Origin of the sequence: Gilvimarinus chinensis DSM 19667 (assembly GCF_000377745.1) — a bacterium.
In the GTDB taxonomy this organism is placed as follows: domain Bacteria; phylum Pseudomonadota; class Gammaproteobacteria; order Pseudomonadales; family Cellvibrionaceae; genus Gilvimarinus; species Gilvimarinus chinensis.
On record NZ_KB898714.1, the window covers coordinates 1 to 88,652 of the forward strand.

The 88,652-nt window shown below is 51.0% G+C and carries 75 protein-coding genes and 1 tRNA gene; 39 read left to right on the forward strand and 37 right to left on the reverse strand.

Annotation, left to right across the window (positions count from 1 at the left end; translation table 11 throughout):
- The coding region (locus D568_RS20575; RefSeq protein WP_020210841.1) for a tandem-95 repeat protein at positions 1-3,773 on the forward strand (3,773 nt) is incomplete at its 5' end.
- Positions 3,774-3,778: 5 nt separating this feature from the next.
- Entirely contained in the window at positions 3,779-4,108 is a 330-nt protein-coding gene (locus D568_RS0117170) for a hypothetical protein (protein WP_026287119.1), read from the forward strand.
- 37 nt (positions 4,109-4,145) lie between these two features.
- Here D568_RS0117170 and D568_RS0117175 read toward each other — a convergent pair whose 3' ends face one another.
- The 6 genes from D568_RS0117175 to D568_RS0117200 all read right to left on the reverse strand — a co-directional run bounded on the left by D568_RS0117175 (position 4,146) and on the right by D568_RS0117200 (position 12,668).
- Positions 4,146-6,065 (reverse strand): bifunctional diguanylate cyclase/phosphodiesterase, encoded by a 1,920-nt coding sequence (locus D568_RS0117175; RefSeq protein WP_020210843.1) that lies wholly within the window; start codon positions 6,063-6,065, stop codon positions 4,146-4,148.
- A 33-nt stretch (positions 6,066-6,098) separates the two neighbouring features.
- Complete coding sequence (locus D568_RS0117180) at positions 6,099-6,803, reverse strand: transglutaminase-like cysteine peptidase (RefSeq protein WP_020210844.1); 705 nt, start codon at positions 6,801-6,803, stop codon at positions 6,099-6,101.
- Positions 6,804-6,844: 41 nt separating this feature from the next.
- Positions 6,845-7,060 carry a hypothetical protein gene (locus D568_RS0117185; RefSeq protein WP_020210845.1) on the reverse strand — a complete coding sequence of 72 codons (216 nt, stop codon included), beginning with the start codon at positions 7,058-7,060 and terminating at the stop codon, positions 6,845-6,847.
- A 41-nt stretch (positions 7,061-7,101) separates the two neighbouring features.
- A complete protein-coding gene (locus D568_RS0117190; RefSeq protein ID WP_020210846.1) occupies positions 7,102-8,322 on the reverse strand; it encodes a ribonucleotide-diphosphate reductase subunit beta in 1,221 nt (406 codons plus the stop codon).
- Positions 8,323-8,383: 61 nt separating this feature from the next.
- Entirely contained in the window at positions 8,384-11,311 is a 2,928-nt protein-coding gene (locus tag D568_RS0117195) for a ribonucleoside-diphosphate reductase subunit alpha (RefSeq protein ID WP_020210847.1), read from the reverse strand.
- Positions 11,312-11,831: 520 nt separating this feature from the next.
- Positions 11,832-12,668: a porin family protein gene (locus tag D568_RS0117200; protein ID WP_020210848.1), complete on the reverse strand. Its 837-nt coding sequence runs from the start codon at positions 12,666-12,668 to the stop codon at positions 11,832-11,834.
- A 135-nt stretch (positions 12,669-12,803) separates the two neighbouring features.
- Here D568_RS0117200 and D568_RS0117205 point away from each other — a divergent pair, with 135 nt between their 5' ends.
- The 3 genes from D568_RS0117205 (at position 12,804) to D568_RS0117215 (ending at position 16,994) form a co-directional block, all read left to right on the forward strand.
- A complete protein-coding gene (locus D568_RS0117205; protein ID WP_020210849.1) occupies positions 12,804-13,694 on the forward strand; it encodes an AEC family transporter in 891 nt (296 codons plus the stop codon).
- A 70-nt stretch (positions 13,695-13,764) separates the two neighbouring features.
- Complete coding sequence (purU, locus tag D568_RS0117210; protein ID WP_020210850.1) at positions 13,765-14,625, forward strand: formyltetrahydrofolate deformylase; 861 nt, start codon at positions 13,765-13,767, stop codon at positions 14,623-14,625.
- Between the two features lie 188 nt (positions 14,626-14,813).
- Positions 14,814-16,994 (forward strand): methyl-accepting chemotaxis protein, encoded by a 2,181-nt coding sequence (locus tag D568_RS0117215; RefSeq protein ID WP_245551654.1) that lies wholly within the window; start codon positions 14,814-14,816, stop codon positions 16,992-16,994.
- Positions 16,995-17,089: 95 nt separating this feature from the next.
- On the opposite strand, the gene D568_RS0117220 is transcribed toward D568_RS0117215, so the two are convergent.
- Entirely contained in the window at positions 17,090-18,817 is a 1,728-nt protein-coding gene (locus D568_RS0117220; RefSeq protein ID WP_020210852.1) for a sodium:solute symporter family protein, read from the reverse strand.
- A gap of 2 nt (positions 18,818-18,819) precedes the next feature.
- On the reverse strand, positions 18,820-19,086 hold the full coding sequence (locus tag D568_RS0117225; protein ID WP_020210853.1) for a DUF4212 domain-containing protein: 267 nt from the start codon (positions 19,084-19,086) through the stop codon (positions 18,820-18,822).
- Between the two features lie 252 nt (positions 19,087-19,338).
- Here D568_RS0117225 and D568_RS0117230 point away from each other — a divergent pair, with 252 nt between their 5' ends.
- Entirely contained in the window at positions 19,339-20,643 is a 1,305-nt protein-coding gene (locus D568_RS0117230; protein ID WP_020210854.1) for an alkaline phosphatase, read from the forward strand.
- Positions 20,644-20,660: 17 nt separating this feature from the next.
- On the opposite strand, the gene D568_RS20580 is transcribed toward D568_RS0117230, so the two are convergent.
- Positions 20,661-22,007 carry a YihY/virulence factor BrkB family protein gene (locus tag D568_RS20580; RefSeq protein WP_020210855.1) on the reverse strand — a complete coding sequence of 449 codons (1,347 nt, stop codon included), beginning with the start codon at positions 22,005-22,007 and terminating at the stop codon, positions 20,661-20,663.
- Positions 22,008-22,127: 120 nt separating this feature from the next.
- On the opposite strand from D568_RS20580, the gene D568_RS20585 reads away from it, so the two are divergent.
- Complete coding sequence (locus tag D568_RS20585; protein WP_020210856.1) at positions 22,128-22,952, forward strand: ATP-grasp domain-containing protein; 825 nt, start codon at positions 22,128-22,130, stop codon at positions 22,950-22,952.
- Here the strand turns inward: D568_RS20585 and D568_RS0117245 are convergent.
- Positions 22,949-24,823, reverse strand: coding sequence for a cation:proton antiporter (locus tag D568_RS0117245; protein WP_020210857.1), 1,875 nt, complete (start codon positions 24,821-24,823; stop codon positions 22,949-22,951). The genes D568_RS20585 and D568_RS0117245 overlap by 4 nt on opposite strands.
- A 104-nt stretch (positions 24,824-24,927) precedes the next feature.
- On the opposite strand from D568_RS0117245, the gene D568_RS0117250 reads away from it, so the two are divergent.
- Together D568_RS0117250 and D568_RS0117255 are read left to right on the forward strand one after the other, a co-directional pair.
- Positions 24,928-25,368: an acyl-CoA thioesterase gene (locus D568_RS0117250; RefSeq protein WP_026287122.1), complete on the forward strand. Its 441-nt coding sequence runs from the start codon at positions 24,928-24,930 to the stop codon at positions 25,366-25,368.
- Positions 25,365-25,727, forward strand: a complete 363-nt coding sequence (locus tag D568_RS0117255; protein WP_020210859.1) for a DUF6164 family protein — start codon at positions 25,365-25,367, stop codon at positions 25,725-25,727. Before D568_RS0117250 ends, D568_RS0117255 begins: the two co-directional genes overlap by 4 nt.
- Here the strand turns inward: D568_RS0117255 and D568_RS0117260 are convergent.
- The 9 genes from D568_RS0117260 to D568_RS20600 all read right to left on the reverse strand — a co-directional run bounded on the left by D568_RS0117260 (position 25,711) and on the right by D568_RS20600 (position 33,611).
- Positions 25,711-26,523 (reverse strand): peptidylprolyl isomerase, encoded by an 813-nt coding sequence (locus D568_RS0117260; RefSeq protein ID WP_020210860.1) that lies wholly within the window; start codon positions 26,521-26,523, stop codon positions 25,711-25,713. The two genes, D568_RS0117255 and D568_RS0117260, sit on opposite strands and share 17 nt — an antisense overlap.
- 182 nt (positions 26,524-26,705) lie before the next feature.
- Positions 26,706-27,638, reverse strand: coding sequence for a peptidylprolyl isomerase (locus tag D568_RS20590; protein ID WP_169334812.1), 933 nt, complete (start codon positions 27,636-27,638; stop codon positions 26,706-26,708).
- A gap of 133 nt (positions 27,639-27,771) precedes the next feature.
- Entirely contained in the window at positions 27,772-28,353 is a 582-nt protein-coding gene (gene pth / locus D568_RS0117270; RefSeq protein ID WP_020210862.1) for an aminoacyl-tRNA hydrolase, read from the reverse strand.
- Between the two features lie 37 nt (positions 28,354-28,390).
- The gene (locus D568_RS0117275; protein ID WP_020210863.1) at positions 28,391-29,026 is read right to left on the reverse strand and encodes a 50S ribosomal protein L25/general stress protein Ctc; all 636 of its coding nucleotides are present in this window, start codon (positions 29,024-29,026) and stop codon (positions 28,391-28,393) included.
- Positions 29,027-29,147: 121 nt separating this feature from the next.
- Positions 29,148-30,077, reverse strand: a complete 930-nt coding sequence (locus D568_RS0117280; protein WP_040517113.1) for a ribose-phosphate pyrophosphokinase — start codon at positions 30,075-30,077, stop codon at positions 29,148-29,150.
- 200 nt (positions 30,078-30,277) lie between these two features.
- A tRNA-Gln gene (locus tag D568_RS0117285) sits at positions 30,278-30,352 on the reverse strand.
- 7 nt (positions 30,353-30,359) lie between these two features.
- Entirely contained in the window at positions 30,360-31,205 is an 846-nt protein-coding gene (ispE, locus tag D568_RS0117290; protein WP_020210865.1) for a 4-(cytidine 5'-diphospho)-2-C-methyl-D-erythritol kinase, read from the reverse strand.
- Positions 31,198-31,836 carry a lipoprotein insertase outer membrane protein LolB gene (gene lolB / locus D568_RS21270; RefSeq protein ID WP_020210866.1) on the reverse strand — a complete coding sequence of 213 codons (639 nt, stop codon included), beginning with the start codon at positions 31,834-31,836 and terminating at the stop codon, positions 31,198-31,200. The genes ispE and lolB overlap by 8 nt, the downstream gene beginning before the upstream one ends.
- Positions 31,836-33,611 carry a tetratricopeptide repeat protein gene (locus D568_RS20600; protein WP_020210867.1) on the reverse strand — a complete coding sequence of 592 codons (1,776 nt, stop codon included), beginning with the start codon at positions 33,609-33,611 and terminating at the stop codon, positions 31,836-31,838. The genes lolB and D568_RS20600 overlap by 1 nt, the downstream gene beginning before the upstream one ends.
- A gap of 127 nt (positions 33,612-33,738) precedes the next feature.
- On the opposite strand from D568_RS20600, the gene hemA reads away from it, so the two are divergent.
- From hemA to D568_RS20605, 6 genes are all read left to right on the forward strand, one after another.
- On the forward strand, positions 33,739-35,016 hold the full coding sequence (gene hemA / locus D568_RS0117305; protein ID WP_026287125.1) for a glutamyl-tRNA reductase: 1,278 nt from the start codon (positions 33,739-33,741) through the stop codon (positions 35,014-35,016).
- On the forward strand, positions 35,013-36,095 hold the full coding sequence (gene prfA / locus D568_RS0117310; RefSeq protein WP_020210869.1) for a peptide chain release factor 1: 1,083 nt from the start codon (positions 35,013-35,015) through the stop codon (positions 36,093-36,095). Before hemA ends, prfA begins: the two co-directional genes overlap by 4 nt.
- A gap of 1 nt (position 36,096) precedes the next feature.
- The gene (prmC, locus tag D568_RS0117315; RefSeq protein ID WP_020210870.1) at positions 36,097-36,936 is read left to right on the forward strand and encodes a peptide chain release factor N(5)-glutamine methyltransferase; all 840 of its coding nucleotides are present in this window, start codon (positions 36,097-36,099) and stop codon (positions 36,934-36,936) included.
- Positions 36,929-37,678, forward strand: coding sequence for a HesA/MoeB/ThiF family protein (locus tag D568_RS0117320; RefSeq protein WP_020210871.1), 750 nt, complete (start codon positions 36,929-36,931; stop codon positions 37,676-37,678). Before prmC ends, D568_RS0117320 begins: the two co-directional genes overlap by 8 nt.
- 92 nt (positions 37,679-37,770) lie before the next feature.
- A complete protein-coding gene (locus D568_RS0117325; RefSeq protein ID WP_020210872.1) occupies positions 37,771-39,099 on the forward strand; it encodes a YjgN family protein in 1,329 nt (442 codons plus the stop codon).
- Entirely contained in the window at positions 39,100-40,224 is a 1,125-nt protein-coding gene (locus D568_RS20605; RefSeq protein ID WP_020210873.1) for a M48 family metallopeptidase, read from the forward strand.
- On the opposite strand, the gene D568_RS0117335 is transcribed toward D568_RS20605, so the two are convergent.
- On the reverse strand, positions 40,214-41,218 hold the full coding sequence (locus D568_RS0117335) for an adenosine kinase (protein WP_020210874.1): 1,005 nt from the start codon (positions 41,216-41,218) through the stop codon (positions 40,214-40,216). The genes D568_RS20605 and D568_RS0117335 overlap by 11 nt on opposite strands.
- A 100-nt stretch (positions 41,219-41,318) precedes the next feature.
- Between D568_RS0117335 and mrcB the strand changes: the two genes are divergently transcribed.
- Positions 41,319-43,709 carry a penicillin-binding protein 1B gene (gene mrcB / locus D568_RS0117340; protein ID WP_020210875.1) on the forward strand — a complete coding sequence of 797 codons (2,391 nt, stop codon included), beginning with the start codon at positions 41,319-41,321 and terminating at the stop codon, positions 43,707-43,709.
- 2 nt (positions 43,710-43,711) lie between these two features.
- Positions 43,712-44,239, forward strand: coding sequence for a tetratricopeptide repeat protein (locus tag D568_RS21275; protein WP_020210876.1), 528 nt, complete (start codon positions 43,712-43,714; stop codon positions 44,237-44,239).
- A gap of 86 nt (positions 44,240-44,325) precedes the next feature.
- Here D568_RS21275 and D568_RS0117350 read toward each other — a convergent pair whose 3' ends face one another.
- Both D568_RS0117350 and D568_RS0117355 read right to left on the reverse strand, forming a co-directional pair.
- Positions 44,326-46,554, reverse strand: a complete 2,229-nt coding sequence (locus D568_RS0117350; RefSeq protein WP_020210877.1) for an alpha amylase C-terminal domain-containing protein — start codon at positions 46,552-46,554, stop codon at positions 44,326-44,328.
- A gap of 172 nt (positions 46,555-46,726) precedes the next feature.
- Positions 46,727-47,311: a GNAT family N-acetyltransferase gene (locus tag D568_RS0117355; protein ID WP_020210878.1), complete on the reverse strand. Its 585-nt coding sequence runs from the start codon at positions 47,309-47,311 to the stop codon at positions 46,727-46,729.
- Positions 47,312-47,434: 123 nt separating this feature from the next.
- Here D568_RS0117355 and D568_RS0117360 point away from each other — a divergent pair, with 123 nt between their 5' ends.
- On the forward strand, positions 47,435-48,421 hold the full coding sequence (locus D568_RS0117360; RefSeq protein WP_020210879.1) for an alpha/beta fold hydrolase: 987 nt from the start codon (positions 47,435-47,437) through the stop codon (positions 48,419-48,421).
- A 58-nt stretch (positions 48,422-48,479) separates the two neighbouring features.
- Here D568_RS0117360 and D568_RS22290 read toward each other — a convergent pair whose 3' ends face one another.
- Entirely contained in the window at positions 48,480-48,635 is a 156-nt protein-coding gene (locus D568_RS22290) for a helix-turn-helix domain-containing protein (protein ID WP_157497987.1), read from the reverse strand.
- Between the two features lie 123 nt (positions 48,636-48,758).
- Positions 48,759-49,337: a LysE family translocator gene (locus D568_RS0117365; RefSeq protein ID WP_020210880.1), complete on the reverse strand. Its 579-nt coding sequence runs from the start codon at positions 49,335-49,337 to the stop codon at positions 48,759-48,761.
- A 195-nt stretch (positions 49,338-49,532) separates the two neighbouring features.
- Here D568_RS0117365 and D568_RS0117370 point away from each other — a divergent pair, with 195 nt between their 5' ends.
- Positions 49,533-50,930 carry an aminotransferase-like domain-containing protein gene (locus tag D568_RS0117370; protein WP_020210881.1) on the forward strand — a complete coding sequence of 466 codons (1,398 nt, stop codon included), beginning with the start codon at positions 49,533-49,535 and terminating at the stop codon, positions 50,928-50,930.
- A 16-nt stretch (positions 50,931-50,946) separates the two neighbouring features.
- Here D568_RS0117370 and D568_RS0117375 read toward each other — a convergent pair whose 3' ends face one another.
- The 3 genes from D568_RS0117375 to D568_RS0117385 form a co-directional block, all read right to left on the reverse strand.
- The gene (locus tag D568_RS0117375) at positions 50,947-51,216 is read right to left on the reverse strand and encodes a hypothetical protein (protein ID WP_020210882.1); all 270 of its coding nucleotides are present in this window, start codon (positions 51,214-51,216) and stop codon (positions 50,947-50,949) included.
- A gap of 69 nt (positions 51,217-51,285) precedes the next feature.
- Positions 51,286-51,924, reverse strand: a complete 639-nt coding sequence (gene coq7 / locus D568_RS0117380) for a 2-polyprenyl-3-methyl-6-methoxy-1,4-benzoquinone monooxygenase (protein WP_020210883.1) — start codon at positions 51,922-51,924, stop codon at positions 51,286-51,288.
- 26 nt (positions 51,925-51,950) lie between these two features.
- On the reverse strand, positions 51,951-52,679 hold the full coding sequence (locus D568_RS0117385) for a hypothetical protein (RefSeq protein WP_020210884.1): 729 nt from the start codon (positions 52,677-52,679) through the stop codon (positions 51,951-51,953).
- A 106-nt stretch (positions 52,680-52,785) separates the two neighbouring features.
- Here D568_RS0117385 and D568_RS0117390 point away from each other — a divergent pair, with 106 nt between their 5' ends.
- Together D568_RS0117390 and D568_RS0117395 are read left to right on the forward strand one after the other, a co-directional pair.
- Positions 52,786-54,267 carry an AAA family ATPase gene (locus D568_RS0117390; RefSeq protein WP_020210885.1) on the forward strand — a complete coding sequence of 494 codons (1,482 nt, stop codon included), beginning with the start codon at positions 52,786-52,788 and terminating at the stop codon, positions 54,265-54,267.
- The gene (locus tag D568_RS0117395) at positions 54,267-54,869 is read left to right on the forward strand and encodes an arylesterase (protein WP_020210886.1); all 603 of its coding nucleotides are present in this window, start codon (positions 54,267-54,269) and stop codon (positions 54,867-54,869) included. Before D568_RS0117390 ends, D568_RS0117395 begins: the two co-directional genes overlap by 1 nt.
- A gap of 58 nt (positions 54,870-54,927) precedes the next feature.
- On the opposite strand, the gene D568_RS0117400 is transcribed toward D568_RS0117395, so the two are convergent.
- Positions 54,928-56,727 carry an arylsulfatase gene (locus D568_RS0117400; protein ID WP_020210887.1) on the reverse strand — a complete coding sequence of 600 codons (1,800 nt, stop codon included), beginning with the start codon at positions 56,725-56,727 and terminating at the stop codon, positions 54,928-54,930.
- 143 nt (positions 56,728-56,870) lie between these two features.
- A complete protein-coding gene (locus D568_RS0117405; RefSeq protein WP_020210888.1) occupies positions 56,871-59,915 on the reverse strand; it encodes a TonB-dependent receptor in 3,045 nt (1,014 codons plus the stop codon).
- Between the two features lie 542 nt (positions 59,916-60,457).
- On the opposite strand from D568_RS0117405, the gene D568_RS21280 reads away from it, so the two are divergent.
- The 8 genes from D568_RS21280 (at position 60,458) to D568_RS0117445 (ending at position 69,019) form a co-directional block, all read left to right on the forward strand.
- Entirely contained in the window at positions 60,458-62,377 is a 1,920-nt protein-coding gene (locus D568_RS21280; protein ID WP_169334813.1) for a sulfatase-like hydrolase/transferase, read from the forward strand.
- Positions 62,378-62,931: 554 nt separating this feature from the next.
- Positions 62,932-64,410 (forward strand): alpha/beta fold hydrolase, encoded by a 1,479-nt coding sequence (locus D568_RS20620; RefSeq protein WP_020210890.1) that lies wholly within the window; start codon positions 62,932-62,934, stop codon positions 64,408-64,410.
- Positions 64,407-65,138 carry an ABC transporter ATP-binding protein gene (locus D568_RS0117420; protein ID WP_020210891.1) on the forward strand — a complete coding sequence of 244 codons (732 nt, stop codon included), beginning with the start codon at positions 64,407-64,409 and terminating at the stop codon, positions 65,136-65,138. The genes D568_RS20620 and D568_RS0117420 overlap by 4 nt, the downstream gene beginning before the upstream one ends.
- Positions 65,128-66,291, forward strand: coding sequence for an ABC transporter permease (locus tag D568_RS0117425; protein WP_020210892.1), 1,164 nt, complete (start codon positions 65,128-65,130; stop codon positions 66,289-66,291). Before D568_RS0117420 ends, D568_RS0117425 begins: the two co-directional genes overlap by 11 nt.
- A complete protein-coding gene (locus tag D568_RS21285; protein ID WP_020210893.1) occupies positions 66,284-67,075 on the forward strand; it encodes an alpha/beta hydrolase in 792 nt (263 codons plus the stop codon). The genes D568_RS0117425 and D568_RS21285 overlap by 8 nt, the downstream gene beginning before the upstream one ends.
- The gene (locus D568_RS0117435; RefSeq protein WP_020210894.1) at positions 67,068-67,283 is read left to right on the forward strand and encodes an RNA-binding S4 domain-containing protein; all 216 of its coding nucleotides are present in this window, start codon (positions 67,068-67,070) and stop codon (positions 67,281-67,283) included. Before D568_RS21285 ends, D568_RS0117435 begins: the two co-directional genes overlap by 8 nt.
- 3 nt (positions 67,284-67,286) lie before the next feature.
- On the forward strand, positions 67,287-68,219 hold the full coding sequence (ylqF, locus tag D568_RS0117440; protein WP_020210895.1) for a ribosome biogenesis GTPase YlqF: 933 nt from the start codon (positions 67,287-67,289) through the stop codon (positions 68,217-68,219).
- Positions 68,220-68,269: 50 nt separating this feature from the next.
- Positions 68,270-69,019 (forward strand): exonuclease/endonuclease/phosphatase family protein, encoded by a 750-nt coding sequence (locus D568_RS0117445; protein ID WP_020210896.1) that lies wholly within the window; start codon positions 68,270-68,272, stop codon positions 69,017-69,019.
- 52 nt (positions 69,020-69,071) lie between these two features.
- Here D568_RS0117445 and D568_RS20630 read toward each other — a convergent pair whose 3' ends face one another.
- Genes D568_RS20630 through D568_RS0117460 form a run of 3 tightly spaced genes read right to left on the reverse strand, consistent with a single transcriptional unit; the run spans position 69,072 to position 72,475 of the window.
- The gene (locus D568_RS20630) at positions 69,072-71,402 is read right to left on the reverse strand and encodes a PqiB family protein (protein ID WP_020210897.1); all 2,331 of its coding nucleotides are present in this window, start codon (positions 71,400-71,402) and stop codon (positions 69,072-69,074) included.
- On the reverse strand, positions 71,395-72,012 hold the full coding sequence (locus D568_RS0117455) for a paraquat-inducible protein A (protein ID WP_020210898.1): 618 nt from the start codon (positions 72,010-72,012) through the stop codon (positions 71,395-71,397). Before D568_RS0117455 ends, D568_RS20630 begins: the two co-directional genes overlap by 8 nt.
- Positions 71,999-72,475: a paraquat-inducible protein A gene (locus D568_RS0117460; protein WP_211211721.1), complete on the reverse strand. Its 477-nt coding sequence runs from the start codon at positions 72,473-72,475 to the stop codon at positions 71,999-72,001. Before D568_RS0117460 ends, D568_RS0117455 begins: the two co-directional genes overlap by 14 nt.
- Positions 72,476-72,872: 397 nt before the next feature.
- On the opposite strand from D568_RS0117460, the gene D568_RS0117465 reads away from it, so the two are divergent.
- From D568_RS0117465 to D568_RS22295, 4 genes are all read left to right on the forward strand, one after another.
- Positions 72,873-73,370, forward strand: coding sequence for a hypothetical protein (locus tag D568_RS0117465; protein WP_020210900.1), 498 nt, complete (start codon positions 72,873-72,875; stop codon positions 73,368-73,370).
- Positions 73,371-73,589: 219 nt separating this feature from the next.
- Complete coding sequence (locus D568_RS0117470; RefSeq protein WP_020210901.1) at positions 73,590-75,509, forward strand: methyl-accepting chemotaxis protein; 1,920 nt, start codon at positions 73,590-73,592, stop codon at positions 75,507-75,509.
- Between the two features lie 1,207 nt (positions 75,510-76,716).
- Positions 76,717-78,606 carry a putative bifunctional diguanylate cyclase/phosphodiesterase gene (locus D568_RS0117480; protein WP_026287130.1) on the forward strand — a complete coding sequence of 630 codons (1,890 nt, stop codon included), beginning with the start codon at positions 76,717-76,719 and terminating at the stop codon, positions 78,604-78,606.
- 375 nt (positions 78,607-78,981) lie between these two features.
- Entirely contained in the window at positions 78,982-79,308 is a 327-nt protein-coding gene (locus tag D568_RS22295; protein ID WP_083915399.1) for a tyrosine-type recombinase/integrase, read from the forward strand.
- Between the two features lie 16 nt (positions 79,309-79,324).
- Here the strand turns inward: D568_RS22295 and D568_RS0117485 are convergent, their stop codons facing one another.
- Positions 79,325-79,666, reverse strand: coding sequence for a hypothetical protein (locus tag D568_RS0117485; RefSeq protein WP_020210904.1), 342 nt, complete (start codon positions 79,664-79,666; stop codon positions 79,325-79,327).
- Positions 79,667-80,205: 539 nt separating this feature from the next.
- Between D568_RS0117485 and D568_RS0117500 the strand changes: the two genes are divergently transcribed.
- From D568_RS0117500 to D568_RS0117510, 3 genes are all read left to right on the forward strand, one after another.
- Positions 80,206-81,402, forward strand: a complete 1,197-nt coding sequence (locus D568_RS0117500) for a tetratricopeptide repeat protein (protein ID WP_157497979.1) — start codon at positions 80,206-80,208, stop codon at positions 81,400-81,402.
- A gap of 222 nt (positions 81,403-81,624) precedes the next feature.
- Positions 81,625-82,290: a hypothetical protein gene (locus D568_RS0117505; RefSeq protein WP_020210908.1), complete on the forward strand. Its 666-nt coding sequence runs from the start codon at positions 81,625-81,627 to the stop codon at positions 82,288-82,290.
- A 252-nt stretch (positions 82,291-82,542) separates the two neighbouring features.
- Positions 82,543-82,938 carry a hypothetical protein gene (locus D568_RS0117510; RefSeq protein ID WP_157497981.1) on the forward strand — a complete coding sequence of 132 codons (396 nt, stop codon included), beginning with the start codon at positions 82,543-82,545 and terminating at the stop codon, positions 82,936-82,938.
- 8 nt (positions 82,939-82,946) lie between these two features.
- Here D568_RS0117510 and D568_RS0117515 read toward each other — a convergent pair whose 3' ends face one another.
- The 3 genes from D568_RS0117515 to D568_RS0117525 all read right to left on the reverse strand — a co-directional run bounded on the left by D568_RS0117515 (position 82,947) and on the right by D568_RS0117525 (position 84,160).
- A complete protein-coding gene (locus D568_RS0117515; RefSeq protein ID WP_020210910.1) occupies positions 82,947-83,228 on the reverse strand; it encodes a hypothetical protein in 282 nt (93 codons plus the stop codon).
- Positions 83,229-83,377: 149 nt separating this feature from the next.
- The gene (locus D568_RS0117520) at positions 83,378-83,890 is read right to left on the reverse strand and encodes a GNAT family protein (RefSeq protein ID WP_020210911.1); all 513 of its coding nucleotides are present in this window, start codon (positions 83,888-83,890) and stop codon (positions 83,378-83,380) included.
- Positions 83,891-84,160: a type II toxin-antitoxin system TacA family antitoxin gene (locus D568_RS0117525; RefSeq protein WP_020210912.1), complete on the reverse strand. Its 270-nt coding sequence runs from the start codon at positions 84,158-84,160 to the stop codon at positions 83,891-83,893.
- An 82-nt stretch (positions 84,161-84,242) separates the two neighbouring features.
- Here D568_RS0117525 and topA point away from each other — a divergent pair, with 82 nt between their 5' ends.
- Positions 84,243-86,198 (forward strand): type I DNA topoisomerase, encoded by a 1,956-nt coding sequence (gene topA, locus D568_RS0117530; protein WP_020210913.1) that lies wholly within the window; start codon positions 84,243-84,245, stop codon positions 86,196-86,198.
- A gap of 123 nt (positions 86,199-86,321) precedes the next feature.
- Here the strand turns inward: topA and D568_RS0117535 are convergent, their stop codons facing one another.
- Positions 86,322-87,284 (reverse strand): integron integrase, encoded by a 963-nt coding sequence (locus D568_RS0117535; protein ID WP_040517129.1) that lies wholly within the window; start codon positions 87,282-87,284, stop codon positions 86,322-86,324.
- Between the two features lie 373 nt (positions 87,285-87,657).
- On the opposite strand from D568_RS0117535, the gene D568_RS0117540 reads away from it, so the two are divergent.
- Positions 87,658-88,233: a hypothetical protein gene (locus tag D568_RS0117540; protein ID WP_020210915.1), complete on the forward strand. Its 576-nt coding sequence runs from the start codon at positions 87,658-87,660 to the stop codon at positions 88,231-88,233.
- A gap of 182 nt (positions 88,234-88,415) precedes the next feature.
- Positions 88,416-88,652: transposase (locus tag D568_RS21860; protein WP_020210916.1), on the forward strand; the 237-nt coding region annotated here is incomplete at its 3' end.

Below are 88,652 nucleotides of genomic sequence, written 5' to 3' on the forward strand. Positions count from 1 at the left end.
ACAGCGCCAGCACCGCGGAAGACACGGTGCTCACGAGCAGCGTGGATCTGGATGCGAACGACACGGACCTGGATGGCGACAGCCTGAGTGTGGTGGCGGGCACGTTCACCACGAGCGAGGGCGGCACCATCGTGATCGCCAGCGACGGCAGCTACACCTACACGCCGGCGGCGAACTTCACCGGCACCGACACGGTGGACTACACCGTGACCGACGGCAGCCTGACCGATGTGGGTACGCTGACGATCAGCGTGACGTCGGTGAATGATGTTCCAGTAGCCGTTGATGATGTCATTGTAGTTTCAGCGGATACCACTTACCTGAACGGGGACGTAAGTTCTAACGATACTCAAAGTCCAGACGGCAACAACCTTTACGGTGTGTCTAGCGCTCCTACCAACGGCGTACTCAATTTTAATCCAGATGGCTCATTTACTTATACGCCGAACAGTGGTTACACCGGACAGGATAGTTTTGAGTATACGATTACCGATGCTGATGGCGATATTTCTACTGCAACAGTCAGTATCCTGGTGCCTGATCTTAACGATAACAGTGCTCAGGTGTATGAGGAGGCACTTGAGTCTGGCAGTAACAGCAGTAGTAATGCAGAGGTAGTTAGTGGCAACTTGTTGTCGGATGACAGCAACTTACCGGATAACCTATCTCTATCCGTATTCATTGCTGGTGGCAATGTGAACAATAGTGTGGCTGGGCAAACAACTATTACAACTGCCGACGGTAATGTTCTGCAGGTTAATACGGATAGCAGTTCGTCTGGCTTTGGTGATTACACTTACACCCTAGTGAATCCGGTTGACCACAACTTGGCCGAACATAATTTTGATACGGGCGGCGAAGGTTGGATGAACGAAGGTGGTGCGAGTTTGTATAACGGGCAGTTGCTCCTTAATCGAGACGGAACGGCTTCACGAGCTTACAGTTTTGGTGCTGGCATGGCAGGCGCCGAAATTGTGATCAGTTTTGACTTATACGTCGACGGCGGTTGGGAAACATCTGGTGGTGGTCAGGATTACCTAGAGGTTGTTGCCAACGGTAGTCAGGTGGGTGCCGTCTCTCCTGTGGATGAGTCTACTACGCGCGTTTCTGTAACGACAACGCTTGATGGAAATGGTGATCTTGCGTTGAGCTTAACCGCTGATACAACGGCCAATAACGAATATGCATTAATAGATTCTATTGTTATCTCCGCTGTGGAACAGGTTGATCGGTTCACTTACACATTGAGTGATGGAAACCAGTTCAGCGATAGCGCTTCGCTTGATGTTGCTATTGTGAATGACCGCACGGATGTTCCAAGAGATAGAGACGAAAGCATTGATCTTACTGAGAATCAGGATATCAGCTTAGGAGACTTCAATTTACTGGATAACACTGGTCCGCAGAGTGGTGTTGGATCGGTTACTGCCGTAACTGGTGGAGGTATCCGCATCAACGGAGCAGATGCGTCCTCAGACTTTACCTTTACTCAAGAGTCTAATGGTAGTGGTGAAATCGCTCATTTTATGATTACGCATAATGAGACATTACAATCCGCTGAGTTGGTGGTTTACGCCAATGGCAATGTTACTTTTATTAACGAAGAGGAACATTTGTTTGATTTTCTTGGTGCAGACGATAACGCAGAGCTATTTATTGACTATACCGTTAACACTTCCGGCGAAAACTTCAGCTCGACTGCAACGTTAAATATCGCTGGTGTAAATGACGCTCCTGTAGCTGAACCTGACTCTGGTTTAACCCGTGGTGGATTTGCCTCTGAGTTTTGGGTGTACAACGAAGGTGTGGATGGGCCTAACCTAGAGTCTGTCGCCCAAGTTATAGGTTTTACGGGGCGTGAATCTCCTGATGCCACATTTGTATCTACAGGCTTCAATTACAGTACTCGTTCGGGCGACTCAGACTATCGCGCGAATTTGGGAACGGGTAGTAACCTTGAAAGTTGGTTGGCAGATGGTGGTGACGAGGCCTCTGTAGTGCGTAATACAACGGAGAGCCGCGGCGATGCAATTGTTCGCTTTGCCGGTGTTTTTGATGTTGACACCGCAGGTACTTACACATTGAACATCACGCACGACGACGGGTTTGTGATCTTTATCGATGGTGTACAGACATTTACCGCTGACTTTATTACTTCACCTAGTAATTTCGTTGAAACAACAGAGTTGACTGCTGGTAGGCACGAGGTAGAGGTTTATTACTGGGATCAGGGTGGAGAGTACGTGTTCGATGGAAGCTTGTATGGTCCATCGGGGCAAGATGTATGGGCGCCAAGCAATGTTTCATATCGAGGAGCCCCGCATACTACGAACGAGGATCAACCCATCACCATCAACGTATTGGCAAATGATTACGACATAGACGGTGATAGTTTGAATGTTAGTGCAGTATCTAATGGTGCTAATGGGACGGTTACGACCAACGGTAACACGGTTACCTATTCGCCAAATCCGGGTTTCTTCGGCCAGGATTCATTTACCTACACCGTCACTGATGGTAACGGAGGCTATGATTCGATCAGAGTCCCGGTAGAAGTGCGGCCGGAAAACAATGCACCGGAGCTGGATTTGGACTCTGACGACAGCACTGCTACAGGTAATGCTTACCAAGCCTACGGGCAGCTCAATACCCAAGTGGCTATTACCGACAGCGATTTATCTATTAGTGATACTGATGCGTCTACTTTGCTTTCTGCAAGGGTGGAAATCCGTAATGCACAGGCCGGTGATCAGTTAAGTATTAATGGTTCGTTACCGAGTGGCATTAGTTTTAGCTATGACAGTGCAAATTTCGTAGCTACTTTGACAGGTAATGCTTCTCACGCAGCGTATCAGCAAGCTCTGAGTATGATGACGCTAAATGGTTCTGTCGCGTCCTCAACTGCTCGCGAGTTGGCGATTACGGTCAGTGATGGATTGGATGTCAGTGACGAAGCCATCTCTACCATAATTATATCGGATGATATCTATGGAACCGCTGGTGATGATGTTATTGACGATTCAAGCGGTTACCCTTTATGGCTTGCAAACACCATCTATGGCTTAGAAGGTGATGACACTATTTACGGTCAGTCTGATAGTGATCAAATCTATGGTGGTGCGGGTGAGGATACCCTGTACGGCGGCTCGCAAAATGATCAGCTTTTCGGCGGAGATGATAACGACACTCTGTACGGCGAGTCCGGCAATGACGAACTTCATGGTGGAAGCGGCGATGATATCCTCGAAGGCCAAGCTAACGAGGACACCCTTTATGGCGGCGATGGCGACGATACCCTGTCCGGCGGTAGCGAAATGGATTCGCTTTATGGTGGTGCCGGTGACGACACCTTGTATGGGGGCAATAACTCTGACGTTTTAGTTGGTGGTGCAGGGAATGATGTTTTATACGGAGGTAGTGAAAATTGGGGCGGTGATATCTTCGAATGGTCATTGGCTGATGTTGGCGCATCGGGTCAACCAGCAGAGGATGTAGTGGCTGATTTCAACGTAAATCTCACCGGAGAAACATTAGACTTAACGGATCTTTTGTCTAATGGTTTAGCGGGAGGTGATTTATCTTCGTATATGAATTTCTCTGAAGGAGCGAGTGGAGAGCTGGTAATTCATATAAGCTCACAAGGTAATTTGGGTAGCGATAATTACACACAACAAGACCAGCAAATCACGCTTAGTGGTGTAAATTATGTGAGTACCGAAGCGGTGGATATCATGAGTTCTTTGTTAGCTAATGGGTACTATTCAGTAGAGTAATGACCATGTACGTTAAGCGCGATTCTAAAGGGTTGATTTCAGCCATAAGCCGAGAAGCCACGGATGGCTTTTCTGAATTACTGCCCGCAGATGCTCCTGAGCTTGTGAGTTTTATGCGTACCCTACAGCCCGAGGCCTATCAGTCGCTACTGGATAGCGATCTACAGATGGCTCGGGTTATGGAAGACGTGATTAATCTGCTGGTGGATAAGTCCATAATTCGTTTTACAGATTTACCCGATGCCGCTCAGGCTAAATTACTGCAGCGAGAACAGATACGTGAACGGTTGCATAGCTTAAGTTTTTTCGATGACGAAGACACTGTAGGGCTTTAACCCTACAGTGTCTGTCTCTTGTGGCGCTGTGTTCATTTCAGCGGATGCATGGGCCTGTGAATGCATCAATATTCAATTTATTTAAAGTTTCCTGTTCTTTCCCACTGACCACTCCTTCTGCAATCATTATGGTTCCCAGTGAGTGACCAATACCGCACAGGCTTTGGATAAAAACGTGGTTGGTTGGATTGTTATGACAGTCGCGAATAATAGCGCTGTCTACTTTAAGGTAATCTAAACCTATTCCTTCCAATTCCCGTATTTTGGTGAATTCGAGGCCAACATGCTTCAGGCCAACCTTACAGCCTAATTGTCTCAGTTCGGTGGAAAAATTCTTTAATTGTGGCAGGTGACGTATGGCGCAGCTCTCTGGAAATTCCAGCCAAAGCTGATGGCAGATGCCTGTGTGTCGCTGTAATAAAGCTCGTACCTTAGTCCGAAAGTCAGCGTCACATAATGAACTCTCGGATATGTTTACAGCGTAGTGCTCGCTGTTTTGTTGAATACTCGACAATGCCTGGTTGATCACTAACCAGTCAATATGAGGCAACACGCCTAACCGTTTGGCCCAGCCGACAAAATATCCTGCACTTTGCCACTGTTGCTCCAGGAATAATCGAACCGGGCTTTCCCAGTGGAGTAAATCGCCGTTCTGGTGACGCACCGCAAACTCGCCCAGGCGTACCCCATGTTGATCCATTGCGGTGTGAAGGGCATCGCGCCAGTCATTGAGGTTACGCTGTTGGCTCATGCCCTTTATGGCCACTTCTACACCACGATTTCCACGCTGTTCCGCTAATGCCAGCAGTCCATCGAGAGTGGCCAGTATTTGGCCATGAGGCAAGTTACTGTCGAGCAGCGTGGCGGCTATAGGAGTACTGACATCGACATCTTTCCCTGCGACTTTTTCGTTAATCAGTTGATGCGCGGCCGTAATGATTTTATTGCTTAGGATTTTAGCGGTTTGCTCCAGGTTGTCGTGATAGGGAGCAACGATAACAAAATCGGTTCCGTTTAATCGTCCGGCTATGGCATTGGGGTCATCAGAAAACGAGTCAAGTTGACGAGCCAATAGCGTCAATAAGGCATCGGCTCCGTTGCGCCCCAACGATTGATTGATTTCATTGAGATTCAGCAGTCTTACCATGTAAATAGCATTGTCTTGGGCGGTTTCCTCTCGCCCCAGGATGCTGTCTAGCAAATTTAAAAAATGGTTGCGGTTGGCCAGACCGGTGACCTCATCTTGCTGTGTTTGGGTACGCAAACGTTCCAGTTTTTCGGTTTCTTTCTCTAGCATGGCTTTAACGCTGGCAGACAGTTTATTCATAGCGCGCACCAGTTTGCGAAACTCCTGCGTACGCGGTTCGCTGGAGGTAACAAAATGGCGCTGACCAATGGATTCTGCCTGATTCACTACCCGGCCCAATGGTCGAGTGATGATTTTGAGTGCCATGGTTCCGATTAAGCCGCAAATAATCCCGGCGACCATTAACCACACGAGCAGTTTAAGGCTGCTGTTCCAGAGCTCTTGCTGAGCGTAACGTGAGTGACTGAGCACGTGAAGCGTGGCGAATTGCTGCCAGCCATCCTGAATTTGAGCGATACCCGGCTGCACTTGAATGTCGAGCAAGCTGGCAAACCAGGTGGGTACTGTTTGATCCGAACTCTGTGCCTCATAGTGCCGTTCGACAATGATGTTTCCCTCTGGGTCGAGCAGGCGGATGCTTTGGTAGTGCCCGCTGTCAAACTGGGCACTGATCAACAGCTCCAGGGTGACGGGATCCTTGTCCATTTGCGTAATCGATAACGCGAGAGAATTGGCGTTATCGATATTTTTAAGTTGCAGTTGCTGCTCTAGGTACTCTCGGGCGGTTAATGTGCTGATAAAAAAGCTACCACTTAGCGCCAGAATGAGAGTCAGGCAGATGCCTATCCATAGCTGTTTAATAAGCGACATAACGCTTTACCTCTTGACTCTTGTGGGAACTGTTCATAATGTAAAACCTTCAGCTTGCATTCGTTGTAATACATCGCGCCAGCGCGAAAGGCGGGCGGTAGGGTCGGAAGTGGATTTGCTGCCGCCAAGCCAAAGGCCCTGGCTATTAAAGCTGAACACGGGGGTTAAATCGGTTCTTTGGCTGGCAGGAAGTATCTTGGGGATCAAGTTATCGAGAATTAATGGCTCATCATTGGGTGTGGCAAAATAACCCAGCACCATGTGCGCTTGCACAATGCCACCGGTATTGGCGCGTACGTAAATTAAGCGCAGTTTTTCGGCTGGAATGCCTAATTCTAATAATGAAAAATATTTAGCAATGGTGTAATCCTCGCAATCACCGCCACGCACGCCCATGGTTTGCAAGGGTGTCGCCCAGTAATCTTTTTCTTTCCACAAAAGGCGGTCGTCGCTAAAGGTGAGGCCTAGATTAAAAAATTGATTAACGTTCTTAAGCTGATGTTGAGTGTCGGTGTTTTTTTGTGTGTCAATTAAATTAAACCACGCACGAAGGTATTGGGCACCTTCTTCGCCGTAGGTGGAGAGCATCAATTCAGTTAATTTATTCTGCTGTAGCGCGTAGGGAGGAACGGCGATTACTGTCAGAACTATAATGGTGACAGCACGCCAAGCACTTTGCTTCGCCCAGCGAATGACTGGCAGAAGATTGGGGTGTTTTTGGAGGTTCAGCCGCTTCAAACCATCAGTCGTACATTGTGAGTGTTTGGCGAGTATAGCAGTTAGTGAAGTGTACGGCGCTGTTTAGACGTAACGGAAGGGGGCGTCTTGGTACAAGGTTTATTGGCGGTGCTGTTTGGCGATGGTGATTGCTGTAATAAATGGAGCTGACGCTTTAAGCGCGCTATCACTTTAGCCATGATTTCGGAGGTTTGCTCAAGCTGATCCAAAGTGAACAGCAACTCTTCCGGGTCGGGTTTTTTCTCTGTTTTATCCATGGTTTTTCCAGAAAAAACGGCCCCGTAGGGCCGCTTGCGTATTAATCCCAGCTTAGGGCACCGCCTGTTTGGTACTCAATAACACGGGTTTCGAAGAAGTTTTTCTCTTTGCGCAAGTCCATGATTTCGCTCATCCAGGGGAAGGGGTTTTGCGCACCCGGGTATTGCTCTTTAAGGCCTACCTGCGCCAAACGGCGGTTGGCGATAAAGTGCAGATACTCTTCCATCATGGCAGCGTTCATGCCCAGAATGCCGCGTGGCATGGAGTCGCGTGCGTAGGCGATTTCCAGCTCGGCACCTTCTACCACCATTTGCGTTACCTCTTGTTGGAACTCGGCGGTCCACAGGTGGGGGTTTTCCAGTTTGATCTGGTTGATGATGTCGATACCGAAGTTCAGGTGCATAGACTCATCGCGCAAAATGTATTGAAACTGTTCGGCCACACCGGTCATTTTATTGCGACGGCCCATGGACAGAATCTGGCTAAAGCCGCAGTAGAAGAAGATACCCTCTGTCACTACATAAAAAGCCACCAGGTTACGCAGTAACTCTTGATCGGTTTCGGCCGTACCCGTGGTAAAGGTCGGATCGCCCAAGGCTTGTGTATGTTTAAGGCTCCAGGCGGCTTTAGCGGCTACCGAGGGCAGTTCGCGGTACATGTTAAAGACTTCGCCTTCGTCCATGCCCAGCGACTCAATGCAGTACTGGTAAGCGTGAGTGTGAATAGCCTCTTCGAAAGCTTGGCGCAGAATGTACTGGCGGCACTCGGGGTTGGTAATAAGGCGGTAAAGCGCCAGTACCAGGTTGTTGGCTACCAAAGAGTCGGCGGTCGAGAAGTAACCCAGCGAGCGCATCACAACGCGGCGCTCATCTTCGGTCAGGCCTTCGCTGCTTTTCCACAGTGCGATGTCTGCGGTCATGTTGACCTCTTGGGGCATCCAGTGGTTGGCGCAGCCATCCAAATATTTTTGCCAGGCCCAGTCGTATTTAAACGGTACCAGCTGATTCAGGTCGGCGCGGCAGTTGATCATGCGCTTGTCGTCAACCTCAATACGCTGGGCGCCCATTTCCAACTCTTCCAGCCCGGGGGCAACGTCCAGGTGCTCCAGCGATTCGCGTGCGGCTTTTACCACATCGCTGGCTGGTGTGGCTGCTGTCGTTTGGGGGGCTGCTTCGGGCTCTGGTGCTTTAGGTGGCGCGACGGGCGCGGTTTTTTTCTGTTGTACGGATTCTTCGGTATTAAAATCGTCCCAGCTCAACATGGTGACAGTATCCTTTAACGTTTGTGCATGTTCGCCCGACCGGGGTCGGGCGGCTAGAAAATTACTGACAGGCTTCGCAGTCTGGATCGTCCAGTGAGCAGGCCTGAGGCACAGGCGCCGCTTGCGGCTCGGCGGCGCTGGCGCCCACAGGTGCGGCACTGGGTGCAGCAGAGCCGCCACCGGCGGAGACCGCATTCAAAGAGCCTGTGCTGATGGTGGACTTTTCCGTGGTGGTAGCGGCCAGGGCACGCAGGTAATAGGTGGTTTTCAGACCCTGGAACCACGCCATGCGATAGGTCACATCCAGTTTCTTACCATTGGCGCCAGAGATGTACAGGTTCAAGCTCTGAGCCTGATCAATCCACTTCTGACGGCGGCTGGCGGCTTCTACGATCCAGCGTGGTTCTACCTCAAAGGCAGTGGCGTACAGTTGTTTGATGTCCGCAGGAATGCGGTCAATTTTCTGCAGTGAGCCCTCGTAGTATTTAAGGTCGTTGACCATGACGCCATCCCATAAGCCTTGTGCTTTAAGGTCACGCACCAGCGATGGGTTAACCACGGTAAATTCGCCTGACAAGTTCGATTTTACGTACAGGTTTTGATACGTAGGCTCGATGGACTGGCTCACTCCGGTGATGTTGGCAATGGTCGCGGTAGGGGCGATGGCCATCACGTTTGAGTTGCGCATGCCCTGGGTTTTGACTTTCTCGCGCAAGCTATCCCAGTCGAGGCGTTGGGTACGGTCTTGCTGAATGAAATCGGCGCCGCGTTGCTCGGCGAGCGTTTCAATGGAGTCGATGGGCAGTTGGCCCTTGCTCCACAGAGAACCTTCGAAAGTGCTGTAACGGCCACGCTCGACGGCGAGGTTTGAAGACTCTTCGATGGCGTGGTAGCTGATGGCTTCCATGGATACATCGGCAAACTCAACCGCTTCGGGCGAGCCGTAGGCAATGTGCTGAGCGTAAAGCGCATCCTGAAAGCCCATCAGGCCAAGTCCAATTGGACGATGGCGCAGGTTAGAGGTGCGCGCGGTGTCCACGGAGTAGTAGTTAATGTCGATCACATTATCCAGCATGCGGATGGCGGTTTTCACAGTAGCCGCGAGCTTTTCGCGATCTAACTGGCCGTCCACAATGTGCTGCGCCAGGTTGACCGAGCCCAGGTTACATACGGCAATCTCTTCGTTAGCCTTGGTGTTCAGGGTGATTTCTGTACACAGGTTTGACGAGTGCACTACACCAACGTGTTGCTGTGGGCTACGCAGGTTGCAGGCGTCTTTAAAGGTGATCCAGGGATGGCCGGTTTCAAACAGCATGCCCAGCATCTTGCGCCACAGGTCTACGGCTTTGAGTTTTTTGTGCAGTTTGATTTTGCCTTCACGGGCCAGTTGCTCGTAGTGGGTGTAGCGCTCTTCAAATGCGGTGCCGAACAAATCGTGCAAGTCGGGCACGTCGTTAGGCGAGAACAGGGTCCACTCTTTATCTTCAAACACACGCTTCATAAACAGGTCGGGAACCCAGTTAGCGGTGTTCATATCGTGGGTACGGCGGCGGTCGTCACCGGTGTTTTTGCGCAGCTCCAAAAACTCTTCGATGTCCATGTGCCAGGTTTCCAGGTAGGCACAGACGGCGCCTTTGCGCTTACCGCCCTGGTTCACCGCAACGGCGGTATCGTTAGCCACTTTTAAGAAGGGTACAACACCCTGAGAGCGACCGTTGGTGCCTTTGATGTAAGAACCCAACGAGCGCACGGGAGTCCAGTCGTTACCCAGGCCGCCGGCGAATTTACTCAGCATGGCGTTGTCTTGCATGGCGCCATAAATGCCGTGCAGGTTGTCCGGTACAGAGGTCAGGTAGCAAGAGGACAGTTGCGGACGCAAAGTACCTGCGTTAAACAGCGTTGGGGTTGAACTCATGTAATCGAATGAGCTTAACAGGCGGTAGAACTCGATAGCGCGTTCTTCACGATTATCCTCCTCCACGGCCAGGCCCATAGCCACGCGCATAAAGAATACTTGTGGCAGCTCAATGCGCACATCGTCGCTGTGGATAAAGTAGCGGTCGTACAGGGTTTGCAGGCCGAGGTAGGTAAACTGCAGGTCGCGTTCTGCCAGCAGGGCTTCACCCAGTTTTTCCAGGTCAAAGTTCAGCAGCTCGGGGTCCAGCAGCTCCAGCTCTACGCCTTTGCGGATATACACCGGCAGAGCGCGGGCGTAGTAAGTTTCCATATCGGCTTGCGTAGCAGCATCGGCAATACCCAAAAAGCCCAGTGCTTCGGCGCGCAATTTGTCCAGCAGCAAGCGTGCGGTGGCGTAGCTGTAGTTGGGTTCTTTTTCGACCAGAGTGCGGGCGGTGATCACCAGCGAGGTGTTTACATCTTTCAGAGAAACACCGTCGTACAGGTTACGCATGGCTTCATCGAGAATGGCTTTCTCGTTGACATCTTCCAGGCCCTGGCAGGCTTCGCTGACCACGGTGCGCACGCGCGCCATATCCAAAGGTGCGGTGCTGCCGTCGTCCAAGGTGATTTGCAGGGTGGGGTAATCCGGGTCTTCTTGTATTTCGGTAGCTGTGCCGGGCGTACTCTGAGCACGCATGCGAGCGTGCTCTTCGCGGTAGAGTACGTAGTCACGAGCTACTTTGTGTTCGCCAGAGCGCATTAAAATCAGCTCTACCTGGTCTTGAATGTCTTCAATATGAACCGTGCCGCCAGAGGGCATACGACGTTTAAAGGTCGCGGTAATTTGCTTGGTCAGATTGTCGACGGTTTCGTGCACTCGGCTGGAAGCTGCCGCAGTGCCACCCTCAACGGCAAGAAACGCCTTGGTCATAGCAACGGCGATTTTACTCACGTCAAAAGGGACGACGGTGCCATTGCGTTTTATCACGCGCAGCTGGCCCGGAGCGGTGGCTTCCAGGTCATGCTGGGTATCGGCTGGAGCGCCGGTTTGCGTCTTATCGACTTGGGGCAGGTCAGTTTCTGTATACATTAAGTTCTCCGCGAAGGTCCCTGTCTATTTAGAATGACCAATTCGATCAGGCTAGGCTGCCTGGAATGGCCTATATCAAGCGTGTTGTATCGGTTTACTGCGCTTCGCCTAGAGATAAGCGGCGAAGATACATCGGATTTGAGGCGACTGACTTAAGAGTCTCCCCTTAGGCTGATGACAGCCTGGATTCGTGCTGTAGACTTCGGGCGGGTAGCGTGGGCCACTAACCTTAGCAGGCTTAATAGTCAATAGTGGCCGACGATTCTAAAACCCTATATATGGGTGTTTTGCCGAAGCGGGATACAAGATAATGCGGTTTTGGGGCGATTGCAAGTGAAGAACCAAGGCCTTTTCTTGTGGATAAGGTGTGGGTAGGTACCGCTGTGAGCGATCACTAACTTTGTGTGCCCGTGTAACCCTGAGGGGGTGGACACTGAGGGGGCGAGCCCCTCAGATTAGAATAAATTTTTATGACAATCGTGTTGGTTATTCAACAGAATCAATTGGACGAACGGAGGCTTTAGAAGCGCATAACGGCGTAAACGGTTGGCCCCTCAAATAGACTGTCAAATGAGCTGGTTAGACGATCGCCATGCTTGGTTAGGCCGTAATCAATATAGCGGTAACCAGCGCCTAAGCCGAGGTTGCTGGTTAAGGCATAGTCAATTTCGACCTCCAGCGCGGTGAGGTCGCCTTCATAGTCATCATAATCTAGAGAGAGCCATCCCACGGTGGAAGAGACTTCGATTCGGTTGGTTACGTTCCACTGCCCAAATAACACAATGTTGGGTAAAGGAGCGGTTACATCACTGGATTCTGACCCCAGTGACTCACTTTGCTCATTCGCCAGCAAGGTGGCATCTATGTCCATACCAAATTTGACGACATGAACTCCAAGGCCTGCATCTATTTTGACGGTTTCGGTTTTATAGAGTTGGTAGCCTAAGTTGAGGATATAAAGGTCCGCGTTAAAGGTTGAGTCGACTTGAAGGTTCCCGTCCACCGATTCAATGTCCGTAGGAATATCGATATCGCCAAACTCAAAGTAGAAGTTGCGGTCAATGCTGCCCTGGCTATCGAACTGAGAAATATTGCCCCACAGCTGCCAGCGCTCGGAAAATTGCCACGTACCGCTAAACCAAAAGTTGGTTTCGGAGTCGTTGTGCCCAAGTGTCTGCAAGCTCAGGTCGGTACCTTCGCCGCCATCGCGTGCGGCGGACACTGTGGCATCGGTGGTTTGAGCAAAAGCGCCGAGCTTCAGCTCTATATTGGTATCATCGGCTCCTGCTGTTGATGAGAGCAACGCAGTGACGAAGAAAGCTGTGAGTGAAATTAGCGGTTGAAGCGTCTTTTTCATTGGCCTGTTACTTCCTGTTACTGAAATCATCGGCTCATTGTAGGGTAAATTTGCGCAAAACACCCATTTGATTCACGGGGGGAGCGGAAGGTTACATGGTAGTATGGGCTAAACCTCCTTTCTTACTGTGTTTCTATGCTGTTACTCACTCTCATGCCCGTGTTGGCACCGGTTTTTATTGCTACGGCTATCGGTGTGGTTTGGGCGAAAAGCGGCGCCGAGTATCCGTCGGATTTTATCGGTAAGTTGGTGATGAATATCGGCACCCCGTGTTTGATTGTCTCGTCTTTGGCGCACACCGATGTAGAGCTTGCCAGTATTTCCCGGGTGGCTTTGGCCGCCGCGCTGACTATATTTTTTACCGGTATTATCGGCGCCGTGATTTTGCGTTTGTCGGGGCAGCCGCTGGCGACCTATTTACCACCGTTAATCCTTCCTAATAATGGCAACATGGGGTTGCCCGTTTGTCTGTTCGCGTTTGGCGATCAGGGCCTGGCGCTAGCGCTGGGTTATTTTCTGGTTATGGTGCTCAGCACCTTTACCTTCGGTATTACCCTGGTGGCCGGTTCCGGCGATTGGCGGCGTACCGCGTCGCAGGTGATTCGCCAGCCCGTGCTGTGGGCCATGGTGATCGGTATCGCCGTGTTGTTAGCGGACGTCGGCTTGCCCAAATGGATCGCTAATACCGTGGACTTATTGGGTGGTTTTGCCATTCCCCTGATGATGATTACCCTTGGTGTCTCGCTCGGGCGTTTGAAAGTTAAACGCTGGCACCGCAGTGTTATTTATAGTGTTTTACGTATTGGTGGCGGCTTGCTGGTCGGTTGGGTAGTCGCATTAGGTTTGGGGTTAACCGGTGTGGAACGCGGAGTCGTGCTGCTGCAGTCAGCCATGCCAGTGGCAGTGTTTACCTACTTGCTGGCCCTTAGATACGAGCGTGACCCTCAAGAGGTGGCGGCGATGGTGGTTGCCTCTACCGTACTGGCGTTTGCGGTTTTACCGGTGATTTTATGGTGGCTTTTATAAGCCAGCTCCGGTTGCGAGTTTTCAGCGCTTGCTATAGGCTTGGCGCGGCAAAAAACCGATGGAGACCGGCATGGCCAGTGTGCGAGAGATAGTGTTGACTTTCAGTTGCCAGGATAGCCTTGGCTTAGTGGCAAGGGTTGCGACTTTATTCGCCGAACGCGGCTTTAATATTAGCGAGTCCTCGCAGTTTGAAGACACGGATGAAAAACGTTTTTTTATGCGCACGGTGTTTGAGTGTCCGGCCGATACCTCACTGCCAATGGTGGAGCAGATGTTCGCCCCGGTTGCCGAGCAATACAACATGGATTGGCAGGTCAGCGACAGCGACTGTAAACCTAAAGTATTGATTGCGGTTTCGCAGTGGGGACACTGTTTGAGTAACCTGCTGAACAGCTGGAAAGTGGGTTCTTTGCCCGTAGATATCGTCGGCGTAGTGTCTAACCATGAAGTTATGCGACCGCTGACAGAATGGTATGAGTTGCCTTTCCATTATTTACCCATCACCCCGGACACTAAACCGCAACAAGAAGAAGCCATTTTTGAGTTGATGCAAAACTCTGAAGCAGATTGTTTGGTGCTGGCGCGCTACATGCAAATTTTGTCCGATGACTTGTGCCGTAAGCTGGAAGGCAGAGCCATCAATATTCACCACTCGTTTTTACCCGGTTTTAAAGGCGCGCGGCCCTACCATCAGGCCTACGAACGTGGGGTAAAACTTATTGGGGCGACGGCGCACTATGTAACCGCCGACTTGGACGAGGGGCCGATTATCGAGCAGGCGGTGGAGCGCGTATCCCACGTGAACTCCCCTGATGAGATGGCCGAAATTGGCCGTGATATTGAAGCGGTAGTTCTCAATCGCGCTTTGCGCTGGCATGCCCAACACCGTGTGTTGCTCAATGGCAGCAAAACGGTCGTCTTCAGTCGTTAAGCGTTATCAATTTTAATACTGCAATTTAGCGCCCCTTATTGGGGCGTTTTGCTATACACTGGTACGCCGCTTGCGTGCTGTTGGTGCGTGCACGCCTCAATATCCCTTCTTGCCCCTTGATTTAATCCGTAAAACTTGGCGCATTTTCTGCTGTTTCTTTTTTGCCTTATGGGGCTTTGAGCCCTGACATGACGACCATTAAGAGTCGCTACCGCAGAGAAAAAGCCATGAACTTACACAGTGACAGAATGAATCTTTCTGCCAGCGAAAAAAGCTGGCTTAACTGGTTTGGGGTTAACGGCAAGCTCAACATGAGTTGGTCTTGTTGGTTAAACCGTAGCCGTTACGCCTTGATGGAACAGGCGTTTGAATCCATCGCCAATACCCGAATTCGATTGATGCACCAATGGGTGGAGTCCCAATGGCGACACCTTGATAGCGTGGCAGCACGGCTGGGGCAGGACGACAGCGACCCGGGCGGAGTTTTACCGCGTCAGTTGCAGCGTATGAAAGACTGCTCCGAGCTGTTTTTAATTGACGCCACCGGCGAGGTAGTGGAAACCACCTATCCCGCGCATAAAAATGCGCGGGACTTGAACAGCAAAGCGGTCGCCTCGGGCTTAGCCGAGCCTTTTTTGCATGGCCCCTATGTGGACAAGCTGACCGAAGCCATTGGCCCATCCAGCTCTAAGTTTCACGATGCCGTCACCATGATGTTCTATTTGCCAGTGACACTGGCTAACGGGGCCCCTGGCAGTTTGTGCGCGCGTTACCCTAATGACGTACTCAGCGATTTGATTCAACGGGAAGCCGGGCATATTTTTACCGAGTCCGGTGATAACTATCTGTTTATGGTGGAATCTAATTTTGATTCGGCCGTGCAGCCAGGCACGGCGCTGTCCCGTTCGCGTTTTGAAGACAGCACCTTTTCCCACGGTGAAAATTTAAAATCCGGTATCCATACCGCTTACGGTACGGTCAGTGTGCGCGAGCATACCGAGTTTGAAATTCGCTTTACCGATCCTGCCACCGGCCAACTGCATCCGGGCGTGCGTGAAACCATGCGCAACGGCAGTAATTTGTTTGTGACTTACCCGGGTTATTCCGATTACCGCCATATTCCGGTTATTGGTAAGGGTGTGACGTTTAGCTTAAAAGGCTCGCCAGATCGCTGGGGCATGATGTGTGAAGGTGATCTTGAAGAAGTGTATCGCTTTCGCTCGGTCACCTACTTAATGATGCGCTTGTATATTTTGTCGGTGTTGGTTGGGTTTGGCGGTAACGCGCTGTTGCACGCTTATTCTGATTTGCCTTTGTGGGGTATCAATCTTGCCACCGGTGGTTTGCTGGTCGCGGCGGGTATGTTCTTTCGGCAGCGCGGCCCCAGGCGCCTGGCGCGGCGTATTGGCAAAATGACGGAAATGATTCATACCATCGCCGAGGGTGGTGGTAACCTGCGTCAGCGTTTGGATACCAAGCGTTTGGCCGCCGACGAAACCGGCGATTTGGGGCGTTGGACCAATAGCTTTATCGACAACCTGGATAACATTGTCGGCGAAGTGATCGGCGCGGCTCGGGATGTTAAAAGCAACAGTGACCAAATGATGAACCGCAACGACGAGGCCCGCGAAACGTCGCAAACCGTGTGTCAGTCCATTGAGCAAATGTTGCACTTAATCGAATCGCAAATAGGGGACATTACCACCGCCAGCGAAACCGCTGATCGCATGAAGCAAACTATGGATGAGGTGGTAGAGCAGGCGCGGGAGCAATTGGCCGCGGTACAAACAGGCACCCAGTCGATTCGCTCGGTGGTGGAAACCTCGGCGCAAACCATTCACAGCCTTAATGCCCAGGCCAGCGAAATTGCCAGTATGGTGACGATGATTGGTGGTATTACCGAGCAGACGAATTTACTGGCTCTGAATGCGGCCATTGAAGCGGCGCGCGCCGGGGAGCATGGTCGGGGCTTTTCTGTGGTGGCCGAAGAGGTTCGCTCGCTGGCGGGGCGCACCGCTAAAGTGGCCGATGAAATCAGCCATAAAATTTTAACCATTCAGTCCGAGTCGCAGGAAGCCGCGCGCTATATGGAAACCAGTATTGAGGATGTAGACCGCGGCTTAAAACTGGCCGAAGCGTCCTCGTCCGATAACAGCGAACTGCATGAGATTGTGGCGAATATGTTTAACGCGATTCAGCAAATTGAACAAAGCAGTCGCCAAAGCGGCGAACGGGTACGGGAGGTGGCCAGTTCCAGCGGCACCATGTCGCAGGTGTATCGAGTGTTGCGGGGCAGCTCTGACCGACTGCAAAACACGGCCGTGACTTTGCACCAATTGGTGGATTCTTTTCAGGTCTCGGTGCGTTAACGCCGCTGCGGTGAGAGAATAAAAAACCGGGCTATCGAGCCCGGTTTTTTTATGCCTTGGTTAAGCGTTACCCATTTATTAGACAGGCAGGAAAGCTAGTGTGGTGCAGGCGGAGCGGTGGGTTCGCCCAGTTGCTCAGGGTAGCGAATGGATTCCACCATCTCTTGCACGTCGGCCGGCGCGGGTTTGGTAAAGCTCCACACTAGCAGTGCAACGGCTACGTTAATCAGCATGCCCAGAGTGCCGATCCCCTCGGGAGAAATACCCAGCAGCCAGTATTCGGCGGTGTTGGGTAACAGGGGCTCCATAAAAATGCCTTTGAACACGAAAATGTAGGTGGCGGTAAACAAAATACCCGTCACCATGCCGGCAATTGCGCCCTCGCGATTCATGGACTTAAAGAAAATACCCATGATAATCGCGGGGAAGAAACTGGACGCCGCCAAGCCAAAGGCAAAAGCGACCACCTCGGCAACAAACCCCGGCGGATTAATGCCCAGATAACCGGCTACGGTTACCGCGACGGCGGCGGCCAACCGCGCAAAGAGTAACTCCTGCTTTTCGGTGATATTGGGCATTAAATTTCGCTTCAGCAAATCGTGGGAGATGGACGTGGATATCACCAACAATAGTCCGGCGGCGGTGGACAGCGCGGCGGCCACCCCACCGGCGGCAATCAGAGCGATAACCCAGGCGGGAAGCTCGGTGATTTCCGGTGTGGCCAACACCATGATGTCGCGGTCAATGGTCATTTCATTGCGTTCATCGCCACTGTAGAACATCCGGCCATCGTTGTTTTTATCTTCCCAGCTGACAAGGCCGGTGGTTTCCCAATTAGAAATCCACTCGGGTGCCTCGCTGGCAGCCACGCCTTGCGACTCGGGGCCGTTGATGGTGTCCACCATATTGACCCGCGCAAAAACAGCTACCGCTGGCGCCGTGGTGTATAAAATGGCGATAAAAATCAGCGCCCAGCCCGCGCTCTTACGGGCATCACGCACCTTGGGTACGGTAAAAAAGCGCACAATCACATGAGGCAGGCCGGCCGTTCCCACCATCAGGGCGGCGGTAATAAAAAACATATCGATGGTGGATTTTTTCCCTTCGGTATAGGCGTTAAAGCCCAGCTCCGTACTCAGTCCGTCTAGTTTATCCAGAAGAAACTGGCCGCTGCCATCGGTGACCGTGCTGCCCATGCCCACTTGCGGAATAGGGGAGCCCGTCATCATGATGCTGAGAAAAATGGCCGGTACCATAAAGGCAAAAATCAACACACAATACTGCGCCACCTGAGTGTAGGTAATACCTTTCATGCCGCCGAGCACAGCGTAAAAGAACACAATGCCCATGCCGATAATAATGCCCCAGGTGATGTCCACTTCAAGGAAGCGGGAGAACACCACGCCCACACCGCGCATTTGTCCGGCAACGTAAGTGAACGAAACGAATATTGCGCAAATAACCGCGACGGTTCGCGCCGTTTGGGAGTAATAGCGGTCGCCGATAAAATCCGGCACGGTAAATTTGCCGAATTTACGCAGGTAAGGCGCTAAACACAGCGCTAACAGCACATAGCCGCCGGTCCAGCCCATCAAATACACACTGCCGTCATAACCCGAGAACGAAATAATTCCGGCCATTGAGATAAATGAAGCGGCACTCATCCAGTCGGCGGCGGTGGCCATACCGTTGGCAACCGGGGGCACATGGCCGCCGGCCACGTAAAACTCTTTCGTGCTTGCCGCGCGTGCCCACACTGCAATACCAATGTACAGCGCAAAAGTAATACCGACGATAATAAACGTGAGGGTTTGTACATCCATGGTTACTTCTCCTCAACGCCGAATTTGCGATCCAGCTGATTCATAACCCGGACGTAAACAAAAATTAAAACCACAAAGGTGTAGATTGACCCTTGCTGGGCAAACCAGAAGCCGAGCTTAAAGCCGCCCAGTCGTATAGCGTTCAGTTGATCGACAAATAAAATGCCGGCGCCGTATGAGACGACAAACCAGATACTGAGCAAAATTAATAGCCAGCGGATGTTTGCACGCCAATAGGCCCGCGCCGCATCTTGAGAGGCGAAACTCATAGTAGGTACTCCACATTATTCTTATTAAGTGTTCGTTTACACTAATTGACTTGTCAGGGAAGAGCAAGTAATCCGTTACAAGGTTTTTTAGTGGCCTTTTGCGTGAATCTAGACGTTTGCATTTATGGTGCTCTGGTTAAACTTTGTTCGATATAAGTGGTGTTGGGGCTCCATCGACTGACTGAAATTGTTACAACGATGTCACTTAAACCCTTTACACTATGCCCCTACATTTTTGCTGGGGAAGTGAATATGAAATGGTTTGTCGCTGCCTGTATGGTGACCAGTTGTACCTTCGCTCAGGCGCAGAACATTATTTTTGTGATTGGTGACGGCATGGGGATGGAATACCTATCCGCTTATCGGCATTTTCAGGATGACCCGACTACCCCAGAGCTGGAAGCCACCTGGTTTGATCGTCACCTGCAAGGCAGCGCCAGTACCCACCCCGACGATGTCAATCAAGTGACCGATTCGGCCGCCAGTGCCACGGCTTTGGCTGCGGGCATTAAAACCTACAATGGCGCGATTGGTGTGGACCTTAATAAACAACCCGTCGAAACCTTACTGGAGCGGGCGAAGAAAAAGGGCTACCAAACGGCTATGGTTGTTACCAGCCAAATTAATCATGCCACACCCGCAAGCTTTGCGGCGCATATAGACAGTCGAAATAAGTACAATGAGATCGCCGACCAGTACATTGATCGCCGTTATCAAGGTAAACCCTGGGTCGATATTTTGTTTGGCGGCGGCCAACGGTATTTTTTACGGGACGACCGCAATCTGGTTACAGAGTTTGAGTCGCTGGGTTATACCTATGCCGATACCTATGACGGTGTGGCAGCCATTCAAACGCCCCCTGCGTTAGCCCTGCTGGCGGATAAAGGGTTACCTTTTCGTATCGATAGTGACGAGCCGCGCCGGTTGGCTTTTTTAACCGAAACAGCCTTGCGCCTGCTTGACCCCCAAAAGCCATTTTTTATGTTGGTAGAAGCCAGCCAGATTGATTGGTGCGGCCATGCCAATGATATCGCTTGTGCCATGCACGAAATGCGCGATACCGAGGAGACCCTGAAACTGCTGAGTCGTTATGTCAGTGAACAGCCTGATACGTTGGTGGTGGTCACCGCTGACCATTCCACGGGCGGTTTGAGTATGGGCAGCGACGGTGACTATCAGTGGCGAGCTGATGTCGTGAGAGGTGTAAAGGCCTCAGCGAATGTGATCACGCAAACGTTATTAACGGCTTCGGATTGGTACGCAAGCTGGCAATCATTAACCTCTATTCAATTGGATGAGAGCGAGCAGGCGATACTTGCCCAAGCGCGTTTAAAAGTGCTGCGCAGTGAGGCAAAAACAGCAAAAAATAACGCTACAACTGAGCTTAGAGAGCAAGTATTAGCCGCTATTGATAAAGCCAGTGTGACTGGGTGGACGACGTCGGGCCATACCGGTGGTGATGTAGCGGTAATGGCCATGGGCGTTGGCGCTGAGACATTTGCAGGGCATAAAGACAACACGGACTTGGCCAAAATGCTTTTTGATCGGTTGCCTTAGGCACTCGTTGACGCTGCTTACTGGCGAACCCAGTCGGACAGCGTCATATCTGCGAGTTGGTCTTTGTGGGATGACTCAAACCTCAGCATCATCGCGTTGACAGCGGCATCATTTTGCAGCGAAGACGGTAGTAGGGTTTCTTCAACTCGGATGGCCTGAAAAATTTCATAAACGGTTATGTGATCCAGCGAGCGAGCCGGAATCAACTGGTTGGCGTCGGTGCCAGAAATTTCAACCAGCTTGTGTTTAAGCAGTTTTTTTATCATTCGTTGTATGGTTTCTGGTCCAACCGATAAGCTGGATTCCATTTTGGCGATGTATACCCCGCCGCCGTCACGATCAAACTGCTTTGCCACGCGATGCATGATGGCAAGCCCTGTTAATTCATCAATTCGCGCTGATGGCTTGTTGATCCGTGTGCGGGTAATCTGTTGGGCGTGCTGCGAGTAAAACGCAACCGATGAGCCAATCAGTAAAATCAACCAGGCTAAATAAAGCCAGATTAGCAATAAAATACCCACCGCAAAACCCGAGTAAATCGCGGTGTAATTGGTGGAGTTAGAAACAAATAAGGTAAAACCAAAAATAGAGGTTTGCCAGATAATACCGGCGACCAAACCACCCAGAAAAGCATGCCGTAATTTGACCTTGGTGTTTGGTATAAACGTATAAAGGAAAGTAAACAGGCCAATAATAATGACGTAAGGCATGAGTTTACTGAAAAAGCCAAACGCCCAGCCTAAGGGCGCGAAAGTAATGGCCTGCTGTACCGCGCTACTGTTGACCAAAGCGGCGGTGGCTCCCATGGCGCTGAAAACCAGCAGGGGGCCGATCATAATAACGCTGAGGTAGCTGCTAAAGCGCTGCGCCAGCGATCGACTTTCACTGACCCGCCAGATCTCGTTAAACGAGCGCTCAATTTTTTGAATCAGTGATATGACCGTATAAATTAACAGCCCCAACCCCACTGAACCCAATACGCCGACCTTGATGTTATCGACAAAGCCAAGAATGTTATTGACCACGACCGGGCCGCGGTCGCCCAGAGGGGCCGCTACAATATTTTGGAGTAGGGGCTCAAGCTGGTTGTGCACGCCGAACCCTTTAAGAACGGAGAAGCTCAGGGCTAAAAACGGCACCAGCGAAAGCAGACTGGTGTAAACCAGGCTCATGGCGTGCAGGTTAATTTGGCCGCGTAGCACATCGCGAATGACGGCGACTAAAACCCGGGAAATATGCCAAAAGTTTTGATGCACTTTTGAGCGGTGGGCGCTTTCTACCTGCCATAACCATCGGTCCAGTCGTTTAAAGGCCGACTCAAATTTACTGCTTAATGATGGTTGTTGACCAGCTGGTTCAGGCATGACGCGCTCCTTCTGTGTAGCTGCTCAGCATAGCGAACCGCTACCGGCCCCTGCAAGCGTAAAAATGCTTGCGCGGTTAATGAAACTGAGTAATATCCGCGTTTTTTTGAGACCTTGAGAATGATCTCATTCAATGCTTTTCGCACCCTTGGACTTAGCAATGCGACGTTTATTAAGCCCGAGCTGTATTTGCAGCACAAAGAGTTGTTAAGTCAAACAGATTGGGTGCTGTTTCCAGAATATTGGCAAGTGAATGCGCTGGTCTATGGCATGGGGTGCCGTATTTTTCCAAGCCTCGCAAGTTACGCCATTGGTCATAATAAAATTGAAATGACGCGGGCGTTTGAAATGGTCGCTCCCGCTTATACGCCCACCACCCTGATAGCCGCCAATACCGATACCGAAGCGGAGCGCGTGTGGCAGGCGATGGATTTACCGTTTGTGGTGAAGTTGCCCAAATCCAGTATGGGGGAGGGGGTCTGGCTGGTGGAAAGCCTGGTGGACTTCAATCGCTATCGAGCGCTTACGGATGTGATTTACGCGCAGGAGTACCTACCCATTGACCGGGATATTCGTGTGATTGTGGTCGGTACGCAAATGGTGGCCGCTTATTGGCGGCATCAGTCTGAGCAGGGGTTTTACAATAATGTGGCGCGAGGCGGTATCGTCGATCATTCGCCGGTGCCATACCAAGCGGTGCAGTTAGCCTTGCAAGTAGCGGCGCGTTTGGGGGTAGACCATGCGGGGTTTGATATTGCCATGGTGGGGGCGCACCCGTATTTACTGGAATTTAACCGACTGTTTGGCAACCAGGGAATTCCAGGTGGTGGTGCCACTTTAACCGCGGCCATTCGCGATTACCTGGCCCAGCAGGGGGCGCTCCCTGCTGATGCCAGAGTCTCATTCAGAGAGCCGATTGCTCTGACACCTGAAGTAGCTTCTTAGCTTTTCTCCTGAGTCTGCTTCCGCTCCTGGTTGTGCTCTTGGGCCAGCGCGTTCGGTGAGTTGTTATTCGCCTGAGCGCTGCGCCCCTCACGTACCAAACTTAGAATGACCCAACCACTGCCGGGCTTAAATTTTTCGTCCGCAAGGTACGGCTTTAACTTGCCGCGCTCGTTAATGCCAAACAGTAGCAGCGCTTCTGGATCTTGCTGACGTAAATTCTCAAAAGTAAATTCGTCGGTCAGTTTGGTGGTTTTGATTTCCGCCCCGGCGTGAATCAGGCTGGCGAGCTTGGCGTAGGTTAAGTCCGGGTTAAACAAAGGCGAGCCCTTTAGCTGATTCGATACCTGGTGCTTTTCCGATTGATTGGTGTCGGCACTGGTGCGCACGGTAAAGGTGCGATGAATACCAAATTCGCTGCGAAAGTGCATACCTGCAATCACATTCAATTCCCGCAGCGGCGACATTGCCAGCAAGTTGCCTATGCCGGTTAACTCCAGGCGTTGGCTGGCAAATTCCGATACTGGATTACCGTAAAAGGTTTTTAATCCCGCCATGCGGGCAGCGCGAATATTTTCCCAGTTGGAATCGCTGAGCAGCACCTGCATATCTTGTTGATGCAGGGCTTTGCCGATGGTGCGTGCTACCGAGTTGGCCCCCAGAATAAGTACGCCCCTTGGTTCAGGCTCGACAATGCCTAGCAGTTTCGCCAGTGGGCGCGATGTGGCGCTTTGGAAAATCACCGTGCCCAAAATCACGGCAAAAGTGAGGGGGACCAGCATGTCCGCTCCCTCATAACCCTGCTCTGCCAGGCGCAGTGCAAAAAGCGCCGAGACTGCAGCGGCGACAATACCTCGTGGAGCAATCCAGCCCAGTAAAATTCGCTCGCGGAACTTAATATTAGAGCGCAGGGTGGCTAAGGCGACAGAGACCGGGCGAGCAATAAATTGAATAATCAATAACAGTAGCAGCGGCGCGAGGGCAAAAATACTCAGCAGCTGTTCCATGGGCAGGCGCGCCGCCAAAATGATAAACAACCCGGAAATAAATAAAATGGTGAGGTTTTCTTTAAAGTTAAGAATGTTGTGAATGTGCACGCCGCGCATATTGCCAAGCCACATGCCCATGACGGTGACACCTAATAAACCAGACTCTTCAGCTAAATGGTTACAGGTGGTAAAGACCAAAAAGAGCAGGCTGAGGGTGGCTAAATTTTGTAAATACTCCGGCAGCCGTCGGCGTGATAAGACTTTACCCAACGCAAAGCCCGCCAGTGCGCCAATCGCAAGGCCGACAATGATAATTTCTAAAAACAGCAGTAAGCTCTGGCTAAAGGCTTCGCCCTGACTCTGGGTGACGATGAACTCGTAAACCACCACCACCAGCAGTGCGCCGATAGGGTCAATTACAATACCTTCCCAGCGTAAGATGTTCGCCACTCGTTCAGACGGCCGTACGGTGCGCAGCAGCGGTGTTACCACCGTTGGCCCGGTGACCACCATCAGCGCACCGAACAGAATCGAAAGCTCCCAGTTAAGGCCAAATAAAAAGTGGGTGGCAATGGCGACAATCAGCCAGGTAACCGGTGCGGCGACAGTAATCATGCGCCTCACCACGGTGGAAATGGTGCCCAGCTCTTTAAAGTTAAGCGTTAAGCTGCCCTCGAATAAAATAACGGCAACCGCTAGCGATACCAACGGGAAGAGTAAGTCTCCGAAAAGCTCATCGGGGCTTAGGACACCGCTTACGGGACCTAACAGTAAACCGGCAATCAGCAAAAATAATATGGCGGGAAGGCGCGCTTTCCAGGCGCCCCATTGGCACAATAAAGCGGTGATACCAATAATGGCAATGGCCAGGCCGGCATCGTGCATAGACTATCCTTTTGGGTTGGGTGAATCGCTACTCATCATAGCCGATAGCGTCTAAAATGGCGAAGGGCGGCGGTTCAGAAGCAGTTGATAAACGGAGGTTTACCGTGGTTGAGCGAGAAGACTTTATCCGCAATTTTCCCATCACAATTGATGTGGATGTACAGTGGGGCGAAATGGATGCCTTTGGCCATGTTAACAACGTGATTTACTACCGCTATTTCGAATCGGCACGTATCGCCTATATGCGGCATATTTCTGCAAAAGGCGTATTTGATCTGGGGCGGATTGTGCCGGTATTGGCTGAAAGCAGTTGCCGTTACCTGCGCCCGGTGCGTTACCCCGATACTTTAACGGTGGGCTGCACGATTACCGAGATGCAAGAGTTCGGCTTTGCTCAAGAGTACGAAATTTACAGCGAGGCGCAGGGCATGGTGGTGACCACCGGGGTGGCTCGGGTTGTACTGCTGGATAAACACTCCAAGCAAAAAGCGCTACTGGCGCCCGAGCTGCATGAAGAAATCAAACTATTGGAGGCTTTGGCTTGAGCCATTTGCTGATGCGCACCGGCGGTGCTCACTTTGATGAGGTCGCGGGCTTAATCGAACGCTTGGATGCCGAGGGTATTGAGCACTACCAGACCGATTCCGGCTTTTGGCGCTTGGGTGTGGATGCCCTTTGGGTGCGCAATCGTGATGATGCCGAACGGGCCAAGCAGGTTTTGCAGGAATATCAGGCGCAGTATCAGCAAGAAGCACAGGCGCAACACCACGCCTTGCACGCGCGTGGCGAAGCGCCCAGCTTTATTGGGCAGCTGTGGCGCCACCCAATAAAAATGTTGCTCGCTCTGGCGGCCGTCGCCGCCATACTGGCGATATCCTTAGTGCCGTTTATGCGCGGCTTGTAAGCAGCTTACGCACTCCCAAACCGGCCAGCGCCAATAAACCCAGTAGCCCGGTGCTGCCGCCACCGCCACTATCGCCACTGCCGCCGTCTCCACCATTGTTGTCATCTTTTGTGCTGAGTTTTGGATTAAGGCCGTCGGCGGTATCTTCGCTGGCATCCAGCACGACGATGTTTTGGATTAATACAAGGTGATCTTCGGTGACAGGTGCTCCATCATCGAAGTCTTCTTGACTAAAGTCACGCACTGGAAGGTTGTAAAAAGGGAAGTCTTTAAATGCGCCGGTCTGTGAAAAATCGCCAAATTTTAGGTCGGCAATAGCATCCACGATGGCCATACCATTGCCTGTCACCTGGCCAAAAACCGCATAGCCTTGTTGCGTGCTGTCCAGGTCAGAGCTGTTGTCCTTCAGATTAATAAACCATTGATTGGTTGCGCCATTGGGGTCGTTACTGGGCTTTGCCATGGCGATGGTGCCGCGTTGGTTGGAGTAAACCGGTTCGTTAATTACGGTTGGGTTGGCAGGAATCGCGGATGCTTTGTCGGTTTCAATATCAAAATGGAACCCGCCACCTTGCACAACAAAGCCCGGTATCGAGCGATGAAAGAATGTGTCCTGATAGGCTCCTGCCTCAACATACTCTAAAAAGTTGGCCACGGTCTCGGGGGTGGTTTTATCAAACAGGTTGACTTCAAAGTCGCCCATCACGGTTTGAAATTGAACGGTGGTAGCGTGAGCCGGCGCGCCTGCCAGCAGCGTAAAGGCTATCCCTGCCAGCGCTTTACGGGAGTAGTGCATAGTGTCTCTCTTGCGTTGTGATTATTGGTGCCAAAGATTAACAATATTTAAACGTAAAATTTGTTAGAAAGTGTAGGGCGGTTGTGTCGGCCCGCTTATCGTAAGCACAAAGAGGCCGACAATCTGTCAGAGTTGGCGAAACTAGGGCGTTCGCTTAGGGTTATAAGCCGCAATTTTATTGATTACTGCCTGCGGAAGTGGCGCCTGGTACCACGAGCTATAGCGGCGAAGCTTAAAAGGAACAAGGTAAGCAGGCTGGTGCTGCCACCGCCTCCATTACTATTGTCCGGGCTGAAAGAGTTGCTTGAGTTGGAAAAGTCTATGGGGGATACAGGGCTGGTTGAGCTTGAAGAGCTAACGAGTACGCTACTTGAGCTGCTGGAACTAATGGCAATATCAGAACTTGTTGAGCTGGACTGGCTGCTGTCACTAAAATCGCTTGATGTACTGCTCGTACTGCTAGAACTCAAAGAGCTGCTTATGCTGCTTGCCGCATTGTCGTCCAGGTTGGTATCGGATGCACTCAGAATCATAATATTTTTAATGAGAACCAGGTTGTCCTCGCTTAGTGGAACTTTATTTCTGATATCGGCGGAGGTAACGCCGCGAAGCGGTAATTCTTTGAAGCTGCTGTTTAGTGATCGGTAATCGGCGATCTTTAGGTCGGCAATCGCATCGATAATCTCCATTCCTTTATCCGTTACCTTTCCAAAAACTGTGAATCCTCCGTTGACTGAGTCTAGGAATTCATTGCTATCTTCGAGGTTGATAAACCACTGGTTGACGGCACTGTCGGGTTGATCTGGTAATTTTGCCATGGCAATAGTGCCGCGAGTGTTAGATAAAAATGGTTCGTTCAAAATGGGGCCGCGCTGCTGGACACTCTCAACTTGACTGTTTTCTATGTCAAAAGTGAAGCCTCCACCTTGAATGATGAAGTCGTTTACCGAACGGTGCACGATCGAGTTGGTGTAGGCCCCGGCTTCCACATACTCTAAGAAATTAGCCACGGTGACAGGGGTGGTCTCGTCAAACAGTTCAACTTCAAAGTCGCCCATTACCGTCTGAAATTGAACTGTGGCCGCTTGGGCGGAGGAAAGTGCCAATAAAGACAAAGTAGCGCCGGCCAAAAAGTTATGGAAACATTGCATAGGGTCTCTTCTCACACTTTGACTGTTTGCGCGAACCGCTAGATAGACCGCGCGGGGTTATGATTAGAAATGTTAGAGCGCCTTTGAGGTTTAACGCTCATTGCGAATGCAATTGATGCATTGCCTTATTCCACTCGCCTTTTACCGCCAGTGGCAGCACATCAATAGCGCGGTCGATGGCGTCATCGATTAACTGTTGCTCGGCGCTGCCAGCGCGTTTCAGTACATGGCCGGTCACTTTTGAGGCGTGCCCTGGATGGCCGATGCCGATGCGGATGCGGGCAAAGTTTTTGTTGTTGCCGAGGGCGCTGATGGTATCGCGCAAACCATTATGGCCACCGTGGCCGCCGCCGATTTTTAACCGTACAACGCCCGGATTTAAATCCAGCTCGTCGTGGGCGACTAGAATGGCTTCGGGCTCTATTTTATAAAATTGCGCGAGGGCGCCAATGGCCTGGCCGCTGCGATTCATAAACGTGGTGGGAATTAATAAATGCACCTGGCGCGAGCCAAGGGATATACGGGCGGTGTCGCCGTAGAATTTTTTCTCGGGGGAGAGGCTGGTGCCTGCCTGGCGCGCCAGTTCAGACACCAGATCGGCGCCTGCGTTATGGCGGGTTCGGTCGTATTCGGTGCCCGGGTTGCCCAGGCCGACGATTAACTGAACCGGTGTATCCATAACACAGTGCCTTAAGGGTATGGTTTACCCTGAACGATTACTCGCTATCGCCTTCAGCTTCGCTTTCGGCTTCGTCATCGTCGCTGCCGCCTTTCGGCTTGTTGATGGCCACAACCGGCAGGTCGTGATCGTCACCGTGAGACAGGGCTACCGAGGTAACGCCTTTTGGCAGTTTGATGTCGGAGATGTGAACCACCTGGCCTACTTCAACGTCTGCCAAGTCAACTTCGATAAACTCAGGCAGGTCGGCAGGCAGACAGCTGATTTCCAGCTGAACCATGTTGTGGACAATCTTGCCGCCTTGCAGCTTAACGCCTTTGCTGCTTTCTTCGTTCAAGAAGTGCAGCGGTACGCTGGTGTTCAGCTTCTTGGTTTTAGAAACGCGCATAAAGTCGGCGTGCATGATCTGTGGCTTGGCCGGATGGCGTTGCAGGTCTTTCAGGATCACGTCTTCGGCTTTATCGTCAATCACCAAGGAGATGATGTGCGAGAAAAACGCTTCGTTTTCCAACTGTTTGCTCAGGTCTTTGTGGCTAACGCTGATGCTGGCTGGCTTTTTATTGCCGCCGTAAACGATAGCAGGAACTTGACCGTCCAGACGACGCAGGCGGCGGCTCGCACCTTTCCCTGCATCCTCACGGCTTGATGCATTCAATACAAAATCTTCACTCATAGTGAATATCCTCATTTAGTCCATACAGGTCCGCGACCAGAACACCGTATGGGGTTGTGTCATGCTGCTTGGTAGCGATTACGCTGCAGCGGTTGTCTGAGCTTCCGTGTCACCCTTTGGGTTAACGGAACATCGCACTCAGAGATTCTTCGTTGCTCAGGCGGCGTACCGCCTCAGCCAGCATTCTTGACAGGGTCAGTACACGTACCCGACCACAGGCTTCTACTTCGGGGCGCAGCGGGATAGAGTCGGTGACGACCAGCTCGTCCAGTTCTGAGTTGTTGAGGTTGTCTATCGCCTTGCCCGATAGCACCGGGTGGGTGGCGTAGGCCACAACTCGTTTTGCGCCTTGTTTTTTCAGTGCAGAGGCCGCGTTGCACAAAGTGCCTGCGGTATCGACCATGTCATCTACCAGCAAACAGGTGCGGCCTTCGATGTCACCGATAATGTTCATGATTTCGGCCACATTAGCGCTGGGGCGACGTTTATCGATAATCGCCAAATCCACGCCTAATTGTTTGGCTACAGCGCGGGCGCGAACCACACCGCCAATATCCGGCGATACCACCACCAGATCTTCAAACTTTTGTTTTTCGATGTCTTCGAGCAGTACCGGTGAGCCGTAGACGTTGTCGACGGGCACATCAAAAAAGCCCTGAATTTGCTCGGCGTGCAGATCGACTGTTAACAGGCGGTCAATGCCTGCGCCGACCATCATGTCGGCCACTACTTTAGCAGTAATGGGCACCCGGGCAGAGCGCACGCGGCGATCCTGGCGGGCGTAGCCGAAGTAGGGCACCACCGCGGTGATACGCCCGGCGGATGCACGGCGCAGGGCATCGACCATGACGATCAGCTCAATAAGGTTGTCGTTGGTGGGGGCACAGGTGGGTTGCACCACAAATACGTCCCGTCCGCGGACATTTACGTTCAGCTCGATAGCGACTTCACCATCGCTGAACTGAGAAACGGAAACATCACCTAAAGTCATCCCCAGTTGATCGACAATCTTTTTTGCAAGATCGGGGTTGGCATTGCCGGTAAAGACCATTAAGTCCGTCACGTCAGGTACCCTTTTGTTTACAGTGTGGTTCGGTTTATCAGCATAGTGCAGATAAAACAAAAGCACTGCGCCGGGCGCAGTGCTGTATTTTTAATCTCGGCAGCAAGGCCAGAGTGAAGTCAGGGGATGGTGTCTTCAAACTCTAGCAGGGGCGCTAGAGTTGCGCCGCGTTGGATACCGAGGAAATATGGCTGGGGTGGAAGGATTCGAACCTTCGCATGACGGGATCAAAACCCGCTGCCTTACCGCTTGGCTACACCCCAGTGGTGCTTAGTCAGTTACCAGATCAAGCAGTGGTGATTTAGCAATACCTTGAGCGATAAAACCGGGTAAGTTTTCCGGCGCCTTGGCCAAAACTTGTTTGGCTTCAGATTCGCTACTAAAGGCTGCAAACACGCAAGCTCCAGTGCCTGTCATTCTCGCAGATGGTGAAAAATTTTTCAACCAAATCAGTGCGTTATCTACTTCAGGGTAAAGCTTTCTAACCAGTGCTTCGCAGTCGTTTTGACTGCCCCCCTGCGAGAAGGCCGCTACTTTAATGGGGCGTGTGTCTCTTGTCAAATCTTTATGGCAAAAAATTTCAGCGGTGCTGACGTGGCATTGGGGTGCCAGTACAAGATACCAACACTCTGGTGTTTTTATGGGCGAAAGCTGTTCACCAATACCTTCTGCCCAAGCGGTCAAGCCGTTAATAAATACAGGTACATCGGCACCGAGCTTTGTGCCTATAGCTAACAATTGTTGTCGGTTCAGTCCCAGCTGCCAGAGGGTGTTCAGCGCTACTAAGGTAGTGGCGGCATTACTGCTGCCGCCGCCAATGCCGCCGCCCATGGGGAGGCGTTTATCCAAATTAATGTCCACGCCGGGTAATGGGGAGGGTGCTTGTGCTTGCAGGGCGCGGGCGGCGCGGATGATTAAGTTATCCTCAAACGGTACGCCGGGCAGCGTTGGAAATAACTGTAGGCCAGTGTCGTGCCGTAAGCGGAAGCTCAGGGTGTCGCCATAGTTAAGCAGTTGAAACAAAGTTTGCAGTTGGTGATAGCCGTCGGGGCGGCGGCCGGTGATATGCAAAAATAAATTGAGCTTAGCGGGGGAGAGCAGGCATAACTCAGTCATGAGCCAGCTCCCACTGATGAATGGCAAGGGTCAGACGGATCTCTTCACCGTTCGGCGTTGTGGTCGTGGCGCTTAGCAGGCTGGGAAGCCAAAGGCCGCGGTGCTCCGTGTAGCGCTTAAAGTGAAGTTGCCAGCCCAGCTGGGTAAAGTGCTCGGGTAGCTCGTCCTCGCGAAAACTTACTGTGCGGATGTCGGCACCCGCTACCGGTATGCCCAGCACCCAGTAGCGCAGGGCGCTGACGGGTAAGTTCCAGCCGGTAGCCTGACTAATCAATGCCTCGGGGGAGTCGGCACTCGTGGGTGGGTGTTCACCATCGCGCAGCTCTACCCGCCCCGGCTCCCCTTCGATCTCTAACCGACCTTGGCCCAGTGGACCAGACAGAGCGATAAGAAAAGCGGTCTCTTGTTGCTGCCAGCTGATGCGTGCCGAGCCATTGTCGTCGGGTAAGCGAACGCCCAGCTTGCCCTGCAGCCGCCACTGTTTCAGGTTGCGTAAGGACTGCTGATTGACCGATACATTCAACGCGTCTGGCGATTGCGCAGGCGGCAGTTGGGCGCAATGGCTTAATAGTAGTGCCGTCAATAACCACCCCAGGGTCAGGCCAAAGGGTTTGAAGTGTCGGCTGGGCATTAGCGCGAGCCTGTCTCGCTGGTCGGTGGCTCGGCCGGAACATTCAGGCGTTGTAAGGTGTTATGAATGTATTCACTGTGCGGGTTGATCTCTAGCCCCTGGCGCCAGACAGTAAGGGCTTCTTCCTGTTGGCCTGATACCCACAGCACCTCGCCCAGGTGGGCGGCGATTTCGTGATCGGGGTAAATAGTCAGGGCACGCTCCAGATAGCGTACGGCTATGTCTAGGTTCCCCAGTCGATATTGCACCCAGCCCATGCTGTCGATTGTGGCGGGATCGTTGGGCTGAAGCTCTAAGGCCTTTTTAATAAAATCGTAAGCCTCTGAATAGCGCTCGGTGTTTTCGGTGAGTATGTAGCCCAGTGCGTTGAGTGCAGTAGCGTTGTTCGGGTCGTATTCAATAATGCTCCGCAAGTCCCGCTCTGCCAGAGCGATGTTGCCGGTAGCATCGTGCACCATGGCGCGGGCGTACAGCAGGTGCTCATCATCGGTTCGACTGGCAAGGCTGTCGTTTAGCAGTTGCAGTGCCTCGTCGTACTTATTGGCGGCTACCAGTTCTTGGTTATAAATGATGGTCAGCTCGGTGAAGTGGTCGGTGTCTGGGTTGTCGGCCATAAGGCCTAAAAGCTGGCGGTAGTAATTATCCGCGCTAGCGGGTTGGTTTTGTTGCAGGTAAATGGCAAACACCTTTGAGGTGGCGGTGTAAAAGTCATCGCCAGGTTCAACCTTTTGATAATGGCGCAGGGCCTCGTCCGGCTCGCCTCGTTGTTCGGCCAGTTGGGCGAGAAAAAAATGAGCTTCGGAGGCGCTGTCGTTCATGTCTAACAGCGCGTAATAAGCGGTTTCAGCGGTGTCGAGATCGCCCCGTTCCTGAGCGATGAGTGCCAGTGCCCGCTGTAATTGAGGGTCGCGAGGGTTGGCATCGGCCAGAATTTGAAACTGCTGCTGCGCAGCGTTTAGGTCGCTGAATGTCAGTAAGCGCGCGTACTGCAATCGGACGCGGTGATTACCGGGGTCGTTATCAAGCTGGGCTTTAACCAGTGCAATGGCTTCATCGGAGCGATCAAGCTCGTGCAGTAACCCTGAATTAAGCACCAGGGCGTGGGTGTTGTCAGGCTCAAGCTCAATAGCCTGCTCGGCCAGGCTTAAAGCCTCATCGCCACGACCTTGTTGTTGCAATAACAATCCAGTGCCGATCAACAGGGGCACATTCTCAGGCTCTTGCAGCAACTTTTGCTGGTACTGATTGAGCAGAGTTTCGCGCTGGGTGTCGGTAATATTTTGACCATTGGCGGCAATGCTTTGCAGCAAGGCGCCATTGTCCCGGGTGTGGGTGTTCTGGGTTGCGTTGAAGGCTTCGAGTAAACGATCTGCCTCAATTAACGCTAGAATGGCCGCGGCCTGGGCTTCCTCGTTGTCTTTGTCGGACTCGGCCCATAAGGTGGCAGCGTTTAAGGCGGCGTCTTGATTTCCCATATAGCGCGAGATCATGTAAGCGCGTTCGGCCACTTGAGGGTCGCCGGTCTGTTCTGCCTGTTGTAAGTAGTTAGCCAGAGCCACATCAAAACGTCCGCGACTACCGGCAAATTCAGCGCTCAAGAGTGCATAGAGGGTATCGCTGGTAAACGGGCGCGCTGGGGTCGGGGCTGGAGTGGGCTCGATCGGCGTGCTGGAGGTTTCCGGTATTACTTCAGGTTCTGGTGCCGGAGTCTGGCTGACGCAGCCAATTAAACTGGCCAGTGCGAGTGCTGGCGCCAATTTGGGTACTACTTTCATTACATATTCCTAGTGTGTGCCGTCTGCGATTCCTGCTTACGCTCTTATCGGGTGTAAACTGCCCCTTGTCAGCGAGCGTTATGAGCTGGAAAATGACGCCCCTTATCTCGGCATCGACTGTTACTGCATGACATTATTGGCATTTGGCATCAATCATACAACGGCTCCTCTCCATATACGAGAGCGGCTTGCCTTTGCACCAGATGTAGTGGTACCGGCACTGAATCAGGCTCGGGCGCGTGCGGGAGCTCGAGAAATTGCCATTCTCTCTACGTGTAATCGCACGGAGATTTACGTTGATTGTGAGCGTGATTCACGAGAGCTATTCGCCTGGCTGACAGAACACTCGAGTATCAGCGCCGAGGAATTGGCCTCTTGTCACTATTTGTGGGAGGGTGATGAGGCTCTGCGTCACATGATGAAAGTAGCCGGTGGGCTGGATTCTCTGGTTCTGGGTGAGCCGCAAATCTTAGGGCAGATGAAATCGGCCTACGCGCAGGCAAAAGAGGCCGGTGCGGTAGGTGCGCAGTTAGAGAGTGCGTTTCAGCAGGTTTTTGCCGTAGCTAAACAGGTTCGCAGCCAAACCGCCATTGGCCAGAACCCGGTGTCGGTAGCTTACACCGCGGTGACTCTGGCACAGCAGATTTTTTCAGACTTAAAACAAGACACCGCTTTACTGATCGGTGCCGGTGAAACCATAGAGTTGGTGGCGCGCCACCTGGCCGAACAAGGCATTAAGTACATTATTGTTGCCAACCGGACTTTGGGGCGAGCGCAGGAGCTTGCCGGACAATATAAAGGCGAAGCGGTACTGCTGGCGGATATTCCCGATGTGCTGCACCGTGCCGATATTGTTATATCTTCTACCGCCAGTCAATTGCCGCTGCTGGGGAAAGGGGCGGTAGAGTCGGCGCTAAAAAAACGCAAGCATAAACCCATGTTTATGCTGGATATCGCGGTTCCCCGAGATATTGAAGCCGAAGTAGGCGAATTGGACGATGTGTACTTATACACCGTGGACGACTTGAACACGGTGATTGACCAAAACCGCAAAAGCCGCGAAGAAGCCGCCGAGCGGGCGATGGAAATTATTGAGTTAGGCGTTAACGCTTACCGCCGTGAACAGCGCGCTCTGGATGCGGTGGATACCATTCGCGCCTACCGTAAAAAGGCTGACGAGCTGCGTGAACAGGAGCTGAAAAAAGCTTTAAAACAGTTGCAAAGCGGCGGTGACAGCGAAAAAGTGGTTGCTCAATTGGCCCGTAACTTAACCAATAAACTGCTGCACGCGCCCACCACTGCGCTGCGTGAAGCCAGTGCCAAAGGGCAGGGTGATACCCTGCGGTTGGCCCATGAATTATTTGCGATAACGCAAGATGACCTGGATAACAGCGAGAAAGAATGAAAGCTTCAATTTTAGAAAAACTGGATAAACTCAGTGAACGCAGCGAAGAAGTCAGCGCGCTTTTGTCCGATGGTGATGTCATTACCGATCAGGATAAATTCCGTGAGTTGTCCAAAGAGTATGCCGAGCTTGAGCCGGTTATGGCGACTTATAACGCCTACCGCACGGTAATGGAGGACTTGGAAGAAGCGCGCTCCATGCTCAACGAGGGCGACGCTGATATGCGTGAAATGGCTCGCGAAGAAATCGACTCGGGCGAAGCTCGCAAAGAAGAACTTGAGGTGGAGCTGCAAAAACTGCTGCTACCCAAAGACCCTAACGACGATAAAAACGTGTTTCTGGAGATTCGCGCCGGTACAGGCGGCGATGAAGCGGCAATTTTCTCGGGCGATTTATTCCGTATGTACTCGCGCTACTGTGAAAAAGTGGGCTGGAAAATTGAAGTGCTGAGTGAAAACCCCGGTGAGCACGGCGGCTATAAAGAAATTATCACCCGTGTAAGCGGCACTAATGTGTATTCACAACTTAAATTCGAATCCGGTGCGCACCGCGTGCAACGTGTGCCCGAAACCGAATCTCAGGGGCGTATTCATACTTCTGCCTGTACCGTTGCGGTGATGCCCGAAGCGGACGAGCTGGAAGAGGTGAATATCAACAAAGCCGATATCCGCGTCGACACCTTTCGCGCCTCCGGTGCCGGTGGGCAGCACGTAAACAAAACCGACTCGGCCATTCGCATTACCCACATCCCTACCGGCGTGGTGGTGGAGTGTCAGGACGAGCGCTCGCAGCACAAAAACCGCGCCCGCGCCATGAGTTTATTGGCCGCAAAATTAAAAAGCGCGCAAGAGGCATCGTCGGCCGCGAGCATAGCCGAAGAGCGTAAATCGCTGGTGGGAAGCGGCGACCGTTCTGAACGCATCCGCACCTACAACTACCCGCAGGGGCGGGTGACCGATCACCGCATCAATTTAACCCTGTATAAGCTCGACGAGGTGATGCAGGGCGCCTTGGATGAGGTGATCGGGCCTTTGACGCAGGAGTATCAAGCCGATCAGTTGGCGGCATTGTCGGAATAATATGCTCAGTATTCGCGACGCGCTGAAGCAGGCGACCGAACAATTACAAAGTGCCAGCGACAGCGCACGGCTTGATGCCGAAGTGTTGCTGGCGTTTGTCTGTCAACGTGACCGAACCTACCTTTATACCTGGCCTGAAAAAGAACTGGATGCACTGCAGCAAGATCAGTTTTTTGCGTTCATTGAAGCGCGCGGCCAAGGCGAACCCATCGCTTATTTAATCGGCACACAGGAATTTTGGTCGCTGCCGTTACGCACAGCCAAAGATACGCTTATACCGCGCCCTGAAACCGAACTGTTAGTAGAAACCGTACTGCAACTCGGTGTTGCCGAGTCGGCCCGCGTTTTGGATTTGGGCACGGGCACCGGCGCTATCGCTCTGGCTCTGGCTGCAGAAAAAAAACACTGGTGCATCACCGCGGTGGATAAAATGCCCGGTGCGGTGGCGCTGGCACAGGCGAACAGCCAGCGCTTGAATTTACCCATCCGCGTGCTGCAAAGCGATTGGTTCAGGGCACTGGAAAATGCCGAGCCTTTTGATGTGATTGTCAGCAACCCGCCTTACATTGCCGATACAGACCTACATTTACAGCAGGGCGATGTACGCTTTGAACCGTACACAGCGCTTACCTCGGGCGCTGATGGTCTGGATGATATTCGGCTGATCACTGTCCGTGCGCCGCAATTTTTAACCGCTGGTGGTTGGCTGCTGTTTGAACACGGTTGGCAGCAGGCGGGGCAGGTGCAGCAATTGCTGCAGCAGGCGGGTTTTGCGCGTGTGCGTAGCGAAAAAGATTTGGCTGGGCACCAGCGAATAACCTTAGGGCAATGGCATGGCTGAGTTAACCGATCAACAACTGCTGCGTTACTCGCGGCAAATTATGCTGGGCGAGGTGGACATCGCCGGGCAAGAGTCGTTGTTGGACGCAAATGTGTTAATTGTCGGTGCGGGCGGCCTGGGCGCGCCGGTGGCGCTGTATTTGGCGGCGGCCGGGGTGGGCGAGCTGATCATTGCCGATGACGATCATGTGGAGGTGTCTAACCTGCAGCGGCAAATTATTCATACTCAATCGCGTATCGGGCAAACCAAAGTCGCTTCAGCCAAGGCGCAGCTGGCGGAAATTAACCCTGATGTACAGGTTCAGACATTGTGTGAACGTCTATCGCCAGCGCGGCTTGATGAGCTTTTACCTCAGGTGCAGGCGGTGGTGGATTGCTCTGACAATTTCAGTACCCGTTTTGCCATCAACAACGCCTGCGTGCGGCACAAGGTGCCATTAGTCTCAGGGGCGGCGATACGACTCGAAGGGCAGCTCGCAGTATTTGATTCGCGCCGTGCAGACAGTCCCTGTTATCGCTGCCTGTATGAAGAGCAGGCGGATGAAAACTTAAGCTGCGCTGCCAGCGGGGTATTGGCCCCCTTGGTGGGAATTATCGGCTCGGCGCAAGCGCTGGAAACCCTCAAACTTTTGGCCGGTTTTGGTGATACACTCAGCGGGCGTATCCAGTTTTACGATGGAAAAACCGGCCAGTGGCGAGAAATGCGCTTACCTCGGGATCCGCATTGTCCGGTGTGCGGTTAAGGCATCATGCATCCAGCAGGCTTTTAGCCGATGGTTAGTTAAATAGCTCAGTGTTGAGCTCAGTAGAACAAAGAAAAGCAATAGGGATATCTATGTCAAACGATAATAAAACGTACCACATTATTCTTTTGGGGGCGCTGCCAGGTGTGACCGATGTGCAGGCGCAGGCGGGTTTCGCCAAGCTGTTTAAACTGCCACCTGAAAAAGCCGAACAGATATTTGCCAGGCCACGGCGTGTATTAAAAAGTGGGCTAAGCTATTCACAGGCGCAACAATACCTTGAGCGTTTATCTGAGGTGGGCGTTGCCTGTGAAATGCACGAAGACGCGGAAACCTCTGGCGTTGAAAATGAACAAACCACAACTGCTGTAACACCTCCTCCAGTGCCACCCAAGGCGAGCGGTGCATCGAACGTATCGCCACCAGATTCGACGAATCGTCAACCCCGCGACGTTGATTTTGTGTTTACCGGCAACGGCTTTGAGTACTTTAAAATCTGGATTGTGAATATTCTCTTGTCCATTGTGACTCTGGGCATCTATTCCGCCTGGGCTAAAGTGCGTAACAAACAGTATTTTTACGGCAACACTTATCTGGACGATGTCAGCTTTTCTTATACGGCCGATCCGGTAAAGATTTTAATTGGACGCATTATCGCGTTTGTGTTTTTGCTGGTTTACACCTTCGCCGGCGAGTTCAGTATCGTGGCCGGTGTGGTGGTAAGTTTACTGTTGTTTGTGTTCCTGCCTTGGGTGATGTGTAAATCGCTGCGTTTTAACGCGCGCTACTCCAGTTATCGCAACGTGCCCTTTGCGTTTAATGGGCGCTTGGGTGAGGCAGTCAAAGCGTATATTCTCTGGCCGATTCTGGCGGTGATTACTTTGGGTATTTTGGCCCCTATGGCGTATTACCAACAGAAGAAGTTTGTTTACGCAGAGCACGCTTACGGCACCAGCGAGTTTGATTTTTCTGCCGGTGTGGGCGATTACTACAAAATTTTTGTGCTCACCTTTGTGATATACGCGGTACTGTTAGGCTCGGCCTTTCTTTTGGGTAAGTGGCTGCCGGGCTTTACCAGTGTGGTGTTGATGCTCGCCGCTTACTTACTGGCTTTTGCCTACTTTGTTACGGCCATGGCGAATGTGAACTACAACGCGATTACTTTGCAAGAGCACCGCTTAAAAGCCGATTGGCCACTGTGGCCTTATCTTTGGTTGATTGTTACCAATACCATTCTCATTGTAGTGACGCTCGGTTTATTTATCCCTTGGGCGAAAATGCGTACTGCTCAGTACAAGGCCGATCACACCAGCGCCGAATTTGTGGGAGACATGGAAGCCTTTGCCGCCGAAGAGCGTGAAAATGTTAATGCGCTGGCCGAATCTGTGGGTGATTTGTTCGATATCGAAGTAGGCTTCTAAGTGGATATCCACGGGCTGTGGTACAGCGGTAAAGACTCTGCAAAGCGCGAGGCGATCTTGCGCTTGAGCCCTGACGGCGAGGTGCAGGTTATTGAGCAGGTCAGTCAACAGTTGCTGGCGCAAGCGGGCGCAGCAGGCTTGTCTGTATCCTCGCGCCTGGGTAATACCGCGCGCTTTATCCGCTTTGCGGATGGCGCTGCTTTCGAAACTACAGAAAATGACGCGGTGGATGAAATGCAGCGCCAATGGCAACCGGGGCTGTGGAGTAACCTGCTGCACACATTAGAATCTCACCTTGGGTTAGTGCTGGTAGCTACCTTGATAGTGGCTGTTTTTGTATGGGGCAGTGTGGTTTACGGTATTCCCGCTGCCAGCAAGGCCATTGCCTACCAGTTGCCGCAAGACACCTTGAATACTGTTTCTAAAGAGTCCATGAAGGTGATGGACCGGGTGTATTTTTCGCCCAGTCAATTAAGCGCGGAGAAAAAAGAAGCCTTGCAGCAAGCCTTTGCCCCTGTGCTGGCCGAATACCCGGAGCTGCCGTTAAAAGTCTTGTTTCGCAGCGGCGGTGAGCGCATAGGCGCCAACGCCTTTGCTCTGCCCGATGGCACCATTGTGTTTACCGATGAAATGATCGAGCTGGCCGAATCGAACGAGGAGTTACTCACGGTACTGGCGCACGAGATTGGCCATGTGGAGTTGCGCCACAGTTTGCGCTCTGTGATTCAAAACGCCGTGCTGGGCTTTGCTTATGTGACTTTGGTGGGCGACGGCACCGCTATGGCTGATTTGCTTTTGGGCTTGCCGGTGCTGGCGACGACCCTGTCTTACTCGCGTGATCATGAAACAGAAGCCGATCAGTTCTCTGCGCAATATCTCGACAGTGCCGGTATCGATCGTCAGGCGTTTGTGGATTTAATGAGCCGCCTTGGGGAGACTATGCATTGCCAGGCGCTGCTGGAAGATGCCGCCGATGTGGATGAAAAAGAGTTGAGCGATGCCGAGCGTTTACGTTTGTGTGAAGAGTTAGCCGCCGAGGCGGATGAGGATGAGAGTTCTCGGTGGTTCGATTATCTCTCGACTCATCCGAATCTGGACGAGCGTTTAAAAGATTTTATGCACTAAAAAACGCGTCTTTCAATTCCCGGTGCTGCTCGGCGCGCAGGCGTGGGCCGTACTGGGTGACTACAAGGGTGGCGGCTTTGTTAGCGAATTGGCCCGCGCGTTCGTAAGATTCTTTCTTACTCAGGGCGTACAAGAAAGCGCCCGCGTACAAATCCCCGGCACCGTTGGTATCAATGGCTTTGGCTTGCTCGGTGGGAATGTGCAGCTCGCGCTCGCCATCAAACACCACCGAGCCCTCGGCGCCACAGGTAATGGCCAAGGTCTTGGCGACTGGCTTCAGCGCCGCTATGGCGTCGTCCAAGGTTTCGGTATTGGTGTATCCCAACGCTTCGTCGCGGTTGCAGAACAGTAAGTCCACACCATCGCCAATCATTTCGGTTAGGCCATCTTTGAAAAACTTAACCATCGCCGGGTCGGACAAGCTCAGTGCGATTTTGGTGTTATTGCGACGCGCCAACTGGTTCAATTGGATGGCGGCGGCGCGACCGGTTTCGGAACTGACCAAATAACCTTCAATATACGCCCACTCGGAGGCGGCAATGGCGGGTTCGTCCAGCTCGTTTACCGAAACGGTTTCGCTGATGCCCAAAAAGGTGTTCATGGTGCGCTCGGCATCCGGGGTAATCATAACCAGGCATTTACCGGTGATGCCCTCGGCTGTGCCGATGTGTTTGGGGTAGGTAACCCCGGCATCTTCGATGTCTTTCAGATAAAAGTGGCCGTTTTCGTCATCGGCCACCTTGCACGAGTAAAAGTTGCGGCAGCCAAAATACCCGGCGGCAATAATGGTGTTGGCGCCCGACCCCCCGCTGGCGCGCTGTGAGGCCACCAGGTGATCCTCCAGGTGAGCAATCAGCTGACTTTGGCGTTCGGCATCCACCAGGGTCATTACGCCTTTATCCACACCCATGGTGTTCAGGTCATCGTCGCTAACGGTAATTTCCATATCCACCAGCGCCGCGCCGATGCCATAAATGTGGTAGTGCTCAGTCATAAATGCCTCTTAGGAATAGGGGGAATCTCGGCCAGCTCACGTTTTTTATCCGCGTTTGCGGACTTGTCTGTGGTCCGATGATTGTAATCGGGCGCACATTATGCAAAATAACCGCGCTCCAGGCAAAGACACTGACCGAGACCCAATGACCAAACGCCGTACCTCAGCCCCGCGCCGCCGCGCCCGTAAGAAAAAGCCTACTCAGAAGCGGCACGGCCGCTCTCTATTTAAAATCTTGCTGATCTACGCGGTCTTGGCCAGCCTGATTGTGGGTGGCTTATGGGTGGTGTACCTGGACTTTGTGGTGCGCGATAAATTCGATGGCAAAAAGTGGTCGCTTCCGGCGCGGGTGTACGCCCGTCCGCTGGAGCTGTACGAAGGTGCTGCACTGACCCCAAACCTGCTGGAGCTGGAGTTGACCGCACTGGGTTATCGCGCGGTTGAAAGCGTCAGCCGCCCCGGTTATTTCAGTCGCCATCGCGCGGGCGGCTACACGCGCTATCGCATTTACAGTCGCGGCTTTGAGTTTTGGGATGGCCGGGATAAAGCCTTGCTGTTCGATGTGGTGCTGGGCCCTTCGGGTGTGGCCAGCCTGACGGCGCAGGATGAGCATATTCCACTGGTGCGGCTGGAGCCGGAACAAATTGGCGGCATCTACCCCACCCAGGCCGAAGACCGGTTGTTGGTGCAATTATCCGATTTACCGCCCCTGCTGGGTGAGGCGCTGCTGGCGGTCGAGGACAAAGATTTTCTCGATCATTACGGCGTATCGCCCACAGCGATTGCCCGCGCCGCCTGGGTGAATTTGCGCTCGGGCCAAGTAGTGCAGGGCGGCAGCACCTTAACTCAGCAGCTGGTGAAAAACTTTTACCTCACCCACGAGCGCAGCCTGACCCGTAAAGCGCAGGAAGCCATAATGTCGGTGTTGCTGGAGGTGCATTACAGCAAATCGGAAATTCTGGAAACCTACATTAACGAGGTGTACCTGGGCCAGAGCGGTGCCCGCGCCATTCACGGTTTTGCCTTGGCGTCGCAGTATTATTTTCGTCAGCCCGTGTCTGAGCTGAACGCGCAGCAAGTGGCGCTGTTAGTTGGCTTGGTAAAAGGGGCTTCGTTTTATAACCCCTGGCGCAACCCCGAGCGGGCCACCAAGCGCCGTAATTTGGTGCTGAGTGTTATGCATCGCGAGGGGCTGATTAACGATGCTCAGCTCAAACAGGCACAGACGGCGCCTTTGGGGGTGGTCAAACCCGGGCAGAACTCGCAAAGCACTTACCCCGCCTTTGTTGAATTGGTCAAACGCCAGCTGGCGCGGGACTACAAAGAAGAAGACCTGCGCAGCGACGGGCTGCGTATTTTCACCACTTTGTCGCCCATGGTGCAGCGCCAGGCCGAAGAGGCAGTGGCTAAGCGTTTGGATAATCTGGAGTCTGCCTACAAGGTGGACGGGTTACAGGCCTCGATGGTGGTGACTTCGGTGGGCGCCGGTGAAGTGCTGGCCATGGTGGGGGATCGCAACCCTCGCTACGCCGGTTTTAACCGTGCCCTAGATGCCCAGCGCCCGGTGGGCTCGCTGATGAAACCGTTTGTGTACCTGGCGGCGCTGGAGCAGCCTGCCGCTTACCACCTGGGCTCACCCATCGCCGATGACCCCGTGACCGTGACCAGCGACGACGGCAAGCTTTGGGAGCCGCAAAACTACTCGCGCCAAAGTCACGGCCAGGTGCCGTTGATCGAAGCGTTGGCGCATTCGTACAACCAGGCCACCGCCCGACTAGGTATGCAATTGGGATTGCGCCAAGTCGCTCATACGCTGGAGCGCGCCGGGTTTGACGGCTACATTCCCCCGGTACCGGCCATGACATTGGGCGCCATCGATATGTCGCCCTACGAGGTGGCCGGTATTTATCACACCCTGGCGGCCGAGGGAACTTATACCCCGCTGCGGGCTATCCGCGATGTGCTCACCGCCACCGGCCAGCCTCTTAAACGTTACCCACTGCAAATAGAGCAGCGCTTTAGTGGCCCAGGCGTTTTTGAGCTGCAGTACGCGCTGCAGGCGGCGTTGCGCGAAGGCACCGGCAGACAGGTGTACCACCGTTTCCCGGCTGACTTACCCCTGGCAGGTAAAACCGGTACCACCAATGATCAGCGCGATAGCTGGTTTGCCGGTTTCAGTGGCGAGCATTTGGCCATTGCCTGGGTGGGGCGTGATGACAACGCCGAAACACCGCTGACCGGCAGCGGCGGCGCGTTAAAAGTGTGGGCGGATTTAATGAGCGAATTGCCCACTCGCGGCGTGAACACCGAAGCGCCCGAGGGGGTAACCTTTGACTGGATTGATCGGGCCTCGGGCAAGCTCAGCGCCGAGGGTTGCGAAGGCGCCATGTGGCTGCCTTTGCACAGTGACTACCTCCCCAGCGACGCGGTTAGCTGTCGGCTTGATAACACAGGCGGCACACGCAGCTGGTGGCAAAGATTTTGGAATTGAGTATGAAAGACGTGAACAAAGCGATATTAATGTCCGGTGTGTTGCTGATGTTGCTCGGCGGCTGTTCGACTACCTCGGGGCCGGGGGCGCCGGTGAGCGATGCGGGGGGCGCGCCTGCGCCACCGAGCCAGCGTCAACCCGAGCAGGAACAAGCGCCCGAGCCAGAGACTCCCCAAAGAGACAACGGCGGTTGGCAAATTACCCAGCCTCCCGCTGAGCGGCAAACCGCGCCCAACACTCAACCTGCAACGCCCCGTGCGGCCGGCACCAATTCAGCGGTGAACTCGCTTTTGAACCAGGCGGACGGCTATTACCAACAGGCCGATTTCAGCCGCGCTATTGCCAGCGCCGAGCGCGCCCTGCGCATCGACCGGCGCAGCGCCAAGGCGTATTTGATGCTGGCCCAGAGCTATTGGCAGATGGGCGGCCTGAGCCAGGCCGAACAGTTTGCCCGCCAGGGGTTGCGCTACGCAGGGGACGACCGCGCGCTCACACGGGCGCTAAATTCCGTGTTGGCTGAGGTAGAGTAACGATTCATCTACCCGAAAAACTCCTGATATCAGTGCATAAAAAAACCGCGCATGGCGCGGTTTTTTTTGTGGCTTTGTACTCGTATTTAAAAATGTGTATGGGTCAGGCTGGCATCATTTAGCTGCAGGGTTGTAACGCCGCTACTGGCAATAAAAATATCCGCACCGTTAGTCTCCAAACTGCCATCGGCGTTGTTGTCGCCGTAGTTATCGCTCCAGTCGCAGTGGCGATCAAACTTGTAGCGCTGGTTACTTTGCCCATCCAAAGTGACCGAGGCCGCCCAGGTATTGTCATCCACCAGTGTCATGGCGGTGCAGCCCCAGTTGTTGAAGGTGCCGCGTACATACACGCCGCTCCAGTTGCTGCTAAACCCGTCTAAGGGTTGCAGTTGGTAGGTCAGCTGCTGGTCGTTAACCGTGATTTGGTAGTGGCCAATCACATTGGTAAAAATATCCCCACCGGTTTGCTCCAGCGTGCCGTCGGCGTCATTGTCACCAAAGTTATAGCTCCAGTCGCCAAACACATCGAATTTAAATCTCTGGTTCGCCTGGCCATCAAAATACACCTCGGTTTGCCAGGTGTAATCGGCCACTAGGTTCATTGCCTTGGTGTTCCAGCTATTGGCGGTGCCGCGAAAATACAGCTGTTCAAAATTGCTGGCCGCGCCGCCATCGGTCGCGCTGATGGTAAGGCTCTCGTCGTCGCTGGCGCCCTGGTTATCGGTCACCGTAACGCTGTAGGTGCTGCTGCCCGCACTTTGCGGTGTAACGCTGATGGCGGCGCTGCTCGCACCGGTGCTCCATTGATAAGAGACGATACTGCCGTCCGGATCGCTGGAGCCAGAAGCATCCAGGGTGACCTGAGTGCCCACCGAAACCTCGGTGCCGGGCGCGGCGCTAATCTGAGCGGTCGGGGTTTGGTTACCGCCCGGTACGGCACCGCCGTGAATGGCCGAGGCCGATTCGGCGGGCACATTGAAGGTGGCATTGCCGTTGGCATCTACCTGAATCAGAGTTCCGCTACACTCATCTTCCCCGGCGAGAATATCGCAATAGCTGCCCTCGGGCATGCCGGTGTAGAGTGTCTCGCTGATGCTTTGGCTTTCATTATTGATGACCACAAAGCCCTTGTCGCCGCGCCCAAAGGCGATGGCGTTGTCGCTGATGGTCACGGCGTTATCCAGGCTCCAGGCATCAAGGGTGTAGTTTCTAAAACCCACCATGTTGGCAATGTTGCCCCAGCGGTGCTGACACACCCAGCCGTTGGCATCGCAGCCGCCGGGTGCGGGTGGCCCCATATCCGTGCCCGCCGTGGTGTTGGGGTCAAACTGGTAGCTGGACATCACTTTGGGGTAGCCATAGGGGTAGGCGAGCATAAACACATTGGCGAGATTGTATTTAGCACCATTGTGATAGGTTAAATTGCCATTGCCGCCGTGGCCGCGCTCGCGGTCGTGGTTATCGATAAACACCAGCGCGTCGTTTGATGGCAGCAGGCCCCAGCTTTCACCCAGGTTAAGCAAGTGTTTGATCTGGCCATTAAAGTTACCGGCCACGGCCGTGCCATAGCCCATCTCGGTGACAGGGCCCAGGTAGGTGTAATTAGGCGGTTGAATTTGCGAGGCTTCCCCGGCGGCGCCAATCACCTCTAAAAAGACCCAGGGGTTACCGGCGGCGTTTAAGAACCCTTGAATGTCCGCAGGCGGCATGTGTTTTGAGGCATCAATGCGAAAGCCGTCGACCCCCATGTCGCTTAAGCGCTTAATGTAGGCGCCGATGGTGTCGCGTACGTAGGGCAGGCTGTGGTCTAAATCCGGCATGCCGTATAACTCGCAGCTCCATACCGAGTTGGCATCGCCGTAATTGGTATCGCAGCTGGGGTGAAAGTCCTGTGGGCTGAATTCAGGGTAATTTCGCGGCGACCAGGGCGTGCCGCCTATGCCAGTGTTGCCGCCGTCGAGATTATTCGCCATTTGGTTGACGACGATATCCGCGTAAATTTTTACCCCTGCGGCGTGGCAGCGGTTGATCATGCTTTGCAGCTCGGCTTCGGTGCCGCTGCGGCTGGTCAGGTTCTGGTAGGTGATAGGCTGATAGCGCGCCCACCACTCGGAGATATTCACATGCTCGCTGGGCGGTGAAATCTGCACCGCATCGAAGCCTTTGGGGCCTAAAAAGGTCTCACACTCCTGGGCGATATCGTTCCAGCTCCACTCAAATAAGTGCACAAAGGCGCTGCCTGCCGAGGCGCTTTGACTGGCGGCCAAAAGGGCGGCTGCGGAACTTAGCATTTTTACAGACTGTTTTAATTTCATCTCAGGTTCTCCAATTCATTATGATTATTGTCTTGAAGGCAGATATGACACGGACGTGAAAACAAGCGACTGCCAGCATTTAGGAAATGCCAGACTAGACGCTAAGGGTGTAAACGGTTAACCGCCAAGCTGCATACGTATGCAGACAAATTGAATACGTATGCAGGTTAAATCAGGCGTCAGAATGGGTGGCGTGCCAGCGCTCGCGGGTCAGGCTGAACAGCGCCTGCTCGGCCAGCGGGTGTTGTGGGTCTATATCCGGGTGTAAAAAGTTTTGGTCACTGGGCTGCATGTTTAACCGCAGCATAACCGCGCGCGAACGGAAATTATTCTGCGCCGTAAAAGCCACTACCTCAGAAAAGCCCAGAGCATTAAAGCCAAATTCCAAAGCCGCTTGTGCCGCCTCGGTGGCGTAGCCCTGGCGCCAGTAGGGGCGAGCCAGACGCCATGCGATTTCAATACAGGGGCTGAAGGGTAAGTTTTTGCTGGGAATATTGAAGCCGGTAAAACCGATAAACTCCCCGCTGGTGGTCATTTCCAAAGCCCATAATCCCCAGCCGCGTTTGGCAATATCCAACTGACACTTATGTGCCAAAGCATTACTGGCCGTTGTGGTTAAAGTGGATGGGAAAAAAGCCATGACCTCAGGGTGTCGGTTCATGCTGGCAAAGGCAGGGTAGTCAGAGAGGTGCCATTGGCGCAACCTTAACCTGGAACTTGAAAGTTCGATGGTGGGAAGCTCGCCATCGTTTTGCATTATGTTTTGTAAAAGTATCTGGCTGTTCACAAGAGTTTGATCTGTCAGATGTTATTGTAATGAGGACCATTGCTTGCACCAATGAACCAACGCAAGTGTACACCATAGCGCACAGGAGTCTGCATGAAAAATCCGTCATTAATTGTGGCTAGTTGTCTATTATGGCTATCAATGGGGAGCTTGGCACAAGAGCCCTCATTTGACGCGCGGTTAAGCGAGTACCCTTACCCCTATCCCGTGCATAATTATGAGTTTACTTCCCAGCGCCAGTCTCTTGAGATGGCGTATATGCACCTACCCGCTGCTCAAGGCAAAAAAACCGTGGTTTTGATGCACGGTAAGAACTTCGCTTCCGACTACTGGCAAAAAACCGCGCAATATTTACACGACCGTGGCTACGGGGTCTTAATGCCCGATCAAGTCGGCTTTGGTAAGTCTTCAAAGCCCGCGCATTATCAGTTTAGTGCCGAGGCCTTGGTAGCCAATACTTATGCGTTGGTGCAAAAGCTGAAGATTAATAAACCTATACTAATGGGACACTCTATGGGAGGTATGCTGGCCAGTCGTTATGCGCTCAATTACGCCGCTCAGGTCAGTGAGTTGGTGTTGGTTAACCCCGTAGGGCTGGAGGATTATTTAAAATATGTCGACTATAAAGACCCGCAATTTTTCTATCACAATGAATTGAATAAAACCGCGGCTGATGTGATTGCTTACCAACAAAAGAATTATTACGACGGCAAATGGAGCGACGAATACGAAGCTTTGACTACTATCCATAAAGGGTGGATCAATGGCCCGGACTGGCAGACGGTTGCGTGGAACAACGCCCAAACCTACGACGTGATTTTTACCGGTGCGGTGATCAACGAATTTGAGCAACTGAGCATGCCGGTGCATTTAATTATTGGCACCCGTGATACCACAGGCCCTGGCCGAGGTTGGAAGAAACCTGGTGTTACACGCACTTTAGGGCAATACGATCAGCTTGGTAAAACGGCTGCGGAGAAAATCCCGAATGCGACACTGCACGAGTTAGAAGGGATTGGTCACATGCCGCAATTTGAAGCCTTTGATCGCTATCGGAAAATTCTTAATACTATTTTTTAATGTTTTAAGGCAAATATCTACAACTGCAATGTGGCGGTAATACCTCAAAACTCAAACGCTACATCGGATACGGGGGGCGGCTGCGTAAAAGTTCGCAGGCTACCAAGGTGCGAAGCCTGATAATGTACTCGCGTGGGCTGGCACCAAAGGTGTTAACAATGCGTCGCTCTAACTGCCTTTGAGAAAAGCCAAATCGTTTGGCAATATCGGGGATGCTAAGGCGCTCAGCGTATTGAAGGGTTTTCTCGTTATTTGTTAAGTCGGTATTTTACATCCCCACCACGGCAGAGCTTACTCTGCCGTGGTGGGGATGACAGTAAACTCTTAATAGTGGTAGCTAAAAAATCAATACCACGCAGCTTAATAACAAGAGCGCCATCACCCGGTTAAACCACACCAACCGGGCCCCCACGCTTAGCCACTGGCGCAAGGCCAACCCACCCAGATTCCAGGCTAGCAGCAGGGGCAGAGCGGTTATGGCAAAAGTGACCAGCAATAGTGCCATGTTGGAATGTACTACCCCGGCGGTGATTAACGACAGGCACATCATCCAGGCTTTGGGGTTGACCCATTGAAAGGCCGCTCCCTGCCAGAACCCCAAAGGTTTACCAACACTGCCTGCGGGGCTGTTGGCACTTCGCGTCTGTAACAACTTAATCACTAAATAGGCAAGAAAACCCGCACTGACCAAACGCATGATAGTCAGGCTTAATGGGTAGCGCACAAACACTTCTTCCAAGCCGGTAGCGAGTGCAAGCAGCATTACGAGACAGCCAATAATAATGCCTGCCAGCAAAGGCAAAGAGCGGCGCACGCCGAAGTTAACACCGGAGTTCAGCAATAAAAAGTTGTTGGGGCCGGGGGTGCCGACCATCACCATAATAATGCTTACCTGAGCCAGTAACGTCTCGTTCATGGGGCCTTTTCCTTATGCCTGCGATAAAGGCACAGAATAGGGCTTGAAGGTCTTGCCGGTACAGATGCAACAAATGATAATTGCTGCGGTACAGATTTTTTTGTTTGGTAACTGTACCGGTGTTGGTGTCGGCAACTGTACTGCTGCGTCTGGCTGCTCTAACGTACACTGATGGCCATCAAGAGAGGTGCCCCAATGCTTTACCGCGAACTAGCCAATCACTTACAGACTTTAATTGAAGATGGCGTCTACCCAGCGGCAAAGGCCCTGCCCGGAGTGCGCAAGCTCAGTCAACAGCATAAGGTGAGTGTTTCTACCGCTGTAAATGCCTGCCAGGAGCTGGAACGCAGGGGGCTTTTACAAGCCAAGCCGCGTTCGGGCTACTTTGTCTGCCAGGCAGCGCCCAAACACAAGCCACCGCGCATACGTTCTGTGAGTAAAACACCTAGGCCCGTGTCCGGCCAAGAGCGTGTGTTGCAACTGGTACAAGCCGCCAACAACCCTAAAATGGTCAACCTGGGCACGGCTATTCCCGCCGCCGATTTTTTGCCGGTTAATGTCATTGAAAAAGCCTTTCGCCAGGTGTGGCGTGAGCAGCGTAAACGCTGCGTGGGCTATGAATTTCCGCCAGGGGCACCAGAGTTACGAACTCATATCGCTCGGCATCTGGCCAGTTTGCAGTGTCGGGTGAGTCCGGAGCAGGTGTTGATTACTAACAGTTGCCAAGAGTCGATCGCCATTGCGCTTAAACAAATCACCCGCCCCGGCGATATAGTGGTGCTGGAATCGCCCACCTATTACGGCTTGCTGCAAGTGGTGGAGCAGCTGGGGTTAAAAGCGTTAGAAATTCCTACCGACCCCGCCGAGGGGTTATCTCTGGGGGCACTGGAGCTGGCGTTAGAAAGCTGGCCCGTGGCCGCTTGCGTTTTTGTGCCAAGTTTTTCTAATCCGATGGGGACCTGTCTGTCCGATGAGCGTAAAAAAGAGTTGTTACGCCTGCTGGAAAAACACAATGTGCCCTTGGTAGAAGATGATATTTACGGTGAGTTACCGCTTAATGGTGCGAGACCTCGGCCGGTAAAAAGCTGGGATACGAAAGGCTTGGTTTACTATTGCTCCTCGTCCTCCAAAACATTGGCGGCAGGGCTGCGGGTAGGTTGGCTGGTGCCGGGTAAAAATATTCAGCGCGCCGAATATCTGCAGTTTATCAACACCGTCAGTGTCAATACCCCGGCCCAATTAGCGTTGGCCGAAGTGCTGGATAAAAGCCGTTATCAACGGTTAATTCGCAGCATGTGCAGTGATTATTCGCTCGCTGTAGCTCGGATGACCGAGAGGGTCAGTCAGTTGTTTCCACCTGATACCCGCATCAGCCGTCCGGCGGGAGGGTTTGTTCTGTGGGTTGAATTACCGGGCAAGATCAATACCTCCGAGCGATTGCAAAGTGCCATGGAGGCGGGGGTCAGCTTTGCCCCCGGGAGCCTATTCTCGGCAACGGAAAAGTTCGGTAACTGTTTGCGCTTAAATTGCGCGGTTAAGTGGGATGCGCGGGTCGAACGTGGGCTGTTGACTCTGGCGAAACTATTTAGCTAGAGGTTTAGCCAGTCATCTAGAGGTTTAGCCAAATCTGGCCCGAGATGACCAGCACAGCAATCAGCGCCCAGCCTGTGTACAGCAAGAGCGTTTCCGATATTTTCCCCTGGCGATAGCAGCGAAAACCCAGTAATAAAACCGACGCGATTACGGTTTGCAATAACAATAACCAGGTCGCCTTATACGCACTGGTCATCGTCGGTTCCAGCCCCGCCAGCAGGGCTATTAAGCCGACAATGGCAAAGGTAAATAGTAGCCAGCTGAAAATTTTGAGGTAGTGCAGCACCGGTAAAGAACCCTATGAGTCAGCGTAAATAATACGATCTTTTAAAGTCTACTCATTGTTGTTTGGCGGTTATAGGTAGTAACTGGCTTTAGTCATGGCTTTGGAGGTCAGTGTCATGGTGGCTTTGAGGGGGGCAGGGAAACGCACACCGCCAGATTCTATGGCCGTGTGCGCGTGGCGGGCCTCATCTTCGAGCATTTGTTCAACAATTACACGAGACTTTTCATCCTGCGCGGGTAAACTTTTAAGGTGTGATTCCAGGTGTTTACAAACCTGTTCTTCGGTGGCGGCCACAAAACCTAAGCTGATTTTGTCACTGATCAAGCCGGCTGTTGCTCCTATGGCGAATGAGGCGGTATACCAAAGGGGGTTCAAATAGCTGGTATGGCTGTCAAGCTCCTCCAGCCGCTGTTGGCACCAGAAGAGGTGATCTTCCTCTTCGTCTGCGGCTTCCTGCATTTGCTCTCGTACTTGAGGCAGTTTGGCGGTTAAAGCCTGGCCTTCATACAGGCCCTGTGCGCAGACTTCTCCCGCATGGTTTACCCGCATCAAACCCGCCGCATGGCGCTTTTCTGCAAGGTCGAGATCCGATTCAGGCGTGTTGCAAGCTGGGCTCGGACGGGTTTTGACCGCCCGACCACCGGCCATGGCTTTAAGGGTGCGGTCAGCTTTGAGTACCAGTTGGTCAAGCAATGAGTGATTGAGCATGAAAGGTCCTGCGCTGCGGTTATTGACTAGTGTTGAAGTATGCCATGTTTGTCCACTACCTTCTGCAGCTCGCGGGTAAAATCTTCGGCTATGGCCTGGTGGCGAACGTGCAGCAGGGGGCCTGCTTCGATCTCAAGTAGTTGGCCATTGTTATAAACCTGCCCACTTAAGTTGATTTTCTGGGCTGCCGCCTGAAAAGAAATTTGAGGGCCAATGCAATGCGTGATGCGGCCAAAAGACAGCATTCGCAAACCTGTTTCGTAGGAATTAACCGCAAAAAAGGCCGGAGTTTGGCCTGTTTTTTCGATCATGGTATTAAGCCATATTTCGCTGGCCGTGCTGCCAGTGATGTAACAAATGTTATGCTCCGAGTGCAACAGGTCGCTAGCGGTTAAAGGCCCCTGTTCACGGCTCCAGATATTCATTGTGCTAATGCCGACCACTACGTTAATTGGAATGAGCTGATGATTTTCAACCTCGGACTGATCGAAAAACCGAGTAATGCGAGCGCATTCCCCGTCGCTGGTGCCCGAGCGAGCTTCCGCCAGGGCGCGCTTGATAGGGCGGTGAAGCATCTCGAACTGATACCCTAGGTTGGCAAAAGCCAGCTCATAATAACGCCGGATTTCAATCGCCGCAGGCATATCTTCGGGGAGTGAGCAAGTAAAGGTAATTGTCGGGGTATGGGGAGAGGGTTGAGCCTGGACACCAGAGGCAACAAATAAGCACAGGAACAAGATAAAATAGTGGGTCACAAGAGTAGGCTCGGGCCAAAACAGTCCAAATTCTAGCGGCTATGGTCTGTCAGTCAAGTTGCAATTGCGTGACAGGCCCATCATGAAAAGAAAAATGAGGTGTTAGGTGCAATCAATTACGGAAATTAAACAAATCATGGATGCCAGTATTCCGCTGGTTGTGATTGAGACCTTTGAGGAAAAAAAAGTTGAAGAGATGCTGTTGGCCGTTGCGCGTGAGCGCTTTGCCAAGCTTGCTCGGTGGAGCCTCACCGATGGTTTAAGCACGTTAAGTTTTGGCCCTCAGGTGGTGGCGAAAGAAACCAAGTTTAATGAGCCTGTGGAGTTGCTGCGCCATATTAAATCTTCCCACGAAGCCTGCATTTACGTGTTATGTGACTTTCATCCTTTTTTGCAAGACCAGCCAGAAGTGGTGCGTTTAATTAAAGATATTGCGTTGAATCATTTAGCGGTACCTAACACCTTAATTTTTGTCAGCCATCGCTTAAAACTGCCGCAAGAGTTATCGCGCTATGCCACGGGTTTTGCTATGCCCTTACCCAGCGACGACAAAATATTGAATCTGGTGCGAGAAGAGGCGAAGCTTTGGTCGCAAAAACACGGCGATGCGCGAATTAAAACCGATAGTGTTACCTTGAAAAAACTGGTGGCAACCTTACAAGGGTTAAGCGTGAGCGATGTACGCCGTTTGGTGCGGTCTGCCATTTGGGACGACGGCGCCATCTCGGCCAGTGATTTACCGCGTATTAATAAAAGTAAGTTTCAGCTTTTGGATTTGGAAGGAATTGTCAGCTTTGAGTCGGAAGTGGACGATTTTGCCAATGTCGGCGGGCTGCATAATTTGAAAAGCTGGCTTGAACAGCGCCGTGAAGCGTTTGTAAACAGTGAATCCAGTCTGGATAAGCCCAAGGGAATTTTGCTGCTGGGGGTACAGGGCGGTGGTAAAAGTTTAGCCGCTAAAGCGGTGGCGGGAATGTGGGGACTGGCATTGCTGCGGCTGGATATGGGCGCGCTGTTTAATAAATACATCGGTGAAACAGAACGCAATTTACGCGAGGCGCTGCAGCTGGCCGATGCCATGTCGCCCTGCGTGTTATGGATGGATGAAATTGAAAAAGCCATGAGCCAGGAATCCTCCGACAATGGCACGGCGCAGCGTTTATTGGGTACCTTATTGACCTGGATGGCCGAGCGCCCCAGTCGAGTGTTTATTGTGGCCACCAGTAACGACATCAGTCGTTTGCCCCCCGAGTTAATTCGTAAAGGTCGGCTGGATGAAATCTTTTTTGTGGATTTACCCGAGGCTGCCGTGCGCGAAGATATTTTCGCGATTCATTTGGCAAAACGACAGCTCCATTGCGCTGACTATGATTTGGCCGCGTTGAGTGAGGCCAGTGCCGGGTTTAACGGTGCTGAAATTGAGCAGGCTGTAGTCGCTGCGGTATTTGCCGCTCAGGCTGAAGAGACGGCCGTAACCACTGATTCACTCATCGCGCAATGTGAAAGCACCAGCCCTTTGTCGGTGGTGATGCAAGAAAAAATTGCCCATTTACGCCACTGGGCGGCTGAACGCACGGTGCCTGCATAATGCTAAAGCGTTGTTATTTATTTTTGTTGTGTTGTTTTCTTGCGGCCTGCTCACCGGGCCCCGAGCTTGAGTCTCTGGAGCAACATGCGGTGGTGCTGGCGTTCGGCGATAGCCTGACCTATGGCACCGGCGCTGCCGAAGGGCAGGGCTACCCGGAGCAACTGGCGGCGATGATACATCGTACCGTGGTGAATCGTGGTATTCCCGGGGAGGTATCGGCCGAAGGGCTCGCCCGTCTGCCTGCGGTGCTGGACGAGATACAGCCGAGCCTGCTGCTTTTGTGTCATGGCGGCAATGATATTTTGCGTTCACTCGATATGACGGCGATGCACAATAACCTGCAAGCGATGATCGACCTGGCCCACGCGCGTGGCGTGCAGGTGGTTTTAATGGGGGTGCCTAAGCGTTCTTTACTGCTGCGCGAAGAACCGATTTATGAACGGCTGGCAGAACACAATCAGATACCGCTGCAAGGGGATGTCGTGGCCGATGTGTTAGGTGACAGTGATTTACGATCAGACCGGGTGCATCCGAATGCACAGGGTTATCGAGTTATGGCAGAAAAAATAGACCAACTGTTGCGCGACACGGGGGCGTTATAAGCATTAAAAGCCGATGCAGGAGCGACACCCCGCATCGGCTTCACATTCACTGACTCATTCAGCTTTTGGCTTTGTCCGCTAAAAGCTCTATCGTTAATCCTTTCACTTCCAGATTGTTCCCCTCGCTGTCTTGACCAAACTCCAATTGCAGATCGCCGCTGCCGGGCGATAAAAGCAGCGTCAGAGTTTTTTCAGCCCAACTTTGGGTGGGGGCTTCACCGGTCTCGGCGAGGCGCTTACCCTCGCGGACTTTGCTTACGTGCGGTGTAAAAGTGGTTATGTCAGCGCTCTGCTCTGCGACATGCAGCTTGGCTGTGCCTTTGTAGTCGCCATTGGGGGTGCTGTAGTGCACGGTTATTTGATAGCGCCCCTGTCGGGTGATCTCAACAGGCCAACTGGCGCGTCCCGGCTTTTGCTGATTGCTGATCAGCCAATCGTGGGACCAGCCATCCCGAAAGCGATAATCAACCCCTTCCTGCACAATTTCTGCTTCGTGTGCCGGTAGCTCAGTGTTAGGGGCGGCGGCTAAACCTAATGGAATCGGCAAGGGGGTGTAATCACTTAAACGTGTAGCCTTATACCACTGCTCGTAGCGGGTTTTCAGCTGGGCAAGTGTAGCCGTATGGTCGCTGCTGACATCCTGTTTTTGCGCCGGGTCATGGCTTAGGTTGTAAAGCTGCCACTGCCCACTGTGATCCACAATGGCCGCCCAGTCGCCTTGACGAATAGCGCCAGGAGACAGCTGAACCGGGTTTTCGCTGGGGCGACGTGTGTTCCTGAAATGGTGAGTAAACAGCGCTCGCTCGCTCAGGTTGTTCTCTTTTTGTTGCAAAACCGGGCTTAAATCGACTCCGTGAATAGGCTTTTCAGATTTAATCGGTATGCCTGCCAGCGAGAGTAACGTCGGCAAAATGTCGATGTGTTGCCCCGGTACCTGCGTTTGTAGTGCCGGTAACTTTTCTGGCCACCAAATGACAAAAGGCACGCGCACGCCGCCTTCGTCCAGCTTACCTTTCCAGCCTTTTAAGTGGCCGTTGTAGCGCGAATTACCACCGGGAAACGCGGGGCCGTTATCCGATAAATAAACAATAATGGTGTTTTTATCTTTGCCTTGTTGTTCCAGGCTTTGGGTTAAGCGCTCAATATTCTGGTCAATATTTTCCATCATGCCGTAGACACTGGCGTCCACATTATCCAAACCCATGGCCGCGTATTTGTCGAACAGGGATTGCGGTAATTCAAAAGGGCTGTGAGGGGTATTGAAGCTCAGCATGGTAAAAAACGGCTGATGACTTTGCGCCATAAAGTCTATGGCTTTATCGGTCAGTCGGTCGGGTAAATAGCCGGTGAAAGGAATTTTGCTGCGATTGTGAGTGATTTCACCGTCAAAGTAGTCGGTGATGTGGCCATCGGCAAAACCGTAGAATTCTTCAAAGCCCTGGCCGTTAGGGTTGTATGGGTATTGCAGACCGTTGTGCCATTTACCGAATAAGCCCGTGCGGTATCCCGCCCGCTGTAAATGCTCGGCAAGGGTGGTTTCGTCACTCAACATTTTTTCGCCGCCGCGGGTAACACTGAACACGCCGGTGGACAGGGAGTGACGGCCGGTAAGAACACTGGCTCGGGTTGGTGAGCAAACCGGGCTGGCGTAAAAACGGTCGAAACGTACGCCTTGGTTCATTAACTTATCAAGACCGGGAGTTGTCAGTATTTTATTGCCGTGGGCGGATAAATCCCCCCAGCCCTGATCATCAGTAATGATCAGTACGATATTAGGAAGTTGGCTCGAACGCTCTTCAGCCTGTATGGCACTGCTAAAAACCGTTAGGAAACACATAACAATTAAAAAGTGTCGCATGAGGAGTCTCGCTTTAACTGCGTATTACGAACAAAAAGGGCGCAGCAACCAGGTTGCCGCGCCTAAGCGATGCCCAGAGGAGATCAAACCTGAGCGATTCCGGGGCTTGCCTATCCAGCCCCGGTGAATGGAGGTGTTAGGTGTTAAAACGTCGCCCGAACACCCACGGTGTAGCGGGTTTCGTACTCGTTTTGCCACGCGAACTGATCTTTCCATTCAAGGTAGTAGGTTTCTTTTTCTCCCGTCAGGTTAGAGGCGTTCAGAAAGACACTGATGTTGTCGTTAATGTCGTAACTGGCCGAGGCATCTACGTAAGCGGTGGAGTCTTGCCACAATGTGCCCTCACCCCAGGTTTGGTTAAAGCCAACGACGCGCTCACTGCGGAAGTTGTAAGCCAGTCGAGCCTGGAACGGCCCCGCTTCATACCAACCGACCAAGTTAATAACGTCTTTAGAATTGTCCTGGAAGGGCAGGTCATCACCATTCAAACCCTGATTGCCTGATGAACTGGGCGAGTAAGTGTAGTTTGCATCTACACCGAACCCGGCTAAAAGGTCGTTATCAACAAAGTCGGCAAAAGCCAGCTTAGCGGCTAACTCGATACCCTTAAGCACACCGCCATCGCCTTGAACACTGGTAGAAACCGGAACTTCGCGACGCACGACCCCATCTTGGTCAGGAAGGGCCATGGTCACAGAGCCACTTTCGATAAAGCTTTCAACATCGATGTAGAACCAGCCGGCTGATAATGCACTGGCACCACCTAAGTAATACTCCAACGAAATGTCATAGTTCGTGGCTTGCCAGGGATCTAACTCTGGGTTGCCGCTTGAGGATGCGGTGGTAACAATAAATTTGTTATAGGTTTCGCTCTCTGGATTCGAGTCAATGGCATAGCTGGGTGACAAGCCGCCCCCCCATTGAGCCAAATTAAGCGGGGCAACAGTGCGAGTCAGTGAGCTACGCAGTACTAGGTTATCGCTTAAATCAAAGCGCAAATTCAGTGATGGCAACAGATGATCAATCGAACGCTCGGTGGTTATATCGCCAGCATCCTGAGACGCGGCACCATAAGGCTGTGCGGCACCCACTTCATTTTGAACTACCGTTAGATCGGAATTCACGGCTTTGAGACCAAAGTTACCACTCATGATTCCGGTTTCAAAATTGGCTTTTAGATAATAGCTAAGCTCTTCGAGTTGCACATTGTAAGAGCGCCCCGGATTTACGGCCCGGTAAGTACCAGGGTACAACCCATCATGATAAGACTCGACGTTTTTCATGCTGGTTGGATCAACCGTCCAAATGGCGGGTATGCCCGTAACGCTACCAAAATCAGATACCTGCACAGCGTTTAAGGTTGAGATAGGGGTAGGGATGCCAGCGGTGTAATAATTTTCACCATCGCTATCTGTACAGGCTCCTTCGATTCCGCCCCCGTTTAAAATAACGTCGGTCGCTTTCCATTTTACGCCACAGCCGTTGGCACCTACTGGTGATAATAGGTCGAATTCAAAGTTGTCGACTTCTCGGTCACTGAGGCGGGCACCAAACTCAAGTGAGGTAATAAACGAACCATCAAAACGATATTCACCGTCGAAACGAGCGACATTCAGCTCTCCCTCTCGACTAAAGTTATTCTCTGAGGTGAGCGCCCCTAAAGAATAACTATTAACATCGCTAATATAATCGGCAATGCTGCGGGCGGCTCCCATTGACTCACCGTTAGGGCCAATATTGGCATTATTTTCAAAACCGCTCCAGCTTGGTGAGTCCCCTTGATAGTTTACGGTTAATGTCGGATAACCGAGGTACCCGTTCGGGTTGGTTTGTAGTTGTCCATCGGCGCAATCGCCTTGTTCACCTGCAGTGCCGGCGGGATAATATTGACACTCCACACCCCACTGATTTCCCTTAGCCATATCGATATCCATATAGCTATTCAAGCGTTCTTGCTCGGCAGTGCCGTGAACTAAACGCGCAGATCCGGTGAAGGCTCCACCGTTGTCGTAATTCAGTTCAATATTGTAGTTTTGTGACTCGGATGTTTGGGTTTGTACCGCTGAATAGGATTTTATCCGGCGCCCATTGCCTGTGTATTCCTGTACGGTAACAAGATTTCGATTGTTGGCAATAGCATCTTTTTCGCTGGTAACGGTAGGGTCGAACCAGCCCCAACGCTGCCATTTATCTGAATGGTCAATGCCGGTCATGTAATCATTGTCTTCGAGGTCTGTGATTAAAGCCTCGGCAATCAATTCAAAACCCGCACCCATATCCACCTGAACGGCCAAGTTTGCGCCTGTACGTTCGCGTTCAGTCTCACGATAGAAAGCTCTGTGCCCCTGATAAGCCCAGTAGGTCTCACCCAAGTCTCCATCCCCATTTATATCAACACCGCCATCGGTCACTCGATCTGCAAATGTAGGATTGTTGGCGTCGACCCAATTATAGGATGAGTTTTCACCGGCAAAGCCCGACCAGCCTGCACTCGAACCGCCGCCACTGATGCCTGCGTAGTAATTAGCAAGGGTGGCCTCTTGTTGGCTTACCGACGCTAAAACACCAATACGGTCTGATTTCCAGTTCAATACAAGGTTGGCGGATGGGTCTGTTTCTTGGGTGTCGTCACCCTGGGAGACAGAGGCGGCGCCAGAAATTGTAAATCCGTCGTCAAAATCAAACGGGCGGTAAGTTTGTAAATCTACGATGCCGGTAATGCCGCCTGCGTTCATATCGGCGGTTTGCGACTTAGCAACCTCAGCGCCAGAGAACAGTTGAGAGGGGATATCACTGTAGTTCGGCTGGACCGAAGTTAATGAGTTGGCCCCTAAGTAAGACTCGCCATTTAACGTCGTCAGAACCTGAGGCATGCCGCGAATATTCAAGGAGGTACCTTCACCGGCCGAGCGGCGAATTTGAACCCCACTGATGCGTTGCAGCGAGTCAGAGATGGTCACATCGGGCAGTTTACCAATGTCTTCTGCAGAGATGGCATCCACCACTGAGTCGGCATCGCGTTTGATGTTAACGGCATTTTCCTGAGCGGCACGCACCCCTGTTACAACAACTTCCTCAAGGAGTTGGCTGTTTTCTTCTTGGGCGAAGCTCGGGTGGTAACTTCCAGCTAGCACAGTCGCAGAAATAATTGCCGCCAGTTCTTTTCGGGCAAAGATGTTACGGATCATGGGTGTGACTCCTTATCGTTATATGTTTTTCTACTGTAAATGTTCTCAACTTACAGAGGCGCAACAAAGTGTAATCGATTACAAATATATGTAAATTTGCCGCTGTACTTGATCGCAGTTGTAAAAAAGATTTTACTTATAAAAAGGCGGTTGAGCGCTTTCAATTAGTATATTTATACGCTACAGCCTCTTGTAACCAAATTCACTAATACTTATACAGATGGTGAAATCGGTTACATTAAATTAAACTAATAATTTTTAAACTGCAAGAAAATTTTCCTTAAATGGAACCGGTTTGTGCTGCATTACAAAACTAGGAACACTCCTTTATCGGGGGGGCTATAACTCTAGGCTGGGATGGCTAGGGTGGCTCAATTTTGGGGGCAGAAAGCGGGATTAGTGGGCGGTGCAAGGCTAACTGGCCAGGAGGATGACTAATTAGACGAGGTGACGGGCGGTCCGGCACACCGCTATTTACTGTCATGCTGCGAGCGAAGCTAAACACCCCGATACAAATAAAATACTTAAGTCGAGGTAAATATATGAAGAGCAACTTAACGATTTTTCTATGCATTGTCTTACTGATCTACACAAGAGCTAGTCACGCGCTGGAAATGGAAAATCTGTCAAGTTCAAGTGGGGCTGAGCTTTTGAGTAAGCCTAATTTTTTATTGATTCAGGTAGATGATCTTGGTTATGACGATTTGGCTATTCACGGTAATAGAGTGATTGAGACACCTTCATTGGATCAGTTGGCAAGAGAATCAGTGCGGTTTGAGAACTTTTATGTTTCATCTGTCTGCGCCCCCACCCGAGCTTCGCTTCTGACCGGACGTCATTTTTGGCGTACAGGCGTTTCGGGGGTTCATGCTGGGCGGGATTTTATTCACCTAAGTGAAACTCTACTTCCTGAATTGTTGCAAGAGAATGGTTATGCGACGGGTATGTGGGGAAAGTGGCACAGTGGTAAGACCCAGGGCTACATGCCTTGGGACAGAGGTTTTGAGGAGGCATATTATGCAACCCTTTATAATTATTTTGACAATAACGGTCTTCTGAACGGTAAGGAGGTGAGCACGAAGGGGTTTGCCACTAATGTAATTACGGATATGGCAATTGACTTTCTGGCTCGCCACCAAGATAAACAGTTTTTTGCTTATGTTCCTTACATGGCACCTCATAATCCTTGGCGAGCTCCTGCCGAGCATATCGCCCATTATCAGAGCAAAGGTTACTCTTACGCCGCTGCTTCACTTTTTGGGATGATAGACAACCTAGATGATAATATTGGCCGATTACTTTCTGCTTTGGATGAGTACCAATTAGCTGATACCACCGTAGTGATCTTTCTAAGTGATAATGGTCCTTGGGTGAAGAGTTATCGTTTCGGTTTAAACGAAGAGGAGTGGAATCTTCGTAACCCGAGTCAGCGGCGGGGCATGAAAAGCAAAAACTGGGAGAACGGCATTAAATCTCCACTATTTGTTCGTTGGGGTAAGCATTATTCCCCCGAGGGTATACAAGTCGGTGCGAGTGCCGAGGATATATTTCCTACCATTATGCAACTAGCTGGCATTGATATAGATCCGAATCTGAACATTGATGGTCGGAGCCTGATTCCAGCGCTTGAAGGAAGAGAAATTGCTGAAAAAAGCGTCATTAATGCTTGGGCTAGTCCTTTGTCGCAAACACCAGCAAACAATATGGATACTTCAGGCTTCTATCGACCTCTTACTGAAAGCTATCGTAAATCACTCAAATTTGAACAGCAGCGTTTAGCCATTAGAAGGGGAAATTACAAATTTATTAAAAACGAAATCAAAGCAGGCGATAACGAGTTATTTGATGTTATTGCAGATCCAAAAGAGCATCGTAATCTGGTCGAGTTTAAGCCTGAAATCGCAAAATCTTTAAATAAAGAGCTAGAGCTCTGGTTTGAAGAGATTGCTAATGAAGCTCACGCTATGAAGATGCCCGTTTTTCAAATCGGTCTTGATGGCCAAATTGTTAGTCAGATTTTGGCTTATGCGCCCTCTGATCTAAGTCGTGAGTTAAATAATCATGACCATTATCTCGCGAACTGGACTAAAACCGGTCTTTGGGCTGATTACCACATTGAGGTGCATACCCCGGGTGAGTACGATGTCTATTTAATGACCAGAATGAGCAGTCATGAAGGGAAGGTTTTTTCCGTCCAAGTAGAATCTGAAGAGACGGCAGCCACATTGAGTAACGCCAAAACCAGACCGATAGGTTTTTTGCTAAGAAATGAAAGTGCCTATTGGGACAATTTTGATAAATATGAAACTATTAGTAAAGATATTAAAAATTCATATCTCGGTAAGTTGGTAATAAACTCAGGCGAGAATACTCTACGGGTTTCTCTTCAGGAGTTAATGCCTGGGGCTAATGCTGAAAAGCAGGATCAGTTGATAGCGCTTCAGCTAGTTCGCCGCGAGTAAATGGGGCGGGTTTAACGCCTTTGGGCGTTCAAGATTATCAAATGTTGTAAGTAGGCAGTTAGGAGCGGTTCTGCTGACAAGGGTATTGGCTGATAGGCAGAGGGGGCTGAGAGGTTTCTCTTTTCCAGTAGCTTCCGGTTTTAGTAATCCGAATCGATTACTGCCAATCATTTAATGGCCATTGTTTAACTGCAATAATAAGTGTGGGATTACGGTAGAGTTATGAATTAAATTGGGCGTTAGTTGGAGTTTTCTCTGCCCCATAGGCGCGAGTCACGAAGCAAATGACGTAAAATTATTTTGTGAGTTTCTCTACCGTTTTCACAGTGTCAAAGTAATGTTGTCCCTCCGTTAGCTAATTCTTTTCTTGAGTGTAAAACTACAATACAGTACAGAGGTTGTACCAGAGCAAGTGATTTTCGGTCCTGAAACGGCATAACTTAGCTATATCATGGCGACTTCACCTAGGGTGGAAGGAGTGGAAACACTTGATCGAGGCGGGCGAAAATTTCCGAATACATACATTACCCAAACGAAATACATGGAGAGGTCACGTGGATAATAAGTTATTGAGTAACATGATTCTGTCCACAATCATATCGATAGGGTTGATGGCCTGCGGAGATCAGGGAAAATACGGACGCTTTCAAACAGTGATTTTAACACCCTGTGAGCGCCATGACGGTACTCCACCTATTGTTAATGGTGCTGAATGTGGCACTTTGTCGGTACCGCTGGACCCGCAGGCAGCGAACGGCGAACAGATCAATCTTGCCATTAAGCGCTGGCCGGCTATTAGCTCCGTGGCCGAGCCCGACCCTGTCTTTATTATTGCCGGGGGGCCGGGGCAATCGGCGATTGATGTCTCAGACCGGCTGTTGCCGGTATTTTTTAATCTGCGGAAAAAGCGCGATATTGTGTTTGTGGATCAGCGCGGCACCGGCCAGTCTTCGTCTTTGCACTGCGAGCTAAAACACAATTTATCGTTGGCTCAGTTAAGCACCGATTCTGAGGCGCAAACCCTTGCCGAACTTAAACAGTGCGCTGCGCAGCATCAGACGCTCGCCCCGTTTATGCTCACCGATTACGCGGTTGCCGATTTAGACTCTGTGCGCAGCGCACTTGGTTATACTCAGGTTAATGTGTGGGGCGGGTCTTACGGTACGCGAGTGGCACTTCGTTATATGGCGCAGTACCCCAAAGCAGTGCGTTCGGCCGTGTTGGATGGCCTTGCGCCACCTGACATGTCGGTGCCCTATAGTTTGGGCGCGGGGGCGAATCAGGCCTTGGCGACTGTGTCTGACGAATGCCTTGCCCGGCACGATTGCGCTGCGCGCTACGGCAATATTGAAGCGCACGCTAAAAAGCTTGGGCAGCAGTTGTTAGCCGAACCTGTCAGCTTAACCATCGATAACCCACTAACCGGCGAGCCCGAAACCATCCTGCTTGATGCCAATAAGTTTTCCGCGTTGGTGCGCATGGCACTGTACGATCGCATTATGTCCCGCTTGCTGCCTTACACCATTCACGCCGCTGCCGGGGGGAACTTTGAGCCTGTGGCGGCCTTAGTGAGTCAGTTTTTAGGCGACGATAGCCAGTTAAATATCGCCATGGGAATGCACCTGAGCATCATGTGCAATGAAGACGCAGGAGTGAGCCCAAAACCACAGCAAGAGAATTTTTTAGGTGTCGATTTGGCAAAAATCCTGTTGCAGGCCTGTGAGTTCTGGCCAGAGGCCAGAGTTGCCGAAAATTACTACAACCCTGTGTCTGCGAATGTGCCTGTGCTGTTACTTTCCGGCACCGCCGATCCGGTCACGCCACCTAAACGGGGCAATGAGGTTGCACAACATTTGCCGAATGCCACGCATTTGGTGGCCGTTGGTGCCCATCATGGCGTCACCTTGCAAACCTGTGCTGGCAGTGTGGTTACGGAGTTTATTCGTGATCTAACCGTCAGCGAACGCAGCCGTGGTTGTATTGAGTCCATGGTGCCTATGCCGGCCTTTTTGCACGGAGGGGCCGACGCATGATTGAGATCAATAACGTTAGCAAACACTTTGGTTCGGTCACCGCTCTGGATGGCGTGTCGCTGCAAATCAACGATGGTGAAATTGTTGGCTTGCTGGGGTTAAACGGCGCGGGTAAATCTACCCTCATGCGCATGACCTACGGGCTGGTGCAACCCTCGGGTGGCGAGATTTATATTGATGGCATTAACGCGGTTACGGAGCCTGAGCGCACCCGCTCGTTGCTGGGGGTGCTGCCTGACAATGCCGGTTTGTACAAACGCTTAACGGCGCGAGAAAACATTCTCTATTTTGGCCGCCTGCAGGGCATGGATGAGAATGAGTTGAACGAATCCTGCGATCACCTGATGGACATTTTAGGTATGGATACCATTGCCGGGCGCTATGCGGATGGGTTCTCGCTAGGTGAGCGAATGAAAACCGCATTGGCGCGGGCGATTGTGCATAAACCCAAACATATTCTGTTGGATGAGCCTACCAATGGCCTGGATGTGATTACCACCCGCGCGGTGCGCAAGCTGCTGCGCCAGCAAAAAGCGGCGGGGCGTTCGGTGTTATTTTCCAGCCACTTAATGTACGAGGTTGAAAACCTTTGCGATCGCGTGCTGGTGATTGCAGGAGGCAAACTGGTCGCTGGGGGTACGGTAGCCGAAGTGGTGCAGGCCGCCGGTTGCTCTAATTTAGAGGATGCCTTTGTCACGCTGTCGCAGGAGCCTAGCCATGTGGTTTAAGCAAATAAAGGCGGTATGCCGTAAAGAAATTAAAGATGCCATCCGCGATAAACGAGCCATGAAACTCGCATTTTTGCCGCCGGTGTATATGGTCGTGTTTTTTGCCATGGGCATTGGCATGGCCATTCATTTTCAAAATACCGAAGAGCGTAATATCGAACTGTCGGTGGCAGGCAACAACCAGGCCCTTACTGATTTTCTGCGTGAAAACCGGTTGGATATAAAAGCAGCCCCCGAAGACGCTTACGGCGCGGTGGAGCGCGGCGAGCTCGACTATGCATTAATTCTCGACGCAGTCCCGGAGTCCGGCAACCCGCGCACGCCGCGTGTGGCCACCTTGGTGTACAACGCCTCGAATCAAAACGTGCACGGCCCGGTGGGAGAGGTTCGCCGTTTACTCTACCAGTACAACGGCACAGAGGCGGCGCTTAATGTTATGGCGCGCGGCTTAAGCCCCGAGCTGATTAACCCATTGAGAGTTCGCGATGCCAATGTTGCCACCGAACAGCAAATGGGCGGGCTTATTCTCGGGGGCGTGCCTTTACTGCTGTTAATGTGCGCCATGATGGGCAGCATGGGGTTTGCTGCGGATATGACCGCTGGCGAGCGCGAGCGTCGCTCCCTGGAGCCGTTATTAATTAATCCGGTGTCATCTTTGGTGCTGATTACCGGCAAGTGGGCCACCGCTGTGCTGCTGACATTGGCGGTGGTATTGCTGTGCTTACTGTTGCTTGCCATTGCCCTTTATTTTTTGCCGTTTAACCAAATGGGTTTGCGCGTAGAAGTTGGCCCTTTGGCACTGGCCGGTATATTTTTAGCGTTAATTCCCGTGGCATTTATTGCCGCTGCCCTGCAGTTGGCACTGGGGATTTTGTCGCGTTCTTTTAAAGATGCACAAACCTATATGGGCTTTTTAATTCTTCTGCCGATGGTGCCGTTTTTTGTGATGATCACGAACCCCGGTTTATACCAAAGCTGGCATTTGTGGGTGCCTATGCTGGGTCATCAAACGGTGCTGAAAGGCTTATTACTTGGCGAAACGGCTCCGGCTCTCGCTTATCCAGCTTTTTGGTTAAGTGCCGTACCGGTTACGTTACTGGCACTGTGGGCCGCAGGGCGACAACTGCGACGGGCGAAAATAATTTATGGCTAAGATTATCGTTTTACTCTGGGCTCTGGCGTTACTGCCTGGTTGTTACTACCTGCAGCAACCAGCCACACCCATGCCGCAAGCTTACTACCCGGCGCAACAGGGGTATGAGGTGTCTGAAGTGCCGCCTGTGCAGCGTCAGCGCGACTTACTGGTGATGCTGCCGGGCATGGGTGATGGTATTGACCGCTTTGCTCACGAAGGGCTGGTGCAGCAGGTGGCACAAGCGCAACTGCCTGTGGATGTGGTCGTGGTCAATGCGCATTTTAACTACTATCGCTCGCGTACACTGCTTACTCGTTTGCAGCAAGATGTGATAAACCCTGCCAAAGCCATGGGCTATCAGCGTGTGCATTTAGCCGGTGTGTCTCTCGGCGGGTTCGGTGCTCTGGTATACTGGCGCGATGTCATTGATGCTGCGCAAGACACTAACACGGCAGAAAAAGGCCCGGGGGCGGTACTGCTACTAACGCCCTATTTGGGTGAGCCCGAATACTATCAGCACCTTTTGCAGAAAAACTCTCAGGCGCAAGCAGTTAACGAGGAGAAAAACCTCTGGCCCTGGCTTGAGTCGCAAAACCTGCGTGAGCGCAAACAGTGGTATTTAGGCAGTGCCCAGCAAGATGAGTTTTATACGGCAAACCAGCTGCTGGCCGAGCGCCTTCGGCAAAGCAATACCGCAACCGTTAATGGTGGCCACAACTGGCAGTCCTGGCGTGAGCTGTGGCCTACACTGTTACGCCAACTTAAGCGTGACTATTATTCCAAGGTAAACAATTATGAGTAACACCTTCCCTCTTGACGGAAGCGAATTCATCACCCTCAATAACTTGCTAAAAGTCGAAGGTTGGGTGGAAAGCGGCGCAGTTGCCAAGCAGGTTATCGATGCCGGCATGGTCAGTGTAAACGGCGTTATTGAAACCCGTAAACGCTGCAAAATTACCGCCGGGCAAGAAGTGTCGTTCAACGGCGAAAGTATCACGGTGGTGGAGTAACTCATGACACTGCAGTGGTACCCAGGGCATATGCACAAAGCGCAAAAAGAAATGCGTGAAGTATTGCCCAAAGTCGACTTAGTTATTGAGGTGCTGGACGCGCGCATCCCCTTTAGCAGTGAAAACCCGCTGATTGCCGGTTTGCGAGGTGAGAAGCCCGTGGTTAAGGTGCTGACCAAATCTGACCTTGCAGACTCTGACAATATCGCTCTATGGCAAGCGTATCTGGATGAGCAAAAGCAAACGAAAACTCTTGCTGTCAGTACTCAAGAGCCCGCCAAAATTCATACTTTACCAGAGCTGTGCCGCAAGCTGGCACCCGAGAAAACGCGCGGCTTAAAAAAGCTTAAAGCGATGATTCTGGGTATTCCCAATGTCGGTAAATCCACCCTGATCAATACCCTGGCAGGGCGGGCCGTGGCAAAAACCGGTAACGAACCAGCCGTTACCAAGCGCCAGCAAACCATTGAGATAGACGAGCATTTTGTTCTTCTGGATACACCGGGCATACTCTGGCCTAAGCAAGAAGTGCGTAATTGCAGCTACCGCTTAGCGTTTACCGGTGCCATAAAAGATACCGCACTGGATTATGTCGATGTGGCCTTCTTTGGTGCCGATTACCTGCGCAAAGTGTATCCGCAGGCCATTATGCAGCGCTACGACTTAACCGAATTACCCGACTCGGAGCTGGAAGTATTGGAAGCGATTGCCGCCAAACGGGGCTGCTTGGGCGCCGGAGGCCGTGCCGATCTAAATAAGGTGTCGCAATTATTCGTCAATGATTTTCGCAGCGGCAACCTGGGGCCCATCAGTCTCGAAACACCAGCCATGGTGGCCGCAGAGGTCATCGAAGCCAAAGAGCTGGCCGAGCGTAAAGCCGAGCAAAAAGAGAAAGACAAAGCAGCACGACGCAAGCGGCGGCGTAAAAATAGTTAATGTCCGTTAGCTGTGTTGCGATTGACTCTCGAGTTTAAAGCAGCAACTTTATGAAAATAATCACATGGAACTGTGCAGGGGCCTTTCGTAAAAAGTATCATGTCTTAGACGGGTTTGATGCCGACATTCTGGTGATTCAGGAATGTGAAAACCCCGCATTGTCTACACAAGAGTATCTCCATTGGGCCGGTGATTATTTATGGATAGGCCAGACACGGCATAAAGGGCTGGGAATTTTCGCTAAAAAGAGTCATCGACTTCAACCTCTTGATTGGAGTGGTAGTTTTTCTATTCCTTTTCTTGCATCGCAATTGTCTGCGAAAACGTGGCATACCGAAGACCTGCAGAGCTTTCTTCCCGTCATGGTGGACGAAGATTTGACATTGTTGGGTGTTTGGACAAAGCAAGCAGGGTCGGACACCTTCGGCTATATTGGGCAGTTGTGGAAGTATTTGATGATTCACTTGCAAGATCTGCCTTTTCGTCGTGGTGTGATAGCAGGTGATCTCAACAGCAACGTAATTTGGGATCGATCAGATCGTTGGTGGAATCATTCTGACGTGCTGGCGTTGCTGAGGCAAAAGGGGTATTCATCGGTATACCATAGTTGCTTTGCGGAGCTTGCCGGGCAGGAGAGCCAGCCTACTTACTATATGCATCGAAATAAAGAAAAGGGCTATCACATAGATTACTGCTTTTTAACTGACGACCTGCTGAGCACAGCAAGCTATGTGGATGGCAGTGCTATTGATTGGCTGGCACTTAGCGATCATATTCCTCAAATTATTAGAATTGATTAGTAAATTCATTGGCACTAAAGCTATTGAGCTTTAATGCCAACATTTTACTATTCTAATCACTCTTAGTTGAGCGCAACGGAATCTCCGGTGCCCATTTATGCCACTCTTCTTTTGGTGCATCGTGCAGAGCAAAAACCTGGCCGTCACTGATTCGCTCACCGGGTAAGTCCGGTGTTGCCAGCGCAATACCGCCTGCCAGCAGAGATTGCACCGACCCCGTACGCAGGTTGGCGCCCGAAAACCAGCCAAAATCAAACGCGATTCCGGTGGCATTCCAAAAGACGGTATTGCTGCGAACCAGGGGTGCGTAATCCGGGTAAATGTGCAGGTAAATATTTACATGCTGGGCGTTGGGCGCCAGTTCAAAACCCGTCACTTCACCCACGGGAATTTCACGGTAGAAAACCGAACGGCCCTCTTTGATAGAGGCGAGTGAGGGCGCCTGTAAGGTGAGTGAGAGGCCGTTTTCGCTCAGGTAGTCGTCTGGCGGAATTTCGCGGCCGGTAAATTCATAACTCATTTCGCTACTGTTTCCGGGCTCGATCGCAATATACTGGCCGAAGACAATGGTGCCCAGATTACTCACACCTTTAAGGCTAATGTCGGGTTTGACTCGCCAAAATTCCGTACCTTGTACAATCAGTGATTGCGCCTCGGGCAGCAGGCGAATGTAGGCGGTTACGCCGGGTTCGGGATGGTTAATGGTAATGTCTTCTACCTCACCAATAGCGACGCCCAAGTAACGTAGTTCGGCACCTTTTTTTAGGCTGTCACTGTCCTTAAAGCTGACTTTTACGACCGGGCCTTTGTCTTTTGCGTCTTCAAGGGACGTGTGCAGAATAAATCGATTTTGGTTTTGTGCTGCCGGTGCTTCGGCGGTGGTCTCGGGTAAGTACAAACCAATCCCTCCGCGTAAAATACTGGAAAGTGATTCGGTATTGATGTCTACACCGTTAAAGTCGGCGCTGATACTCACGCCGCTATTTTGATAAAAGCGTGCATTCTGTGTGATCAATGGCGCAAATTTGGGGGCGATATGAACGTCCATAATGACTTTGCTTTGATCATCGTTCAGGCGGTAGTCCACCACCTTGCCGATACTGACGTTGCGGTAATAGACCTCACTGGATCGGGTGATTCCTTCCAGCCCTTCGGCGGTCAGTTCAATGTACAGGCCGTCTTTGTCTTTGCGGGGGGCAGGGGGTTCTTGCAGGGCAATAAATTCACGCACTTGAGTGCCGCCCTCACTGGTAAATTCCATTTCTACGTGCGAGCCCGTCAGGAGGGTAGACAACCCCGAAATACGCGACAGAGAAATGGTCGGTGTGGCCAGCCAAAATTCGGTGGTTTCATTCAGTAATACATCGGCCAGCGGGTTGATGCTGGCTTTTGCATTAATGGCCGAGTAATCGTCTTTCATTTTCAGGGTTTTCAGTTTGCCAACGGTTAGCCCTTTGTAGCGAATTTCCGTGTGGTTGGCTTTAAGCCCCTCGGCGGTATTAAATTGAATATCAATTTCTATACCGGTATCGGCTTCGGCGTAGCTGGAATAAATTTTAAATACTTGGTTCTCAAGCACCGGTTCGCCAGGCTTTGTGCCGTCGGGTTCGGCAAACGATAAGCCCCCTAGAATAATAGAGGTCAGCGAATCAGTGTTTACGTTTATGCTGTTCAAATCCCCCGAGATAGATACGCCGCTGGTGTTCCAAAATCGCGAGTTACTGTTGAGCAGATGAGCGTATTCGGCATCAATGTGGGCTTTAAAAATAACGCTGCGGTTATCTTCACTTAATGAGTAGTCCACCACTTTCCCCACCGGCAGTTTGCGATAGTGAATGGGAGAGCCCGCATGCAGTGAGCCTAGGTTGGGAGCGGACAGACGAATTTCCAAATCCCCAGGGGTAAGCTCGGGTGGTGGGGACTCTTCCAGTGCTTTGAAAACATAGCGGGCATTGGGGCTTTGCCCAGGGCGCATGGCGATATAATTACCCGACACCAGTGTGTCTAACCCCTGCACACCGCCTAATGACAGTTCGGGCTTAACTAACCAGAATTGCGTATCTTCACGCAGGGCTGTTTCGGCTTGTTTGCTCAGCTCAATTTGTGCCGCAACGCTTTGTAAGTCCGGGTGTACGTCAAGATCGGTAACCGTGCCAATTTGTATGCCTTTGTAGCGCACTTCGGTTTTACCTGCTTCCACCCCTTCACCGGTGGGAAAGGTAATCACAATGCTCACACCCGCTTCAGTGAAATGTTTGTAAGTGAGCCATGCACCGAGTACAACTGCAAACAAAGGCAGCAACCATACGGCGGATACGCCACGTTTTTTGTCTACGCTGCTAAGGGGAAGGGCGTCGTCAAAGTGGTTGTTGTCGTTACTCATGTGTTTCTTTGTCCTGTAAATCCCAAATAAGGCGGGGGTCAAAGCTTTCGGCGGCCAGCAGTGTGAGTACTACCACGGCACCAAAGGCGGTGGCGCCAATGTTGGCCTCAATGTTGGCTAGCTTGCCAAAACTGACTAGGGTGACCAGAATCGCAATCACAAAAAGATCCAGCATGGACCAACGGCCAATTAAATCAATAAAGCGGTACATGCGTGTTGCCTGGGTAGAATTCACCGGCTTGCCGCGCTTCACCGTCAGCAATAAATAGATAATGCCCACCAGTTTAAAAACGGGCACGGCAATACTGGCGATAAAAACCACAACAGCAATGGGCAGCATGTCGTTTTTGGCCAGATCGATTACCCCGGCCATAATCGTGCTGGGAATGGTTTTATCAATCTGTATCACCGTCATAATGGGGTAGAAATTGGCCGGAATAAACGCTACCAGTGCACTAATGGTGAAGGCCCAGGCGCGAGACAGTGCGTAGGGGTCGCGCAGATGAACCGGGCCATGACAGCGCGGGCATAGCTGCGTGTGGCTGCTGCTAACCCGTGCAAGCTTGCCGCAGGTATGGCACAGGGCAAGGCGTTTATCAATCGCCCGCATGCTGGTGCTCCGTCAAATCCCAGAATCGGTCGGTGTTGAACTGGCCCATAGTAAGGCCGAGCAGCACCAGTAAACATAAAAAACAGACAAACCCCATCGATATTTCAAAACTGCCCATATCCATCAGTTTTACCATAGAAACAATCACTGCCAGCAAATACACATCCAGCATGACCCAGGGGGCGATGCGATGGTATAGCTTTAGGCCCAGCTGCACCCAGTAGCGCCGAACCCCTAAAAACCAAGCGCTACAGGTGCCAAAGACAACGACCAGTAAAAACACCGGCGCAACGGCTGTGCACAGTAGAACCAAGGCACCTACCCATATAAAGCCCATATCCATCAGCTGCCCGGCCCCCCCTATTAAGGTGTAGGTGTTGGGCGCTCCTACAAGCCCAAAGCTCATCTGTGGGTACACATGGGCTGGGATGGCAACAATAAGCCCGGCCAGTGCCAATGCCATTGGTATGCTCACGTTTAAGGGCGCTGCGCTTGGTAGGTGCGCACCGCAACGTGGGCAGCTTGGGCGCTTTTGTTTTGGAGACACCTTGATAAGCAGGTCGCAATCTTTGCAGGCGCAAGTTACGTCGCCAATGGGGGCTGGATGGGCAGGCGTCATATACGTGAGGGGTAATTCCTTTATCGCGGCCGAGAATGAATAGAACGGTCAAATTGACCAACTTAACCCGTAAAAACTACGTTGTTACGCTTTAAAAGACAAGTGCGCCACCCTTTGATTTTAAAAAAACACTTTACCCTCACAATGGCTGTGTATGTGCCGACTGAATAGAGCATAGATTCAGCCCAGATTCAGCCCGGCGACGCTAACCTGAACGCAATAGTCTTAAGTGAGGCGTGTTATGAAAAAGGTGAAGCTTTCTTTCTTACTGATCGGGTTGGTGACGCTGGCGAGTTGCGATGAAGACTATCACGATGAGCCACCGCCGCCGCAGGCACTGACGGACTTTGTTTTAATTGATAGTTATGGAGTTGATAGTGGGTATTCACCCAACGCACCTTTAGCGATTGACCCCTTTGTGGGGGCGGGAGTTTTTGAGGTTTTCTGGCGGGCCAGGTTTTCCCGCTACTACCGCTTTTATTTAAGTGTGAGCGATACGCCTTATTTGTCTGATGCCATTCCCGTATACGAAGTGGGGTGCGGACCTGGTCAGCAATGCGATTTGGAAGGCTATGCTTTATGTCAATACAATCAGGACTTTACCCTGTTTTGCGAGAATGGGCCTAGTGTCGATATGCTGGACTTACTGTACGAGGTGCCACAAACAGTCTACTTTTTTGCGCAACTGTGTGGAGCTTACGACTGCGATTATCGACGGTTAAACGTGGGCATGTATTAATCAATCGTATTACTTCCACCGGTGACGCTTAGGGTTGGCTTAATTTGGTGCAGTTACAGCGCATTTTTTTCGTAGTGCTCCGTAGTTGAGCGAAATCGTCGCCAATGCTGTTATTCAACAAGCAAAAAAACACGCTATCCTAAATAGTTATTGAAGCTTTCCATACATTGGCCGAAAGCTTGCTCATACGCCCATATTGAATATCTTTTAGGTTAGCGCATGTCTCTTAACAAAAAGTTCACGCTGTGGTTGGTGGTATTAATTCTTCTTCTCACTGCGGTGGCGATGGTGGCTATTTGGTGGCTGGAGTCAAAGCAAGTAAAGCGCAGTGCTGAAGCGCGAGCGCTTGAAATAAGCAGTCAAAGTCTACGTTTATTGACGGTTACAGACTCCATCATGGCCGAACGTGTAAAAAGCAGTATGAGTGTGCTGATGAAGCGCGGTCTGGCATTAGGCCCACCGGCTCTGGGTTTTCCGATCCGTGTGGGTGAGCGGGAGGTGCCACAGCTGTACCTGGGGGAGCTTGAACAAAGTAATAACTACGAGCTGGTGGATGAGCTGACCGACGACATGGGCGGCACGGCCACCTTGTTTGTTCACGATGGCGAAAACTATGTTCGGGTTTCTACCAACGTAAAAAAGGACGGCCAGCGGGCAACCGGTACCATACTCACACCCGGCGGGGCCGCGTATCGGGCTATCGAAGCGGGGCGGGCGTTTTATGGCCAAGTTGATATTCTGGGCTCCCCTTATTTAACCGGTTACGCTCCCATGCAAGACGCCACCGGAGAGGTGATGGGTATCTGGTATGTTGGCTATTCAGCCGATTTATCTGAGCTGGAAAGCAATATAGCTAAGGCGCGTATCCTTGAAGAGGGCTTTGTTGCTGTAGTGGACGATAAAAACCGCGTACGCATGCATTCCGACAGTTACAGCCCGGCAGAGGTTGAGGCGATCCTGGCCAATACAGAGGGTTGGAATATTACCCGCACAGCGTTTGATCCCTGGGGGTACAGCATTATTGCCGCCTACTCGGATAAAGAAGTCACAAGCCTAATATGGCAGGTCACTACAAAAGTTGCGATGGCGGTAGTCTTGGCCGGTGTCCTGGTGACGGTAATGGTGATTTTACTGGCTAACTTTTTAGTGGCCCGGCCTATGGGGCAATTAATAGAAGCCATACGTCGTATTACTCAGGGGGACGGGGATTTAACCGTTCGTCTAAACAGCACCAGTGGTGATGAGTTTGGCAAAGTGGCCGCGGGCTTCGATGAACTGATGGAAAAGTTTCAACTTACTATCAGCGCTGTAGGCGGGTCGTCAGCCCAGCTTTTGGAGTCGGCGCAATCGTTAACCCAAGTGGCAGAAGAGTCCAGTCAATCGGTTGAAGAGCAAACACAGGGGGTTGCGAGGGTTGCCGAGGCCATGGAGCAAATGGTGTTGGCCTCGCAAAACGTTGCCCAAAGTGCCAGTACCGCAGATCAGTTGGCCAAAGATGCCAGCGTACAGGCCAGCGCCGGTCAAAATACTCTGCACGAAACCATAACGGTTATCGAGCAGCTGACTCAAAGCACCTTAGAGTGTGCCGAAGCGGTTAATAACCTCAGCGAACACAGCGTGGCAATTGCCGGGGTGTTGGATGTGATACACGGCATCGCTGAGCAAACCAACCTGCTTGCTCTTAATGCCGCTATTGAAGCGGCACGTGCAGGCGAACACGGTCGAGGCTTTGCGGTAGTCTCCGACGAAGTACGCATGCTGGCCAATCGTACGCAAAACTCGATTGTGGATATTCGCGAGCAGATCGAGCAGTTGCAAACCGGTGCCCAGACTGCAGCCAAGAAAATGACTGAAAACAAAGAACTCGCCACGGGTTTGTCTGAAAAAGCGGTAGAGTCTGGCCAATCGATCGGCGGCACTATGAAGGCGGTGATGGAAATATCAGCACTTAATACCGAAATTGCGGGGGCCTCGGAAGAGCAAAGCCAAGTATCTGACGAAATTAATCAAAACATCGATTCGGTACGCAATAACGCTTTGCGCACCTCAGACCAGGCAGATAAAACACGCAGTGCCAGCGATTCATTGACGGCTTTGGCCAAACAATTACAGCGGCAGCTGGATGAGTATCGGGTGTAAAAAGCGGCCACCGACACCCAAGGCGCGTGGTCGGTCTTGGCCCAGAAACCTTCCCTAAAATCATAGGCGAGCTCTGGCCCGCGCCAATGCTCCGGAGCCTCACTCCAGAATACCTCGACCCTGGCCCAGCCATTGGGCGGTGCCAGGTTTTCATGCGGGTGGCCGTAGTCGAAACTGTCGTAAACGTATATCGCTTACGGACCGGGTCAGCCAATACCGCAGGGGCGTGGGTGTTCAGCGTATCGACGTGATGAACCACCTGCTACGGCACCGCAGACGCCGGGGTGTTGGCGGACAAATCGGCAGTGGTTCCCGCTGCGCAAAGGCCAACAGAAAGAGCGCGCTGAGCTTAGGTTTAGACATAGATACCATTTCTTTTTATCAGATACGCGCTGCTAAATGGCTGCTGGATCAGGATTAAATCGGTGGTGTGGGGCTTTTAAGAAAGTTGTAGTGGGGGGGTGGTTTGTGGTGTGGATGGGTTTCTCGTAACGGCTGAGAGCTCTAATTGGATTGCGGCGGGGGCAAAGTGTTGGTTTTTTTGGGCTTTTATATTTACGCGCGACTCAAAATAATAAGCTGTAGCTTGGGCGCGGAGTTGTTAATTGAGGTCTTCTGGAGACTTGTCGGAGCGGATGAATCATAAAACACTAAAGAGTTTTATGACCCTTCGGGTTCAGTGTGGCCTGCGAAGTGCCGCTCGCATGACTACAATTTTCTATAAATCAAAAACATTCCTACAGCTGGGCAGTGTGCTGTATGTGAAATTTAATGATTTCTAGTGACTTACTGGTAATTTTCTTTGTAATGGTGGTTAGCGCATTGGTGTAGCGTAATACATATCGATATGAAAGGCATATACTTTTTAACTTTCTTATAGTTACAGTCTATATCTGTTCTTGTTCTACCAGGTTGGTCCTGCATTTGACTGTCCTCTGGGCGTCAGGGGGGCAAGTCAAGTCGTTTATAATCAGCAAACTTTATGAAAAGTTAGATTACACTTTCGTCAATACTTGTCTAGCTGCTAGCCACTAAAAAGCAATAACCTGATAAATCTAAACGTTTAAAATCAGTAACCCATTTGACAGTTTATAGATGTCATTTATTCTGTCTACAGTCAGCGTGAGAGTTACTTTTACAATTCTAATAGTAACTGCCCTCAAGTAACTGTAATTTGCATGAATGCCTAAAGGAGTTGTTGGTCACCGTGACTTTCACTAAAGAACTTACAGCGGGTCAACAAGAAATGTTGATGGTGCGAGCACGCAGACGCAATATACTCTGTCAGGCTCTATCCATATTGGGCATTTTTTTTCTTTGTGTTTTTGGAAGTTTATGTTTATTTAATGACTCTTACTTTCTCGGATCTATATTGCTTCTCAGTGCCTTTGTTGGCTTAGTAAACCTTTATATATTAAAGCGTAGTGGTGATGTTGAGCGAAGCGCTAGAGTTCTAAGCTGCATTTTGTTTGTGTTATCAATAAGTTTGCTGATAACAGGAGGGGTGAACAACACAGGCATACTTTGGATATACCCTATCGTTGCCGTCAATCTTTTTATCAATCGCTTCTGGCCCGCTGTCATTGTTTTTGGTGCTTTCAGTGCTTCGAGTATTTTGCTGCTATTTACCCCTCTGAGGGACTATTTAATCGCTAGCTACTCTCTCACAGAAACAATTCGTTTTATAATATCAATGTTAGCATTAAACGCCATTTGTTTGGTCGCCCTGCGTTCTGAAGAGCAAGCCTATCGAACAATTATACAGCTGCATGACGATGATATTCGTCACATGGCTTACTATGACATGCTCACAGGGTTGCCCAATCGCTGGAGCTTCAAAACTAACCTAGAGCGTATGCTTGCGCGAGCAGAAAAGGAAAAGCAACGCATCGCTTTATTGTATGTTGACCTTGATAATTTTAAGCAGGTTAATGACCAGCATGGTCACGAATGCGGTGATCGAGTGTTGCTCAAATTCAGTAGGCAGCTTTGGGAAGAACTCCGTCCTACTGGCCAGCTATTCAGCTTGCAGAAAGAAAGCATCGCTAGATTAGCCGGCGATGAGTTTGTGGTACTTTTATCTGACATGAAAGATCCGCTTGATGCCGGCAATGTCGCAGCACGCATTTTGAGTCTTTTTGACGGGGGGTTTAACGTTGATGATTTGAGTCACATGATTTACGCGAGTATTGGTATCGCTGTGTACCCTGATGATGCTAAGAACCCTTCTGACTTAATCCATCACGCTGATGCGGCAATGTACGATGCCAAACATAATGGTCGTAATTGCTACAGATTTTTCACCCAGGAAATTGCTGAAAAACTTCAGCAAAAACAGGTGATTGAGAAAGGGCTGAGAGCGGCTTTAAGAGATGATCAACTCTCTTTAGTCTACATGCCTATATTTGATTGTAAAGATAACAGAGTTGTAGCGGTTGAAGTGCTGCTTCGATGCCATGCCGCTGAGCTTAAAGGTATTGGCCCTGACCATTTTATTCCGATAGCTGAGACAACCGGTTTAATCAAGGAAATAGACTTGTGGGTTATTGATAAGGCTTTGCAGACACTGGTAAATCTACAGAAAAATCAGAACTTCAAGGGAAAGCTTTGCATCAATATTTCGGGGGTGGAGCTTCACAACGAACGCTTTCCAAACCAGGTGAAAAGCCTTTTAAGCCATCATAATATCTGTGCTGAAAATATCGAGCTTGAAGTCACTGAAACCGCATTTGTTGCCGAAGATCCGCTCTGCTTAGAGATACTAAAAGAGCTGGATGGATTGGGAATGTCCATAGCATTAGATGATTTTGGCACTGGATACACCGCATTCAGTCAGCTAATACACTATCCAGCGGACTGCTTGAAAATTGATCGCTCATTTGTTGGTGATCTTTTCTCAGAGCGGGAGGCGCGTAATAAAATGGTAATGATTATTCAGAATTTGGCTAAGCTCTACGATCTTCGCGTCATTGCCGAAGGTGTTGAAACTGAAGAGCAACTAAACTACTTAAAAGACAGCGGCTGCGATTGGGTGCAAGGCTACTATCTATCGCGACCCCTGTCTTTGAGTGATTTAATCAAGTTATTGGAAGCCTAACTGGTCATATAATATGCTGCGTGTGAGGGCCCGGCATAATGAATAGATGTCGTCTAATCCTGATAAGGAAAAGGTGGCAGACTTATTTTTAGAGCAGGATTATGCGTTAGCTGATAGCGAAAAAAGTAAGGCGTGAAACGTCGCTAGTACTTTTTGACGGCGTCAGCAGGCCTGTTAGGTACACAATTCACGGCTAGAATGTCTCGCCTCCAAATAAGCCTTAATGGTTAACGTGGAGCTAGCAGAGATTGCTAGGTCGGGTGAACCACACAATATTAAAGTGCTTTATGATTCCTCGGGCCCAGTGTGGCCCGCGAAACGCAGTGGCCTTCGCTTCTCCCGCTTGGTTGCTAGAGTGTCCGATTACTGATCGCAATGGGTGAACCGCAGCCCCGGCGTTATAAGTACCTAAGAGGGTTAGTATTCCCAGTAGGCGGTAAGCTCTTGGCCAACTGTTATTCGGCGTTTCGAACTGCTGTTAATCGCTCCGGCATCAAGTTACCTTCCGGTCAGCTGTCCCACGTATTGCGACATACCTTCGCTACTCATTACATAATAAATGGCGCTGATATATTGGTTTTACAGCGGTTGTTTGGCTATTCAGGTTTGAAGGTCGCAATAATGTGGGCGCACCTATCGCCACTGTGCATGGTGGACGTTCCAAGCCTTACGCCAATGAATGGTAATTTGCTGAATCTTTAAAAACAGTCAGTCTTAACTACAATTTCGTCTCGACTATCCTAACAGCGTCATCAATGGCGTTAATGAATAGTGATTTGGCACCAGACAGCGTCAGCGGAATATTGTAGTTGTCGATGGTCGAGCTCACCTTTCCCCAATCTTGTTGGCTCATGCCTGAGAATAGGCGCATCGAGTAGCAATAGGTTTTGACTTGTATCGAGGGTATATCGTCGCTATTTAAATTCTTTCCCTGGGCGAAGTTTAAACCCCAATCATCGTTAACCTCGTGATTAAAAAGACTGCTTACGTTCTTAAAGAATACGGATTTTGCAGTTTGTTGGACTTGTAAATCTTCCAGATAGCTAATACGCCTTTCCATTGCCCTTTCCTTGTCTGAATCCTGTTTTTTGCTAGCGGTAGGCCTGTTAGTGTTGTTGAATATAGTGCCAAGCGAATAACAGCTTATATCATGGCTATTAAGAAAAAGTTGTTAGAATTTGTTACTGCGGCGGAAGAGCTTGATGGCGGCCTAAAGATGAGTTTAGTCGGCCAGATACAGAGGCGAAGCCTGTGTGACCTAAGAGTCTATAAGTGGGTTAAAGCGGTACAGGAAGGGGGTAGTAATTTATTGGAAAGAAAAAAGCTACAGGTACTAACCTGCCAGCCTTTCTAAATGTGGTAGCTAGAGGTGGGTTTGAACCGCTGACCCCAGCATTGTGAGACCCTTGGAGTAGTCCTTGTTCAATCTCAAATATAATAGAATCAGTGATTTACGTGCATGCTAAGCCACATTAAACTCATTTAAATCTCCAAAAATGGCATTCACCTAGTAGTATTTGTTTGTCACTGATGGCAAAATTCTATTAATTATAATTAAATCAGATGGATCTTGATGTGTGGGCTGCTGGACGGAGTTGAATGTTGCGAATTTTTGCTACTCTAAGATTTAGAGCTATACGTGTCTTAAGGAAAGCTAGACTTAATCTTTCAAATTCTATTTCTTTTCTTTCTTTAGCTGTTGCTTTTTCCGCTTTCTACCTTTCTTACAATGACTCTATTGTCGATAAGCGGGTTGAGGTAGAGCAGCTTAGATATCAAATATTCGATCACATCGGAGGTGGAAATTCGCTCACTCGTTTTAATAATTGCGGAGATAAGGAATCTCTTGAGGCTGCTATTCGAAAAATATCGGCTTTGAAAGCCATAGAGGGCGAGGGTTATAATTATCATACTTTATTGGGTATGTATTACCTTTGCCAAGAATCACCTGAATATTACTTGCGGGCAAAGAGTCACATGTTAACCGCTTTAGGCATGAACCCTGATGATCCGGTTATTCACTCTAGCCTGTCTTATTTATACTCTCTTTTGGGTGAAAGTGAAAAAGCAATTGATTTTGCAGCTAGTCTTTTTGAATTGGCTCCTGTTTCAGACGATACATACTTTGCATTGTCTGCCTCTTACATGAATTCTCAGGATTATTCCTCTGCAATTGATTTTTCAAGTAAGGGGCTTAAAGAGTTCCCCTTCTCCGATAAACTTTATTTGGTTCTATCCCTTTCTCAGTATATGTTGAGCAATATTCAGGAAGCCTCTAATGTTTTGCTAACAGCTAAAGTTTTTAATTCACTTCCTGAGGGTTATTACTGTATAGAGGCCTATGTTCACTTAGATTCAAAAGAGTTTGAATCGGCAAAAGAAAAAATCGAAAATTGTGAATCTAAATATTTTCCAACATTTTATCATGAGCTAAAGGGGGATTATTATTACTTTTACCCGGAAGTCGAGTCTGACTCTCTAGCTTATGAAGCATATTCTCAGTGTGCTGAGGAGAATCCATATAATCTTCGTTGTCAACGTTTTCGAGGTGATATTTTAAGGCGTTTAGGAAGGTATAGAGAGAGTAATGCTGTTTATACTTTTGTTGTTGAAAATACATCTGTTATAGATCATAAGATTGATGCTAATTTTCGCATGGCGGCTAACTTAATTAGATTGAAAGACTACGATAAATTAAAAGATGTGATTACTATGCTCGAAGGATTTAATTCTCAGATGAATTATGAGAAAAAAGAGAGTTTTTTACAGTTGAAGTCGATTGTCGAAAAGCTGTAGTTATTGTCAAGGTTTTAGGAGAAAAAGGGGACAGATTTATTTTTATAAATGCAAGAAAATTTTCTGGTTCAAGTAGTCTCTCTCTAAGGATTCTGAAAGCTTGTGTTGTTCTTTTTTGACTCTTGGGAAGTCTCTGAATCAACAAGATAGTCCGCTTTTCCTATTTTTATGCTTTTCGATTGGTGGGTAAAGAGTTTGCTTATAGTGAGGTGATAGGCAGTTATGAACAAGGAAGTTGGCGAAATATTACGTGTTATTGAAAAGTCTCCGATAAATCGCAGCCAATCACTCTTTTCTGACTTTAAGCATGAAAAGACGTTGCTAATTCTAGGTTCTTTGACCCTTGTTTCGACGGTAGTGCTGTTTACCTTAGGTATGCAGTTCGGGGGCGTTTTGCTGGGTATCGTCTTTGTTTTTATCTTGCTTATCTACTCTCTTATTCAGGTTCTGTATTTTTATGGTATTTTTCGTTCTCCGTTGAATGGTTATGCTGTTAGAGCCGAAAATCGCTTGCAGGCACGAATTCAATTCATTGGTGAGTTGGCGAAATTTCCACCAGAAAGCTTGCTGTTGGTTTCACAATTTTTCGAACGCGACGCTAAGCGAATCAAAGGTAGGCTTCAAACCCTGCTTGGGGCCTTTGAGAAGGCTGGCTTTATTCCTGCGGCCCTAGCTTTATATTTTGCGTCCACAAAAATTGGCTCTGGTGATTCAGCACTCTTTGCTAACGTACTGGTTTCGTTTGTTTTGGGGCTTTATTTGGGCGCGTTTCTGGTGAACAGGGTCGCGGAGTCTTTGTTGTTTAACCTTGAGTGTTTAGGTGAGGCTCGGGAAATTTCTGAGCAAAATTATTCTAGGGAGGGCAAGGGGGCTGTCGATACCTCTTAATAAGCCATAGAGGTATTGCTTTAAAGGTGGCAGAGCGTTGTCCACGAAGCGCAGTGGACAACGCTTCGCTCGTTGCCCATTGCTGGTCGCAATGGGTGAACCGGGGGCGGTTCTGCGCCCAGCCCCGTATCTACATCGATACAAATTAAAAAGCCCCTGTAGGCCGAGCCTACAGGGGCTTTTTAATTTGTATGTGGTAGCTAGGGGCGGACTTGAACCGCCGACCCCAGCAGTTACAGTGTCGGGGCTGTAGTGACCATTATGCTCGTCAAGTTTTCAGTGTACTTCTGGACTTTCCTGTTCGCGGTAGCGTCTTGGCTTGATAACTACTTACTCGCCGCCTGGGGTGGCGTTGTGGGTGGTGATCTCAGCAAATCTATTGTGTTATTCACCGATGGAGGCGAAATGAATATGGCCGTTTCTGCACTCAACTTCATCACACGTTGGCTGCATATTTTACTGCCCGTTATGTTTACTTCGTTGATGGGGGCGGTAGGTATTCAAGGTGCAGGTCTCGCCAAGACAGCAATTGCAGACGGCTCGACGAGTGCAGGAAGCTCAGCAGCAGCTGTACCTGGAATTGGCAAAAATGCCGTAGGTGCTGTTGGGAAAGGTGCTAAAGCTGTGAGAGGGGCGTTTAAAAAGTGAAGTTATTTTTAATCGCCCCCGTGATGGTATTCATTCCAACGAAAATGGTTGTGACCGGGCTTGCCAGGTGCGGGGCCTGCCCCCATTTCGAAGGAAAAGGAACTTTCCGAGGATTCAGGATCTTCATCAGCCTTAAAGGCAACGATAAATGTGACAACCCCAATGAGGAGTGCATGCCCAGCACGTGCGAGGGATCCAATCACGAACCACAGCGCTTTACCCGCCCAGCGAGCAGCGGTCGCGGTTTTCCGTGCGAAATCACGATTTGTGGCAGTGTCTGTGGCTTGCATGGGTAAATCCTCCTAATTGCATGAACATTTTAGCCGGTGGTCAATACGTGTTCAACCAGTGCTGTTTCAGCCTTAGTAAAATTGGCATGTTTAATTAAAAGTCGTAAGTAAAATCAATGAGTTACGTTATTTATCCTAAGTCAGCCTTTTTATATTTGCTCCAGTGTCTTCATAGGAACAAACAATCGCATAGGATCGTCGGTAAATGACTCGAAGAGACCAAAGTGGTGATAGAAGCCTAAAGCGTCTTCGTCCAGAACATCCAAGATTAATCCGTACGCTGGCAACCCAGCTTTGCTCAGCGCCACGGCTTTGCGTAGCGCGTAAACAAGCGTTTTGCTGCCGAGTCCGCGCCCTTTATAGCGGCCATCAACAGCCAATCGAGCCATTAACACCACGGGGATCGGGTATTGCGGCAGACTCTGTTTAATCGGGACTTTCTCTCGAACAACACTGTTGGTAGCCAGGGTGAAATAGGCCGCTATGGGGGATTTTCCAGAAGCGGTCACCTCCGGCAACACATAAGTGCGACTCAATCCAAGTTTCCCATGCTTTTCAGAGAACCTGGACAGGAATGTATTCATATCCGGTTTACCGCAGTCGAACCCCTTGAGGTCATGCAGTGCTTTGCTGGCTGCTACAAAATCCTTGGCAAGAGGCAATCAAAACCCCTCTCTGTCCAGCTTTTCAGCAGCTTCGATGATTTTATTACTCGGCGCTTTAGCCTCTTCACAGGCTTGAACAAAACGATCAAACCGCTCGTTCGTCAGCTGGATTTCACTTTGGGACTTCAGGCGTTCAATAGCGTCGTTGCGGACCAGATTAGCAAGGTAGTCTGTCAGGCTATAGCCGCTGGCCAATGCGGCTCGCTCTGCCAAAACCTTAAGTTCGGCGGGGAAGCGGGCCTCTATTCGTTCTGTCTTCGTTGCCATAAGAAACCTCCACGATTTACTACACCATACCATACGGCAGATTGCCGTACAAAACTCAATTTGCCTCTGCGAGGAAGCACCAATGAATCTCGTCATCGTCGAATCACCCGGTAAAGTCAAAAAGATCAGTCAGATCCTTGGTTCAGGCTGGGAAGTCCAGGCCAGTGTTGGTCATGTTCGGGACCTTCCCGAGAAGGAAATGGGCGTAGAAGCCCCAGAATACCGGCCTCAGTATGTGCCCACCACCAGGGGCAAGGATGTCCTGGCCAAACTCAGAAAGGCCGTACAGCGCGCCGATGAGGTGTATCTGGCAACGGATATGGATCGTGAAGGTGAAGCCATTGCTTGGCATCTGCAGCAGGCTCTCAAACTTAAGGACCCCAAACGGATTGTATTCTCAGAGATTACGGCCAAAGCCATCAAGGCGGCGATCGATAAGCCTGGAAAGATCAATTACCGTCGTGTAGCTGCCCAGGAGGGCCGTCGCGTCCTGGATAGGCTGGTAGGCTACCGTGTGTCACCCAAGCTCGGGGATGTGACTAAGCAACGAGGCCTGTCCGCCGGCAGAGTGCAGTCACCAGCCGTGCGCATCGTTGCTGATCGTGAACGAGCCATTCAAGCCTTTGTCGCCACAGATCACTATGGTGCCCGGTGGGTTCTCGGTGGCTGGTTTGCTGACTGGGACGTCAAACCGTTCCTCCTGAAGGGGCAGGAATACCTCCTCGACCGCTCCCTGGCCGAACGGGTGGCAAAAATCACGGAGGCCTCTGTAATCGCTTGTGAGGAGACTCAGGAGTCCAAGGCACCTCCAGCACCATTCATCACCTCTACGCTGCAGCAAGCGGCCTCCAGCCGCCTCAAGATGAAGCCGAAGGCCACCATGGCCGCCGCTCAGAAGCTTTACGAGCAAGGTCACATCACCTACATGCGGACTGACACACCCAATTTATCAGAGGAGGCGTTTGCGCAGATCCAGGACTACGGCCGAGCGAATGGGTTGCCAGTTGTCGATCGTCAACGCACTTGGAAAGCCAAAGGTGACGCCCAGGAGGCGCACGAAGCCGTCCGGCCGACTTACATTAACCTGGTCGAAGCTGGCGAGACCTCGGATCAACAACAGCTGTATAAGCTGATCTGGCAGCGTACCGTGGCCTCTCAGCTGCAGGAGGCCAAATACGCGGTGCGCACGGTTAAACTCCGTGCCGGCGAGCTGCAGGGTAAGCCCGTCGAGTGTGTGGCCAAGGGCCGTACCGAGCTGTGTATGGGTTGGAAATCGGTCTATGCCGATGATACGTCAGCTTCTAAGCAAGATCCTGAGGAGGCGGCCAATCCGGTACCCGAGCTTCAGGAGGTCCAGCAGGTCAACGTTGCTAAGGGTAAAGTCCTGGACAAGCGTACCAAGCCACCTTCGCGCTTCACGGAGGCACAGCTGATCAAAGAACTGGAGAAACAAGGCATTGGCCGACCATCGACCTACGCCGCGATCCTGGAGAACATCATGTCCCGCGGTTACGTCGCCTATGACTCGGCCGGCAAGTACCTTGTGCCGACCGATACCGGGTACCTGGTGGTGGACTGCCTGGCCGCCAGTCGCTTCAGCTTTATCGAGCTGGATTTCACCAAGTCCATCGAGGCCCAGTTGGATGAGGTCGCCGAAGGCCGCGCCGGCTATAAGGGTGTGATCGCGACTCTGGACGATCGATTGACCGCTGAACTCACCAATATGGATACCGTCAAAGTAGAGGCACCGGCGGGTATGAATCACCCATGCCCGGAGTGCGGGGAGCAGCTGACTCGCCAACCGGGTAAAGCAGGCAAAAAAGCTTGGTGGGGTTGCTCTGGCTACCCTGAGTGCAAAGTGACCCTACCAGACCAGAATGGCAAGCCAGGCAAACCCAAAGAACGTGAAGTGTCTGATACACCTTGCCCGAAGTGCGGTAAGGAGATGGTTCGCCGGAAGAAAGGTGGCAAAACCGGCTATGACTTTTGGGGCTGTAGTGGGTTTCCGAAATGTGATGGTAAATTAGTTTGCAGGTAAGAGAGGTGCCAGTTCAATCAGTGGAATCTGCTTAAAGTCCGCCAAGTAATTTCCTGGCTTTTATATCGGGAGATTGATGTGCGCCCGCTGAAGCGCCACCAGTTTGAACAAGCACCCGATTGTTTAGAATAAGTTATCGACAGGACTACGAGTGCCTGCACGACGCTGGCCAATGACGTGAGTGTATATCTCCGTGGTCCTCAAGTCAGAATGTCCGAGTAATTCCTGTACTGTGCGGATATCGCTACCGTTAATCAGTAAGTTTGTCGCGAATGAGTGCCGAAAAGTATGCGCGGTGACTTGTTTATGGACTCCACTGGCTTTAACGGCTTTGCGTAAGTTTTTGGCAAAGGCTGTTCCGTGTAGATGATGCCGGCAAATATAACCATCATAGGGATGTTGGCAGCGAGTCGTAGAGGGAAACAAGTATTGCCAGGCAAAATCAGTTAACGACTTACCGTATTTTCGGTGCAGGGCCGGAGCAATCGAGGTAGATCCATATCCTTCAGCTAGATCGGTTTGGTGCGTTAGTTGTGCCTGTGCGATCTGTTGTTGAATAGGGGAGATAAGTGCCTCTGGTAGCAACGTATATCGGTCTTTCGCTCCTTTCCCTCTGAAGATGTAGATAGATCGGTTATGAAGATCAATGTCTTTTACACGTAAGGACAGCGCTTCATGAATACGGAAACCACAACCATAGAATAATGCTGTAATAAGCCAATACTTTCCTCTGAGTTGATCTAATATGGCGGATATTTCCGCGGGAGCCAGTACCGTTGGGACATTTTTTGGGGGGTTGGCGAAACCGTACTGCAAGTCTTCAATTTCTCGCTCAATTATGTATCTGTATAAAAAGACAATCGCACAGAGCGCTTGATTCTGAGTCGCAGCACTAACTTTGCGATTAACCGCGAGGTAGCTCAGAAACCTTTCTATTTCTGCGTTCCCCAACACCTCGGGGTGTCGATTATCGTTAAACAAGATGAAGTGACGAATCCAGTAAAGATAGGTCTTTTCTGTGCGTAAGCTGTAGTGGCGAGTACGAAGCTCAGTTCGGACCCGCTCAATGAAGGGTGAGGGTTTCACAGGTAACTCCCATTGTGCTGTATGAATATACAGCTTTAATGGGAAATTGAACAAATTCAAGTGTAGGGTCCTATGAGTAACAAGTTTAGTGGTCTTTGTTTTCCCAGGCTCCCGATTCTAACCCTCTGAAATATATGTATATTTTTTAATTCGTTGAGTGCATAGAAGACCTCGTTGCGGTCTCGTTAAACACGATGGCTTCGTTTCTACAGTGATGGTCAGTAGAAAAAGATGCGCTAACTCCTTGAATTTTATATGATTTCTGACGATAAATGGACGAAAAACTAGCGGGATTTTGTGTTGTATAATCGGAATTCCGTCTAATACACTGTTAGCTTAAGGAGAAGCAAAGATTAATACTGAAAGCGCAATATTGAGTTTGTTGTGGTTACTTACCTTAATTCTTCCATACATCCTCTGGCAGACATCAGTAATTAAAAAATTCAAAAAAGCAGTGCTGTTTATTTCATCACTTTTTTTGCTAATTGCCAGCTCAGCATTAACGTACAGTTTAATAGGTGTGATTAATGCAGCTGAAAGAGCGCAACTTCGGCAGCAGAATGAAGCTAAAGATGTTATTTTGAATATCGCGGATTTGTCTGACAATGAATTTAATTATTACAGTGTAGGTGTCAGCGCTGAGCTTATTGATGACCGAATACGTTACTTTGAGGACGAGTTAAAAAGCCTTGAAGATAAAGCCATTCGGTCTGAAAAATTTATTAGCTGGCTTGAAGTTATAAAAATCTTAGTTTCAGTTTTGGGGTTTGCCGTTGCTGCTAATTTCATTGCCAAAACTGTATCAGAGAATGCCAAAGAAGAAGTTGAATACTCGGTCCATGAAAGGTTCTACGACGAGCTTAACAGGATTGGAGTGACCAACAAGCTGGCAATATTTACGCTTCTGCTGGTCTTGGGGATGCAAATATACACCTTAGTAAAAAGCTAACAAGCAGCGGCAGAGCGACAGCCAACACTACGCACCTTTTGTGTTACTCGCTGTCGCTCAAACATTAACACAAAAGGTGCTCCGCGTTGGCTGCGCCTGCGCTGGGCGTTGAGGCTGTAGAAAAACTCTAAAAACAAGGCGTTTTTTGCTAAAATTGGGGCTTGCCAAAAGGAGAAGCGGCCATGCCCAACTTCCGAAAATATAACTATAACCAAGACAGCATGGTCGTTATCAATTTTGAAGAGCAGCTGCAACCCAATACGTTTGAATATACCCTTCATCGGTTGATCGAAGAGCATATTGATCTGTCAGCATTCTACGACAACTATAAGAACGATGAAGGCGGTCGCAGCGCTTACGATCCAGCCATTCTCCTAAAAATCGTGTTATTCGCTTACTCCAAAGGCATCACGTCCAGC

Bases quoted from the DNA above. Each gene is read 5' to 3' on its own strand.
- D568_RS0117525 (WP_020210912.1), bottom strand. From the start codon at position 84,160: ATGGCAACGAAGACAGAACGAATAGAGGCCCGCTTCCCCGCCGAACTT.
- D568_RS0117445 (WP_020210896.1), top strand. From the start codon at position 68,270: ATGAAAATAATCACATGGAACTGTGCAGGGGCCTTTCGTAAAAAGTAT.
- D568_RS0117455 (WP_020210898.1), bottom strand. From the start codon at position 72,012: ATGCGGGCGATTGATAAACGCCTTGCCCTGTGCCATACCTGCGGCAAG.
- D568_RS0117320 (WP_020210871.1), top strand. From the start codon at position 36,929: ATGGCTGAGTTAACCGATCAACAACTGCTGCGTTACTCGCGGCAAATT.
- D568_RS21275 (WP_020210876.1), top strand. From the start codon at position 43,712: ATGAAAGACGTGAACAAAGCGATATTAATGTCCGGTGTGTTGCTGATG.
- D568_RS22295 (WP_083915399.1), top strand. From the start codon at position 78,982: ATGGGTGAACCGCAGCCCCGGCGTTATAAGTACCTAAGAGGGTTAGTA.
- D568_RS0117500 (WP_157497979.1), top strand. From the start codon at position 80,206: ATGTTGCGAATTTTTGCTACTCTAAGATTTAGAGCTATACGTGTCTTA.
- ylqF (WP_020210895.1), top strand. From the start codon at position 67,287: ATGACACTGCAGTGGTACCCAGGGCATATGCACAAAGCGCAAAAAGAA.
- coq7 (WP_020210883.1), bottom strand. From the start codon at position 51,924: ATGCTCAATCACTCATTGCTTGACCAACTGGTACTCAAAGCTGACCGC.
- D568_RS0117470 (WP_020210901.1), top strand. From the start codon at position 73,590: ATGTCTCTTAACAAAAAGTTCACGCTGTGGTTGGTGGTATTAATTCTT.
- D568_RS0117225 (WP_020210853.1), bottom strand. From the start codon at position 19,086: ATGAGTTTCGCCTCTCAAGATGCGGCGCGGGCCTATTGGCGTGCAAAC.
- D568_RS20585 (WP_020210856.1), top strand. From the start codon at position 22,128: ATGATCTCATTCAATGCTTTTCGCACCCTTGGACTTAGCAATGCGACG.
- D568_RS0117195 (WP_020210847.1), bottom strand. From the start codon at position 11,311: ATGTATACAGAAACTGACCTGCCCCAAGTCGATAAGACGCAAACCGGC.
- D568_RS0117190 (WP_020210846.1), bottom strand. From the start codon at position 8,322: ATGTTGAGCTGGGACGATTTTAATACCGAAGAATCCGTACAACAGAAA.
- D568_RS0117220 (WP_020210852.1), bottom strand. From the start codon at position 18,817: ATGGATGTACAAACCCTCACGTTTATTATCGTCGGTATTACTTTTGCG.
- D568_RS20580 (WP_020210855.1), bottom strand. From the start codon at position 22,007: ATGCCTGAACCAGCTGGTCAACAACCATCATTAAGCAGTAAATTTGAG.
- D568_RS0117205 (WP_020210849.1), top strand. From the start codon at position 12,804: ATGCTGTTACTCACTCTCATGCCCGTGTTGGCACCGGTTTTTATTGCT.
- D568_RS0117435 (WP_020210894.1), top strand. From the start codon at position 67,068: ATGAGTAACACCTTCCCTCTTGACGGAAGCGAATTCATCACCCTCAAT.
- D568_RS0117245 (WP_020210857.1), bottom strand. From the start codon at position 24,823: ATGCACGATGCCGGCCTGGCCATTGCCATTATTGGTATCACCGCTTTA.
- pth (WP_020210862.1), bottom strand. From the start codon at position 28,353: ATGGATACACCGGTTCAGTTAATCGTCGGCCTGGGCAACCCGGGCACC.
- D568_RS0117405 (WP_020210888.1), bottom strand. From the start codon at position 59,915: ATGATCCGTAACATCTTTGCCCGAAAAGAACTGGCGGCAATTATTTCT.
- D568_RS0117360 (WP_020210879.1), top strand. From the start codon at position 47,435: ATGAAAAATCCGTCATTAATTGTGGCTAGTTGTCTATTATGGCTATCA.
- D568_RS21280 (WP_169334813.1), top strand. From the start codon at position 60,458: ATGAAGAGCAACTTAACGATTTTTCTATGCATTGTCTTACTGATCTAC.
- D568_RS0117185 (WP_020210845.1), bottom strand. From the start codon at position 7,060: ATGGATAAAACAGAGAAAAAACCCGACCCGGAAGAGTTGCTGTTCACT.
- prmC (WP_020210870.1), top strand. From the start codon at position 36,097: ATGCTCAGTATTCGCGACGCGCTGAAGCAGGCGACCGAACAATTACAA.
- D568_RS0117485 (WP_020210904.1), bottom strand. From the start codon at position 79,666: ATGGAAAGGCGTATTAGCTATCTGGAAGATTTACAAGTCCAACAAACT.
- D568_RS21285 (WP_020210893.1), top strand. From the start codon at position 66,284: ATGGCTAAGATTATCGTTTTACTCTGGGCTCTGGCGTTACTGCCTGGT.
- D568_RS0117335 (WP_020210874.1), bottom strand. From the start codon at position 41,218: ATGACTGAGCACTACCACATTTATGGCATCGGCGCGGCGCTGGTGGAT.
- D568_RS0117230 (WP_020210854.1), top strand. From the start codon at position 19,339: ATGAAATGGTTTGTCGCTGCCTGTATGGTGACCAGTTGTACCTTCGCT.
- D568_RS20630 (WP_020210897.1), bottom strand. From the start codon at position 71,402: ATGAGTAACGACAACAACCACTTTGACGACGCCCTTCCCCTTAGCAGC.
- topA (WP_020210913.1), top strand. From the start codon at position 84,243: ATGAATCTCGTCATCGTCGAATCACCCGGTAAAGTCAAAAAGATCAGT.
- D568_RS0117350 (WP_020210877.1), bottom strand. From the start codon at position 46,554: ATGAAATTAAAACAGTCTGTAAAAATGCTAAGTTCCGCAGCCGCCCTT.
- D568_RS0117260 (WP_020210860.1), bottom strand. From the start codon at position 26,523: ATGCACTACTCCCGTAAAGCGCTGGCAGGGATAGCCTTTACGCTGCTG.
- D568_RS0117400 (WP_020210887.1), bottom strand. From the start codon at position 56,727: ATGCGACACTTTTTAATTGTTATGTGTTTCCTAACGGTTTTTAGCAGT.
- D568_RS0117325 (WP_020210872.1), top strand. From the start codon at position 37,771: ATGTCAAACGATAATAAAACGTACCACATTATTCTTTTGGGGGCGCTG.
- D568_RS0117215 (WP_245551654.1), top strand. From the start codon at position 14,814: ATGACGACCATTAAGAGTCGCTACCGCAGAGAAAAAGCCATGAACTTA.
- D568_RS0117280 (WP_040517113.1), bottom strand. From the start codon at position 30,077: ATGGTCTTTACCGGCAATGCCAACCCCGATCTTGCAAAAAAGATTGTC.
- D568_RS0117515 (WP_020210910.1), bottom strand. From the start codon at position 83,228: ATGCAAGCCACAGACACTGCCACAAATCGTGATTTCGCACGGAAAACC.
- D568_RS0117505 (WP_020210908.1), top strand. From the start codon at position 81,625: ATGAACAAGGAAGTTGGCGAAATATTACGTGTTATTGAAAAGTCTCCG.
- D568_RS0117170 (WP_026287119.1), top strand. From the start codon at position 3,779: ATGTACGTTAAGCGCGATTCTAAAGGGTTGATTTCAGCCATAAGCCGA.
- D568_RS0117465 (WP_020210900.1), top strand. From the start codon at position 72,873: ATGAAAAAGGTGAAGCTTTCTTTCTTACTGATCGGGTTGGTGACGCTG.
- mrcB (WP_020210875.1), top strand. From the start codon at position 41,319: ATGCAAAATAACCGCGCTCCAGGCAAAGACACTGACCGAGACCCAATG.
- ispE (WP_020210865.1), bottom strand. From the start codon at position 31,205: ATGACTGAGTTATGCCTGCTCTCCCCCGCTAAGCTCAATTTATTTTTG.
- D568_RS0117365 (WP_020210880.1), bottom strand. From the start codon at position 49,337: ATGAACGAGACGTTACTGGCTCAGGTAAGCATTATTATGGTGATGGTC.
- D568_RS0117460 (WP_211211721.1), bottom strand. From the start codon at position 72,475: ATGGCATTGGCACTGGCCGGGCTTATTGTTGCCATCCCAGCCCATGTG.
- purU (WP_020210850.1), top strand. From the start codon at position 13,765: ATGGCCAGTGTGCGAGAGATAGTGTTGACTTTCAGTTGCCAGGATAGC.
- D568_RS0117275 (WP_020210863.1), bottom strand. From the start codon at position 29,026: ATGAGTGAAGATTTTGTATTGAATGCATCAAGCCGTGAGGATGCAGGG.
- D568_RS0117420 (WP_020210891.1), top strand. From the start codon at position 64,407: ATGATTGAGATCAATAACGTTAGCAAACACTTTGGTTCGGTCACCGCT.
- hemA (WP_026287125.1), top strand. From the start codon at position 33,739: ATGACATTATTGGCATTTGGCATCAATCATACAACGGCTCCTCTCCAT.
- D568_RS20600 (WP_020210867.1), bottom strand. From the start codon at position 33,611: ATGAAAGTAGTACCCAAATTGGCGCCAGCACTCGCACTGGCCAGTTTA.
- D568_RS0117395 (WP_020210886.1), top strand. From the start codon at position 54,267: ATGCTAAAGCGTTGTTATTTATTTTTGTTGTGTTGTTTTCTTGCGGCC.
- prfA (WP_020210869.1), top strand. From the start codon at position 35,013: ATGAAAGCTTCAATTTTAGAAAAACTGGATAAACTCAGTGAACGCAGC.
- D568_RS0117355 (WP_020210878.1), bottom strand. From the start codon at position 47,311: ATGCAAAACGATGGCGAGCTTCCCACCATCGAACTTTCAAGTTCCAGG.
- D568_RS0117175 (WP_020210843.1), bottom strand. From the start codon at position 6,065: ATGTCGCTTATTAAACAGCTATGGATAGGCATCTGCCTGACTCTCATT.
- D568_RS0117370 (WP_020210881.1), top strand. From the start codon at position 49,533: ATGCTTTACCGCGAACTAGCCAATCACTTACAGACTTTAATTGAAGAT.
- D568_RS0117200 (WP_020210848.1), bottom strand. From the start codon at position 12,668: ATGAAAAAGACGCTTCAACCGCTAATTTCACTCACAGCTTTCTTCGTC.
- lolB (WP_020210866.1), bottom strand. From the start codon at position 31,836: ATGCCCAGCCGACACTTCAAACCCTTTGGCCTGACCCTGGGGTGGTTA.
- D568_RS0117425 (WP_020210892.1), top strand. From the start codon at position 65,128: ATGTGGTTTAAGCAAATAAAGGCGGTATGCCGTAAAGAAATTAAAGAT.